Source organism: Nonomuraea sp. LPB2021202275-12-8 (genome assembly GCF_037044575.1).
In the GTDB taxonomy this organism is placed as follows: Bacteria; Actinomycetota; Actinomycetes; order Streptosporangiales; family Streptosporangiaceae; genus Nonomuraea.
In genome coordinates this window covers 163,584-257,623 of record NZ_JBAHWD010000010.1, presented here as the reverse complement: position 1 = coordinate 257,623, position 94,040 = coordinate 163,584, and the positions used below count along the sequence as shown (strand labels likewise).

87 protein-coding genes and 2 pseudogenes (1 of these 89 only partly in view) are annotated in these 94,040 nt (G+C 70.1%); 43 read left to right on the top strand and 46 right to left on the bottom strand.

Translation table 11 applies throughout. The features are described from left to right. Positions 1 to 94: 94 nt before the first annotated feature. The 3 genes and pseudogenes from V5E28_RS49580 to V5E28_RS21360 all read right to left on the bottom strand — a co-directional run. A pseudogene (locus tag V5E28_RS49580) lies at positions 95 to 226 on the bottom strand (three-helix bundle dimerization domain-containing protein); the annotation flags it as partial. A gap of 348 nt (positions 227 to 574) precedes the next feature. After that, positions 575 to 1,498: a cation diffusion facilitator family transporter gene (locus tag V5E28_RS21365; protein WP_336208746.1), complete on the bottom strand. Its 924-nt coding sequence runs from the start codon at positions 1,496 to 1,498 to the stop codon at positions 575 to 577. Further along, positions 1,498 to 2,163 carry an ArsR/SmtB family transcription factor gene (locus V5E28_RS21360; protein ID WP_336208745.1) on the bottom strand — a complete coding sequence of 222 codons (666 nt, stop codon included), beginning with the start codon at positions 2,161 to 2,163 and terminating at the stop codon, positions 1,498 to 1,500. The genes V5E28_RS21365 and V5E28_RS21360 overlap by 1 nt, the downstream gene beginning before the upstream one ends. Positions 2,164 to 2,426: 263 nt before the next feature. Here V5E28_RS21360 and V5E28_RS21355 point away from each other — a divergent pair, with 263 nt between their 5' ends. The 4 genes from V5E28_RS21355 (at position 2,427) to V5E28_RS21340 (ending at position 6,541) form a co-directional block, all read left to right on the top strand. Then, entirely contained in the window at positions 2,427 to 2,852 is a 426-nt protein-coding gene (locus V5E28_RS21355) for a hypothetical protein (protein ID WP_336208744.1), read from the top strand. Positions 2,853 to 2,947: 95 nt separating this feature from the next. After that, a complete protein-coding gene (locus V5E28_RS21350; protein ID WP_336208743.1) occupies positions 2,948 to 3,463 on the top strand; it encodes a pyridoxal-phosphate dependent enzyme in 516 nt (171 codons plus the stop codon). A 5-nt stretch (positions 3,464 to 3,468) separates the two neighbouring features. Further along, positions 3,469 to 4,704 carry an MFS transporter gene (locus tag V5E28_RS21345; protein WP_336208742.1) on the top strand — a complete coding sequence of 412 codons (1,236 nt, stop codon included), beginning with the start codon at positions 3,469 to 3,471 and terminating at the stop codon, positions 4,702 to 4,704. A gap of 151 nt (positions 4,705 to 4,855) precedes the next feature. Further along, complete coding sequence (locus V5E28_RS21340; protein WP_336208741.1) at positions 4,856 to 6,541, top strand: PQQ-dependent sugar dehydrogenase; 1,686 nt, start codon at positions 4,856 to 4,858, stop codon at positions 6,539 to 6,541. A gap of 232 nt (positions 6,542 to 6,773) precedes the next feature. Here the strand turns inward: V5E28_RS21340 and V5E28_RS21335 are convergent, their stop codons facing one another. The 4 genes from V5E28_RS21335 to V5E28_RS21320 form a co-directional block, all read right to left on the bottom strand. Further along, positions 6,774 to 7,307 (bottom strand): carboxymuconolactone decarboxylase family protein, encoded by a 534-nt coding sequence (locus tag V5E28_RS21335; RefSeq protein WP_336208740.1) that lies wholly within the window; start codon positions 7,305 to 7,307, stop codon positions 6,774 to 6,776. A gap of 219 nt (positions 7,308 to 7,526) precedes the next feature. Next, positions 7,527 to 8,012 (bottom strand): hypothetical protein, encoded by a 486-nt coding sequence (locus V5E28_RS21330; RefSeq protein WP_336208739.1) that lies wholly within the window; start codon positions 8,010 to 8,012, stop codon positions 7,527 to 7,529. Further along, complete coding sequence (locus tag V5E28_RS21325; RefSeq protein ID WP_336208738.1) at positions 8,009 to 9,478, bottom strand: HAMP domain-containing sensor histidine kinase; 1,470 nt, start codon at positions 9,476 to 9,478, stop codon at positions 8,009 to 8,011. The genes V5E28_RS21330 and V5E28_RS21325 overlap by 4 nt, the downstream gene beginning before the upstream one ends. 7 nt (positions 9,479 to 9,485) lie before the next feature. After that, a complete protein-coding gene (locus V5E28_RS21320; RefSeq protein ID WP_336208757.1) occupies positions 9,486 to 10,160 on the bottom strand; it encodes a response regulator transcription factor in 675 nt (224 codons plus the stop codon). Between the two features lie 193 nt (positions 10,161 to 10,353). Here V5E28_RS21320 and vanY-N point away from each other — a divergent pair, with 193 nt between their 5' ends. Then, the gene (gene vanY-N / locus V5E28_RS21315) at positions 10,354 to 10,926 is read left to right on the top strand and encodes a D,D-peptidase/D,D-carboxypeptidase VanY-N (RefSeq protein ID WP_336208737.1); all 573 of its coding nucleotides are present in this window, start codon (positions 10,354 to 10,356) and stop codon (positions 10,924 to 10,926) included. Between the two features lie 119 nt (positions 10,927 to 11,045). Next, positions 11,046 to 13,046: an ATP-binding protein gene (locus V5E28_RS21310; protein ID WP_336208736.1), complete on the top strand. Its 2,001-nt coding sequence runs from the start codon at positions 11,046 to 11,048 to the stop codon at positions 13,044 to 13,046. Between the two features lie 41 nt (positions 13,047 to 13,087). Here the strand turns inward: V5E28_RS21310 and V5E28_RS21305 are convergent, their stop codons facing one another. From V5E28_RS21305 to V5E28_RS21255, 11 genes are all read right to left on the bottom strand, one after another. After that, positions 13,088 to 13,780 carry an aspartate/glutamate racemase family protein gene (locus tag V5E28_RS21305; protein WP_336208735.1) on the bottom strand — a complete coding sequence of 231 codons (693 nt, stop codon included), beginning with the start codon at positions 13,778 to 13,780 and terminating at the stop codon, positions 13,088 to 13,090. Positions 13,781 to 13,937: 157 nt separating this feature from the next. Next, positions 13,938 to 15,317, bottom strand: coding sequence for a UDP-N-acetylmuramoyl-tripeptide--D-alanyl-D-alanine ligase (locus tag V5E28_RS21300; RefSeq protein WP_336208734.1), 1,380 nt, complete (start codon positions 15,315 to 15,317; stop codon positions 13,938 to 13,940). Then, on the bottom strand, positions 15,314 to 16,270 hold the full coding sequence (locus tag V5E28_RS21295) for a D-alanine--D-alanine ligase family protein (protein ID WP_336208733.1): 957 nt from the start codon (positions 16,268 to 16,270) through the stop codon (positions 15,314 to 15,316). Before V5E28_RS21295 ends, V5E28_RS21300 begins: the two co-directional genes overlap by 4 nt. A 417-nt stretch (positions 16,271 to 16,687) precedes the next feature. Further along, positions 16,688 to 18,481, bottom strand: a complete 1,794-nt coding sequence (locus tag V5E28_RS21290) for an ABC transporter ATP-binding protein (RefSeq protein WP_336208732.1) — start codon at positions 18,479 to 18,481, stop codon at positions 16,688 to 16,690. Continuing rightward, positions 18,478 to 19,104, bottom strand: coding sequence for a nitroreductase family protein (locus V5E28_RS21285; protein WP_336208731.1), 627 nt, complete (start codon positions 19,102 to 19,104; stop codon positions 18,478 to 18,480). Before V5E28_RS21285 ends, V5E28_RS21290 begins: the two co-directional genes overlap by 4 nt. Continuing rightward, positions 19,104 to 20,687 carry a nitroreductase family protein gene (locus V5E28_RS21280; RefSeq protein ID WP_336208730.1) on the bottom strand — a complete coding sequence of 528 codons (1,584 nt, stop codon included), beginning with the start codon at positions 20,685 to 20,687 and terminating at the stop codon, positions 19,104 to 19,106. The genes V5E28_RS21285 and V5E28_RS21280 overlap by 1 nt, the downstream gene beginning before the upstream one ends. Beyond that, the gene (locus tag V5E28_RS21275) at positions 20,677 to 21,309 is read right to left on the bottom strand and encodes a TOMM precursor leader peptide-binding protein (protein ID WP_336208729.1); all 633 of its coding nucleotides are present in this window, start codon (positions 21,307 to 21,309) and stop codon (positions 20,677 to 20,679) included. Before V5E28_RS21275 ends, V5E28_RS21280 begins: the two co-directional genes overlap by 11 nt. After that, on the bottom strand, positions 21,288 to 22,562 hold the full coding sequence (locus V5E28_RS21270; RefSeq protein WP_336208728.1) for a YcaO-like family protein: 1,275 nt from the start codon (positions 22,560 to 22,562) through the stop codon (positions 21,288 to 21,290). Before V5E28_RS21270 ends, V5E28_RS21275 begins: the two co-directional genes overlap by 22 nt. A gap of 41 nt (positions 22,563 to 22,603) precedes the next feature. Further along, positions 22,604 to 22,759: a hypothetical protein gene (locus V5E28_RS21265; protein WP_336208726.1), complete on the bottom strand. Its 156-nt coding sequence runs from the start codon at positions 22,757 to 22,759 to the stop codon at positions 22,604 to 22,606. A gap of 163 nt (positions 22,760 to 22,922) precedes the next feature. Further along, on the bottom strand, positions 22,923 to 25,871 hold the full coding sequence (locus V5E28_RS21260) for an AfsR/SARP family transcriptional regulator (protein ID WP_336208725.1): 2,949 nt from the start codon (positions 25,869 to 25,871) through the stop codon (positions 22,923 to 22,925). Positions 25,872 to 26,174: 303 nt separating this feature from the next. Next, a complete protein-coding gene (locus V5E28_RS21255) occupies positions 26,175 to 26,930 on the bottom strand; it encodes a hypothetical protein (protein WP_336208724.1) in 756 nt (251 codons plus the stop codon). A 236-nt stretch (positions 26,931 to 27,166) separates the two neighbouring features. On the opposite strand from V5E28_RS21255, the gene V5E28_RS21250 reads away from it, so the two are divergent. The 5 genes from V5E28_RS21250 to V5E28_RS21230 all read left to right on the top strand — a co-directional run bounded on the left by V5E28_RS21250 (position 27,167) and on the right by V5E28_RS21230 (position 34,370). Then, complete coding sequence (locus V5E28_RS21250; RefSeq protein ID WP_336208723.1) at positions 27,167 to 27,379, top strand: hypothetical protein; 213 nt, start codon at positions 27,167 to 27,169, stop codon at positions 27,377 to 27,379. 92 nt (positions 27,380 to 27,471) lie between these two features. Then, positions 27,472 to 30,111: a class III lanthionine synthetase LanKC gene (gene lanKC, locus V5E28_RS21245; RefSeq protein WP_336208722.1), complete on the top strand. Its 2,640-nt coding sequence runs from the start codon at positions 27,472 to 27,474 to the stop codon at positions 30,109 to 30,111. Beyond that, positions 30,108 to 31,367 (top strand): M16 family metallopeptidase, encoded by a 1,260-nt coding sequence (locus tag V5E28_RS21240; protein ID WP_336208721.1) that lies wholly within the window; start codon positions 30,108 to 30,110, stop codon positions 31,365 to 31,367. Before lanKC ends, V5E28_RS21240 begins: the two co-directional genes overlap by 4 nt. Continuing rightward, positions 31,364 to 32,575: a M16 family metallopeptidase gene (locus tag V5E28_RS21235; protein ID WP_336208720.1), complete on the top strand. Its 1,212-nt coding sequence runs from the start codon at positions 31,364 to 31,366 to the stop codon at positions 32,573 to 32,575. The genes V5E28_RS21240 and V5E28_RS21235 overlap by 4 nt, the downstream gene beginning before the upstream one ends. Next, entirely contained in the window at positions 32,565 to 34,370 is a 1,806-nt protein-coding gene (locus V5E28_RS21230) for an ABC transporter ATP-binding protein (protein WP_336208719.1), read from the top strand. The genes V5E28_RS21235 and V5E28_RS21230 overlap by 11 nt, the downstream gene beginning before the upstream one ends. 244 nt (positions 34,371 to 34,614) lie before the next feature. Here the strand turns inward: V5E28_RS21230 and V5E28_RS21225 are convergent, their stop codons facing one another. Continuing rightward, positions 34,615 to 35,256, bottom strand: a complete 642-nt coding sequence (locus tag V5E28_RS21225) for a dihydrofolate reductase family protein (protein WP_336208718.1) — start codon at positions 35,254 to 35,256, stop codon at positions 34,615 to 34,617. 147 nt (positions 35,257 to 35,403) lie between these two features. Here V5E28_RS21225 and V5E28_RS21220 point away from each other — a divergent pair, with 147 nt between their 5' ends. After that, a complete protein-coding gene (locus V5E28_RS21220) occupies positions 35,404 to 36,630 on the top strand; it encodes a cellulase family glycosylhydrolase (RefSeq protein WP_336208717.1) in 1,227 nt (408 codons plus the stop codon). A 66-nt stretch (positions 36,631 to 36,696) separates the two neighbouring features. Here the strand turns inward: V5E28_RS21220 and V5E28_RS21215 are convergent, their stop codons facing one another. Then, on the bottom strand, positions 36,697 to 37,635 hold the full coding sequence (locus V5E28_RS21215) for a substrate-binding domain-containing protein (protein ID WP_336208716.1): 939 nt from the start codon (positions 37,633 to 37,635) through the stop codon (positions 36,697 to 36,699). A 55-nt stretch (positions 37,636 to 37,690) separates the two neighbouring features. Between V5E28_RS21215 and V5E28_RS21210 the strand changes: the two genes are divergently transcribed. The 9 genes from V5E28_RS21210 to V5E28_RS21170 all read left to right on the top strand — a co-directional run bounded on the left by V5E28_RS21210 (position 37,691) and on the right by V5E28_RS21170 (position 51,000). After that, positions 37,691 to 38,560, top strand: a complete 870-nt coding sequence (locus V5E28_RS21210) for a substrate-binding domain-containing protein (RefSeq protein ID WP_336208715.1) — start codon at positions 37,691 to 37,693, stop codon at positions 38,558 to 38,560. A 21-nt stretch (positions 38,561 to 38,581) separates the two neighbouring features. Next, the gene (locus tag V5E28_RS21205) at positions 38,582 to 39,283 is read left to right on the top strand and encodes an ABC transporter permease (RefSeq protein WP_336208714.1); all 702 of its coding nucleotides are present in this window, start codon (positions 38,582 to 38,584) and stop codon (positions 39,281 to 39,283) included. Then, entirely contained in the window at positions 39,280 to 40,302 is a 1,023-nt protein-coding gene (locus V5E28_RS21200; RefSeq protein ID WP_336208712.1) for an ABC transporter ATP-binding protein, read from the top strand. Before V5E28_RS21205 ends, V5E28_RS21200 begins: the two co-directional genes overlap by 4 nt. A gap of 87 nt (positions 40,303 to 40,389) precedes the next feature. Next, positions 40,390 to 41,235, top strand: a complete 846-nt coding sequence (locus V5E28_RS21195) for an NTP transferase domain-containing protein (RefSeq protein ID WP_336208711.1) — start codon at positions 40,390 to 40,392, stop codon at positions 41,233 to 41,235. A gap of 17 nt (positions 41,236 to 41,252) precedes the next feature. After that, positions 41,253 to 43,055, top strand: coding sequence for an aldehyde ferredoxin oxidoreductase family protein (locus V5E28_RS21190; RefSeq protein ID WP_336208710.1), 1,803 nt, complete (start codon positions 41,253 to 41,255; stop codon positions 43,053 to 43,055). A gap of 102 nt (positions 43,056 to 43,157) precedes the next feature. Beyond that, entirely contained in the window at positions 43,158 to 46,121 is a 2,964-nt protein-coding gene (gene fdhF / locus V5E28_RS21185; RefSeq protein ID WP_336208709.1) for a formate dehydrogenase subunit alpha, read from the top strand. Beyond that, entirely contained in the window at positions 46,122 to 47,867 is a 1,746-nt protein-coding gene (locus V5E28_RS21180) for an NAD(P)H-dependent oxidoreductase subunit E (protein WP_336208708.1), read from the top strand. Then, positions 47,864 to 49,084: a molybdenum cofactor synthesis domain-containing protein gene (locus V5E28_RS21175; RefSeq protein WP_336208707.1), complete on the top strand. Its 1,221-nt coding sequence runs from the start codon at positions 47,864 to 47,866 to the stop codon at positions 49,082 to 49,084. Before V5E28_RS21180 ends, V5E28_RS21175 begins: the two co-directional genes overlap by 4 nt. Continuing rightward, positions 49,081 to 51,000 (top strand): molybdopterin biosynthesis protein, encoded by a 1,920-nt coding sequence (locus V5E28_RS21170; protein WP_336208706.1) that lies wholly within the window; start codon positions 49,081 to 49,083, stop codon positions 50,998 to 51,000. Before V5E28_RS21175 ends, V5E28_RS21170 begins: the two co-directional genes overlap by 4 nt. Positions 51,001 to 51,089: 89 nt before the next feature. Here the strand turns inward: V5E28_RS21170 and V5E28_RS21165 are convergent, their stop codons facing one another. Then, a complete protein-coding gene (locus V5E28_RS21165) occupies positions 51,090 to 51,296 on the bottom strand; it encodes a hypothetical protein (RefSeq protein ID WP_336208705.1) in 207 nt (68 codons plus the stop codon). A gap of 343 nt (positions 51,297 to 51,639) precedes the next feature. Between V5E28_RS21165 and V5E28_RS21160 the strand changes: the two genes are divergently transcribed. Further along, on the top strand, positions 51,640 to 52,467 hold the full coding sequence (locus V5E28_RS21160; protein ID WP_336208704.1) for an NAD(P)-dependent oxidoreductase: 828 nt from the start codon (positions 51,640 to 51,642) through the stop codon (positions 52,465 to 52,467). Between the two features lie 54 nt (positions 52,468 to 52,521). Next, on the top strand, positions 52,522 to 52,866 hold the full coding sequence (locus tag V5E28_RS21155; protein WP_336208703.1) for a winged helix-turn-helix transcriptional regulator: 345 nt from the start codon (positions 52,522 to 52,524) through the stop codon (positions 52,864 to 52,866). 224 nt (positions 52,867 to 53,090) lie between these two features. On the opposite strand, the gene V5E28_RS21150 is transcribed toward V5E28_RS21155, so the two are convergent. After that, a complete protein-coding gene (locus V5E28_RS21150; protein WP_336208702.1) occupies positions 53,091 to 53,816 on the bottom strand; it encodes a GbsR/MarR family transcriptional regulator in 726 nt (241 codons plus the stop codon). A gap of 366 nt (positions 53,817 to 54,182) precedes the next feature. Here V5E28_RS21150 and V5E28_RS21145 point away from each other — a divergent pair, with 366 nt between their 5' ends. Further along, complete coding sequence (locus V5E28_RS21145; RefSeq protein ID WP_442945849.1) at positions 54,183 to 55,412, top strand: serine hydrolase domain-containing protein; 1,230 nt, start codon at positions 54,183 to 54,185, stop codon at positions 55,410 to 55,412. 142 nt (positions 55,413 to 55,554) lie between these two features. Then, on the top strand, positions 55,555 to 55,962 hold the full coding sequence (locus tag V5E28_RS21140; protein WP_336208700.1) for a hypothetical protein: 408 nt from the start codon (positions 55,555 to 55,557) through the stop codon (positions 55,960 to 55,962). A 143-nt stretch (positions 55,963 to 56,105) separates the two neighbouring features. On the opposite strand, the gene V5E28_RS21135 is transcribed toward V5E28_RS21140, so the two are convergent. The 3 genes from V5E28_RS21135 to V5E28_RS21125 all read right to left on the bottom strand — a co-directional run bounded on the left by V5E28_RS21135 (position 56,106) and on the right by V5E28_RS21125 (position 58,859). Continuing rightward, positions 56,106 to 56,714: a glyoxalase gene (locus V5E28_RS21135; protein WP_336208699.1), complete on the bottom strand. Its 609-nt coding sequence runs from the start codon at positions 56,712 to 56,714 to the stop codon at positions 56,106 to 56,108. Positions 56,715 to 56,876: 162 nt separating this feature from the next. After that, complete coding sequence (locus V5E28_RS21130; RefSeq protein WP_336208698.1) at positions 56,877 to 57,521, bottom strand: DNA alkylation repair protein; 645 nt, start codon at positions 57,519 to 57,521, stop codon at positions 56,877 to 56,879. A gap of 264 nt (positions 57,522 to 57,785) precedes the next feature. Continuing rightward, positions 57,786 to 58,859 (bottom strand): HEAT repeat domain-containing protein, encoded by a 1,074-nt coding sequence (locus V5E28_RS21125; protein WP_336208697.1) that lies wholly within the window; start codon positions 58,857 to 58,859, stop codon positions 57,786 to 57,788. A gap of 83 nt (positions 58,860 to 58,942) precedes the next feature. On the opposite strand from V5E28_RS21125, the gene V5E28_RS21120 reads away from it, so the two are divergent. Next, complete coding sequence (locus V5E28_RS21120) at positions 58,943 to 59,344, top strand: ABC transporter ATP-binding protein (protein WP_336208696.1); 402 nt, start codon at positions 58,943 to 58,945, stop codon at positions 59,342 to 59,344. A 21-nt stretch (positions 59,345 to 59,365) separates the two neighbouring features. Here the strand turns inward: V5E28_RS21120 and V5E28_RS21115 are convergent, their stop codons facing one another. After that, positions 59,366 to 60,085: a VOC family protein gene (locus V5E28_RS21115; protein ID WP_336208695.1), complete on the bottom strand. Its 720-nt coding sequence runs from the start codon at positions 60,083 to 60,085 to the stop codon at positions 59,366 to 59,368. Positions 60,086 to 60,393: 308 nt separating this feature from the next. Between V5E28_RS21115 and rraA the strand changes: the two genes are divergently transcribed. From rraA to V5E28_RS21095, 4 genes are all read left to right on the top strand, one after another. Further along, positions 60,394 to 60,864, top strand: coding sequence for a ribonuclease E activity regulator RraA (gene rraA, locus V5E28_RS21110; protein WP_336208694.1), 471 nt, complete (start codon positions 60,394 to 60,396; stop codon positions 60,862 to 60,864). 127 nt (positions 60,865 to 60,991) lie between these two features. Further along, complete coding sequence (locus tag V5E28_RS21105) at positions 60,992 to 61,204, top strand: hypothetical protein (protein ID WP_336208693.1); 213 nt, start codon at positions 60,992 to 60,994, stop codon at positions 61,202 to 61,204. Positions 61,205 to 61,415: 211 nt separating this feature from the next. Continuing rightward, positions 61,416 to 61,889, top strand: coding sequence for a carboxymuconolactone decarboxylase family protein (locus V5E28_RS21100; protein WP_336208692.1), 474 nt, complete (start codon positions 61,416 to 61,418; stop codon positions 61,887 to 61,889). A gap of 92 nt (positions 61,890 to 61,981) precedes the next feature. Continuing rightward, positions 61,982 to 62,905, top strand: a complete 924-nt coding sequence (locus V5E28_RS21095; RefSeq protein WP_336208691.1) for an RNA polymerase sigma-70 factor — start codon at positions 61,982 to 61,984, stop codon at positions 62,903 to 62,905. Positions 62,906 to 63,158: 253 nt separating this feature from the next. Here the strand turns inward: V5E28_RS21095 and qcrB are convergent, their stop codons facing one another. Continuing rightward, positions 63,159 to 64,766, bottom strand: coding sequence for a cytochrome bc1 complex cytochrome b subunit (gene qcrB, locus V5E28_RS21090; protein ID WP_336208690.1), 1,608 nt, complete (start codon positions 64,764 to 64,766; stop codon positions 63,159 to 63,161). Positions 64,767 to 64,923: 157 nt separating this feature from the next. Here qcrB and V5E28_RS21085 point away from each other — a divergent pair, with 157 nt between their 5' ends. Continuing rightward, positions 64,924 to 65,376, top strand: coding sequence for a hypothetical protein (locus V5E28_RS21085; protein ID WP_336208689.1), 453 nt, complete (start codon positions 64,924 to 64,926; stop codon positions 65,374 to 65,376). Between the two features lie 49 nt (positions 65,377 to 65,425). On the opposite strand, the gene V5E28_RS21080 is transcribed toward V5E28_RS21085, so the two are convergent. The 7 genes and pseudogenes from V5E28_RS21080 to V5E28_RS21055 form a co-directional block, all read right to left on the bottom strand. Beyond that, the gene (locus V5E28_RS21080; RefSeq protein ID WP_336208688.1) at positions 65,426 to 65,863 is read right to left on the bottom strand and encodes an ester cyclase; all 438 of its coding nucleotides are present in this window, start codon (positions 65,861 to 65,863) and stop codon (positions 65,426 to 65,428) included. A gap of 92 nt (positions 65,864 to 65,955) precedes the next feature. Continuing rightward, positions 65,956 to 66,330: a GAP family protein gene (locus V5E28_RS21075; protein ID WP_336208687.1), complete on the bottom strand. Its 375-nt coding sequence runs from the start codon at positions 66,328 to 66,330 to the stop codon at positions 65,956 to 65,958. Positions 66,331 to 66,473: 143 nt separating this feature from the next. After that, positions 66,474 to 66,827 (bottom strand): hypothetical protein, encoded by a 354-nt coding sequence (locus tag V5E28_RS21070; protein WP_336208686.1) that lies wholly within the window; start codon positions 66,825 to 66,827, stop codon positions 66,474 to 66,476. A 36-nt stretch (positions 66,828 to 66,863) separates the two neighbouring features. Beyond that, positions 66,864 to 66,992: pseudogene (locus tag V5E28_RS49575) on the bottom strand (DUF2510 domain-containing protein); the annotation flags it as partial. Positions 66,993 to 67,204: 212 nt separating this feature from the next. Further along, positions 67,205 to 67,849 carry a response regulator transcription factor gene (locus V5E28_RS21065; protein ID WP_336208685.1) on the bottom strand — a complete coding sequence of 215 codons (645 nt, stop codon included), beginning with the start codon at positions 67,847 to 67,849 and terminating at the stop codon, positions 67,205 to 67,207. Next, positions 67,840 to 68,943: a sensor histidine kinase gene (locus V5E28_RS21060; RefSeq protein ID WP_336208683.1), complete on the bottom strand. Its 1,104-nt coding sequence runs from the start codon at positions 68,941 to 68,943 to the stop codon at positions 67,840 to 67,842. The genes V5E28_RS21065 and V5E28_RS21060 overlap by 10 nt, the downstream gene beginning before the upstream one ends. Beyond that, positions 68,927 to 69,256, bottom strand: a complete 330-nt coding sequence (locus V5E28_RS21055; protein WP_336208682.1) for a DedA family protein — start codon at positions 69,254 to 69,256, stop codon at positions 68,927 to 68,929. Before V5E28_RS21055 ends, V5E28_RS21060 begins: the two co-directional genes overlap by 17 nt. A gap of 135 nt (positions 69,257 to 69,391) precedes the next feature. Between V5E28_RS21055 and V5E28_RS21050 the strand changes: the two genes are divergently transcribed. After that, positions 69,392 to 71,764, top strand: a complete 2,373-nt coding sequence (locus V5E28_RS21050; protein ID WP_336208681.1) for a M28 family peptidase — start codon at positions 69,392 to 69,394, stop codon at positions 71,762 to 71,764. 9 nt (positions 71,765 to 71,773) lie between these two features. After that, positions 71,774 to 72,142, top strand: coding sequence for an Mth938-like domain-containing protein (locus tag V5E28_RS21045; protein WP_336208680.1), 369 nt, complete (start codon positions 71,774 to 71,776; stop codon positions 72,140 to 72,142). A gap of 94 nt (positions 72,143 to 72,236) precedes the next feature. Here V5E28_RS21045 and V5E28_RS21040 read toward each other — a convergent pair whose 3' ends face one another. The 3 genes from V5E28_RS21040 to V5E28_RS21030 are packed head-to-tail and all read right to left on the bottom strand — an operon-like array spanning position 72,237 to position 75,090. Continuing rightward, entirely contained in the window at positions 72,237 to 72,992 is a 756-nt protein-coding gene (locus tag V5E28_RS21040) for an ABC transporter ATP-binding protein (RefSeq protein WP_336208678.1), read from the bottom strand. Next, the gene (locus tag V5E28_RS21035) at positions 72,989 to 74,086 is read right to left on the bottom strand and encodes a FecCD family ABC transporter permease (RefSeq protein ID WP_336208677.1); all 1,098 of its coding nucleotides are present in this window, start codon (positions 74,084 to 74,086) and stop codon (positions 72,989 to 72,991) included. The genes V5E28_RS21040 and V5E28_RS21035 overlap by 4 nt, the downstream gene beginning before the upstream one ends. Then, positions 74,083 to 75,090 (bottom strand): ABC transporter substrate-binding protein, encoded by a 1,008-nt coding sequence (locus V5E28_RS21030; protein WP_336208675.1) that lies wholly within the window; start codon positions 75,088 to 75,090, stop codon positions 74,083 to 74,085. The genes V5E28_RS21035 and V5E28_RS21030 overlap by 4 nt, the downstream gene beginning before the upstream one ends. A 411-nt stretch (positions 75,091 to 75,501) precedes the next feature. Here V5E28_RS21030 and V5E28_RS21025 point away from each other — a divergent pair, with 411 nt between their 5' ends. The 5 genes from V5E28_RS21025 to V5E28_RS21005 all read left to right on the top strand — a co-directional run bounded on the left by V5E28_RS21025 (position 75,502) and on the right by V5E28_RS21005 (position 83,080). Further along, a complete protein-coding gene (locus V5E28_RS21025; protein ID WP_336208674.1) occupies positions 75,502 to 79,356 on the top strand; it encodes a S8 family peptidase in 3,855 nt (1,284 codons plus the stop codon). A 647-nt stretch (positions 79,357 to 80,003) separates the two neighbouring features. Further along, positions 80,004 to 80,417 carry a TOBE domain-containing protein gene (locus V5E28_RS21020; protein WP_336208673.1) on the top strand — a complete coding sequence of 138 codons (414 nt, stop codon included), beginning with the start codon at positions 80,004 to 80,006 and terminating at the stop codon, positions 80,415 to 80,417. Positions 80,418 to 80,427: 10 nt separating this feature from the next. After that, positions 80,428 to 81,201, top strand: a complete 774-nt coding sequence (gene modA, locus V5E28_RS21015; RefSeq protein WP_442945847.1) for a molybdate ABC transporter substrate-binding protein — start codon at positions 80,428 to 80,430, stop codon at positions 81,199 to 81,201. A 5-nt stretch (positions 81,202 to 81,206) separates the two neighbouring features. Continuing rightward, entirely contained in the window at positions 81,207 to 82,052 is an 846-nt protein-coding gene (locus V5E28_RS21010; protein WP_442945846.1) for an ABC transporter permease, read from the top strand. Then, positions 82,034 to 83,080 (top strand): ABC transporter ATP-binding protein, encoded by a 1,047-nt coding sequence (locus V5E28_RS21005; protein ID WP_336208671.1) that lies wholly within the window; start codon positions 82,034 to 82,036, stop codon positions 83,078 to 83,080. Before V5E28_RS21010 ends, V5E28_RS21005 begins: the two co-directional genes overlap by 19 nt. A gap of 20 nt (positions 83,081 to 83,100) precedes the next feature. On the opposite strand, the gene V5E28_RS21000 is transcribed toward V5E28_RS21005, so the two are convergent. Both V5E28_RS21000 and V5E28_RS20995 read right to left on the bottom strand, forming a co-directional pair. Beyond that, on the bottom strand, positions 83,101 to 84,093 hold the full coding sequence (locus V5E28_RS21000; RefSeq protein WP_336208669.1) for an NAD-dependent formate dehydrogenase: 993 nt from the start codon (positions 84,091 to 84,093) through the stop codon (positions 83,101 to 83,103). Continuing rightward, positions 84,045 to 84,644, bottom strand: a complete 600-nt coding sequence (locus tag V5E28_RS20995) for a LysR family transcriptional regulator (protein ID WP_336208667.1) — start codon at positions 84,642 to 84,644, stop codon at positions 84,045 to 84,047. Before V5E28_RS20995 ends, V5E28_RS21000 begins: the two co-directional genes overlap by 49 nt. A gap of 89 nt (positions 84,645 to 84,733) precedes the next feature. Between V5E28_RS20995 and V5E28_RS20990 the strand changes: the two genes are divergently transcribed. Then, complete coding sequence (locus tag V5E28_RS20990) at positions 84,734 to 85,075, top strand: hypothetical protein (protein WP_336208666.1); 342 nt, start codon at positions 84,734 to 84,736, stop codon at positions 85,073 to 85,075. 25 nt (positions 85,076 to 85,100) lie between these two features. Here the strand turns inward: V5E28_RS20990 and V5E28_RS20985 are convergent, their stop codons facing one another. Beyond that, positions 85,101 to 85,508: a RidA family protein gene (locus V5E28_RS20985; RefSeq protein ID WP_336208665.1), complete on the bottom strand. Its 408-nt coding sequence runs from the start codon at positions 85,506 to 85,508 to the stop codon at positions 85,101 to 85,103. Positions 85,509 to 85,582: 74 nt separating this feature from the next. Here V5E28_RS20985 and V5E28_RS20980 point away from each other — a divergent pair, with 74 nt between their 5' ends. Next, positions 85,583 to 86,188, top strand: coding sequence for a TetR/AcrR family transcriptional regulator (locus V5E28_RS20980; protein ID WP_336208664.1), 606 nt, complete (start codon positions 85,583 to 85,585; stop codon positions 86,186 to 86,188). Positions 86,189 to 86,264: 76 nt separating this feature from the next. Further along, on the top strand, positions 86,265 to 86,762 hold the full coding sequence (locus V5E28_RS20975) for a MarR family winged helix-turn-helix transcriptional regulator (protein WP_336208663.1): 498 nt from the start codon (positions 86,265 to 86,267) through the stop codon (positions 86,760 to 86,762). A 369-nt stretch (positions 86,763 to 87,131) separates the two neighbouring features. Here V5E28_RS20975 and V5E28_RS20970 read toward each other — a convergent pair whose 3' ends face one another. Continuing rightward, positions 87,132 to 88,346 (bottom strand): amidohydrolase family protein, encoded by a 1,215-nt coding sequence (locus tag V5E28_RS20970; RefSeq protein WP_336208662.1) that lies wholly within the window; start codon positions 88,344 to 88,346, stop codon positions 87,132 to 87,134. Between the two features lie 246 nt (positions 88,347 to 88,592). After that, positions 88,593 to 90,263 (bottom strand): serine/threonine-protein kinase, encoded by a 1,671-nt coding sequence (locus tag V5E28_RS20965; RefSeq protein WP_336208661.1) that lies wholly within the window; start codon positions 90,261 to 90,263, stop codon positions 88,593 to 88,595. Positions 90,264 to 90,544: 281 nt separating this feature from the next. Between V5E28_RS20965 and V5E28_RS20960 the strand changes: the two genes are divergently transcribed. Further along, a complete protein-coding gene (locus V5E28_RS20960) occupies positions 90,545 to 90,814 on the top strand; it encodes a hypothetical protein (RefSeq protein WP_336208660.1) in 270 nt (89 codons plus the stop codon). 9 nt (positions 90,815 to 90,823) lie between these two features. On the opposite strand, the gene V5E28_RS20955 is transcribed toward V5E28_RS20960, so the two are convergent. Further along, entirely contained in the window at positions 90,824 to 91,174 is a 351-nt protein-coding gene (locus tag V5E28_RS20955; RefSeq protein ID WP_336208659.1) for an STAS domain-containing protein, read from the bottom strand. A 215-nt stretch (positions 91,175 to 91,389) separates the two neighbouring features. Here V5E28_RS20955 and V5E28_RS20950 point away from each other — a divergent pair, with 215 nt between their 5' ends. Continuing rightward, entirely contained in the window at positions 91,390 to 92,055 is a 666-nt protein-coding gene (locus V5E28_RS20950) for a flavin reductase family protein (protein WP_336208658.1), read from the top strand. Between the two features lie 2 nt (positions 92,056 to 92,057). On the opposite strand, the gene V5E28_RS20945 is transcribed toward V5E28_RS20950, so the two are convergent. The 3 genes in view from V5E28_RS20945 to V5E28_RS20935 are tightly spaced (at most 37 nt apart) and all read right to left on the bottom strand, a layout consistent with a single transcriptional unit that may run on beyond the window. After that, the gene (locus V5E28_RS20945) at positions 92,058 to 92,585 is read right to left on the bottom strand and encodes an NUDIX hydrolase (RefSeq protein ID WP_336208657.1); all 528 of its coding nucleotides are present in this window, start codon (positions 92,583 to 92,585) and stop codon (positions 92,058 to 92,060) included. Positions 92,586 to 92,622: 37 nt separating this feature from the next. Further along, positions 92,623 to 93,366 (bottom strand): ABC transporter permease, encoded by a 744-nt coding sequence (locus V5E28_RS20940; protein WP_336208656.1) that lies wholly within the window; start codon positions 93,364 to 93,366, stop codon positions 92,623 to 92,625. After that, positions 93,347 to 94,040, bottom strand: the 3' portion of a protein-coding gene (locus V5E28_RS20935) for an ATP-binding cassette domain-containing protein (RefSeq protein WP_336208655.1). Its footprint extends 248 nt past the window's final position; 694 of the gene's 942 nt are visible here — the last part of the coding sequence; the start codon falls outside the window, past its right edge — the gene reads right to left on this strand; the stop codon is at positions 93,347 to 93,349. Before V5E28_RS20935 ends, V5E28_RS20940 begins: the two co-directional genes overlap by 20 nt.

The following is a 94,040-nucleotide window of genomic DNA, read 5'->3' as shown; positions in this document are numbered from 1 at the left end:
GGGCTGACACCGCCCGTATCCGCATCCAGGTCGGAGGCGTTGACTGGAAGTGCCCGGCCATCTGGCCTTCCTCGGGCGTGCAGAGACATCAGCGCTAGGAGGCCGACCGGCGCAGTTCTTCTGTGGCGATCCGCTCGGCGCAGATCGGAACGAAGTCACGGATGGGCCGCCCATCGAAACGGTGGTGGGCCGCCACCACCGCAGAACGTACCCGTTCAGCCGGCCGTCCTGTCCAGGTTCGTGGTGACGCTCACTGGTGCACCATCCTTGTGTCGGTAGTCGAAAGACTGCTGATGCACCCGAGGTGCCGCCGGGCACCGAAGCAGGGGCGATTCCGGCGAAGGTGTCGGTGAAGGCCCGGCCCAGGGTGACGGCGGGGTTGGCGAAGCTGGTGCTGCTGGTGAACCAGTAGGCGCGGCTGGCGAGCAGCAGGTGGCCGAGGCTGCCCAGGGCACCGCGGCGTCGCCCTGCTGCTGAGGCATACCGCGCGGCCGGCGTGCTCGGGCGAATGCTCATCGAGCTTGAACTCCAGCCCGAGCCGCGTACGTCGTCAAAGCGGGCTGGCGTACCGGGGTCACCAGCCCAGTTCGTCGCAGCCGTGGTGGTCGGCCGGTTCGACCTGCAGGGTGGCGTGGGCGACACCGTGGCGTCGGCGTAGCAGGTCGCGCGCCTGGTCCAGGACCGCGTGGTTGTCGCCGGAGTCGCCGGTGACCAGGTGGGCGGTGGCGACGTTCATGCCCGAGGTCAGCGTCCACAGGTGCAGGTCATGCACGTCGCGGACGCCGTCAATGGCGGCCAGGTCGGCGGCGACGGCGGTGGCGTCGAGACCTTCGGGGACGTGCTGGCCGAGGACTGCGAACACCTGGCGGGCGAGGGCGACGGCGCGGACGGCGACGAAGACGCCGATGGCCAGCGCGATGAGGGTGTCCCAGAACGCCTGGCCGGTGGCGGCCACCAGGGCGCCCGCGGCGATGACGCCGACCGACCCGGCGGTGTCGGCCACGACCTCCAGGTAGGCGCCCTTGACGTTGAGGCTCTCGCTCGCGCCTGAGCGCAGCAACAGCAGGGCGACGAGGTTGACGGCCAGGCCGATGGCACCGACGACGATCATCGGCCCGGAGGAGACCTCGGCTGGGCCGCCGATGCGTCCGATGGCCTCGATGACCACGTACAGAGCGACGACCAGCATCAGCACGACAGCGAGCAGCGAGGCGAACACCTCGGCCCGGTAGGAGCCGTAGCTGCGCCGGCCGGTGGTGTCGGGGCGGACGGCGATCCTGGTCGCGACCAGCGCGGCGCCGAGCGTGACGACGTCGGCGGCCATGTGGCCGGCGTCCGACAGCAGCGCCAGCGAGCCGGAGAGCAGGCCGAACGCGAGCTCGACCACGAAGAACGCGCCGATCAGGGCGAAGGAGACCGCCAGCCGCCAGCGGTGACGAGTGCCCGCGTGCCCGTCCCCATGTCCATGTCCGTGTCCGTGCCCGTGTCCGGTGCCCATCACGGTGTCCCGTCGCGCTCGGGGTGGATGGCGTCGGTGTGCTCGGTGTGGGCGAGCGCCAGGTCGAGCAGCATCCGAACGTGTGGATCCGCCAGCCGGTAGTAGGCCATCCGGCCGGCGCGGCGCGCGGCGACGATGCGGTGCGCGCGCAGCAGACGCAGGGCGTGGGAGACGGCGGACTCGCTCTGGCCCGTCACCGCGGCGAGGTCGCACACGCACAGTTCGCCGTCCAGCAGGGCGACCAGCAGCCGCAGTCGGCCGGGGTCGGACAGCAGGCCGAAGACGTCGGCCGTGTCGGTGAGATCGTCCAGGGCGGGCATCCGCTCACGCACGGCGGCGACCCGCTCTGCGTCGACGACCTTGACGGGACAGCCGTCCACGGCCAACACACCCTCATCTGAAGAGCTGTTCATATGTGCAAGATTGGGATGATTCAGATCACCTGTCAAGTGCGATGGGTGTTCACCTGCGCGGTGGAACTGCCTGGCCACAGTGCCCCAGAAGCGCTCGTCTCGGGCCAGTTGCTCGGGAGCGACACCGTGCGGCACGGTCAGCTCGTTCGACAGCGGTGTCTCGGTCGTGGCGGGGCGGGGCACGGGGCGAGACAGGGCGCCGGCGGCCAGCATGCCGAGCCCGGCGACGATCCGGCGTCTTGACAGGGTCATAGAGCACTCCACCTGATATCAGCGGCATTCACCAGCGGCACCCATGTCCACTGCGCTTTGCCAGTGTGGCCGATATTTCGTACGGCACGACGTTCCTATTCTTCGTGTCGGCGAATACGGCTCGAATGGCGGGACATGGCGCGGATGACACACAACCCCGTGATCATCGTCGGTGCGCCCGACGTGCCGCCTAAAGGCGCAGCCTTTACCGGAAGCTTTGCTATTGCTGAGCGCGTCCAGCCGGCTCGCGGGCATTACCACTCGTGATGCTCGCGACACGAACAGCCCCCATCCGCCGCTCGGCCGTATCCGGTGCCGGTCGGCTGGTGGCGCATGCGGTGCTCGCGATCACTTTGGTGGTCAGTGTGGTGTTCGCTCACGGCGGCGCCTGCGCGGCGGTGGAGCTGTCGGAGCCCATCGCCCATAGCACTCACCTGGCAGACGGCGGTCTCGCAGCCGCCGAGCAGGGCGCACGGTGCTTGCATCGTGAGCTGCCGGCGGGCCACCAGCATGGGACCGAACAGGACTGCTCGGCGATCAAGCCGACCGGCACCCCGATTCCCGTGATCGAGCTTGCGGCTCTGTCCGTCAATTGCCCTCACCTTGCCGCCGAGACTTCGTCAGCTCTGGCGGACACCTGCCGCCTTACGGCACCCTGTTGGGAAAATCTCTGCGTGATGCGCATATAGGACTCGTGGCCTTCATCAATCTGCCCGCTGTCCGCCGAGGTTCGCGGTCATCCCGTCACGCCGCGAATCGCGTCACTCACTTCAGGGATTCACCAATGTCATCGCAAGCGACTTTCGCGCGCCCGCAACAGGCGCCATCCGTCGGCTATTCCGCGCTTTCTCTCACGGTCGGCAATACGCCACTGGCCTTCATTTCCGGGCCGTTCGTGCCGGGCGGTGGAGGTTTCTGGGCCAAGCTCGAAGGCTTCAATCCGGGCGGCATCAAGGACCGCCCCGCCCTGCACATGGTGCGTCAGGCCCGGGCTCGGGGAGACCTCCAGCCAGGCTCGACGATCATCGAGTCGACCAGCGGCACTCTGGGGCTCGGCCTGGCCCTGGCCGGTATCGTCTACGGCCATCCGGTGGTGCTGGTGGGAGACCCCGGTATGGAGCCGCTGATGTGCCGGCTGCTGGCCTCCTACGGTGCGCGCTTGGAGATCGTCACCGAGCCGCACCCGATCGGCGGCTGGCAGCAGGGCCGCCGTGAGCGGCTGCGCGTACCGGCCGAGCGGGAAGTGCACCGCTGGACACGCTGCACCGACGTGAGCGACCCGCTGGCAGGTCAGCGGTGAGGGGCGTGCTGGCCGAGTTCCGCTCCTTCGACCGGCCGATCCAGCTCCTGCAGATCAACCAGGCGGGCATCAACCTCGGCTTCTACATGCTCATGCCCTACCTCGCCCAGCATCTGTCCACCGGCGCGGGCCTGGCCGCCTGGACGATCGGGCTGATCCTGGGGTTGCGCAGCTTCAGCCAGCAGGGCCTGTTCCTGATCGGCGGCACCCTGGCGGACCGGCTCGGTTACAAGCCGCTGATCATGCTCGGGTGCGCGTTGCGGACCGTCGGGTTCGCCCTGTTCGGGCTGACAACGTCGCTGCCACTGCTCATCTTGGCCGCCGTCGTCACAGGGTTCGCCGGAGCGCTGTTCAACCCCGCGGCCCGGGCCTATCTCGCGTGCGAGGCCGGCGAGCGCAAGGTGGCGGCGTTCGCCGTGTTCAACGTGTTCTACCAGGGCGGCATCCTGCTCGGCCCGCTGGCCGGCATCGCGCTGCTGAACGGCGGGTTCACCGCCGTGTGCCTGTCCGCCGCGGCGGTCTTCGCGGTGCTGACCGTCCTGCAGGGCCTGTGCCTTCCGATCCGGCGTGGCCCTGCGGGAGAGCGTCGGCCTGTGCTGTGCGACTGGCGGCAGGCGTTCGGGGATCGGGCCTTCGTCTCCTTCGCCGCGGCGATGATCGCCTCGTACGCGCTGTCGTATCAGATGTATCTGGCGCTGCCGCTGGAGGTGGACCGCCTCGGCGGCGGCGAAGAGGGGGTGATGGCGCTGTACGCGATCTCGGCGCTGGTCGGTATCGCCGCCCAGGTGCGCCTGACCGCCTGGTGCTCGGCCCGGTGGCGCCGCGGCCAGGCGATCAGCCGCGGCCTGGCCCTGATGGGACTCGCGTTCCTGCCACCCGCAGCGGTGGCGCACCTGCCTTTTCCGCCGGTGTGGGCCCTGGTGTCCATCGTGGCGTGCACCCTGCTGCTCACCGTGGGCACGCTGGTCGCTTTCCCGTTCGAGATGGCCACCATCGCCGACATGGCCGGGGATCGGCTGATCGGCACCTACTACGGGCTGTACAACCTGCTGTCCGGCGTCGGCCTCCTGGCCGGAAACCTGCTGGCCGGGGCTCTGGTGGACGTGGCTCGCTCGCGCGGGCTGGCCGGCCTGCCGTGGCTGCTGCTGGCTGTGGCGGGGCTGACCTCGGCACTGGCCGTCAGGCGGTTGGATCGGCGTGACCGGCTGCCCTCGGCTGGTCAGGTGCCCGCCGCCATCTGACCAGGAAACGCCGGCTCTGATTGAAAGTTTCACGGGTCGGTCGCCAGTTCTCCCAGATGGCGAGGATCCGGCCGGGGCGACGATTGAGGGATGAGGGGCTGTACGCCTACGGTGCTGACATCCGTACGGTGACCCCGTCAAGGAGTCCGTCATGCGTCTGCCAGCCGCTCTGGCCGCGATCCTGGCCCTGCTCGCCACGACGATCCACGCGCCCGCAGCGCACGCGCAGGTCGTGGGCGGGTTCGACTTCTCCAGGGCGGAGGTGTCCGTCACCGGGTTGCAGGTGCCCTGGGCGATGGCGTTCCTGCCGGACGGCAGCGGCCTCGTGTCCGAGCGCAACACGGGACGGATCATGCAGGTCCGCCCGGGACAGACGCCCAGCGCGGTGGCCACGATCAGCGGGGTCAGCGCGTCGGGGGAGAGCGGGCTGCTCGGCCTGGCGGTGTCGCCGACGTACGCGCAGGACGGCTACGTGTACGCGTACTTCACCAGCACCGCCGGCGACAACCGCCTGGTCAGGTTGACGCTCAGCGCGCCGCAGACCCAGACCGTGATCTTCTCCGGGGTGCCCAGCGCGACGATCCACGACGGCGGCCGGATCGCGTTCGGTCCTGACGGCATGCTGTACGTGGCGACCGGCGACGCCGGCAACACCGCCAACGCGCAGAACCTCAACACGCCCGCCGGCAAGATCCTGCGCATGACCCCGACCGGCGGGATCCCCTCGGACAACCCGTTCTCCGGGTCTCGGGTCTGGAGCTACGGACACCGCAACGTGCAGGGCCTGGCCTGGGACGCGCAGGGCAGGATGTACGCCACCGAGTTCGGCCAGAACACCTGGGACGAGGTCAACCAGATCGTGGCCGGCGGCAACTACGGCTGGCCCACGTGCGAGGGCAACTGCGGCAACAGCTCCTTCCGCAGCCCGATCGTCACCTGGACGACGGCCGAGGCCTCCCCCAGCGGGCTGGCGTACGCCAACGACACGCTGTTCGCGGCGGCGCTGCGCGGCCAGCGGATCTGGGCGGTGCCGCTGACCAGCGGTGGGACGGCGGGGACGCCGGTCGCCGAGTTCAGGTCGGCCTACGGACGGCTGCGCGCGGTCGCGGTCGGGCCCGACGGATGGCTGTGGGTGGCCACCAGCAACCGGGACGGACGCGGCACGCCGGTGGCGCAGGACGACCGCATCATCCGCGTACCGAGGGCGACCAGCGGCAACGACACGAGCCCGCCCACGACGCCCGGCACCCTGTCCGCGTCGGGCACCACGGCGAGCGCGATCACGCTGGCGTGGGGCGCCTCGACCGACAACGTGGGCGTGAGCGGCTACGACGTCCTGCGCGCGCCGGGGGCGTCGGGCGGCTCGTTCGCGCAGATCGGCACGTCGGCCACGGCCTCGTACACGGACGGGGGGCTGGCCTCGAGCACCACGTTCCGCTACCAGGTCCGCGCCCGCGACGCGGCCGGCAACGTCTCCCCCCTGTCCAACACGGTCACCGTCACGACCGGCTCGGGCGGCGGCGGCACGGGCGGCTGCACGGTGACGCCCACGACCCAGACCCAATGGGGCACCGGGTACGTCATCCAGCCCGTAACGGTCGCCAACTCCGGTACGTCGGCGATCAACGGCTGGACGGTGACCCTGACCCTGCCTGTCGGGCACGCCCTCACCGGGTCGTGGAACGCCACGCCGACCACCAGCGGGCAGACGGTGACCTTCCGCAACGCCGGGCACAACGGCGCGCTCGCGCCCGGCCAGAGCACCACGTTCGGCTTCCAGGCCACCCGGCCCGCGGGGAACACCCAGGCGCCGGCCGGCTACACGTGCGCGGCCTAGGAAGCGTCTTCATGGAGAAGCCGCGGTCGTTACTGCCCGCGTCTGGAGCAACTGGCAGGTGGTGGATGTAGTCGGCACGGCGGAGTGCTGTGGAGGTACCGCGGACGCGATGGGACGATCGGTCGATGCCCGGGCGACACGCACCCGCCGATCAGTGCGAGGACGCAGGAGCGTCGGCGCCGCGCGTGCGGGCCCCTCTTCTGCGTGTCGTAATAGTGCGGGCTTTCGTTTCTCAGCACCGGCTCACCGGGTGGCGGTCATCTGTCCGTGCTCCACGCGCTGAGTGGGCTACCGGTAACCCCGCTTGAGCAGGTACTTGGCTCCTGCCTCGAAGACCGGCGGCCAGCACCTCCCGCACGTCCTCGGCGCTGACCTTTCCCTCCCGGGTCAGCTTGCCGAGCATCCGCAGTGTTGCACGCAGCGGCTCTGCGACAGGGGCCGATTCCAGGTCGGCCAGCACCGCCGCGACTCGTGGCCCGTCCTGGTACGCCTGCCTTGCGGTCGCGGTGTGCGCGCCGACGCAGAACGCGGATTCGTTCACCTTGGACACGTAGGCCGCCATCAACTCCCGGTCGCCCACCGACCAGGCGGACGGCCCGCGCATCGCCTCGTGGGTGAACTCCTTGGCCCGGGCGCCGTAGAAATCGGGCCGGTAGTAGACCAGCTTGGCGGCGTCCGGTACCGGGTGCCCGGAGAACAGAAGGATGAGCGCGAACAGCAGCTTGGTTCCGGGGCCATAACCGTGGTTGAGGACGTCAAGGCGCATGATTCGGCCTCCCCTCGGCGGTCGCCTCGGCCAGGGCCGCCAGTCCCGCTTCAAACAGCCGGGCGGACTGACCGACCGCAGCGCATACCACCAACTCGAAAAGCTGCTCCTCGGTGCAGCCCGACGCCTTCGCCGCAGCCAAGTCCTCCTCAGTGACCTGCGCCGGCCTCTCGGCGATCTTGCCGATCAGCGCGCCGGCTCGGAAGGCGCCGAAGAGGGTTACCCCGGGCAGTTCCGGGGGCCGACGCTCTGCCCTGCACCGATGACGGTGACCTGGGCGGGGCGTTCCGACGCCGCGGCGGCGGCCGTGCACACGATCTGCTCGACGGCCAGTGCGGACAGTTCGTCGGCCGGAGTGGACAGAGTCACCACCAAGTCGCGGCCCGGCATGGCGGTCACCGTGAACGGGCCGGCTTCGGGCGGGACGTCGGTGGTGAGTCCGTGCGCCTGTTCCCTCGCGGTGGGTCCGGCTGCCAGCAGCGCGAGCGTGTCCGCCTGGAACAGCGGACCACCAACGGGCCGCGTCACCGCGCTGAGTCGGTCGTTCTCGACCAGGTAGAGGGTGATCGTGGTGATTGGTTCGACGGCTCCGCTCGGCGGGTCGCCGGCGGGGATGACGTCGCTGGGCCGCACGCCGCAGCCGGCCACGGCGACGAGCGATATGAGGCCCGCGGCGAGCACGCGGCGGGCGAGCCCGGTTCTCACTCGGGGCCTCCGTCCGGATCGTGTGCCTGGCGTGGCAGGCGCAGCGTGAAGACGGCGCCGCCGTCCGGGGCGTTGGTGACGGTGAGGTCGCCTCGGTGCAGGCGCGCGTTCTCCCGCGCGATGGCGAGGCCGAGACCGCTGCCCTCGGACCTGGCCCTGGCCGCGTTGGCCTTGTAGAACCGGTCGAACACGTGCGGCAGCACCGCTTCGTCCAGCCCCGGTCCGTGGTCGCGGACCTCGAGAGCGATCCAGTGCGGGTCGGCGGAAAGCCGTACCGACACCGGTGGTTCGCCGTGCCGCAGGGCGTTGCCGACCAGGTTCGCGAGGATGACGTCCACTCGGCGCGGGTCCAGCCGTGCCGTCACCGCGGGTGGAAGCTCGGTGTGCACCGGCTCCGACCAGCCCCGGGCATGCAAGGTCGAGCGCACCAGCTCGGCCACGTCGACCTCGTTCAGCACGAGGCCCGCGACGCGGGAGTCGAACCTGCTGATCTCGATGAGGTCGTTCACCAGCCCGGTGAGGTTGAGCGTCTCCTGGCTGACCAGCCTGGCCGCCCTGCCGGCGGGCTCGGGCAGCCCGGCCGCCTCCTCGTCGAGGACGTCGGCGACCGCGGCGAGCGCGGCCAGCGGGGTGCGCAGCTCGTGGGACACGTCGGCCACGAACCGGCGGGCGTCGGCCTCCATCTCGCGGAGCTGCTTGACGTGCCGTTCCAGCTCCGCGGCGGTGTTGTTGAACGTGCGTGCCACGTCGGCCAGCTCATCGGAGCCGCTGACCGCGATCCTGGTCCGCAGCTCGCCCTCGCCCAGCAGGCGTGCCGCCCGGCCGAGCTCGCGCACCGGGCGCAGCACGCCACGGGTGGCCAGCAACGCGAGGACGACCGCGAACGCCAGGGCCGCCCCGCCGGTGAGCCAGGCGCGCGCGGCGAGCCTGTCGATGCTGCGCTGTTCGGGAAGCAGGCTGCGCACGGTGTAGACCTCGATGCCGGACACCCGCGTCGTCCGGTCCCGCTCGACGATCAGCAACGGCGCGCCGATGATCAGGAAGGGCTCGCCCTGCCACACCACGCGTTGCCACGCGACTTCGCCGCCGGCCACCACCTGCCGCAGCCCCGGTGAAATCACCCCGAGATCCAGGATCGGCGGGTTCCCGCCCGGCCTCCCGCATCCCAGCCGGCCGGACGGCGAGTGCGCCTCGTGGTAGACGGCGACCGCGAAGCTGCACCGGTCGGTCACAGTGCGGGCGATCTCGTCGAGTTCGGCCGGGCCCGGCGCCGGACTCCGCAACGGGAAGAGCGCCTCCAGGCGGCTTCTCATCGCCTGCACCGCCGCATCCTGGGTCCGCTGCAGGATGTCGTTGCGGGCCAGGACGTAGATCCCGCCGGCCACCGCCGCCGCGGTGACCACACACAGCAGTGCGAACGCGAACAACAGCCGGGCACGCAGCCCCAGGCTCGGCCGAGGCGTCACCGGCGGCTCACACCGGCCCGAACCGGTACCCGAACCCACGCACCGTCTGCACGTAGACGGGCGCCGCCGAGTCGACCTCGATCTTCGCGCGCAACCTCTGCACGCACGCGTCCACGAGACGCGAGTCGCCGAAATACCCGTGCTCCCACACCGACTCCAGCAGCTGCTGACGGCTGTGCACCCGGCCCGGCGTGCCGGAGAGCTCGAGCAGCAGGCGCAGCTCGGTCGGGGCGAGGCTGACCGGCACGCCGCGGTTGGCGACTACCAGCCCGGCCCGATCGATGGTCAGGTCCCCGTGCCGCTCCAGCTCCGCCTGGTCCCGGCCGATCCGCCGGAGCACCGCGCGAATGCGTGCCTCGAGCACCCTGGGCTGCACCGGCTTGACCACGTAGTCGTCGGCGCCCGCCTCCAACCCGGCCACCACGTCGATGTCGTCGCCGCGCGCGGTCAGCATGATGATCGGTACCTCTCCGGCTGCCCGGATGCGGCGGCAGACCTCGAACCCGTCGATGCCAGGCAACATCAGATCGAGCACGACGACGTCGGGAAGGTCCGCACGCAGCCGGTCCAGCCCCTGCTCGCCGGACTCCACCGCGCGCACCCGGTGCCCGTGCCGGGTCAGGGCCAGCTCGAGGCCCTCCCGCACGGCCGGGTCATCCTCGATCAACAACACCCGCGACACGCCGCCGAGTATCAACAGCACGCTCCGTAAACTCGTCCGCCGGTCAACCCCATCCACTGTCGGCGGGCTGTGTCCCCGCCTCGTCCGCGTCGTGTCATGGTTGTGTCACGGTCGCACCGGCGGTGGCCGCCGTCGACAAACGGTGACATGCGGCGGACAACGCACGCATATTCGGCGCCAATCGTAGTTCGTCATGGACGAACCACGCACCATCCCACCTCGGCCCCGGGACCGGCTGTACGCCGCGGTCACGCTGGTGCTCGCCGTGCTCCTGCTGCCCGTGGCGTTCGTTCGCCGTCCCGGCCGCGCCCGCGAACTGGCCTGCCGCTGGGCGTTACGGATGCGATTCCCCGCCGAGGACCTCACCGGGCTCACCGACGGCGCCATGGCGGCGTTCGTCGCGGCACGCACCGAGGCGCTCTGGCGTCACGGCCAGCTCATCGGCCTCACCTCGGGATACCGCGATCCTCTTGTCCAACTACGGATGTTCGACGAGGAGGTGCGCCGCTCCGGCTCCCCGGCCCTGGCACGAATGCTCGTGTTACCACCGGCGGAATCCAACCACGTCAAGGGCATCGCGCTGGACGTGCGCCCCCACGAAGGCGCGCGCTGGCTCGAGGAACACGGCGCCCGCTACGACCTCTACCGCATCTACGACAACGAATGGTGGCACTTCGAGCACCGCCCAGACAGCGGCGGCACGCCACCACGACGACGGCCCCACCCCGGCGTGGGCCACGTCGTCGGGAACTGGGACCAGCTGTAGCCCAGGTCCGGGTCCACCCATGTAATCGCTCGGGCGTTCGGAGAGGGGTCAGGGGCATGTCATCGGGGAGTAACAGAAAGTCCGGATCGCTGGGATGGCGCCTGCAAGCAGCGCGCGAGATGGCGTTCGTGGGGCGGGAGGAAGAGCTCGCGGTCTTCAACGCGGCGTTGTACGGCGGCGGCTGCAGCGTTCTGTACGTGCACGGTCCCGGCGGCATCGGGAAGTCGGCCCTGTTGCGGCGGTTCGCTTACGAGGCGGCGGTGGCGGGGCGGCCGGTGTCCATGGTGGACGGGGGCATGCTGGAGCCGTCGCCCGCGGCGTCCGAGCCTGAGGCCGAGCTGGTGCTTCGCGATGCGGACGCGGTGCTGCTGGTCGACAACTTCGAACGAATTCAGGGCTTGGAGGGATGGCTGCGCGAGCGGTTCCTGCCGCGGGTGCCCTTGGGAGTGCTGGTGGTGATCGCGGGGCGAAACCCTCCGGATATGCGGTGGCAGGTGGATCCGGGATGGGCGGGGGCGCTGGAGGTGCTGCCGCTGCGCGACCTGCGGGCCGGAGATGCGCAGGCCCTGATGGACTCCTCCGGGGTGCCGGCCGAGTTGCGCGAGCCGCTGCTGGCCTTCGCCGGTGGTCATCCGCTGGCGCTGCTGCTGGGGGCGGCCGTGGCGGTGAAGGACGGCGGGGCCGGCAGGCGGTGGATGCCGAATCAGGACGTGGTGGCCACGTTGCTGGATCAGCTGGTGGGCGAGTTGCCTTCGGCGGCGCATCGGCAGGCTCTGGAGATCTGCGCGCATGCGTACATGACGACGGAGGACCTGCTGCGGGCGGCCTTGCCGGAGGACGCCGGGACGTTGTTCCGGTGGTTGCGGCGGTTGCCGTTCGTGGAGTCGAGCAGTCTCGGGCTGTTTCCGCATGACGTGGTGCGGGAGGTGCTGGAGGCGGACCTGCGATGGCGGGATCCCGAGGGGTACGCGGTGATGCACGACCGCATTCATGCGCATCTGGCGGAGAGGGTGCGCACGGCGAGCGATGTGGACGTGCTCGGCGCGGTGGCGGCACTGCTCTACCTGCATCGCGACAACGGGGCGCCGGCCGGTTTCCACGGCCGCCACGACGAGGGCGAGTTCCAGGAAGAGGCGTTGCGGGAGGAGGACGTCGGCACGTTGCTCCGGGTGGCGACGGCAGCGGAGGGTGCGGCGTCCGCGGGCTGTGCCGCCTTCTGGGCGGAACGTCAGCTGGAGGCGTTCCGGCTGTATCGGCGGACTGAAACCGGCGAGCCCGTGGCTTTCTCCGCGTGGTTGCGGTTGGCGGAACTCGATGAGGAGGAGCTGACGGCCGATCCCGTCGTGGCCATGGCGTGGGCGCATGCGCGTGCCACCACGCCGTTGCGCGCCGGTGAACATCTGGCGGTCAGCCGGCTTTGGGCGCTGCCGCCGTATCGCGGGAACTCGCCGGTGATGGATTTGATCCAGTGGCGAATGATCGGCAACTGTTTACGGTCCGAGCGGATGGCATGGTCATATATCGAGATACGGCATCCGAACCACGCGTGGGTGGAGCATCTACGGCGGCATTACGGGATGCGTGACATCTCCGAGCGGCCACGGCCGGGGGATGACGCGTACACCCTGTTCGTTCATGACTGGCGCGCGGTGCCGGCGCAGGCGTGGCTGGAGCGGATGGACCGACTGCTCGTCGCGGGGCCTGCCAGCCCGAGTGCCGCGACGGCGAAACTGGCGGTGCTGTCCCAGGCGGAGTTCGCCGAGGCGGTTCGCAAGGCGTTGCGCCAGTTGTCGCGGCTGGACGCGCTGGCCGCTTCCCCACTGACGCGCACCAGGCTGATCGCCGAGCGGGCCGGGCAGAACCCGGCCACGGCACTGGGTGACCTGCTACGCCAGGCGATCGACGACCTGCGTGCGGATCCGCGCTCGGTCAAGTTCCACCGGGCGCTGTCCGTCACGTTCCTCCGCAGCACGCCCACCCAGGAGCTGGCCGCGGAACGACTCGGCCTCCCTTTCACCACCTACCGCCGCCATCTGACGGCCGGCATCGGACGGGTCTGCGCCGACCTGTGGCACCGGGAGCTGTATGGCACCGACGCTCCGGCGTACCGATCCACCTGAGCCGCCACATCGTGCCCACAACGAACGCGACCGAGGGCGTGTCAGCCGGCAAGCGCGAAGCCGGCCGCCGCCTCCGCGTGCAGTCGAGCGCTCGGCAGCACCGGGATGGCGCTGTCCTTCTCACTGATCAGCAGCTCGATCTCCGTGCAGCCGAGGATGACGCCTTCAGCGCCGTCGTCTGCCAAATCATCGATGATCTGGGCGTACGCGTCCCTGGACGATTGCCGGAGCACCCCGCGCACCAGTTCGTCGAAGATCACGCGATGGACCAGTTCCCGCTGCTCGCGCCGCGGGACGACCACGTCGAAGCCGTGGGCGGCCAGCCGATCCCGGTAGAAGGGCTGCTCCATGGTGAAGTGAGTGCCCAGCAGACCGACCTTGCGCATGCCCCTGGCGCGGATCTCGGCGCCCAGGGCGTCGGCGATGTGCAGCACGGGCACGCTCACGGCCCGCTCCACGTCGTCGCTCACCCGGCTGAAGGTGTTGCTGCAGACGAGCAGGAGGTCGGCGCCGAGATCCTCCAGTTTCCTGCCCGCACCGGTCAGCAGCGTACTCACCCCGTCCCAGCGGTCGGCGAAGATGAGGTCCTCGACGGTCGTGTAGTCGACCGACCAGATGAGGCTGTTGGCGGAATGGCTGCCGCCGAGTCGCTCGCGTACCCGCTGGTTGATGATCTGGTAGTAGATCACCGTCGATTCCCAGCTCAACCCGCCGATGAGACCGATAGTGCGCATGGAACTCCGTTTCGCCAGCTTGTGCCGGCAGGCTAGGCGGAGCGCCTGCTCATTCAGAAGACCAAAAGCTGTTCAGTCGTTCCGGCCGTTGGGCGACCGGCTGGTCCGCCGAACGGACGCAGGTCGCGGTCGTCGCGGCGAGGCGATGCGCCAACGGTCAGGCGCCTGCCAGCGCACGGGCGCAGGCGCCGAGCCCGATCTCGCTGGAGGCCTTGACGAACACCACGTCTCCCGGTTCGACAAGCGCGGTGGCCAGCCTGAGGGCCCCGGCCACGTCCTCGACGGCATGGACGGCCACGCCCTGGTTCGAGGACTCCGCTGCCTCCGCCATCGCGAGCGGATCCCCTGCTCCGACCGCGATCAGCACGTCGAAGCGGAGGTCGGCGACGAGCCTGCCCATCTCCGCGTGCCGGGCGCGGGAGGCGTCCGCCTGCTGCCCCATCGCGCCGAGCACGGCGACGGTACGACGGGTGCCGGCCAGGGCCTTCACGGCCCGCAGCCCGGCCCGCATGGATTCGGGGCTGGCGTTGTAGGCGTCGTTGACGATGGTGATGCCGTCAGGTCGTTCGACGATCTCCAGCCGGCCCGCGGAGCGCCGCCGTGCGGCGTTCAGCCCATCGGCGATCTCGGCGACGCCCAGGCCGAGTGCGGTGGCGACGGCGGCGGCGGCCAGGGCGTTGCTCACCTGGTGCTCGCCGATGAGGTCGAGCTCGACCGGGGCGCGGCCGGAGGGCGTCACCAGCTCGAACGCGGTTCGCGCGCGGTCGGCCATCCGCACGTCTTCGGCTCGCACCCGCGCCTCCGCCGACCTGCCGTACAACAGGATCTGGGCCCTGGTGCGGCCGGCCATGCCCATGACGTACGGGTCGTCGGCGTTGAGCAGGGCGAACCCGTCCGCCGGAAGTGCCTCGACCAGCTCGCCTTTGGCCTCGGCCACGTCGGCCGGCCCGACTCCCATCCGCTCCACATGTGCGGTGCCGACATTGAGCACCAGCCCGACCTGGGGCGGTGCGAGCCCGGTCAGGTACGTCAGGTCGCCCTTCCGGCCCGCACCCATTTCCAGCACGAGGTATCGGGTGGTGGCATCGGCACGCAGCACGGTGAGCGGCAGCCCGAGCTCGTTGTTGAACGACTTGTCGGTGGCGACCGTCGCGGCGTGCCGTTCGAGCACCTGGGCCAGCAGGTCCTTGGTCGTGGTCTTGCCCACGGAGCCGGTCAGGCCGATCACGGTCGGGCTGATGTGTTCGAGCAGGTGCCTGGCCAGCAGGCCGATCGCGAGCTGGACGTCGTCGACCACGAGGGCGGGCACGCCGACGGGCCTGGAGGCCAGCACGGCGACCGCGCCGCCCGCGATGGCAACGGCCGCGTAGTCGTGACCGTCAACGCGGGCGCCGACCGTCGCGGCGAACAGGCCGCCGGGCACCACCTCGCGGGAGTCGACCGCCGAGGGCGCCGTCACCGGCGCCTGCGGGTCACGCACGTCATGCAGGCTTGCGCCGACGACCTGCGCGATCTTGTTCAGCGTCATGGGGATCATGAGCCGCTCCTGGCGAACGCGAGGTCGATGAGGCGGCGCAGCAGGTCCGGGTACGGGACACCGCTTGCGGCCCAGGCCCTGGCGTAGACGGAACGGGAGGTGAAGCCGGGCATGGTGTTGATCTCCAGCACGTAAAGGCGTCCCGTGTCCTCCTCATAGAGGAAGTCGACACGGGACAGGCCGTAGCCGCCGATCGCCCGGAAGGCGCGCAGGGCCAGCTCGCGCACGTCCTCGGCCACCCGTTCCGGCAGCGCGACAGGGATGACGGCGATCTCGGCCCGGCTGAGGTACTTGGCCTCGTAGTCGAGCCAGTCGCCGGGCACGATGAGCTCGCCGGGCACCGAAGCATCCGGAGTGTCGTAGCCGCCGAGCACGCCGCAGATGACCTCGCGCGCGGTCACGCCCTGCTCGACGACGACCACCCGGTCGTAGGCCAGCGCCAGATCTACGCCCGCGCGCAGCTCCTCCATGGAGGTGACACGTGAGATGCCGACGGAGGAGCCCATGTTGGCCGGTTTGACGTACATCGGCCAGTCGAGCGACTTCACCAGACCCCAGTAGTCGGTGGTGGTGCGCCATTGGTGCTCGGTGAACCACACATGTGGGGTGACCGGAATGTCCTCAGCCAGGAACGTGCGCCGCATCGCGACCTTGTCCATGGCCACGGCAGAGGCCAGGACGCCGCAGCCCACGTACGGGATGCCCAGCGTCTCCAGGTGACCCTGGACGACGCCGTCCTCACCGAACGGCCCGTGCAGCACGGGGAAGACCACATCCGCCAGCTCGCGTCGCAGCTCCACCGGCCACCTGCCCTGCCGGTCGATGACGACGGGGACGGGCTCGTACAGATCCCTCGGCAGAGCATCGAGCACGGCCTGCGCCGACTGCAGCGACACCTCGTGCTCGGCGGACGGCCCACCCGCCAGCACGGCCACGCGTACGCGTTCGGTCACGATCGATCAGCCTTCCTCGGTGGCATGGAGACGGCACCGCCAGCGGCACGGGGTTCGCCGTCGCAGGACCAGCCCGCCGAGTGTCGGCTCTTCGCCTGACCAGTTCCCAGGCCATTCGCTGTCCAGTTCTCAGCACGCACGGCGACATCGAGAGGACCGAAAGCTTCGCCGCCCTGGCCGATGACCGGGGGCCGCCCGCGACGGTCACGACAGGGAAAACCAGTCCAGCGGGTGGGGTTACCGACACGGCGTCCGGGGCGGTACGCACGAAGACGGCTGTCCTGCTGACGCCAGAGGAGATCGACGATGCCGCGCGGATGGAGGTGGCATACCGGGCACCTGGCGCGTGACAGCCGGGTGGTTGCGAGCGTGCCGGCAGCGACCACCCTGGATCCGCTGCACGGACATCGCCAGGTGTCACCGGAGTACGGTCCGCGTCACCGGTGCCTCCGGTGTGATTCCGCCCTGCGGGCGCGTGTGCTGGGCCGCGAGAAGCCTGGTGTACGCCCCGCCGCTGGTGACCAATTCGCCATGGGTCCCCATCTCCTCTATCTGCCCGTGCTCCAGCACGACGACGCGGTCGGCGGGTTCGAGCCGGGGGATACGGTGAGCGATGATCACGAGAGTCCTGTTCCGGCAGTGACGGCGCACCAGGCCGTGGATGTGCTCTGCGGTGAGGTTGTCGAGGGCGCTGGTGGCCTCGTCGAGCACCACGACGCGGCTCGGCACAAGGAGCGCGCGCACGAGCGCGAGGCGCTGGCGTTCGCCGCCGGACATCTGGTGGCCGTCATCCCCGGTGGGCGTGTCGAAGCCGAGCCGCAGCCGGGTCGCCAGGTCGTCGAGGTGGACCGCGGTGAGCGCTCGTTCCATCTCCTCGTCTGTGAGGTCCTCGGCGGCGAACCGCAGATTGTCACCGATGGTGCCATGCAGGATGAGCGTGTGCTGCGGCACGAGGGTGACCGCGTCGCGCAGCTCGGCGGGATCCGCGTTCGGTCCTGAGACGTGGATCGTCCCGGAGTCCGGTCGGAGCAGACCCGCGAGGATCAGGCCCAGCGTGCTCTTGCCCGAGCCGCTGCTTCCGGCGACGACCGTGACGGACCCGGCCGGCAGATCCAGGTCGACGCCGGCCAGGGCCGGCGACTTCGATCCGGGATAGCGGTAGGAGAGTCCCCGCAGGCGAACCCCTGACACGAACTCGGTCGCGGCGGGAGTGCACTCGATGTCGTCCTTCGCCAGTTTCAAGTAGTCCATGATTCTCTCGAACATGGCGATCGACGCCTGCAGGCTGCCGCTCAACAGCAACAGACTCTGAACCGGGCCGGCCAGACGCATCTGCAGGATCACCAGGACCACCACCGCGCCGACGGACAGTCCCGGGACGACGGTGCCGGTCAGGAAGTAGATGATCGGTGGTACACAGGCGTAGACGGCGGAGATGAGGGTCATGGCCGTCGAGCCCGCAACCCGCTGCTTGTACGTGACGTCCCGCACGCGCTCGCTGATGTCGGTGAAGCGCCCGCGTTGCTTGCCCGTACGACCCAAGGTCCGGCCCAGCACGATCCCGGCCAGGGACAGATCCTCGGCAACGAGGCGCATCAAGGTGGTGACGTGCTGCTGCCGTTGCTTGGCCAGCAACCTGCGATGCGCCGCGAATCGCCGGTTCGCCGCGGACAGCGCCAACGCGATGGCGAATGAGGCGAGAGCCAGCGGCCAGCTGATGATCAGCATCGCCGTCACCGTGACGACGAGGCTCGTGATCGACGCGAGGGCGCTCTGCGCGGTATTGGTGAGCAGCCGATCCACCCCGTCGATGTCGCTGACCAGCCGCGTCTGGATCTCCGCCGCGCCCTGCTCCGTGTAGAACGGCAGCGGCTGCGCGCGGGCCCGGTCGTACACCTCCGTCCGCAGGTCGGCGACGACCCGCTGGCCGATCCAATTGGTCAGCGCCACCTCCGCTACGGTGATCGCGCTCCCCACCAGGCCGATGATGACCATGGTTCCGCAGAGGATCACCAGTAGGTCGAAGTCCCGCCTCGGCAGCGCCTCATCGATGATCTGCCGCAGTATCAGCGGATTGGCGAGCCCGAAGCCGCATTCGGCAAGAACCAGCATCAGCGAGAAGACGACGTATTTCCGGTAGGGCCGGAAGTACGGAACCATGAGCCGGATGGTGGCCCAGGTGTCCATCGAGCGGTGCGCGGCCCTTCTCATACCTCTACCGCGTAGCCCAGCGCGACAGTGAAGAGGTGGCGTCCTCCGGGCGCCAGGGCGCCTGATGCCTCATGGATCGCGTTGCCGTAGACGGAGCACTCCAGGCCGCGTGACCTGGCTGCCAGCCAGATCTCGTATCCGAGGGCGCCGGCCTGGACCAGGAGCTGACCGTAGGCGATGCGATCGGCGCGGTTGATCGACCCGCAGACCAGGACCAGTGCCGGCGCGGCCGCGAACCAGGCGGGCAGCCGGCGCAGCCATTCGGGGTTGCCGCCCGGGTCGAACGCCGCTGTCTCCCGGCACCACACATGCAGGGCGCCGGGCAGCCCGTCGACTCGGTACGCGGCCGCCATGAGGGTGAGTCCGGGATCGCCGTGGCGGCCGGCCGGCCACTGGCGACGCTGCGCCCCTTCTGCCGTGCCCAGCACGTCGGTCAGCTCTTCCACGGGTACTGTCCGGTCGCCGAACCTCCGCACTGATCGCCTGCCCGCCAGGACGGATTTCGGGTATTCCGTCGTCAGTCCCTCGACCTGTGCGCCAGAGGGCGTCCCGCGCGGCGGCCTGCGGTGCCGGGACATGGTGGTGACGGCGCTGCTCGGCGCGTCCAGAGCCAGCAGGGGCATCACAGGCCTCCCTCGGGCGGGCCGATTCCGGCCACAGCGGTGACGATGAAATGGTCTTTCGCCAGCCCCAGCAGTCCGGGCAGTCTCTCGTCCCACGTGGACGCGAAGGTGACTGACAGCCCCAGGCTCCGGGTCACGGCGGCGAGCTGGGTCGTCGCACAGCCCGCGTCGAGGTGGGCCAGGCGCAGATTCAAGGTCTGGTACTTCCCTGCGATGCGGCCTGTGGCCGCGACGAACACCAGGGCGGCGGCCAGACGGCCGGCATCCAGATCGGTTCCGGCCAGCACCTGGGACAGGGGATAGGGATCCGGGCGGACCGCGACGAACTCGTCGGGGAGATCGGCGTACCAGAAGATCGTGCCGGGCAGGCCAGGCACGCCGGCTTCGGTGATCAGGTAGAGCTCGACGGACGCCATGTTGCCCGCAGCGGGTGCCCACCGCTGCATGCTCAGCCCGTCCGGGTCCGCGCGGAGCCCGGCCACCTGGCGCGCGACGGCCGCCAGTGCGCCGAGACCGTCTCGGGCTGGCACGTTGGCGAGTGGTACCCGCGGATGCGAGGAGAAGTCGGATCGCTGGCCCTTCAGCTCCTCCAGCCACTCCTCATCCAGAGCCGGGCCCTGGGCCCCCTCCGCCAGCTGGCCGGGTCGCTGGCGCTCGCTCCACTCGTAGATCTCCGCCATGAAGGTCTCTTCATCCGCGGTTGTCTCCCCGGACCAGCAGGCCGGGCAGTCCGGGTACGGAGCCACCAGAAAGTCCTCGGCACTCCAGCTGTCGATCGAGATCCTCGTCAGTATGTGTGCTGCCCGCATATGGGGGAACCGCCCGACGATCGTGAAGGCCTCGGCTGCCGCCAGTCCCGCCAGCGTCTCGGCCAGGTCGTCACCCGTGCCGAGCTCGGCGTCCCAGGTCGCCTGCTCGACCCCGCGCCGGAGGCAGTCCACACAAGCCAGCGCTTGGCCCTGGAAGCAGGGCCCCACTTCGATGTGCCCGTTGTTCAGGGCGAGCCGGAGGACGGGGATGTCACGTGACGCGCACCAGTCGACGACCTTCTCCAGCAGTCCTGAATTCGTCGCGCCGTCCAGCACGACGACCAGCGGGCGATTGGCCAGGAGCAGGCGGTCCGCATCGGCCCCTTCGGGCGCTGCCCGACTGGTGCTGACGGACCCCACCCCGCAGTCGCGCAGGTCCTCGACCACCCTCTGGGCGACGGGCTCGTCGCCGGCGACGTGGACCGCCGTCGTGGCCAGGGCGTCGCCCAGCTCGCGGGTCCCATTTCGCGACAGGTAGGTGGCCACCTGCTCGGTCTGCGAGGAGGGAACAGCCGCGGTTGTGTCGGACTCCAGTAGCCCCCGTGCCCGTAACATCGCCACCATCTGGGCCAGTCGACGCTGGTCGAGGCCGAGCTCGCGGGCGATCTCCTGCTCCTCGCGCGTGCCGTCCAGCAACGACAGCACGCTGGGGAGCACCTTCGCCGCCACCTTCCCCCGGAAGTAGTGCCGCCGTGGCCCCCCGGCGATCAGGAACCCGTCGTGGGCGGGGACCAGCACGAGACCGCGGCACAGCCGCGGGCGTTCAGCGTGCACGAGCGCGCTCCTTCTCATCGGTGCCTGCCAGGCGTAGCAACTGTCGGAGGCCCGGCCTGGGAAGCTCACGCCCGCAACGCGGGCAGCCGTGCAGCGGAACGACGGGGTACGTCGTCATGCCGTGCTTGCGCAGCGAGATCGCGGTGACCATGCCCGTCGGCCTTCGGCGGATGATGCGCGCGGCCATTCCCGCCACCAGCCGCGCGTGCTGCGGCAGGAATCCGGCGGGCCCGCACGTCGGGTCCTCGTCGTAGGCGGCGCGCAGCGCCCGGGTGGCCCGCCAGTCCTGGTCATGCTGATCGCGGCGTCTGCTGGAGCACGCGAAGCAAGGCCCCGCGTGCGGGGCGATCCAGGGCCCGATGATCGCGTACGGATGCTCCACCACGACGGGCAGCCAGGGAATGCCCATCTCGTAAGCGCTCTGGTCGGCCACTTCGCACAACGCGGGCGAGGGCCGCCACAGGACGAGCACCACGGCGTCCGCGTCTGCGCTGAAGGCGCCCGCCACATCCTGCGTCACGTGGCCGTTCTCGAACTGCGACAACAGGATGTCGGCGACACGCTCCCCGAAGGGGCCTATCCCGATGATGGCCGGCCGGATCAGCCGAACGGTTGTGGCCACGGATTCAGTTCCTTTTCACTGAGTACTCGATACCCCATGCGCCTGGGTGCCTCGTAGAGGCGTGGATGGCCCTTGAACTGGGCGAACGGGAGCAGACTCATCGGCTGCAGATCGGGGATCACGACATTCACCGCGTGCAGTCCGACGTCGGCCAGCTCAGAAGGCGTGCGATCGACTACTACGGGGCGTGCCCCGGCGGCCGCGAGGATCTCCGTCAGCCGGGAAAGGGCCTGGTCGGGATCCTGGGGTAACGAGGAGTGCCGGGCCGTAGCCGTACGGGGCTGTTCAAGCAGGAAGTCGAACGCGCGTGCTCGTTCGGCGACGCCCATGTAACGCGAGCCGTCCGACACGTCCGAGAAGTGAGCAAGGTTGGGCACGTCCTTCGCGTAGCGAAGCATGTCCTTCGCCAGGAACCCTTCGAACAGGGCACTTTGGACTGCTTGCCCGAGCGTGCGGCCGGTGGATGCACCCACCGAGCGGCAGCCCGACGCGTCGTGGTCGGCGGTCACCAGGCAGTAGACCGTCGGCACGCCGAGATCCGTCGTGGCGTCGAACAGGTGGATTTCGGTGAACCGGTCTCGGCACCACGCTATGAGCTCGGAGGTCTCGTCGGAGAACAGACCGGGATCCAGCAGCGGAAGCGGCAGTTGCTGCAGCCACGTTGTGGCGATCATGTCCCGCTCGATGACCTCGAAGATGCCCAGGACGGCCGCCTCGACCGGGTCGGTGTGCACCGCGAACCCGGTAGAGATCCGGTACGTGAACTTCTCCGCCGGCGTGACGTCGGCCAGGCCGTAGCAGGCCATGACAGCAGGCAGCCAGATCTCTTGCTGCGATACGAGGTCGAGCCCGCGCGTCCAGCGGATCCTCGCTTCGGAATCGAACGGCACGAGAGGGCATTCCGGCCGCGCGTACTCTCTCGCGGAGCAGCGTGGGTAGCGTTCGGGGTCGAGGCACTCCCCGTCCAGCTCGCGAGCAGTCGCCCAGATGCGCTCCTCGCCCAGGAGGTCCGCTGCGGCGTAGCGTTCCGCGCCTTCGGCCGTGGCCAGGAGGTGAGTGTGCGCCACGTCCTCCCACGCCGCTCCACCGCAGGGAATGGGCTGGTCACGAGGGTGGCCGCAGCCCGGCACGTCCAGGCCGATCGAGGCGATGGACGCCTGCAACCGTTCCGGCCAGGTCGGGTGCCGTCGGCTCTGTATGGACGAGACAATCCCGGCGGGTGAGACGAGACTGCCGATCACATTCGTTGTCATTGATTCTCCACCCCGCCGGGGTCGTCGTCAGCGGATCATTCTCAGCAGCAGCTGCTGCAGCAGCTGTCGCTGAAGGCTCCGCAGAAATTGCCGCCACCGCCACCGCCACGAGGGGGATCGGCCCGCCCCATGGGGGTGAAGAAGATGTCCTCTTCGAGGTCGTCGACTGAGAGATCCCAGACAGTCACATCAGACATCGTGTTTCCTCCTTCCGAACTCCGCACCGGTCTTGGACGACCGTGCGATGAGAAGGAACAGTAGGCGGCCGCGCTATAGATCCGTTTTGAAACGAATATGACCTGGCAGGGACACCGATTCGCGAACCGTCCTCGGGCACTCGATCTGGATCGGTGACACCCGTCAATAGCAACCGTTGGGGTCGCGGGCGATGGCCTTGGCGAGCCACGCGTGGGCTTGCAGGTCTGTGAAGATGGCGGCGGCATGGTCGTAGTGGCCCATGGAAAGGAGAACACGGCCTTCGAGCAAGGGGTCGCGCAGTTCCCGGGCTCCTGTGAGCGCACGGGAGAGCGTCGTTTCTGCGACGGGGGAGTCTCCGCTCTGCTGGAGGCACCGCCCGAGCGAATGCAGTACGTACGCCTCCCCGATGCGGTCGTCGATCGCGCGGACCAGGTCGAGGGCCTCCAGGCAGCCGGAGCGTGCCTCCTGGAACCGGCCTTGGACGATGTAGACATCGGCCAGCCGTTTGAGCACGCCCGCACGCAGGGAGCGATCGGCGGCCGGGACGAGCGTGGCGGCTTCCAGTAACCGCTCTGCCGCCTCGTCCGTGGCGTTCGTCTGCACGGCGAGCTGGCCCAGGCTGATCAGCGCCATGGCCTGCCCGAGCCCGTCGCCGACCCCGCGGAGCAGGCGCAGGGCCCGGTCAAGGGTTTCGCGGCAGGCATCAAGCTCGCCCCGGTTCTGCAGCAAGGTGGCCCGGTACCGAAGAGCCAGTCCGACGCCGTGGTCGTCGCCGAGCGCCGCGAACTGGTCGATCGCCGCCATGATGTGTGGTTCCGCTTCACCCACACGCATGTGCACGTGCCGCGCTCCCAGAGTCAGTTCCATCGCCGCCGCGCCCAGCCGGTCACCGGTTTCGCGGCAGGTTCGAAGGGCGGCTTCGGCGGTGACGCGCCAGTCGTCGTAGTGTCCGCGGCGTTCGAACAGGAAGACCGACAGGACCGTCAGCTCCCAGGCCGGCCCGGAAAGCCCGAGCGCGGCACACTGGCCCACGGCGGCTGAGATGGTGGGGCGTTCGGCTTCGAGCCAAGCCATGTGATCGTCGCCCAGCGGGTCCAGTCCGTGCGGGAGCGGCCACCGAGGAGAGCCTCCCCGCACGACCATCTCACCGCTGTCCCTCCCCTCGCGCTGCCTGGTCAGTTCGACGAGCGTGAGCAGGCAGCCCATCATCCGCGTGATCACGGCGCGGCGCGAGTCGGAATCCTCCTCCACGTACGCCCGCTCCCTGGCGAACAGGCGGATCAAACCGTGGAGATCGTAGCGCTGCCGTCCGGCGGCGTCCCGGCCGAGCGGCTGCACGAGTTGGGCGTCCACCAGCCGCTCGCACAGCTTTTCGGCCATGGACATGGGCAGCTCGCCGACCACGGCGGCCGTCCAGGTGGCGAAGCCGTTGGGCAGATCGAGCAGCCCCAGCCGGCGGAACAAGATCTTGGCGGCCTCGGGCAGGTCCCGGTAGCTGAGGGCGAAGCTGCCTCGCACATCCAGTTCGTCCTGGTGCAGTTCGTTCAGGCGCTCCCGCTCGCTCTCCAGGCGGCTCGCCATCTCCTCCACCGTCCAGGTCTTCCTGGACATCAGCTTGGCGGCGGCGAGACGCAGGGCCAGGGGCAGCCGGTCACACAGTCCAGCGATCTTCATAGCCGCGGGCGGCTCACGCGAGATGCGCTCGGCGCCCACCATGCGCGCCAGCAGCTCCTGCGACTCCTGCGCGGAGAGGACGTCCAGGCCGACGCAAGCGGCGCCCTCCCGCGCGACGAGCGCGCCGAGTGGAGAACGCGAGGTGACAAGGACGCAGCAGGAGGCCGAGCCGGGCAGCAGGGGGCGCACCTGCCCGGTCGAGGCCGCATCGTCGAGCACGATCAGCACACGCCGTCCTTCGAGCATGCTGCGGAACAAGGACGAGCGCTCGTCCAGCCCGGCCGGAACATGATCGCCCGGCACGCCGAGTACGCGCAGGAACCGCGACAGCACCTCCTCGGGGCGTAGCGGTGGCGCCTGGCCGTCGTGACCGCGTAAGGCCGCGAACAGCTGCCCGTCGGGAAACCGGTCTGCGACGCGACGCGCCCACGACACGGCCAGCCCCGTCTTACCAACGCCCGCCACGCCGTACACCACGCACAGCGGCAAGCTGTCGTCGCCCTCCTGCCGGTCAAGCAGGGCATCGAGGATGCCGAGTTCCCTTCTCCGACCGACGAACGCCGAGACCGCAGGAGGCAGCTGGGCGGGCGATGCGTCGGGCACGGTCGTCTCGTCCGCCTCATCCAGCCTCTGGCCGGGTTCGGGCTCCGGCTCAGCCGCACTGCCGACGGCAGCCGGTATCAAGGCAGGATCATCTGCCAGCATCGCTTCGTGCAACCGGCGTAACTCAGGTCCGGGTTCGATGCCGATCTCCGACACCAGCGCGGCTCGCCCGGCGGCGTACACCTGCAACGCATCAGCCCGCCGACCCGACCGGTACAGCGCCACCATGAGCTGCCCCCGCAGCCGCTCCTGTAGCGGGTCTTCCTCAACGTAGCGGGACAGCTCGCCCACCAGATCTCGGTGCCGGTCCAACGCCAGCTCCAACTCAGCCCACTCCTGAACCGCCGCCAGCCGCAGCTCCTGCCATCGCCGGGCCGCCAGCTGCAAGGAAGACACCTCGTTCATGCCTGTCAACGCGGGGCCGCGCCACAAGGCCAAGGCATGTCGCAACAGCTTGGACGCCTCGCTCGCCTCGCCGGCTCTCCGCCCGGCCGCGAACAACTCCTCAGCCTGCCAGGCATCCACCTCCACACCGTCGGTGCGCATCCGATAGCCGGAGCCGCAAGTCTCGATGATCTCCACGTCGAGACCCGCCTGCCGGATCGCCCGGCGGATACTCGACACTGCGATCATGGCCTGACTACGCACCGTCGACGGAGCCTCTTCTCCCCACACCGCATCGGCGAGTTCGTCGATACTGACCAGGCGTCCCTTCTCCACCAGCAGCATGGCCAGCACGCCCTGGACACGCGGTCCCCCCACCCTTACCGGCGCCCCGTGGACCACCACCTCCAGCGTTCCAAGGATCTTGAACAGAACCTTGCCGCTATCCAATCTCATCCCCTTCTCCGCAGAACACGAGAATTCATGATCGTTTCTCGCCAGGTCTGACCGAATTCGCGCCTCGGGGGCGCGCCGTGGACCGGTGCGAGAGCCGGGTCGGGGGAGGGGCGCCTACGGCTCGGTGGGGACGTCGACGCGCTCATGACCGACGAGGCGGGACGAAGACCGGCGGACAGGGCTTCGCGTCCGCCGACCGGGACGTCGGCGATGTCGACGGCCCGGGCGGAGCGCCCGAGGCCTGGACCCTGGTCGGTGGCAAGGAGCGCTGACGCCGTCAGTCTCGGCGCCCGGGCTTCACTCCTCGCCCCATGGCGCCATCCACACGCCGGGTAGCGCCTCGGCGATCTTCCTGACCTTCTCCGCCGCCGCTTCTCCACCCCCGGCCAGCTTGACGTGGAATTCCTCCATCGGGTTGGACACCACCAGTTCCCATCCGCCGCTCATGCCCCCACGGGCGTTGTGCCTGGCCTCTCGCACCACGAACGCGAGATCGGCGAAATAGATCGCAGCGACCTCCGGCAGTTCACGCAAGCGCCGGTAGATGGCGTGCTTCTCGCCTTCTGTGGCCGGCCCGCGGCCTGCGCACGGCTCCGTGTCCACCACCCCCTTGGCAGGGCACAGGGAGATCCCGATCTCGGTCTTGCCCGTCCAGAAGTCCGTCGGCCAGCCCGTGACGCCGCCCACCCCCGGCATCCGCTCGACCGACGCCTTCAACCGGGGGAAGTCGTCACGATCGGCCAAGGTCGCGGTGACGTACGCCCCCTCCTCCCGTCCGCCCGCGCCGGAGGCGATCCTCCCCATCGAGATCCCGCGGAAGGTCCGCAGCCTGGCCAGTACAGCGACGCCGTCCGCCTTCGTCGCGAGGGGCCGGCCGGCACATCTCGACGCGACCGCGTCCTTCGTACACATGCCGATCTTCACGCCGGCCGTCATCGGCCACGGGCCGGACGGTGGCGGCGTCGGCGCGTCGTCGAGCAACGTCCCCACCCGCGCTCCGCACCCGGCCGTCAGGAGGACGAGCACCCCCACGACCCTCATCCCACGCTTCATCAATCCCCCTTTCGCGCAACCTCGACGGAAGAATCCGAGGCCCGCCCTGCGCGCGCGTCACACTACGGAGCCGCGCTATGGATTGGTTATGGGGTGGATATGGGCCTCCCGCCTCCATCCGCCCGTCAACAGTGCAGCCCGGAGAGCGCATAGCGAGCTCATATCCGATTCGAAGAGCCCCTGATTACTGTCCAGTTCGCCGTCGACACGCGACGGCGAGGATGAGAGGAGCCTTCATGAGTGCGGATGTGCTTGCCCTGCAACGGCTAGGAGCCACGCGGACGGCATTGCGCGGTCCTGGAGTGCACGGCAACAGCGGGATCGAGTCGCGGGGCGACTGCGTCACCGGGAGTTCGGCGGCTTGCTGCGCCAACCTCTTCTCGAACTTCGTCCACGATGACCGCGAGGAACAGCAGTACGGAGCGCGGATCTCCACGCTGGCGGTGTAGTCGGGAGCCTCGGCGGGGCCGGACGGCGAGCGCCGAGACGCCCCATCCGGTCCCATCGAGCAGATTCGAGTAGGAATATGATCAGCCCAAACGTGCATGCGGAGCGTGGCAAGCCGTCCGAGCCGCCACCCGAGTTCTCCGCTCCGGACATGTTCGCCACCACCCGCGAGTATCTCGACCTCGTCGCCGCCATCGTGGGCCCGGACTGGACGATCACCCCCGATGGCTCCTGGCACGTCTGCCGCAGCGCCGCCACCCCTCTGATCAGGCAAGGGTGGAAGATCCATGTGTCCAGCATCCCGCCGCACGGCGCGCAGGTGCTGGAGATCGTGGCGCGGTACTGCGCGAGGCATGACGTGGCCTTCAAGTTCGCGCTCGACCCCGTGATCCTCGGGCTCATGAACGGCAAGCGCTGGCCCCGCGCCGGCGCGGGCAAGTTCGTCACCATCTACCCCGCGGACACCGAGCAGTTCAAGCGCATCCTGCGGGAACTGCATCCCCTGCTGGGCCGGTTCCGGGGACCGTACGTGCTGTCGGACCGCCGCTACCGGGACAGTTCCTGTCTTTACTACCGATACGGCGGAATCAATGATGGCACGCGCGTGGGTCCCGGCGGCATCGTGCAACATGTCCTGAGCACGCCGGACGGCGAGGAGTACGCCGACGAGCGCAATCCCTACTACGTCGCGCCTCCGTGGGCCGAGGACCCGTTCGGCGCCGAGCCGGATGCCGCCCTGCCCGCCGGCCCGATCGTCCTGGACGGTGGCCGGTACGAGGTGACCGATGCGCTGGCCCACACCACGCGCGGCGGGACCTACGTGGGACGCGACACGGTCACCGGAGCGCGAGTGGTCATCAAGGAGGCCCGCCCGCACACCGAGTGGATCGACGGCGTCGGGGACGCGGTCGCCCAGCTCAGCAGGGAAGCCCAGACGCTGAAGGCCCTGGAAGCGAGCGGCGTGACGCCCCGTCGCCACGCCTTCTTCCAAGAGTGGGAGCACCACTATCTCGTCGAGGACTTCGTCGAGGGCCGCCCGTTGGGCAGCCTGGCGGCTCTGCACCTGGCCCCGCACTTCCTGCGCCGGCCAAGCCGGGAGGACAGCACGCGCTACCTGCACGAATCGATCCGGCTGTGGCAGGCGGCTTTGACGGCGATGGACCGCGTCCACGCCCTCGGCTACGTGGTCGGCGACGTCTCGCCGTTCAACATGATCGTCAGCGACGATCTCGGTACCGTTACCTTCATCGATCTGGAGGGCGCCGCGCCCATCGGGGAGCCGGCTCCGACCTTCCGCACTCCCGGTTACGCCAGCGCCGATGATCGTGGTCTGACACCCGCGGCCGAGGCGGACGACTACTACGGCCTGGCGGCTGCCCTGCTCAGCCGGCTGCTGACGACCGCCCAACTCGTCACGTGGGCTCCGGAGACCTTCCGCCGGCTGATGACGTGCGCGGCGGACCGCAGCGGCATCGAGGCTCAGGTGCGCGAGATGATCGCCGCCGTCGCGGCACACCGCCGGCCAGGCCCCGCGGTCGTCGGGAGCCTGCGCCGGGCAATCCACGGCGCGCGTGACGTCGTCGAGGACTCGCCCTCCCGCGCGGCCGGCGAGGAACTCGCGCTGCCGGCCTTCCGCGACGCCCTGCGAGAGGGCCTGCTGCACTCGCTGCGCTACCCCGGCAAGGCCAAGGTCCCGGTCGCGCCGGCGGATCGCCAGGTCTTCGCCACCAACCGCTACTGCGCCGGGTACGGTGCCGCGGGACTGTTACGCGCCCTGGGCCGGGCCGATGAGCTGGCCGGCTGGCTCACCGGGCAGGACCTGGCGACCCAGGTCGCCTCACCCGGCCTCTACACCGGGCTCGCCGGGCTCGCGTGGACCCTGCACGACGCGGGGTACTCGGGCGTGGCGGCCTCGCTGATGGACGAGGCCGTGAGCCGTTCGGCCGGCATCGGCGGCGACGTCAGCCTCTTCTCCGGGGCTGCCGGCATCGGTCTTGCGTGCCTGCACTTCCTGCGGCAGACCGGCGACGAGCGCCACCTTGATCACGCCCGGTCGCTCGCCGCCACCGTCGGGCAGGGCCTGAACACGCAAACGGTGGACAACGTGAACCCCGGCCTGGCAGGTGGCAGCGCGGGACTGGCGCTCTTCCTTCTCTATCTGAGCCTGGTCACCGGCGAGCCCGCCCACGCCGAGGCGGGCAGGCGGACGCTGTTGAAGGTGCTGCATCACACGGGGTCGCTGAGGGAGGGCGACGGCCTGCAGGTGCGGGTCGATCCTGTGGGCGAGCCCATCGACCGGATCGGCCCGCACTGGGACTCCGGGGCGGCCGGACTGGGCACGGTGTGCCTGCGTTACGGCGTGGCCCTCGCTGACCCGGAGATGCTGCAGTACGCCCGCGCCCTGGCACACGGATGCGAGGATCGCTGGGTCACCTGGCCGACATTCGCCTCGGGCCTGGCCGGACTGGGCATGTACCTGCTCGACTGCGCCCAGTTGCTGCCCTCGGAGGCCGCGCACTGGCAGCGGGCGGCCGAGGACACGGCCGGACGCCTGAGCCTGTTCCGGGTGGAGTACGCCGGGCACCTGTACATGCCCGGCGAGACCCTGCGGACCGTCAGCGCTGACCTGCTGACCGGCTCCGCCGGCGCGCTGATGTTCGTCTCGCGCGCTCTCGACCGTGGCGCCAACCGCGTCTTCCTGCCCGATGACCTGCTGCCCGCGAGCCCGGCATGACGGGCTCGCCAACGCGGCTGCGCCTGGACAACGGCCTGCGCGTCGTGCTCGACGAGCACGGGGACGCGGGCGCCACCGGAGTCACGGTGGTGTACGGCGGCGGCGCGCACGCCGATCCGGACGGGCAGGAAGGCCTGGCGCATCTGGTCGAGCACCTCATGTTCCAGGGCTCGGCCGGCTATGGCGCGTTCGCCCACTTCAACTACGTCCAGGGCCTCGGCGGAGTGGTCAACGCCCGCACCTGGCTGGACCACACCGAGTTCTACCAGGAGGTGCCCGCCACCGGCCTGGAAGCGTTGCTGGCGATGGAGGCTGACCGGATGGCGGGATTCATCGCCGACGAGAGCCGCTTCCGCCGGGAGATCGAGGTGGTCAAACAGGAGATCCGCTCCGGCCTCGCTCACCCCATGGCCGCCTTCCCCTGGCGGTGGCTGGCCCCGCTGGTGCGCGGCGGCCGGTCCGGCGCCGGTGATCCGGCCGGCAGCCTCAACGCGCTGGACCGGCTGACGCTCGCGCAGGCCCGCGCCTTCTTCGATGCCTATTACGCGCCCGGCGACGCCGTCCTGGCCGTCTCCGGGCACTTCGCCACGCCGAAGCTCACGGCGCTCATCGAGGAGTTGTTCGGCGGCATCCACGCCCGGCCCTCACCCGGCCGCGTACCGGCCGCCGTCAACCATCACGACCGCACCCACCATGTCTTCGCCGCCCCGACCGCGTCCGCGGCGTGCGCGGTCGCCTGGCCGCTGGCCGAAGGGCCGGCCAGCACGCAAGCGGTGGTGTACGAACTGCTGGCCAAGGTCCTCGACACGGCCGTTCGCGACAGGGCGCGCACGGCCGGGCCGGACCTCATCCGGGCATGGGCCGCTCTCGGCGTTCACGACCTCGGGCTCAACTGCGCGGCACCCTCCGCCATTGCCGCTGCCTTCCACCTGGGAGACCGGGCGCAGGCCCGCCAGGCGGTCGAACTGGCGCAGCGGGAGCTGCAGGCACTGGCCGAAGGCGCGCTGACCGGCTCCGCGCTGGAAGCATGCGTCCGGCGCGAGCGCATCTCCGTCGGCTACGGTCTCGACTCCTTTCTGCACCGGTCGCGCGAGCTGGCCTCCTACGAGTTCTTCCTAGGCGCGCCGGCCGGCGCGCTGCGCAAGGACGCCGACCTCCGCGCCGTGCGCCCGCAGCAGCTCGCGAGCGCCGCCCGCGCGTTGCTGCGGCACGCCCCGATCTCCATCGAACTCGCACCTCACCGGGAGAGCTCGTGATCGACGGCAGCTTCCAGCGCCTGGACCACGCCACGACGACGCTGCCCAACGGCCTCGCGGTGTCCGCTCTGCACCACCCCCGCCACCCTCTCGTGGAGCTGCGCCTCGCCGTACCGACCTGGTACGCCGACCGCGCGGCCGGGACCGTGGCCGCGGCGACGCTGCTGGCCGAGGACTTCTTCGAGCGCTCGGGGCTGGAGGCGGCCGCTTCCTGCGCCAGCGACGTGTTGACCGTCGAAGGTCAGGCGCTGCCGGAAGACCTGCGACCGGCGCTGGCGGCGCTCGGCACGGCCCTGTCCGCACCCGACTGCGACGAGGAGGCGATCCGGCTCAGCCGCGCGAGCCTGGCGCGTCTCGCCGCCGACCAGGACGGCGCGCCTGCGCGGACCGCCTGGAACACCCTGCTGGCCGAGATGTACGGCGAACACCCGCTGGCCCTGCTGTCACCCTCGGAGGGTGAACTGCTCAGTGTCACCCCCGCCGCAGTAGGGAGCTTCCTGGCCGAGCGGCTGCAAAGCGAGGGCGCCACTCTCGTCATCTCCAGCCCTCACCCGGCCTCTCATGTCATCGAGGTGGCGGAGAAGGCGTTCGGCACCCTGCAGCGTCGGCCGATCCCGCGCCTGCCGGGACCCGCTCGCCCGGCGCCCGCGGGGCGCACGGTGCTGCTCGGCCAGGACGGCGCGAGCGAGAACGCTCTGGTCATGGGCTTTGCCGCGGTCAGCCGGCATGATGCGCGCTTCGCGGCGGCTGAGCTGGCCAACCTGATCGTCGGCGGCTACTTCTCCTCCCGGTTGCTGCGCCGTCTACGCCAGGAACAGGGCTATGCGTACTGGGTCAAATCCAGCCTCACCACCGATCCGCTGGGCCCGGCGCTGGCGGTCGCCACCAACGTCCGCGTCGAGGTGAGTGCGGCGGCCGTGCGGGTGATCCACGATGACCTGGCACGGCTGGGCGATGAGGGCCCCACCGGTGAGGAGGTCGAGCATGCGCGTACCCACCTCAAGGGCGCGATCCGGTTGCTGCTCGCCACCCAGCAGGGCGTGACCGGCCTGGCCTTCGCCCTGGCCCGCCACGGGCTGCCCCTCAGCTGGGTGCAGAGCCACCACGCCCGGATCGCCGAGGTCACCACCGAGCAGGTACGGGACTTCGCCGCCGAGTTCCTCCAGCCCGGCCGGGCGGCGACCGTACTGGCAGGCGATGGACGCTGAACACGCCCGCCGCGGCGCCGTCTGGTTGCTGCGACCGCACGCGCGTCGTGCGTGCGCCCTGGCGGCGCTGGTCGTCGGGCACTCCGTCATCGCGGTGGCGCCCTCGCTGCTGGCGCAGCGCCTGGTCGATGACGGCGTGCTCCGCGGCGACATGACAGCCGTCTGGACCTATGGAGCGGCCATCGCACTGGCCGGTGCCGTACAGGCCATGCTGGCGCTGCTCTCCATGCGCCTGGCGACCCGCTTGGGCGAGGACGTCGCTCAAGACCTGCGGGTGCGGACCTACGAACATCTGCTTCGCCAGTCGCCGGGGTTCTTCACCTGGGCCAAGACCGGCACCGTGGTCTCGCGCCTGGACGGTGACCTGGCCGGCGTCCAGCGCGCCGTAACCGCATCCCTGCCCGCGGCGATGGGCGCGCTGGTCAGCGGCATCTCCGCGCTGGCCGTCACCGTGGTGCTGGAGTGGCGCATGGCTCTGAGCGTCCTGGTCATCGGGCCGCTGCTGTACGGGGTCTCCGCCGGGCTGGGGCGTGCGCTGAAGCGCGTCCGCGGTCACTCTCTCGACGTCAGAGCAAGGCTGAACTCCCTGGTCGCCGAGCGGCTCAGCCCCGGCGGCATCGAGGCGGTGCAGATGCTCGGCAACCACGACAGGGAGGTCGCCGCCTTCCTGGAGGAGTCCCGCCGCGCTCGCGAGCTGGCCGTCAGGGAGGCCACTGTGGAAGGGGGGCTGCACGCGACGCTGGTGTGCGTCATGACCGCCACCACAGCCGTGACCTACATCGCCTCCTCGCACTGGGCCGTGGCCGGGGCCATCACGCTGGGGACGATGCTCTCGCTGGTGACGCTCCTGGCCCGCCTCTACGGCCCGCTCGCCTCGCTGTCGACGGTGAAGACCGACCTGGTCGCGGGTTGGCTGAGCTACTCACGGCTGCGAGAGGTGCTCGACTTCCCGCCGCTGGTGCGGGACCTTCCGAACGCGCTGGAGCTGACCGCCGGACCGCACAGGGGAGCGTTCGTCAGCATGTCGCAGGTGACGTTCACCTATCCGCCGGCCAGCGCCGTCGTACCCCGGTCGCTCGCCGGAGGCGAGGTTGGCTCCGTTCCGGCGGAGCGCTGTCCGGCGCTCGCCGATGTGAGCGTGGCGGCCTGGCCGGGCATGACCGTCGGCATCGTGGGCCGGTCGGGATCGGGCAAGAGCACGCTGGCACGACTGCTGGCCAGGAACTGGGACCCTGACGAGGGCGCCATTACGATCGATGGCGCTGACCTCCGCGACCTGCGGCTCTCGTCCCTGCGGGCGGCGATCGGCGTCGTCCCCCAGGAGCCGCATCTGTTCGACGACACCATCCGGGCCAACCTGCTGCTGGCACGGCCCCGCGCGAGTGAGGCCGAGTTGCTCGACGCGTGCCGTACGGCGCAGCTGTCGCCGCTCCTGGAGCGCCTGCCCGACGGGCTTGACACGGTGGTAGGAGGCCGCGGTCAAAGGCTGTCGGGCGGTGAGCGCCAGCGGCTGGCGGTGGCCAGGCTCCTGCTGAAGCGCCCGCAGGTCGTCATTCTCGACGAGGCGACCTCCCACCTGGACTCGGTCACCGAACGGCATCTGCGCCTGGCCTTGACTCCGTTCCTGCGCGAGCGCACCTGCTTCGTGGTGGCGCACAGGCTGGCGGCGGTACAGGACGCCGACCTGATCCTGGTCCTGGAGGCGGGCCGCATCGTGGAGTCCGGCACCCATGCGGAGCTGATGGGCGCCCGCGGTGCCTACGCGCGGCTGGAGAGCTGGTCCGCACATTCGTGAGGGATGCGATCGGTCGTGCTCGCCTACGGCGTGCATGTATCCGGTACTCCACCGTCTCCGCCCCTGAGCGGGCCTGGGTCATCCGGCTCTCCTGCAGCGGCGAGCCGACGTGTTCCTGCTCGTTTCGTTTTCTTCACCGTCGTGATCACGAGCTGTCAGGCGAACGGCGTCTTGCCCCGAGTTGCTGAAGATCCGCTCGGGTCATGCGCCCGCTGGGGCTGCTCGATCGAATGACTGACCTTGTTCAGCTCGAACCGACGCCACGGTCCTCGCGTCGCATGTCCCCGCTGCCGGGGCTCCCCGCGCCCTGGCCGTAACGCAGGAGCACAGCGCCTTTGGACGAGGTGACGGGCGGATCGAGGAGCACCAGGTTGGCAGGCGCGACACCGCCGTCGAACACCTTCTTGCCGACGCCGAGCATGATGGGGAAGACCCACAGGTCGAGCCGGTCGAAGAGGCGCTCGTGCAGGAGGGTCTGCACGAGGTTCAGGCTTCCGATCACATGGACGTGCTCGTGCTTGTCACGCAGCTCGTGCACGGCGCTCACCACGTCGGGCCCCAGTTGCGTCGAGCCTGCCCAGCCCAGGTCCGGATTGCCTCGCGAGGCGACGTACTTCGGGACGCTGTTGAACAGCGTGGCGATCCCGCCGTCGACGCCGTCGACCTGGTTCGGCCAGAACGCGGCGAAGATGTCGTAGGTCTTGCGGCCCAGCAGCAGGGCGTCCATGCCCTCCATTCCGGCACCGACGTGCCGGCCGACCGTCTCGTCGAACAAGGGCGCCTGCCATCCCCCGAACGGAAAGCCGTCGGGGTCCTCTTCGGGATCACCCGGCGCCTGGCCAACCAGGTCGAGCGTCGCGAACAGGCCGATATGGATCGTGCCCATGGTGTCCTCCTCCTCCGTGCGTTCCGGCTTTGTGTGCCGGCACGAACTTAGACCGGCGTCCGGCCGCAAACTCATCGAAACGACCGCAGGAGGGCCGCGATCAGAGCAGCAAGCAGCACGGCCACGCGGTGGGCCAGCGCCGAGGGGGTGGACCCGCAGTGGATCCGGGTGGACCTCGGCTCCACGCACACCGTCTCCCGCGTGCGGCTGACCTGGGAGGTCGCCCACGCCACGGCGTACCGGGTGCAGACCTCGCCCGACGGGTCCACCTGGACCGACGTCTACTCCACCACCTCCGGCGACGGAGCGACCGACGACCTCACGGTCAGCGGCACCGGCCGGTACATCCGGGTGCACGGCACGCAGCGCGGCACCCCGTACGGCTACTCCCTGTGGGAGATGGAGGTCTACGGGGCTCCCGCGGGCGGCGGGGGCGGCGGCACCCCGGTCCGGGCCAACGGGCAGTTGCGGGTGTGCGGTGTCAAGCTCTGCAACGAGAACGGCAAGGAGATCCAGTTACGCGGCATGAGCAGCCACGGCATCCAGTGGTACAACCAGTGCCTCAACGACGCGTCGCTCGACGCGCTGGCGAACGACTGGCAGGCCGACGTCCTGCGCATCTCGATGTACGTTCAGGAGGGCGGCTACGAGACCGACCCCCGGCTGTTCACCGACCGCGTGCACTCCCTGATCGAGATGGCCACCGCTCGCGGGATGTACGCGATCGTGGACTGGCACATGCTCACCCCCGGTGACCCGATGTACAACCTCAGCCGGGCCAGGACGTTCTTCACCGAGATCGCCCAACGGCACAACGGCAAGAAGAACGTCCTGTACGAGATCGCCAACGAGCCGAACGGCGACGCCGTCACCTGGTCCGTCATCCGCGACTACGCGCACCAGCTCATCCCGGTGATCCGCCAGTACGACCCCGACGCCCCGGTCCTGGTCGGCACCCGCGCGTGGTCGTCGCTCGGCGTCTCCGGCGGCGGCAACGAGACCGAGATCGTCAACAATCCCGTCAACGCGGCCAACATCATGTACACGTTCCACTTCTACGCGGCCTCGCACGGCACCGAGTACCTGAATACGCTGTCCCGGGCCGCCGACCGGCTGCCGATCTTCGTGACCGAGTTCGGCACCCAGAGTGCGTCCGGCGACGGAGCCAACAATCTCGCCAGGTCGCAGCAGTACCTCGACCTGCTGGCACAGAAGAAGATCAGCTGGGTGAACTGGAACTTCTCCGACGACTTCCGCACGGGCGCCGTCTTCACCACCGGAACCTGCCCGAACGGCTCGTTCGCCGGGACGGGCCGCCTCAAGGAGGCCGGTGTCTGGGTCCGTGACCGGATCCGCACTGCCGACGACTTCTGACGCGGGGAGGCGTGCGGCGCGGGCGTCCCGAGGCGGGGCGCCCGCGTCCGCCACGCTGTCGCCAGATCATGGGGCCCCGCTCGGGTCCGTGTCGGAGAGTTTCGTGACGTCGCCGGACCTGGAGGTGTCGTAGCCGCCCAATGCGGAGATCCTGTCACGCAGGGTCCGCGTGCGTAGCGCGTCGATGAGATGAGCAGCCGGGTCGAGGGCGTTCCTGACCAGCCCGATGTCGAAGTCCTCCCAGGTCAGGGGGATGAACTCGAGGTCCAGGTCGGTCGCAGCCGCGCGGACTCCGAGGCCGACGTCGACGGTGCCGGTGGCGACGGCCAGGCCAACCTCGAGATGGGTGCCGACCTGCGGTCCCCGGAGGCTGTCGGGGTCGTGACCGGCGGCGAGGAGCAGCCGGTCCAGAAGGATTCGGGTCCCGGTGCCTGGACGCCGGGTGGAGACCCGTCGCTCTGCGAGATCGGCGACGCCGGTGATGCGGTGGGGGTTGCCCGGCGGCACGATCAGCCCTTGCTCGCGTCGCCAGAGGTGGATCATGTGCGGTTCCAGGCCCCGCAGCATGCCGAGCGCGAAAGGCGCGTTGTAGACGCCGGTGTGGTGCAACAGATGGATCGCAGCGCCGTCGGCGTGACCCTGGCGCACCGCGCCGAGGCCGGCGACGCTGCCCTCGCGCGCGACGATTCTCAGCTTTCCGTGCAGCGCGCCGGCGAGGAGGTCGAGGGCGGGATCGTCGCTGCCGGCGAGGGTGAAGACGGAGTCCTCGTGCAGGAACCGCCGGGCAGCGAGCGCAGCGCCGGGGGCTACGCGCGCACGGCGACGGTCGGCCAGCTCGAGCACTCCGGCGTCGGCCAGCCGGCGTTGCGCCCGGCTGACGGTGGAGGCGGTGGTGTGCCACTGCTGGGCGAGCTCGCGTACCCCCGGCAGTTCGTCGCCGGGGTGGAGGGTCCCCGCGCCTATCTGGTGGGCGAGGTCGGTGCAAATTTCCCGGTATCGGGTCACGCTTGCACAACTTACCCTTGCGCTGCTCTGAAGTAGCACAGATAGGGTCACAGCCATGCGTAGAAGGCTTCTGGTCGTTTTCGCGTTGATAACGATGGTCTTACTGGCCGGGTGTGGGGCCGCTCCCTCCTCCAGCGGACCGGCGTCCAACCCCTCGGCGGAGAAGTCGCTGATCTTGGCCACCACCACCAGCACCCAGGACAGCGGGCTGCTCGATGAGCTGTCGCCGGTGTTCACCCGCGACAGCGGCTGGCAGGTCAAGACCCTGGCGGTCGGTAGTGGACAGGCCATCGAGCTGGGCCGTCGCGGCGAGGCCGACGTACTCCTGGTGCATTCCCCCGCGGCGGAGGAGAAGTTCGTGGCCGAGGGCGCCGCCGGCTCCCGACAGCTGGTGATGCACAACGACTTCGTGCTGGTCGGGCCACAGGCCGACGCGGCCAAAATACGGGGCACGAGCAGCGCGGAGGCGATGAAGAAGATCGCAGGTGCGCAGGCGGTGTTCATCTCCCGGGGAGATGAGTCGGGTACGCATGCCAAGGAGAAGGACCTCTGGTCCAAGGCCGGGGCGACCCCAGGCGGCTCGTGGTACCAGTCCACCGGGCAGGGCATGGGCGCGACACTGCGGGTCGCCAGCGAGAAGGCCGGCTACACCTTGTCGGACCGGGCCACCTATCTCACCCAGCGCGGCACGTTGGCGCTGGAGGTGCTCAGTGAGGGCGATGCGGGCCTGCTGAACGTCTACCACGTCATCGAGATGACCAAGAAGGCGGGGAACAGGGTACAGCCCGACGGCGCGAAGGCGTTCGCCGACTGGATCGTCGCCCCGCCCGCGCAGCGGCTCATCGGCGAGTTCGGGCGAGCGAAGTTCGGCCAACCGCTGTTCACCCCGGACGCCGGCGCGGACGAAGCGAAACTGGGCCAGTGAGCACGGCCGGGAGGTCACTCGATGGACGTGCTGTTCGACGGGCTGGTAGGCGCGATCGGGTTGCTGCTCTCCGGGGATCATGACAGCTGGTCGATCATCGCCCTGACCCTGCGTGTCTCGTTGACCGCGACCACGATCGCCCTGCTGATGGGATTGCCGCTGGGCGCGATCGTGGCGCTGGCACGCTTCCCGGGCCGGCGGATCGTCCTGGCAGCAGCCAATACAGGGATGGGCCTGCCGCCGGTGGTGGTCGGCCTGTTCGTCACCGTGCTGCTGTGGCGCAGCGGGCCGCTGGGCGGGCTCGGCCTGCTCTACACCCCGACCGCGATGATCATCGCCCAGGCCGCGATCGCCACCCCGATCGTGGTCGCACTGGTCGCGGCCGCGCTGCAACAGGTCGATCCCGACTTCCGGGTTCAGATGCAGGCTCTGGGAGCGACGCCGATCCGCGCGTTCGCGGCCCTGCTGGGCGAGGCCAGGTTGCCGCTGTTGGCCGGGGCGATGGCCGCGTTCGGCGCAGTGGTCAGTGAAGTCGGGGCCGCGCAGATGGTCGGGGGCAACCTCGCTGGACAGACCCGGGTGCTGACCACCGCTGCGGTACTGGCCACCAGCCAGGGCCAGTTCTCGCTCTCGATCGCGTTCGGCATGATCTTGCTGCTGATCGCGTTCGGCGTGAACCTGTCGCTGACCCTGATTCAACAGCGACGGACCGTGATGCGGTGAGCGGCCTGAGCGCCGGGATCGGGTGCCGGGACCTGCGCGTGCACGCGGGCGGCAGGGAACTGCTCAGCGTGCCGGAGTTGCACGTCGCGTCGGGACGCACGCTGGCCGTGCTGGGCCCCAACGGCGCCGGCAAGTCCACCCTGCTGCGCGCGCTGGGCCTGCTCAGCAGCCACCGTGTCAGCGGACAGATCCTGCTCGACGGGCGTCCCGCGACGCGGTCACTGATGCGCAACGCGATCGTGGCCGTGCTGCAACGGCCGATCCTGCGCCGCGGCACGGTGGCCGACAACGTGATCAGCGGACTGCGCTTTCGCGGTATGAGCCGCCGCGAGGCCCGTATCGGCGCATGGCCGTGGATCGAGGCGCTCGGCCTCGAGCCGCTAGCCGGCAGGGATGCCCGCAGCCTGTCCATAGGCGAGGCTCAGCGGGTCAGCATCACCCGCGCGCTCGCGGTCCGACCCCGGGTACTGCTGCTCGACGAGCCGTTCAGCGGGTTGGACAGCACCACCCGCGCCGACCTGCTCGCCGACCTGCGCGCCGCGCTGACTGGACAGCCCACCGCCACGATCCTGGTCACCCACGACCGGCAGGAGGCCCTCGCCCTGGCCGAGGACACCGCGCTGCTGATCGACGGGCGGATCCGCCAGCACGGCCCGACCGCCGAGATGCTGGACCATCCCAGTGACGCCGACACGGCCCGGCTGCTCGGTTACACCAACCTCCTCCCGCCATCTCTCACCGGCCGCATGCACACCCTCGTGGCGCGGCCCGAGCACACCCAACTCGTCCTCGACGCCTCCGACGGCCCCGCTGACCGAACCGACGACGTACGGTCGGTGATCGGAACGCTGCGCCGGACCGTCGCACTCGGCATCGCCACCCGTGTCGACGTCGACACCTCCACCGGCCCGCTGACCTGCCTGCACCCCGGCGACGTGCTCGCCACCGAGCTTCCCCCGGTCGGCAGTGACGTCCGCGTCAGGATTCGGCACGCGCGCTCGTTGATCACCGCTGACTGAGTCGAGCCGCCCGCGAGTGCCGGGACCTGCGGCAGGTCGTCGGCCCCGTCGTGAGCGCGATCCATGGCGTGGCCTAGCATGCGGGGCATGCAGACTGCTGCGGGCGTTGTCCTTGCGGGCGGGCGCTCCACGCGGATGGGGCAGCCGAAGGCCTGGCTGGAGTGGCACGGTTCGACATTGCTGTATCGGGCCGCCGCGGTCCTGGCCAGGACGGTCGACGGTCCGGTCGTCGTGGTGGCCGCACCCGGGCAGGAGCTCCCGCCACTGCCCTCGGGGGTCTCGGTGGTCGAGGATCCCGTGGAAGGGCTGGGCCCCATGCAGGGGCTGGCCGTGGGGCTCGCGGCGGTGGCCGACCGGGCCGAGACGGCATTCGTGTGCTCCACCGACATGCCGTTCCTCCACCCGGCCTTCGTCCGCCGTGTCCTGCGTGCGCTGCCCCCCGGAACGGACGTCGCGTTGCCGGTGGCCCGGGGCTTCCGGCAACCGCTGGCCGCCGGCTACCGGACCGCCCTGGCCGGACTGGTCACAGACCTCCTGGCCGCGGGCGACCTCCGCCCGGGCATGATCTTCAAGCACTGTGAGGTGGCCCGGCTGAGCGACGAGGAGCTACTGGCCGACGCCGAGCTCGCACGGCACGACCCGATGCTGGAGTCCGTGGTGAACGTCAACTCCCCGGACGACTACGCGGCGGCCCGGGACCGGTTGCCGCCGGAGGTGATGGTGGAGTGTTTCGGCGCGCTGGCGAGGAACGGCGGCCATCGGCCGCGCGGTGTCCGGGCCGCCACGCTCGGGGCCGCGGCCGCCTCGGTCGGGCTGGCCCTGAACCGTCACGTGGTGGCCGCGCTCAACGGAGATCAGGTCACCCGGGATGAGTCCTTGCCTCTGGTGGCCGGGGACACCGTCGCCTTCCTGTCCGCGGACGCCGGCGGCTGAGGTCGTAGGGTCGGGACATGGTGCCTGGTGGATTCTTCGGACGAGCGCTACTCGTAGATGTCGCAGGCAGGCAGGCGAGCAGCGCCCCCTACGAGCTGAACGAGCGGGTGTTGCGGTCCTATCTGGGCGGAGTGGGCCTCGGCACGTGGTTGCTGCACCGGCTGGCGCCCGCCGGGGTCGATCCCCTGGCTCCCGAGGCGCCGCTGGCCTTCGTCTTCTCCTCGCTGGTCGGCACCCCGTTGACGACCAGCGCGAAATTCGCGGTGGTGGCCAAGTCGCCGTTGACCGGACTGCTGACCGACGCCCTCGCGTCCAGCCAGTTCGCCATCGCCGGCAAGCTGACCGGGCATGACGCGATCGTGATCCGCGGCCGTGCCGACGAGCTCTCGGTGCTGCTGATCGACGGCGACGGCGTGCGTCTCGAACCGGCTCCGGAGCTCGCCGGGCTGACCGCGGCCGAGGCGGAGTCCGCGGCCAAGGCCAGGTTCGGCCGCACCTGGCGCACCGCGGCCATCGGCCCGGCGGGTGAGCGCCAGGTGAGATACGCGACCATCAGCCATGACGGCCGCCACGCCGGCCGGGGCGGCCTGGGCGCGACGATGGGCGCGAAGAACATCAAGGCCGTGCTGGTCAGAGCGGCGACCAAGGTGTCGGTCGCGGACCAGCCCGGGGTCCTCGCCGCCGCCCGAGACCTGCGCCGGCGCAGTTTCGGCCCGGCCACCGCGAAATACCGGGAGCTGGGCACCCTGGCCAACCTGCTGGCTTTCAACGCCGTCAGCACCTTGCCCACCCGCAACTTCACCGCGGCGACCTTCGAAGGCGCGCCCCGGCTGGCCGCCGAGGAGCTGCACGAGCTGCGTGGGGTGGCGCGCAACAGCTGCGCGTCGTGCTCCATCGGCTGCGAGCACATCTACTCGCGCAAGGGCGGTGGCAGCCAGCGGATGGAGTACGAGAACGTCTTCGCGCTCGGCCCGCTGTGCGGCGTGTCCGACCCTGATGAGGTGTTCGCCGCCAGCGCGCGCTGCGACGAGCTGGGCATCGACACCATCTCGGCGGGTGGCACGATCGCGTGGGCGATGGAGTGCGTCGAACGTGGTCTGCTCGACGAGCCGTGGCTGCGGTTCGGCGACGGCGCGGCGCTGTTGCGGGCGCTGGACGCGATCGGGGAGCGGTCGCCGGGCCTGGGGGAGCTGCTCTCGCAGGGCTCGCGCCGGGCAGCCGGCGTGGTCGGGCACGCCTCGATCGACTTCGCGCCGCAGGTCAAGGGGCTGGAGCTACCCGGTTACGAGCCGCGCAGCCTGCAGGCGATGGCGCTCGGCCTCGCGGTGAACGCCAGGGGAGCCGATCACAACCGGTCCGGCGCCTACGAGGCCGATCTGTCGGGTGAGCTCGACCGGCTGGCCGGCGGCGCGGCCCATGTCGCCGCCGCGGTCGACACCGAGGACCGCGCCGCGGTCATGGACTCGATGATCCTCTGCAAGTTCCTGCGCGGCGTCTTCGACGACCCCTTCACCGAGTGGGCCGGGCTGCTGGCGCTGGTCACCGGATGGCAGCTGGACGCCGCCGAGCTGCGGGACACCGCCCGGCGGATCGTCCGGGCCAAGCGCGCGTTCAACATGCGCGAGGGGGCCACCGCGGCCGACGACACGCTGCCGGCCCGGATGCTGGAAACGCCGCTCGAACTCGGCTCCGGCCGTCGTGCGACGCTGGACGCGGGCCGCCTGCAGTCGATGATCGCCGGCTACTACGTCGTGCGTGGCCTGGACGAGGAGGGGCGCGTCACGGCGGCCGACCTCGCGGGTCTGCTGCTCGACGCGTAGCCATGCGGCAGGTGGATCAGGTGTGGCGGAGCGGACCGGCGGGCAAGGGCCCACCCGAAAACAGGACAAAATTGCGGTGACATATTGTATGCCGTATTCTGTATGCTACTTCACTGCTCGACTGACGAGGTTGAGATGACGATGCTCGACGAGCCGGCGACGGCCGTACGGACTGTGACTGTCGAGATCGATGGCCGCGCTGTGACCGTGCCGGATGGCACCAGCATTTACGATGCCGCGAAACTGGTAGATATAGACATTCCGGTGTTGTGCCACGACGAGCGCTATGACCCCGTCGGGGTCTGCCGCATGTGTGTGGTGGACACGGGCGGGCGGGCCTTCGCCGCCGCGTGCGTGCGCCCCTGCGAGGAGGGCATGCAGGTCAAGACCAGCACCCCGGAGCTGGAGCGTAACCGGGCCACCCTGACCGAGCTGCTGGTCTCCGACCAGCCGCCGCGCGCGGAGGATCCGAAACAGACGACCACCGGCGACAACCTGCTCCTCGACCTCGCCGATCGGTTCGACGTGGCCAAGGAGACGACCGACCTGCCGTGCGGCTCGGGCCGGGGCCTGGACATCTCCAATCCGGTGATCGCGGTCGACCATGACGCGTGCATCCTCTGCGACCGCTGCGTCCGCGCGTGCGACGACATCCAGGGCAACGACGTCATCGGCCGCTCGGGTAAGGGCTACTCGACCAGAATCGCCTTCGACCTCAACGATCCGATGGGCGCCAGCTCCTGCGTGACCTGCGGTGAGTGCGTGCAGGCCTGTCCCACCGGCGCCCTGACCAACAAGGCGATCAACGACATCCCCATCCGGCCCCGCGAGGAGCTGGACGCGGTCGACAGCGTGTGCCCGTACTGCGGCGTCGGCTGTGCTCTCACCTACTACGTCGACCGGTCGCGCGGCGCGATCGCGTACGCGGAAGGCCGCGACCAGCCGGGCTCGAAGAGCCGGCTGTGCGTCAAGGGCCGGTACGGCTGGGACTACGCGGCGTCGCCGCAGCGCCTGACCGTGCCCCTGATCCGGATCGAGTCGTCCTATCCCAAGGGCCCGCTGTCGGCGGACGTGCGCGGCGCCGGCGGCAACCGCAGCGGTGGCGGCCGCAGTGCCAAGCTGAGCAAGAACGGCAAGGACGGCCGGCGCAAGCCCGGCGGCCTGGTCGACTACGACGAGGTGCTGCCACACTTCCGCGAGGCAACCTGGGAGGAGGCGCTCGACCTCGTCGCCCGGCGGCTGAAGGAGATCCACGCGGAGCAGGGCGCCGGCGCCATCGCGGGGTTCGGCTCCGCGAAGTGCTCCAACGAGGAGGCCTACCTCTTCCAGAAGCTGATCCGCGTCGGCTTCGGCACCAACAACGTCGACCACTGCACCCGGCTCTGCCACGCCTCGTCGGTGGCCGCGCTGTTCGAGGGCGTCGGCTCCGGCGCGGTGTCGACCACGTACGGCGACGTCGCCAACGCCGATGTCGTGATCATCACCGGGTCGAATCCGACGGCGAACCACCCCGTCGCCAGCTCGTTCTTCAAGCAGGCCCGCCGGCGCGGCACGAAGATCGTCTATGTCGACCCTCGCGCCAGCACCGTCTCCGAGCACGCCGACTACTACTGCCAGGTCAAGCCGGGCACCGACGTGGCGTTCTACAACGCGATCATGCATGAGGTGATCCGGCTCAACCTGATCGACCTGGAGTTCATCAAGGCCCGGGTCTCCAACTTCGAGGAACTGGTCCGCACCGTCAACGAGTACCCGCCGGAGCGCGCCGCGCAGATCACCGGCGTTGACGCGGACCTGATCCGGGAGGTCGCGCGTGTCTGGGGCGAGGCCAGGGCCGGCGTCATCTACTGGGGCATGGGCATCTCCCAGCACACCACCGGCACCGACAACGCCCGCTGCCTGATCGCACTCTGCTCGATCACCGGCAATGTGGGCAGACCGGGGACCGGCCTGCACCCGCTGCGCGGACAGAACAACGTCCAGGGCGCCTCCGACGCCGGGCTGATCCCCATGTTCTATCCCGACTACCAGGGTGTCGACATGGACGCCACCCGCCGGCGGTTCGAGGAGGCCTGGGGCACGGAGCTCGACCCCAACCGCGGTCTCACCGTCACCGAGATCATCGGTTCGGTGCTCAAGCCCGGCGGCGTGCGCGGCATGTACATGCTGGGCGAGAACCCGTTCCTGTCCGACCCCAACATCAACAAGGTGCGCAAGGCGCTGTCGCAGCTGGACTTCCTGGTGGTGCAGGACATCTTCCTGACCGAGACCGCGGAGTTCGCCGACGTCATCCTGCCGGCCTCGTCGTACCTGGAGAAGGACGGGAGCTACACCAACACCGACCGTCGCGTGCAGCTCGGCCGCAAGGTGATGGACCCGCCGGGCCAGGCCCGGGTGGACTGGGAGATCATCCAGGACCTCGCCCAGCGGATCGGGCTGGACTGGTCGTACTCCTCGCCCAGCGAGGTGTTCGACGAGATGGTCGCCCTCATGCCCTCGTACGCGAACCTGCGTCACGACAACCTCGGACTGACCGGGAAGCTCTACCCCAACGACGACCCCGAGCACTCCGACGGGACCGTGGTCCTGTTCGACGAGCGGTTCAACACCGACGACGGACTCGCCCACCTCGTCCCCGCGCAGTGGCTGCCGGCGAAGGAACTGCCGGACGCGGAGTACCCGCTGGTGCTCAACACCGGCCGGCTGCTCGAACACTGGCACACCGGGTCGATGACACGGCGGTCGTACGCGCTGGACACCATCGCGCCGATCGCCGAGGTGTACATGCATCCCAAGGACGCCGCCGACCGCGGGCTGTCGCATGGCCAGAAGGCCCGGGTGCGGTCCCGGCGCGGGTACATCGAGCTGCAGGTGCGCGTCTCCCACCGCGAGCAGCTGGGAAACTGCTTCATCCCGTTCCATTTCCGGGAGGCGGCGGCGAACCTGCTGACGATCGACGAGATCGACCCCTTCGGCAAGATCCCCGAGTTCAAGTTCTGCGCGATTCAGGTCGAGGCGTTGAGCGTGGAAGACGCGGAGCCCCTCAGCAACATGGGAAGTGTCTAAATGACCCTGAGTTTCGAGCTGGGACGTCCCCGGGTGCCCGGTGTGGAGGCGCGAGCCGGGAAGTTCCCCGGGCCGTCGCTGATCCCGGCGCTCAACGCCATCCAGGCGCGGCTGGGCTGGTTGCCGCGAGAGGAACTCGAGGAGCTGGGCCGCACCATGCGGCGGCCGCTCTACGAGATCGAGGGCCTCATCTCGTTCTACCCGCACTTCCGCACGACCCCGCCCGCCAAGGTGGCCATCAACGTGTGCCACGACCTGTCGTGCTGGCTGCGCTCCGCGGACGACCGGATCGCCGAGGTGCGCGACCGCTACGGCGACGACGCCGAGATCGAGCTCGTCGAGGTGTCCTGCCTGGGCCGCTGCGACAACGCCCCGGCGCTGGCCGTCAACGAGTACCCCGCGCCGGTCGCCGACGTCGACGCGCTCGTGGTCGCCGCGCGGGAGGAGGAGCTCGGCGAGGCCACCGTGACGCGACGCGCCGAGCCATGGCCGAACGATCCGTACCCGGCCGGTTCGGACGTCTCCACCCGGTACGCGAGCCTGCGCGCGCTGCTGGCCGGCGAGCTGAGCGCGGAGAGCGTGGTGGCCACGCTGGAAGCCTCCGGGCTGCGTGGCATGGGCGGCGCCGGGTTCCCGACGGGCAGGAAGTGGGGCCTGGTCGCCTCCGCCGAGCCGGGCAGCGTCAAATATGCGATCTGCAACGCCGACGAGTCCGAGCCGGGCACGTTCAAGGACCGTCAGATCCTGACCGATCAGCCGCACCTGGTGATCGAGGGTCTCCTGCTCGGCATGGCCGTGGTCGGAGCCGAGCAGGGCTGGATCTTCATCAGACACGAGTACGGTCCCGAGGAGCGCGTGCTGCACGCGGAGATCGCGGCACTGCGCGAGGCCGGTCTGATCGGCGAGAACGCCGGCGGCAGCGGCCGCCGCCTCCAGCTCGACATCTTCGTCTCGCCCGGCGGCTACATCCTCGGCGAGGAGACCGCGCTGCTGGAGTGCATGGAGGGCCACCGCGGCGAGCCGCGCAACAAGCCGCCCTTCCCGGGCAACTACGGCCTGCACGGCCGCCCCACGCTGATCAACTCGGTGGAGACCTTCGCCGACGTGCCGGTGATCCTGCAACGCGGTGCCGAATGGTGGGCCGAGCAGGGCGAGGGCGACTCCATCGGCTGGAAGTTCTTCGCCGTGTCCGGGCACGTCGAGAACCCCGGCGTGTACTGCGTGCCGATGGGCACCACGGTGCGCGGTCTGATCGACATCGCCGGCGGCGTGCTCGGCGGCGCCCAGGTCGGCGCCGTTCAGCCGGGTGGCGCGTCCTCCAACTTCATCGGCCCCGACAAGCTGGACCTGGTGCTGGACTTCGGGACGCTCGCCGAGGCCGGGACCATGCTCGGCTCCGGCGCCCTGGTGGTGCTCGCCGAGGGGACCGATCTGCTGGCCGCCTCGACGAACGTGCTGCGTTTCTTCCGCAACGAGTCGTGCGGCAAGTGCGTGCCCTGCCGGGTCGGCTCCACCAAGGCCCACGAGTTGCTGCGCGGCGCGCTGGATTCGGGGTCCGCCACCCTCGATGATGCGCAGAGCGGCCGGATCCTGCAGTTGGAGGAGACCATGCGCAAGACGTCGATCTGCGGGCTCGGGCAGGTGGCACTGGGACCGGTGGTGTCCGTGCTCGGGCTGAACAAGGGCGCCGCGGCGGCTCGCCCGCAGCCCCGGCCCGAAGGCTCGAAGGAGCAGCCGGACCGTTGAGCGGCAAGGAGTTCTTCACCGCCCGTACCCTCGCTGAGGTCCGGTCCGGCTTCCGGCCCTCGCATCGCACGCCCGAGGAACGCGTCCCATTGTCCGCGGCGCTGCGCCGGGTGCCCGTCGCGGACATCACGGCACCCGCCGCCCTGCCCGGCTTCGCCCGTTCCACCGTGGACGGCTTCGCGGTCCGGGCGATGGACACCTACGGCGCCTCCGATGGGCTTCCGTCCTACCTCGACCTGGTCGGCGCGGTGCGGATGGGCGCCGAACCCACCGTGGCGGTCCGTGCCGGCGGATGCGTCGCGATGCCGACCGGGGGAGTGCTTCCGTCCGGCGCCGACGCGGTGGTCATGGTGGAGTACACCGCGGAGACGATGCCGGGCACGATCGAGGTGACCCGGCCCGTCGCACCAGGCGGCGGCATCGTCCGCGCCGACGAGGACGTGGCCGCGGGCGGCGTCCTGGCGCCCGGCGGTCGGCCGTTGCGCGCCCCGGACCTCGGCTTCCTCGCCGCCGCGGGGGTGACCACGGTCGCCGTGCACCGCCGCCCCCGGGTGGCGATCATCTCCACCGGCGACGAAGTGGTGCCACCCGGCACCGTAGAGCTCGCATCCGGGCAGGTACGCGACGCCACCGCCTCCGCGCTGGCGGGGCTGGTCGTCGACGCGGGTGGCGAGCCGGTGATCGCCGGTATCGTCCCGGACGAGCCAGGCGCGCTCAAAGACCGGCTGACCGCGGTCGTGGCCGAGTCCGACCTGGTGGTCGTGTCGGCGGGCTCGTCGGTTGGCGCGAGGGACGAGACGGCGGGCGCGGTGGCCGCCATCGGCGAGGTCTGGTGCCACGGGATCGCCATCAAGCCGGGCAAGCCCACGCTGCTGGCCGAGTGCTCCGGGATCCCGCTCATCGGACTGCCGGGCAACCCGCTGTCAGCGTTGGTCGTGTTCGGGCAGGTCGGGGTACCGTTGCTGTGGCGCATCGCCGGATGCGAGGCCCCACCACCGCAGCCGAGCACGCGTGCGCGGTTGTCGCGCGACCTGGCGTCGGCGGCGGGCCGGCTCGACGTGGTCCAGGTCGGGGTCCGGGACGGCGTGGCGGAGCCGCTCTTCGGCCCGTCGGCGCTGCTGTCGGTGCTGACCCGCGCCGACGGATACATGATCGTGCCCGAACCGGCCACCGGGCTGGACGCGGGCACCGAGGTAGAGGTCATCCTGTACCGATGAGCGCAGAAAGTCCCTTCGTCTCCGACGTCCCCGCAGCGCAGGCCCTTGCCGTCTGGCGCGAGGCGCGCGCCGCCGCGGGGTGCCCCGCCCGGGTCGACATGGTCCGGGCACCGGTCGGTGCCGCCGTGGGACGGGTGACGGCCGAGCCGGTGTGGGCGCTGCGGTCCTCACCCGCCTTCGACTCCGCGGCCATGGACGGCATCGCCGTACGCGCCGCCGACACCGTCGGCGCGGCCGAGACCAGCCCGGTGCTCCTCGCCGCCGGCGACTTCGACGTCGTCGACACCGGCGATCCGCTGCCCGACGGATACGACGCCGTGGTCATGCGTGAGCACGTGCACCGCACCGCGGACGGGGAGGCCGAGCTCCGCGCGGCCGTCCCGCCCTACCAGCACGTCCGCTCCATCGGGGAGGACATCACCGCCGGCGAGCTGCTGCTCCCGGAAGGCCACCGGCTGCGCCCCGTCGACGTCGCCGCCTGCGCCGCGGCGGGAGCGGCCGAACTCGGCGTCCGCCGCGCGCCGCGCGTGGTGATCGTGCCGACCGGCGACGAGATCCGCCCGATCGGCGCGGAGCTCGCCCCCGGCGACATCCTCGACACGAACTCGATGATGCTGGCCGCGCAGGCCCGGGAGGCCGGCTGTGCGGCCCGCGTCACCGAGATCGTCCCCGACGATCCCGAGGCCATCGCCGCGGTGCTCCGCGAGGCCACCCGCGATGCCGATCTCGTCCTGCTCATCGCGGGCTCCAGCGCGGGGCGGGACGACTACACCGCCCGCGTGGTCGCCGAGGCCGGCGTCGTCGCGGTCCACGGGGTCGCCGTGCGCCCCGGCCATCCCGTCGTCCTCGGCGCGGTCGCGGCGACGCCCGTGATCGGCGTTCCCGGCTACCCGGTCTCGGCGGCGCTGACCTTCGACATCTTCGCGGCTCCGATGCTCGCCGAGCTGGAAGGCGCCGCGCCCCGGGAACGCCCATCGGCCACGGCGCACCTGGCCAGGAAGCTGCCGTCCGCCATCGGCATGGACGACTGGGTGCGGGTGCGCCTCGGGCGGGTCCAGGACCGGCTCGTCGCCACCCCGCTGCCACGGGGCGCCGGCGTGCTCACCTCACTCGTTCGCGCCGACGGCCTGCTCGTCGTGCCCTCCGGAGTGGAGGGCCACCACGCCGGGGACCAGGTCCGGGTCGAACTGCTGCGCGGCCTGTCCGAGATCGGCCGGACCATCGTCGCGATCGGCTCGCACGACCTGGTGCTCGACCTCGCGGCCTCCGCCCTGCGCGCGGCGGACCCGCTGATCACTCTGGCGTCGTCGAACGTCGGCTCGCTGGGCGGCCTCGTGGCGCTGCGCGACGGCCTGTGCCACCTGGCCGGGTCGCATCTGCTGGACCCGGCCACCGGCGAGTACACGCTGCCGTACGTCGACAGGCTGCTGGGCTCGGACGCCGACATCGCCGTGGTCCGGCTGGTCCACCGCGACCAGGGGCTGCTCGTCGCTCCCGGCAACCCGCTCCGCCTGGCCGGGATCAAGGACCTGACCAGGCCTGACCTGCGTTACGTGAACCGGCAGCGCGGCGCCGGCACGCGGGCGCTGCTGGATCACGAACTGGCCGGCCTTGGCATCGACCCGAGCGAGGTGGCCGGCTACTCCCGCGAGGAGCACACCCACCTGGCGGTGGCCGCGGCCGTGGCCGCGGGGCGCGCGGACGCCGGCCTGGGGATTCTCGCCGCCGCTCGGGCCTTCGGGCTCGACTTCGTCCCGGTGGCCCAGGAGCCGTACGACCTGGTGCTGCGTACGGGCGCGCTGTCCGAGGAGTCGCTGGCTCCACTCTGGGCACTCCTGGACCGACCGGATTTCCGCGCCGACGTGGAGGCGCTGGGTGGATACTCCTGCGCCGAGACAGGTCGTCGCATTCGCTGACCCGGATCCGGCGCGACGTGTCACGTTCGCGCCAACCGGGGGTCGCCTGCCCGTCGGCCGGGCTCGCCGGTATGCCCCCGTATCGGACTTCAGCGCCGCGCCAGCGCCAGCACGCTCAGTCCGAACATCAGGACGCCCAGGGGGAGATGGACCGACGGTATGTGCGCGATGCCGAGCAGGACCTGGACCGAGGCGAGGGCAAGGAAGCCGGACGCGTGCCAGACGGGCCGGGGCGAGCCGCCGCCCGGCTTCCACGCCAGCACCGCCGCGCCGGGTGACGCGGCCGTCGGCGACATCGAACGAGGCTACGGTCATGACGGCGCCGGCATGCTGGGCCACCAGGCCCGGCACACCGTTGACCGACCGCTCCAGGAGTTCGAGCCCCGGAGCCAGGTCAGCGATGGCGATCATGTACTGGGCGATGGGTCTGGGCGGTCCGCAATCCGGAGAAGCTGCGGCCGTGGGTGCGGGACGGCTAGTCCTGTCCGCACGGAAGACCGTCCATGAACGGCATCGCCGCTGGTCGGCGGATGGAACGGGGGGCCGGATCCTGCGGGCCAGGTGACTCACCTCCAGGTAACCACGCACTTCGAAGTGCGTTCTTGTGGCACGTACCGTCCCGAGTGAAAAGTGTTCCGTATGAACATACGGAACGAACGAATCAGCATCCTCGGCCTGGGAGCCATGGGGCGCGCGCTCGCGAGCGCGCTCCTCGAAGCCGGTCGCGAGGTGACGGTCTGGAACCGCACCCCCGGGAAAGCGGGCGAACTCGTCGCGCGCGGTGCGCGGGAGGCGTCGAGCGTGGAAGAGGCGATCGGGACGGGCGGCCTGACGGTCGCATGCCTGCTGGACGACGTCAGCGTCCGCGAGACGCTCGCACCGGCCATGCGCAAGCTGGCCGGCGGGACGCTCGTCAACCTCACCAGCGGCTCTGTACGGCAGGCGCGCGAGCTCGCCGGATGGCTCGAGGGGCACGGGGTGCGATTCCTGGCCGGCGGGATCATGGCAGTGCCCCCGACGGTGGGGACGGAGGGAGCCTTCATCCTCTACAGCGGTGCGCGTGACCTGTTCGACCGTGTCGCCCCTGTGCTCGGCCCCATCGGCCGTCCTCATTGGGTGGGCGAGGACCCCGGGTTCGCGGCGCTGTATGACATGGCCGCGCTGAGCGGCATGTACGGCATGGGCGCCGGGGCAGACCACGCCGTGGCATTGGTCCACGCGGAAGGCGGCGACGTGGAGACGTTCAAGCGCGAGGTGCTCCGGCCGTGGATGGAGCAGATGCTCCCGATCACGGTCGACGGCGCCGACGTGAGCGAATCCGTCCCGGACGAGTACAACCCCGCGATGCAGGCGACCGGCCTGCAGAGCATCCTCTCCGCCTCCGGAGAGGCGGGTGTGCCCGCGGACCTGGCCGGACACCTGCGTGCCTCGCTGTGGCGGATGCGCCGCGCCGTCGCCGCCGGCTGAGCCCTCACCAGGGCATCCACGAGTGGGTCGGGGCGTCCCGGCTATCATGAGGCAATGCGCAACCCGCCCTACATCTGTGCCCTCGACGCCACGATGGACGTCGTCGGGGGCAAGTGGAAGGCGCTGATCCTCTGGGCGCTGGACGAGCGGCTCCACCGATTCGGCGAGTTGCGCCGCAGCCTCCCCGGCGTCAGCGAGAAGGTGCTCGCCCAGCAGCTACGCGAGCTCGAGGCGGACGGGATCGTCCGGCGGACCGCGTTCGACGAGACACCGCCCCGGGTCGAATACGAGCTGACCGACGAAGGCGTCGCGCTCTACGCGGCGCTCGGCGCCCTGGGGGAGTGGGGCGCCCGTCGCATGCGCAGGCTCGATATCGTCCCCACCCACGGAAAAGAGTAAGCCGAGGCGTCCGCCGATCGGCGCGGGCGCTCTTGCGCAGGCCCAGGGAGGCTCGGTCGGCGCTGGCACGGATGCCGTTGAGCGAGCCGATCAGCTGCGGCGCGGCGTTGATCCGCGATTTCGCAGGGTGCCGCGGGCGGAAGAACTGTCGAGATGCTCGCCGCAACGCCGCTGGTGAGGACGGCGAGGAACAGGGCAACGCCCGACGACCAGCGGAGAGATCATCACTGTCGCCCGGCGTTCCGGGCGGCCAGGCTCTGCCGCCAGTGCTCCATGACCTGCCGGAAGGCCTCGCTCACGAGGAGAAGGAGTTCGGCGGAGGACTCGAAGCGGGCACCCGCCGGGGTGGTGGTCCCGAGAATCTCGGCTCCGCGCTGCGATGCGGCCACCAGGGCATCGTTCATCTGCAGAGATGCGCGGAGAGACGGGAGCCAGATCTCGTAGTCGATGACATAGCGTTCGCGCCGCGCGCCGGGAACCCGTTCCCGTCTGAGCATTCCCTGCTGTTCGAGGAAGGCGACGGCGTGCGAGACCGACGCGGGGCTGACGTGAAGCCGCTGGACCAGGTCAGCGGCGGTGAGAGCGCCGGAATCGGTGATGTACAGGCAGGCCAGCACCCTGGCCTCCATCCGGGGCAGGCCCTGCTGTACGAGGAGAGCGGTGAAGGACTCCTTGAAGTCCTGCACCGCTTGGGGGTCACGCCCACGGCCGCTGTCGGGGATCGGGGGCGCGGGAGGCTGAGTTTGCTTGTGCCGGCGCGCACGATGCCGTGTGGCCTCGTGCGCCCGGTCCGCCCCGTAATCGTCGGGTCCGCCATTGCGGGTGACCTCGCGCATGATGGTCGAGGCGGGACGCCCCAGACGCCGGCCGATCTCTGCGTATCCCAGCCCCTCGGACAGCCACGCGGCGATGTGCTGGCGGTCCTCATTGGTGAGTCTGCCTCCGGGCATCGGTGCTTGGCTCCTATCTGTCGACATGCGCGGAGCTCTGCGCCCCGGCACCCTCAGCTGCACTGCATGCATTCACGCGTTGCCCATTGCAAAACGAGTCATGATCCCTCGTTGCATTCAGCATCAGAATCATTGCAATAGCGGCTCAGTAATCCAACTCTAACAGGCAGGATGCGCCGCCCATAGCTGTTGACGCATTTATGAACGCAATGTACTGTCGCAGTTGTTCAGCGATTCCCGAACGTTTGTGGATGCCGGTGGCGCCGCAGAGGGAGTCCTGTGACCGAGATCCACCTCGCCAAGGCCATGGGCGCCACGCCCGGGGCGGGTCTCGCAGACCCAACACTGTGCGTAAGGAGATTCATGATGGAACACGGCAACGGCGGTTTCTCCGCGGCGGGGCTGCGCAGGCTGCGTGAGGTGCTGGTACGGCGTGTGGAATCCGGGAGGATTCCCGGGCTGGTCGCTCTGGTCAGCCGGGGCGGTGAGACGCATGTCGAGGCGGTCGGGACGATGCGTCATGAAGGTGGCGCGCCGATGCGCCGGGACACGATCTTTCGGATGGCGTCCACGTCCAAGCCGGTCGCGATGGCGGCGGCGATGGTCTTGGTGGATGAGTGCCGGCTGCGGCTGGATGACCTGGTGGAGCAGTGGCTGCCGGAGCTCGCCGACCGTCAGGTGCTCAAGCGGATCGACGGCCCGCTGGACGACACCGTGCCGGCGCGGCGGCCGATCACCGTACGGGACCTGCTGACCTCCACCTTCGGGCTCGGCATGGACATGACGGCGCTGGGCACTCCGATCATGGGCGCGATCTTCGAGCGGGGGCTCACGCCCGATCTGCCGGAGCCGATGCCCGAGCCGGACGAGTGGATGCGCCGCCTGGGCACGCTTCCGCTGATGCACCAGCCCGGACAGCGCTGGCAGTACCAGCTCAGCCACGATGTTCTCGGCGTGCTGGTGGCCAGGGTCACCGGCCAGTCGTTCGAGACGTTCCTGCGCGAACGCATCCTCGATCCGCTGGGCATGAAGGACACCGCCTTCCACGTGCCCGCCGACAAGATCGACCGGCTGCCGACCCTGTATGCCCCCGACCAGCAGACCGGACAGTTCCACGTGTGGGACGAGGCCAAGGGAGGACGCTGGAGCCAGCCTCCGGCGTTCCAGGGCGGCGGCGGCGGGCTGGTCTCCACCGTCGACGACTACCACGCCTACTTCCGGATGCTGCTGAATCACGGCAGGCACGGGAGCGAACGGATCCTGTCTCGGCCCGCGGTCGAGCTGATGACCACCAACCGCCTCACGCCCGAGCAGCAAGCCGCCCGGCACGCCATGGCCACCGACAACGTCCATGTGTCCTTCGGCCAGGGCCAGCACGGCGGCTGGGGGATGGGGATGGCGGTGCGCACCTACCGCGGCGACTACGCCCCCGTCGGCCAGTTCGGCTGGGACGGCGGAAGCGGCACCTCCACCTACGCCGACCCGGACAACCAGCTCACCGGCATCCTGCTCACCCAGGTCGGCATGTCCACCCCGGATTCGGCCCGGCTCATCCACGACTTCTGGACCACGCTCTACCAGGCCATCGACGACTGACACCGAACCCGCACCCGCCCGAGGGTGAGACCCCGGGCGGCCCCGCCTGAGCAATCGAGACACCCCAGGCACCAGCAGGACCGCACTCCACCATCCGTCCTTCAACTGCATTTCGTAACAGATGTAAAAGGAGCACACCACCATGTCCGTCACCCTTACCGACCAGGACAAGCTCACCCTGCGCACCGCCGCCTACGGCGCCGTCACGCTGCTGGCCGCCGCTGGTGCTGCCGGCTCGCCCCACAAAATCGCCACCGAGGGCTCCATCGCCCTGGCCTCCGCAACTGGCCTGATCGGGCACGTGCTCGGCGAGAAGACGAAGATCGGCAACCTGAACGGCAAGTCCGTAGCCGAACTCGCCGACCACGTGCTGCCCGCCCTGACGGCGGCCATGGGCCTGCTCAAGAAGCAGGCGCCGGAAGAGGCCGACAACTTCCGCAGCACCGTCATCGTCGCCATCGAAACGGCCGCTCGCACCCACCAGGGCCAGCCCAGCCCCACCATCGCTGACATGGCCCGCAAGATCACCGAAGCCCTCGACGCCGCTTGACGGCATGCCGGCCCGCGCAGCCCACGGCTTGCCACGGGGGGCCTCTCAGGCCCCCCGTGACACGGCGGCGTGGCAGGTCAGGCAGGGGCCGAACCCCGCCAGGGCGGCCAAGCGTCTTCCAGGGGCTCCGCCAATGGGGCCTTCTAGGCCACCTCCCACACGAAGCCGTCCGGGTCGGTGAAGGGCCCGGCATCGCTGCCAATGACGAGCCGGTGCGATCCGGTGCCGTCGGGAGCGACGCCGGCGACCTTGGCGAGGGCACGACGTTTGTAGAGCGACAGCTTGACGGGACTCGACGAAGTGCCGAACTCGACGTACCTGCGGCCATAGCTCTTCGTCACGGCGAGGCCGCGGTCAACGTAGAACCGCTTGGTCGCGGCCACGTCCGCGACTCCCAGCTGGAGCACGAACTCGTCGATCTGCCGGGTGGCCGGGCCGGTGTCCTTCTTCGCCGAGGAGGCGACCGTCCAGATCGTCCCATCCGGGGCTTGCACAACGCCGCCGTAGCCCCACAGCGACTTCGCGGCCGGCTTCAACGGCGTGGCACCGGCGTCGAGGGCGGTGCCGATGAGGCCGTTGACGGTGGCCGGCTGGGACACGATGAGCGACAGCGTGAACCCGCGGAAGCCGGTCGTCGGTGCCTCCGAGGCCTGCAGGCGCACCCGAGAGCCCAAACCGAAGGCAGTGGTGTAGAAGTGGTTGGCCGCTGCGGGATCGACCACCTCAATGGTGACGAATTCGATGGAAGCCATAGCTGTCACGCTAAGTGCGGCCCGGTGAATGGCGCTTCTCGATTTCTGATCGGTCTGGTCACGCCGGGCCTTCGCCAACCTCGCAACAGGATTCCGGCTCTGAGCGAACAACTCGGATCATTTCCGAGAATGCATGGTGAACGAGCGTGAGCGCGAACCTTCCTACTTGTCGTGCTGTCGGCGCACCATCTCGGTGATCCAGATGGGCGCGAACGGAGACGTGCAGCCCGGGGAAGTCGGGTAGTCCTTGAGCACCTCCAGGCGCGCACCGATGTCGAGTGCGCGGGCGCGGTGCTCGACGTGCTCGATCCCGATCTGCGCCAGGCAGTGGTTCATCGCCCACTGCAGGCGATCCGGGGCGTCTTTCATCTCCGCCTCGATGACGTCGAGCAGTCCTGCGAGGTCGAGGCTCTCGGGCTTCTTCGCCACGCGTTCGGTGGTCAGCGCCCAGCCGGCGCTCGCGACCACGGGATCCGGGTCGGCGAACCAGGTCAGGCGCAGCTCTTCGGAGTGCGGGTTCTTCTTCACCACGTAGTTCACGAGCCAGTCGTGCACCTTGGGTGTGCGCGCCTCGCGCAACATGACGTCCAGCTCGTCACGCTCGAACGCCTTCGGGCGGCAGATCAGGATCGCCAGCAGTCTCGCCGCGGTGTCATCCGTCTCCCAGAGCCGGCACGCGAGTTCCTGCTGCGTCTTCAGCCGCTTCGCGAGCGCGCGCAGCTTGCTGAGGTTCACACCGTGATCGTCACCGTGTTTCTCGTTCACCTCGCGTGTCTTCGAATCCTCGAGCTCGGCCAGCTCGGCCATCACCTCGGCCACCATCGTCTCGGTCAGCGTCGCCTCGGCCACCTCAGCCTCCTGTCCGTCACGTGCGAGATTCAGCGTACGACGGAAGCCGGCCTTCTGTCGTACACGCCGGCGGCGCGACCCGAAATCCCGTGTCTGCAGCAGTTCTCGGCACTGACTCGCACTTTCACTCAGAGCCGGCGTACTCGTTCACAAGCGAGACAGCCAAAGCCGATGAACGCCCGTCGGTCTGGCTTGATCAAGGCAAATACCCACGATGCCGGGCTATTGGCTGAGGGTGCGCAGAGCCGCCGCCGCAGCGTCTCGTACGCAGGCGACGCCGTCGCTCGCGGCATGACGTTCCAGCGCCGGTCTGGCGGACCGTACTCCGAGCCGACCGAGCGCGGTCGCCGCATGCGCCCTGACCCGATGTGACGGATCCTCAAGCGCGCGGAGCAGCGCCGGTGCGGCGTTGGCATTCGCCATGCGCCCCAGCGAGTCGACCGCCTGACCCCGGACGTACGCGTCCTCATCACCGAGCAGGATTTCAAGGAGCGAATCAGCGCGCACGTCGGGAATCCGGCCACACAGCCACGCCATCGACCGGCGCAGGCGATGGTCACCGCCCGACTCGACGTACAGTGCGGGCGACGCGGAGCGACCGCAGGACGCCAGCGCCGATCGAGCCAGACGATGGGTGTGACCGTCGGCGGGCTGCTTGAGCACGAAGACGAGCGCGGGAACGGCGCGGCCGTGCGCGGCCCGCTGAAGTCCCGTCAGGCCTGCCCATCGCAGCGGACCTGCCACGAGTTCGAGAAGGTAGGGGACGAACCGCTCGTCGGCGACCCGGGCCACTGCCCATGCCGCGGATTCGCCCAGCAGGGTGCCACTCTCGCGCGTAGCCCTCAGCACGGCTTCCAGCGCGGGCGGCGTGTTCGCCGCGCATAACGCCTCGACCATCGTGCTGCTCCGTACCCGTTCCGCGGTCGCCACCAGCGCGTCCTCGGACTCCTGGGTCCGCAATCGACCGAGAGCCGTGATCGCGGCGTCACGCAGGCCGGCATTCGTCAGTGAGGCGATCAGCGCCGGGACCGCACGCGCGTCCCCCAGCCTTCCCAGCAGCAGCGCAGCCTGATTCGCCCACCTGGGCGCGGGCGGGGTAAGCAGCCGGATGGCCAGATCGACGGCCCGGCGATCCCCGAGTACGGCGAGCCGCCGCCCCACGCAGTCCGCGAGCGTACCGATCCTCTGATCCATCGCCCGCTCGAACACCTCGAGCAACTCGTCAGCCGACGCCTGATCGACCCAGGCGAGGACCGTGTAGTAAGGCGCTCTGGCCAGTTCCTCGATCGGCCTCACCTCTCCCATTGAACGCTCGTATCGGCGACAGGGCCAGCGGCGGCCCGCATCGGGTGAAAGTCGGAGATCAATCGGCCTCCAGGGTGGCACGAGCCCCTGACACACAGCGGGTCAACGCTCTGTCCGGCGGGCAGCAGCAGCGCGTGTGGGTCGCCGTGGCCCTGGCCCAGCAGACCCGGATCATGCTGCTCGACGAGCCCACGATCTACCTCGACGTGGCCCATCAGGTGGAGCTGATGGAGCTCTTCACCGACCTGCAGCGTTCCGGACGCACGCTGGTGGCCGTGCTCCATGACATCAACCAGGCGATCCGCTACGTCACCGACCTTGTGGTGATGCACGAGGGCCGCGTCGTGGCACACGGCGACCCTCAGGAGATCGTCACCGCGCCGCTGATCTCCGACGTCTTCGCCCTCGGGTGTTCGGTGTTCCCCGACCCGCTGACGGGGCTGCCGATGGTGCTCCCCGCCAAACGCGAACGCTGACCGGAGGCCCTTCGGGCCCTCTTATCGGGGGAACACACAGAACTCATTGCCGTCGGGATCGGCCATCACCACGTGGCTGACCTCGCCCTGGCCGATGTCGATCCGCTTCGCTCCGAGGGAGATGAGACGGTCGACCTCCGCTTGCTGATCACCGTCCGCAGGCGGAGCGAGGTCGAAGTGCAGCCGGTTCTTCCCGGTCTTCGGCGCCACCGGCGGGCCGCCCCAGGTGATCTTCGGACCACCGTGCGGCGAGCGGATCGCGGTCTCCTGGTCCTGGTCCCAGACCAACGGCCAGCCCAGCGCCGCGCTCCAGAAGTACCCGACCTCCTGCGAACCGTCGCTCGCGAGCGCTCCGATGAATCCGCAGTCAGCGAGGAAGTTGTTGCCCGGCTCGATCACGTCGAACTCGTTGCCCTCGGGGTCGGCGAGCACCACATGAGCCGCGTCCGGGCCCTGCCCGATGTCCAGGTGCCGCGCACCGAGTTCGAGCGCCCGCGCCACCGTCCGCTGCTGGTCCTCCAGGGACGTGCTCGTCAGGTCGAAGTGCGTCTGGTTCTGGCCGGTCTTCTTCTTCTCGGACGGAACACATCGGATCCGGAACCCGGTGTCGTCGCTCGGCAGGAGGGTGAAGCCTTCGTGGGGATCGTCGACCATCTCCCAGCCCAGGAACCCGCCCCAGAAGCTCGCCAGGCGGTGGGGGTCGTTCGCATCGAAGCAGAGCGCGACGAGCTGAGAAGTCATCCTGCGGTTTCCCATCTCTTGGTTCACGGGCGCAGACAGGGCACGTCCTCTGGCGCATGACGGAGCAACGCTAGCCCGATCGAGGACCGCGACGCCAACGCATTTACGTCAAGGGCGACGCCCGGCCCCGGCCCCAACCCGCGTAGCGGAGAGATGGAAGGCCCTGACGACTGATCACCTGTACGGTCGTCGCGGCTTTCCACCTCCGCTGATCAGTGCACCGTCCTGACCACAACGACAATGGCGGGGTACCAGCGGCGGCAGTTCGCCACTGGTCCCCGCCGATCCGCAGAAAGGCCGCACGCACCATGACCATCGTGACCGCAGACCTCTACGACGAGCGCGGCGATCAGCTCGACTCCTGCGACCTCCAGCTCGCCCAATACGGCGGCCGCCGGGCCTTCGCCGGTACGGTCGTCACCGTTCGCTGCCATGAGGACAATGCGCTGCTCAAGTCCGTTCTGGGAGAGCCAGGCGCGGGACGCGTCCTGGTGGTCGATGGCGGCGGCTCGCTGCACACGGCCCTCATGGGTGACGTCATCGCCGGCCTTGCCGTCGTCAACGGCTGGGCCGGCGTGGTCATCAACGGGGCCGTACGGGATGTCGCCGCCCTGCGTGAACTGGACCTGGGCGTCAAGGCGCTGGGTTCCAATCCACGCAGGAGCGGCAAAGAGGGCACTGGCGAGCGCGACGTCCCGGTCACTTTCGGTGGTGTCGCCTTCCATCCTGGGGCCGAGCTGTTCAGCGACGACGACGGTATCCTCGTGGGACGTGCCTAGATGACGTGGTCAGTGGAGAAGGTGCGGGGCAACGCCTGATCGCGACGGGACCGTAGGACCGTCGGCTTCGCCTACGCACGTTCTCGGGGGCGGTCTGTGCGTCCGCACGCGTGAGAGCCTTCTCCACATGTACGCGCTGATGTACGCCTACCTGGGTGGCTTGCTCACGATGGCGTTGTCTGTAGCGCTGGCCGCCTTCAGTACCTGGCTGGCTCATCGCAAGGGGCAGAACTGGCTCGCCTGGGGGATGCTCTCGCTGTCTCTTGGGCCGATCGGCGTCTTCTTCGTGGCACTCCTGCCGCGATTGCCCAAGGCAGACCGGCGAGCGGCGGGCCGGTAGCGGCAGCGCTTCGAAGCGGTCCGCAAAGAGCGGGAGGAACTGGCGTCGCGGTTCTTCGACGCCCTCCGCGAAGGCGGCGCGGATGAGGCCGAATCCGTCGGGTGACGTGCGTCGGCGGACGGGAGACGCAGGTCACATCGGTCCATGTCACAGGGCGGCGGGCTACCCCGTCTCAGGGGGTGTAGCCACGACGACGACAGAGGAGCACATCATGAACGCACGACTCAACTACTTCGCCGACCCGACCGCAGGCAAGGCCCTCAAGTACTTCATGTCGGTGGGCAAGGCGCTCAGGGACTCGCCGCTGCCGGCCGCCACGCAGGAGCTGGTGGCGCTTCGCGTAAGTCAGATCAACGGCTGTGCCGTCTGCATCGACATGCACACCAAAGAGGCTGCCGCTGCCGGCGAGACCTCGGTGCGGCTGAACCTGGTCGCGGCGTGGCGGGAGGCCACGGTCTTCACCGAGGCCGAGCGTGCCGCGCTGGAGCTGGCGGAGGAAGGGACCCGGGTCGCGGACGCGGCCGGTGGGGTCAGCGACGAGGTGTGGGCGTCCGCCGCCAAGCACTACGACGAGGGGCAGCTCACCGCCCTGGTGATCCTCGTCTCCTTCATGAACACGGTGAACCGGCTGAACATCATCAGCCAGCAGCCGGCCGGCGACTACGAGCCCGGGCAGTTCCACTGAGCATCAGCAGCGACTGGTCCGGATGATCACCAGAAGTTGCCTGCGCCGGCGAGTACGGCCGGGTGGAAGGGCTCCAAGGGGAGGGAATCCGCGTGAGCAAGGTCGAGGAGTTCGAGGAGCTGCGGCCGCTGCTGTTTTCGATCGCCTATCGGATTCTGGGCAGTGTGGGTGAGGCCGAGGACGCTGTGCAGGAGACATGGCTGCGCTTTGACGGCTCGGCGACCCAGCCCACGTCGGCCAAGGCATTTCTGTCGGCCGCGGTGACGCGGATCTCGATCGATGTGCTGCGCTCCGCGCGGGTGCGGCGCGAGAAGTACGTGGGCCCGTGGTTTCCCGAGCCGCTGCTGAGCGATCCGTATCAGGATCCGGCGCGGTCGATGGAGCTGGCCGACTCGGTGTCGATGGCGGCGCTGCTGCTGCTGGAGCGGCTCAGCCCGCTGGAGCGGGCGGTGTTTGTGCTGCGGGAGGTGTTCGGCTTCGGGTTCGACGAGGTCGCCGCGGCGGTGGGTCGGTCGGAGGCGGCGTGCCGGCAGCTGCTGGTGCGGGCGCGGCGGCATATGGAGGCCGGGCGGCCGCGCTTCGAAGCGGTCCGCCAAGAGCGGGAGGAACTGGCGTCGCGGTTCTTCGACGCCCTCCGCGAGGGCGACGTCGCCGGCCTGCAGGAACTGCTCGCCGCCGACGTGTCGATGGTCGGAGACAGCGGCGGCAAGGCACCGCAGCTGGCCAGGGCCATCATCGGCGCCGCGAACGCGGCCCGGCTGCTTGCCTCCGTCTTCCGCCGGCTGGCCCGGATCGACGTGACGTTCGAGCCGCACGAGCTCAACGGCCAGCCGGGCGCGATCTTCCGCGACCGGGACGGCAAGGTGCTCTACACCCTGGCGCTCGATGTACTCGACGGGCAGATCCAGACGATCCGCTCGGTGATCAACCCCGACAAGCTGCGGCACGTGGGCCCAGTAGCGGACGCCTGGGCAATCGACCGCGAAGTAAGACAGGCACGCCGGCCCACGGAATAGCCGCAAGCCGCAGCCGGGCTGAGAGAACCGAGGTCATCCAGGCGGCCTCGTGCGGCGCTCGACGGTCCCCACACCGTGGGGACCGTCCTTCGCAGGGCCACGTCATCGTGAACAACGCCGGTTACGCCCTGATCGGCAAGATCGGTGACCTCGGTCTTAGTTCTTCGAGACCTGAGCTGCGTCGTTCTTCTCAGCCCGATGCACGCTCCTGGCTGGAGTCTGGCGCTCGACAAGGGTGCTTCGTACGTGACGTTCAGGGTGTCAGGGACCGGTCGCGCTCCTCGTCCAGGGCGACCTTCTGCCCGCCGTAGGCGGCGGACATCCGGGCCCGTAGCCTGCCGAGAGGGCTGCGCAGGCGTGCGGGCGGGACGCCGGAACCGTTGTGGGCGGTGAGCACCGGCACGGCTTCCTTGCCGCGCAGGTGCGCCTCGATGTCCTCGCTCAGCGGTGCGTGCGGTTCGGTGAACGCGCCGCTGGGCAGGCGCTTGATCACGCCGGTGGGCACACCGTGTCCGATGAGTTCGGCGTCGGAGCGTTGCAGGCCGAGGCAGATCCGGTAGGTGATGAGGTAGGCGAGCACGGGTCCGGCGATCACCAGGACGCGTCCGGCGTAGGTGGTGGCGTTCAGGCTGATGTGGAAGGTGGACGCGATCTCGTCGTTGGCTCCCAGCAGCCACAGCACGCCGTAGAAGACGATGGCGGTCATGCCGATCGAGGTGCGGTGCGGGTTGTTGCGGGGGCGCTCCAGGATGTGGTGCTCACGCTTGTCGCCGGTGATCCACTGTTCGATGAACGGGTAGAGCAGCATCCCGGTGAGGATGACGCCCAGCGGCACCAGCGCCGGGACGACCACGCTCAACGGCACCGTGCCCGCCTGCCCGGTGCCGAAAAGGTTGACCTCCCAGGCGGGCATCAGGCGCAGCGCGCCCTCCAGGAAGCCCAGGTAGAAGTCGGGCTGGGAGCCGGCCGAGATGTCGGCCGGACTGTAAGGGCCGTACAGCCACACGGGGTTGATCTGGGCGAGGGTGGCCATCCCCGCCACCGCGCCGAGGGTGAACAGGAAGAACGCACTGGTCTTGGCCATGAACGACGGATACAGCGGAGCGCCCATCACATTCGTACGGGTGCGGCCCTTGCCCGGCATCTGCGTGTGTTTCTGCACCCACATCAGCACCAGATGCGCAGATATCAACGCCAGCAACGCCCCAGGAATCAGCAGGACGTGCAGCGAGTAGAACCGGGAGACGACGTCCTCGCCCGGATACTCGCCGCCGAACAACAAGAAGGTCACGAACGTACCGACCAGTGGCAGCGACATCAGCACGCCCTGGGTGACCCGCAGGCCGGCACCCGACAGCAGATCATCCGGCAGTGAATAGCCCGTCAACCCCGCCAGCAGGGCCAGCGCGAGCATCGTGACCCCGATGACCCAGGTGAGCTCGCGCGGCTTGCGGTAGGCGCCGGTGAAGAACACGCGCAGCGCGTGGACCATCATGCCGCCGATGAACACCAGCGCCGACCAGTGGTGGATCTGTCTGATGAGCAGCCCGCCGCGCACCTCGAAGCTGATCTCCAGCGTGGAGGCGTACGCCTCGGACATCACCACGCCCCTCAACGGCGCATAGACGCCGTCGTAGACCACGTGGCCCATGCTCGGCTTGAACCAGAACGTCAGGAACGTGCCGGTGAGCAGCAGGATGACGAACGAGTAGAGCGCGATCTCGCCCAGCAGGAAAGACCAGTGATCGGGGAAGATCTTGCGCAGGTTGCGGTTCAGGAAACGGGCCGCTCCCAGGCGATCGTCGAGGAACGATGATGTCCGGGCGATGCTGCTGGGGACCGCCTTTGGTCCGGTTTGCATGGGCGACTCCCTTTCTGTCCGCGTCATGACTAAGACGTCCAGGGGCGCGGAATTGTGACATCCGCGGAAGCCCTCCACAGCGGTGGGATGTCACATTCGCGGGGTGCCGTACGTCTTGGGAGTGACTGGCGCACGTTCGAACACGGCGAGGTGATCCATGGCGACGTCCACCGGCCCCGGCTCATGGCGGATCGCCCTGGAGGCGACCGAAGCGAGGCTGACAACGAGCAGGCAGCAGGGACTCTGGCTCCTGTACGCGCCGCCGCGCCTCGACGGCGCCTTCTACCTGCGGCCCAACACTGCCGCTCTGGCGGGATTCGCTCTGCGGCTCCCCTTGCCGTCGCACCGCGCCGAGCCGCCGGTGCTGCACTGGGAGTCGGCGGAACTCGACCGCGACGCACATGCATGGCTGCGATTCGGACGCCAGGCGGTGCGCTCACCCGTCTCGGTCGTGTGCGCCGAGATCCCCGGTGAGCGCCCATACGTGAAGATCGTCCTGGAGACGGTGTTCTCCTCGAGAAGCTTGCGCCTGCCCGCCTGGCTTCCGCCGCGGCCGGTGACGCTCAGGCTGTTCAGCGAGATCCGCCCCACGGACAGGTCTCCTGGCTAGAGCCAGGACCGGTTCTCCGTCCTGGGAGAGGGGAACCGGAGGGGTGGTCTCAAGCTCCTGGTCCCTCGGGACTGAGCCGGACCCCGAGGGACGCGAACAGCTCCAGCTGGTCGAAGTAGAACTGGTGGCTGACGATGAGGTCGCCGTCCATATCGGCCGTGCTGCACGCGCGCACCGCGACGCCTTGGCCGGTCGCATCGAGTGTGCCACCGCCGGGCATGAGGAAAGGGCCGAGGTGGGTGCCGGTCAGCGTCCATTGGTGCAGTGTCACGCTGCCATTGGTGATCTTTCTCCAGAGCGTGGCACGTGCGTCCGGGAAGCCTTCGAACATGTGCCCGTAGAAGGTGGCGATCTGCTCGTGCCCTTCGGCGACGCCTCCTGGGGCCACGAAAACCGCCTGCGGGCTGTAGAGCCGTAGTATTCCGTCCAGTGTGTGATCGTTGATGGCGTCGGTCAGCGCATCGCTGACCTGGCTGTCCTCTGACATCGCCCCTCCTCGGTCCAGATAACAGCGACGCTATCCAGTCATCGGCGCTGACCTCGGCAGCAGGACGACAGACACGCTCATCCTGGTCGGGCTCAGGAGGTGAGGATGCCGATTCCGTCGCCGAGCAGTTTCAGTCCGAGGACGAAGAACAGGGCGGCCATCACCGCGACGTTGTGCCGTGCCGCCCAGTTCTTCCAGCCGCCGAGCACGCTTCTGGCCCGGTCTCCGAGAAACAGGAAGACTGCGAGCGGGGCCAGGATCCCGAGTGAGCCGATGACCACGAAGGTCGCCAGGGATGCGATCTGTTGCCCGGTGGGAATCTCGGACGAGCTGATCGAGGCGGCGGCGGCGACGGTCAGGGAGGCGTTCTTGAGGTTGGCCGCCGACAGTGCGAGCCCGAGCCCGAGGACCTTCCCCGGGCTGAAGCGGTCCTGCTGCCGGTGGAGCGCACGATAGCCCTGCTGCACTGGTTCCGCCGCCTGCGCATCCGCTGGGAGATCCGCGACGACACCACGAAGCGTTCATGACCCTCGCCGCCGCGATCATCTGCTGGCGACGCCTCGGCCGATGAGTCCTTTGTCAGGACCTCTGAAAGGCCGGCAGAGGAGCGCTACTCAGCGGCCAGACACGCATTCAGGAATGGCTTTGGCCCCTCCGGGAACCGCAGGGGTTCGCCCATCGACTCCAGCGGCAGTGCCAGCGGCTTGTCCTCGTCCACTATCCACCCGGCGATGTGCCCGCACAGCTTCTTCCGCTCCTTGGACTGGGGCTTTCCGGCTTCACGTTCGAGATTGAAATGAGCCATGGAGATCGAGCCGAGGTTCTCGGCCACCTCGCTCGCCCGGATCTCCTGCCCCGAGGACCTCACAACGACGACCGGGTCGCCGCCCCGCATGACGACCACGCCTCCGACGATGCCGCCGACGAGCACCAAGGCGCCGATGGCGATCCCAACGGGGAGCATCCACTTCCGCGTTCTGACGGGTGGGGCCGGCGGGGCGCCCGGAGCGGCCGTCTGCTCGGTCCATCGCTTGCCGTCCCACTGGCGCAAGAATGGCTGACCACCAGGGTCCGGGTAGAAGCCGGGACCAGGCGGGCTTGGGTGGTGCGGTGGTCGCGGTCCATCCACTGGGTGTCCTGCCTTCCACTGCCATGAGCGTCGAAACAGGGACGATCTAGAACCACCCGCACGCTAGCAGCCGTCGAGAGCGCTCGTCTAACAAGATCCGCGAGATGTGAGGGACCGGCCCTCAGTGCTGTCCTCATCGCGGTGCAGAGCACGAACAAGCTCCCGCTCAACGCCCTTACGGTCGTCCAGCCGCTTGCGCCGTGCGGGGTGCCTCAGGAGCCGAGGTAGCGCAGGACGGCCAGGACCCGGCGGCTGTAGCCGGTGGTGTGGGAGAGGGACAGCTTGTCGAACAGGGCGTTGACGTGCTTTTCCACCGCACTCTGTGACACGTGCAGCGCCTGGGCGATCGAGGCGTTGGTCATGCCCTGCGCCATCAGCTCCAGCACCTCGCGCTCCCGGCCGGTCAGCCGGGCCAGGGGGTCGGCGTGGCTGGTGCGGGCCAGGAGTTGCCGCACCACCTCCGGGTCGAAGGCCGCGCCCCCGGCGCCCACCCGCTCCAGCGCGTCCAGGAAGTCGCCGACCTGCGCCACCCGGTCCTTGAGCAGGTAGCCGACGCCGTCCACGTCCCCGCTCATCAGCTCGGTGGCGTACTTCTTCTCCACGTACTGCGACAACACCAGCACCTTGACGCGCGGCCAGCGGCGCCTGATCTCCAGTGCGGCGCGCAGGCCCTCGTCGGTGTGCGTGGGCGGCATCCGTACGTCCACCACGACCGCGTCGGGCTCCTCCGCCGCGACCGCCTCGACCAGCGCCTCGCCGTCGCCGACGGCGGCGAGGACGTCGTGGCCCTCCTCGTCGAGCAGCCGTACCAGGCCCTCACGCAGCAGTGTGGAGTCCTCGGCCAGGATCACCCGCACGGCAGCTCTGCCGTGATCGTGGTGGGCCCGCCGACGGGGCTGGTCACGGTGAAACGGCCGTCCAGCGCGGCGACCCGCCGCGCCAGCCCCGACAGGCCGCCGCCCGCCGCGTCCGCCCCACCTGCTCCATCGTCGTGTACGCGCACGACGACCATTGTGTCGTGTTCGCGAACCTCGACGGTGACTGCGGTGGCCCCGGCATGCTTGGCCGCGTTGGTCACCGCCTCGCTGGCCACGAAGTACGACACCGTCTCCACCGCCATCGGCGGGCGCGCGGACAGCTCGCACACGACCTTGACCGGGATGCTCGAGCGCTCGGCCACGCCGGCCAGCGCGTCGGCGAGCCCGAGTGAGTCCAGCCCCGACGGGTAGACCCGCCAGGCCACCTCGCGCAGCTCACCCAGTGCCTGCTGCGCCTGCTCGTGTACCTGCGCGAGCAGTTCGGGCCGTCCCCGGCGAGCCCGTCCGACCAGCATGGACAGTGCCACCAGCCGCTGCTGCAGTCCGTCGTGCAGGTCCCGTTCGATCCGGCGCCGCTCCGCGTCGACCGCCGCCAGCACGCCCGCGCGGCTTTCGGCCAGCTCGGTGATGCGGCGCCGCAGTGCTTCGGTGGGGTCGGGGCCGAGCATGCGTTGCGCCAGCCGCCGCTCCAGCGCGTCCGCGCCCACCAAGCCCGACAGGTTCAGGAAGAGCAGAACGGCCCCTGCGAGGGCGGCGTAGACCAGCAGCGGCGCGGTAGGCAGCATGCCGTCGAATGGCAGCCCCCTGCCCCAGGACCAGGCCAGAACTCCGGCCACCCCGATGCCGCAACCGAGCAGGACGACTGTCAGGCCGCCGAGAACGCCTACCGGCAGTCTGGCCGCCAGGTAACGCAGTTCCCGCCCGTCCGCGCGAACCGCATCGAGGCCCAGGGCGGCGGGGTCGAGTCGCAGGCGGCGGGCCTCGAGCACGGCCAGCCGCCGCGCCGCCTCCCGCACCGTGCTCCGGCGGGCGAACGCCAGCGCCGGCAGGAGGAAGACGAGGCTGAGCAGGGCGGTGACGGTTCCGAGGATCACCGCCCCCAGCACTTGCAGCCCCTTAGCCACGGAGCGCATGCCGCCCCTTGCGCCGCTCGCCCAGCCTGACCCCCACGAAGACGAGCACGGCCAGCAGGACCAGGGCGATGACCATGTCGGTGCCCATCCCGACGTAGGTTTCGACCAGCGACCAGTTCTCGCCCAGGGCGTAGCCGGCCAGGACGAAGATCGTGTTCCAGATGAGGCTGCCGGCCGTGGTCAGCAGGGTGAAGACACCCAGCGGCATGCGTTCCACCCCGGCCGGGATCGAGATCATGCTGCGGAAGATGGGGACCATACCCGCGCCCGGCGCTCCGAGCATCTCCATCAGTTCGATCAGCCAATCCGTCATGCCTCAAAGGCTATGAACGATCGCCCTATGTCCGGAATGAGGCGCATGGCCGGTTCGGGGCTGCGGAAAACCGCAGGTGCGGGCGGGTGGGCGCCTCATTCCGCCGGATCGCGGCCCGGCCTACCGTTCCAGGTCATGATCGGAAAGTTGTTCGACGTCCCGCGGCGACTGCCGGCCGGGCCGGCCGCCCTGCTCACCCTGATCGCGGTCATCATGCTGTCCGCCATGGCCGACAGCACTATGCAACCCCTGCCGGCCACCGCCCCGGGCGAGCAGTTCAGCGCCGAGCGCGCGCTGGCTCACCTGAAGCGGTTCGCCGCCGAACCGCGGCCCATCGGCAGCGCGGCGAGCGACCGGGCCAGGGACTACCTGGCGCGGCGACTACGCGCGGCAGGACTGCAGGTCGAGATCCAGCGCTCGGTCGGCACCCGGTCCGCGGCCGGGCTGGCGACGTTCGGCCAGGTCGACAACATCGTGGGCCGGCTGCCGGGAACGGGCTCCACCGGCACCGTGCTCATCGCCGCGCACTACGACTCCGCGGCCACGGGGCCGGGCGCCTCCGACGACGGCGCCGCCGTGGCCGCGATGATCGAGACCGTCCGGGCACTGCGCGCCGGTCCCGGCTCGCGTAACGACATCGTGCTGCTCATGTCGGACGGCGAGGAGGACGGCGTGCTCGGCGCCGAGGCCTTCGTCCGCGAACACCCCCTGGGCAAGGCCGGAGGCGTGCTGCTGAACTGGGAGGCCCGCGGGGTCAGCGGCCCCTCGTTGTTGTTCGAGACCTCCACGAACAACGCCCGCCTGGTCGAGACCTTCGTCAACGCCGTCCCCGCGCCGCGCGGTCACTCCGCCATGGTGGAGCTGTATCGGCTGCTGCCGAACAACACCGACTTCACCCCGCTGACCAAGGCCGGCTTCACCGGCATGAACTTCGCCTACATCCAGCGTTCCTCGCTGTATCACACGGCGAGCGACTCCATCGCCAACCTCAACCGGGGCAGCCTGCAACACCACGGCGGCAACATGCTGACACTGGCGCGCGCCCTCGGCGACGCGGACCTGCGGACGGTGACCTCCGATCACGACGTCACCTATTTCCGCGCGCTCGGCACCATGATCACGTATCCGGACAAGCTCGTCTGGCCGCTGGCGGTGCTGGCCGTCGTCGCGGTGGCGGGCCTGGCGCTGCTGGCTCGCGTCAGGCGGCTGCTGAGCCTGCCCCGGCTGATCGCGGCGACGGTCTCGGCCGTGGCGCCGCTGGTGGTGTCGGCCGCACTGGCGCAGGGGCTGTGGGAACTGCTGGTGGCCTGGCGGCCCGCCTACGACCTGATGGGCGGGCTGCTGCATCGCCCGCGTCCGTACCAGGCGGCGATCGCGGTCCTGTGCGCGCTGGCGGTCCTCGGCTGGTATCTGGTGCTGCGCCGCAGGCTCGGCCCGGCGGCGCTGGCGGTCGGGGCGCTGACCTGGCTCGCCGGGCTGGGCGTGCTGTGCGCCCAGGTCGCTCCCGGGGCCTCGTTCCTGTTCGCCCTGCCGGCGCTGATGGGCGCGCTCGGCTGGCTGGCCGCAGTCCTGCTCCGCACGCCTGCCTGGGCGCGGACGGTCGTGGCGATGCTGGGTCCGATCACGGCCGCGATGCTGCTGCCGTCCCTGGCCGGAAACGTCTTCGACGGGATGGGACTGGCGCTCGGCGGGGCGAGCGCGCTGGTGCTGGCGCTGTTCGGGCTGATCGTGGTGCCGCTCGTGGAACTGTTCCTGCCCGATCTCGCCACCCGGCAGAAACGTGCCGCCGTCCTCGCCGTACCGTGTACGGCCCTACTCCTCGCGGTGGGGCTGGTCGCCGCCGGGTTGGTGGGGGACGACTTCGACGCCGGCAGGCCGCAGCGGACACATCTGGCGTACGTCATGGACGCCGACACCCGCACCGCCCACTGGGTCAGCGCCGACGCGGACCCGGCGCGGTGGACCAGGCGGTACGTGTCCGGCCACGACACCTCCGCGCTGCCGGCCGGGTACGCGCGGGGCACGCTGCGGACGGGGCCCGCCCCGGCGATCACCGCCGACGGCCCGCGAGCCGCAGTCCTTGCCCATAGCGGGGACCTGCTCAAGCTGCACGTGACAGCGGGGAAGGGCGCGCGCTCGGTGACGCTGAGGCTCGACCAGCCGATCACCCACGCCACCGCGTCGGCCGGCCGGTACGGATCGGTGAGCGTGTCCGTCACCGGTACGCGAGCCGGCACCTGGCCCGCAGAGATCCGCTTCCGCGGCATCCCCGCCCAGGGAGTCCAGATCACCGTGCGCGTAGCGGATGCGGACCGGATTCGCCTCACCGCCATCGCCGAGACAGACGGGCTGACCGCGGTGCCGGGCTTCGTCCCCAGACCCCCTGACCTGGTCGCCGCCACCAGAGAGGACGGCGACCTCACCGCGGTCACCCGCAGTTACACCCTGACCAGCGCCCCCCGGAGAGGCGGAAGCCGGAGGCTTACGTCGGCGACGGGCCTGACATAGCCTCGCGTCATGGAGCGTCGATCCCCGCTGATTACGCATATCTCATGGGGCCGGATGGTGGTCGAAGGTCTCGGCGAGGGCAAGGACTTCAAGCTCTACCCCGGCGGTGGACGTCCCTGGGACTGGAACGAGAGCGGCACCAGGCACCAGCCCGGTATCCAGCCCGCGGACGTACAGGAGCTGCTCGACCACGGCAGCCAAGTGATCATCCTCTCCCGTGGCATGCAACTGGTCCTGGAGACGTGCCCCGAGACTCTGGACCTCCTGAAGGGGAAAGGCATCGAGGTCCACGTGGAGGAGACGACCGCCGCCGTCCAGCGGTACAACTCGCTCGCCGGGACCACCCCGATCGGCGGCCTGTTCCACTCCACCTGCTGACCAGTACCGCCTCAGGGCTTCGTGATGGACAGCAGCAGGACGAGTCCGGCCAGGCGCCACCGGATCCGGGGCGACATGGCCGGCAGCCGGGTGATCACTGCTCCTCCTTGAGCCGTTCGAAGACGAGCTGGGTGCGATGGACGGCGCGCACGCCGTACACCTGGGAGATCAGTTCGGGGGTGAGGACCTGTTCGGGAGGGCCGCCGGCGACGATGCGGCCGGCGTTCATGACGTAGAGGCGGTCGCAGAAGGCGGCGGCCTGGTTGAGGTCGTGGAGCACGGCCAGGGTGGCGATGCCCAACTCGGTGCCCAGGTCGCGCACCAGGTGCAGGATCTCCAGCTGGTGGCGGACGTCGAGGTGGGAGGTGGGCTCGTCCAGCAGGAGCAGGCGGGTCTGCTGGGCGAGGGCGCGGGCGAGGAGGACGCGTTGTTTCTCGCCGCCGGACAGGGTGGCGAAGACGCGCTCAGTCGCGCCGGCCAGGCCGACGCGGTCCAGCGCCCGCGCGCACAGTTCCTCGTCGGCGGCGGCGTCGGGCTTGTACGGGGTGCGGCCCATGAGGACGATCTCGGCCACCGTGAAGTCCAGGTCCGCAGGGGTTTCCTGGGCGACGACGGCGGTTCGCCGGGCGGCCTGGCGAGTCGGGAGCCGGTGCACGTCGTCGCCGTCCACGGTGATGAGCCCGGCGGCGGGGCGCAGGGCCCGGTAGATCGTCCGGAGGAGGGTGGACTTGCCGCAGCCGTTCGGCCCGACCAGGGCGACGAACTCGCCGTCGGCCACCAGGAGGTCGGCCTCGTGCACGATCGGGTGGCCGTCGAGCGCGACGGCCACGCCTCGCAGGTCGAGCTTCACGTGACGCTCACCGCCCGGTCCACGGAGCGGCGGCGCAGCAGCCACAGGAAGAACGGCACGCCGAACAGGGCCGTGACGATGCTGAGCGCCAGCTCCTGCGGTGCGTTGACGGTGCGGGCGGCGACGTCCACGAGCTGGAGGAACACGGCTCCGAGCAGGGCTGTGACGGGCAGCACGCGGCGGTGGTCGGCGCCGACGAGCAGCCGGGCGGTGTGCGGCACGATCAGGCCGACGAACGCGATCGCGCCGCTGGTGGCCACCAGCACGCCGACCAGCAGCGAGGTCAGCACGAACAGGCTCAGGCGGAACCGGTTCACGTTCACCCCGAGCGAGATGGCGGTCTCCTCCCCGGCGGCCAGCGCGTTCAGCGGGCGGTGCTGCAGCAGCAGGTACGTCACCCCGACGGCGAGGACCACGGCCGGCAGCGGCAGCATGTGCCAGCGGGCGCCGCCGAGACTGCCCATCAGCCAGAACAGCACCTGCTGCGCGGCCCGGCCGCTCTGCGCCGCTTGCAGGACATAGCTGTAGGCGGCCTGGAACAGGTACGCCAGCGCCACCCCGGCCAGCACCAGCCGCGACGGGGTGATCCGCCCGGAACGCTGCGCCAGTGCGTACACCAGTCCCAAAGCCAGCAGGGAGCCGGCGAAGGCGGCGGCCGACAGCGACAGCCCACCCAGCGCCGAGGCGCCCAGGATCAGCACGAGCACCGCCCCGAACGAGGCGCCGGAGGAGACCCCGAGCAGGAACGGGTCCGCCAGCGGGTTGCGTACCAGCGCCTGCAGCACCGCCCCGACCACCGCCAGCCCGGCCCCGACCAGGAGCGCCAGCAGCGCCCTCGGCAGCCGGAACTCCCACACGATCTGCTCCTGCACCGGGGTCCAGGTGCGCGGCACCACGCCTGGGACGAGGCGGTCGGCGACGATGCCCCAGGCCTGGGGCAGGGCGACGTGCACCGCGCCGATGCTCACCGCCAGCCAGGTCGAGGCGACGACGGCGACGAGGAGCGCGACGACGAGCACGAGGAACCTGCTCGCGCGGCGACTCTTGGGTACGAGCCCGGTCTGTGCCGGGTGCTGCTGAGTTGTGCTGGTCACTGGGCGAAGGCGTCCGGGTGCAGGAAGCGGGCGATGTCGGCGATGGCCAAGATGTTGCGGTAGCCGGGGTGCTGGGCCGCCACGGGAAGCGCGAGGTAGCGCTGCTTTTCGGCGGCGGGGCTGTTCCTGGCGATCGCGAACGCCTCGGCGGCCTTGGCCGGCGAGCTCGGCATGTCCTCGCCGCGCAGGGTGGCGTAGTCGCTGATCAGGACCGCGTCAGGCAGGGCGGCGCTGATCTTCTCGGCGCTGACCTCGGTGTAGTCGCCCTTGACGTCGGCCAGCGCGTTCACGCCGCCGGCCAGGGCGATCATCTGGTTGGTGATCCCGGAGCCGCCGTAGGCGTTGACCGGGCCCTTGCCGCCGTCGGTGGCCAGCACCTTGACCGGAGTCCGGCCTTCGACGCGCTTCTTCACGTCGGCCAGCTGCCCCTGCAGCTCGCTGACCAGCTTCTCGGCCCGGTCGGAGACGCCGAAGATCTTGCCGAGGTTGCGCAGGTCCGTGAAGGTGTCGTCGATGGTGAACTGCAGCACCTCCTCGGGACTGCACCAGCCGCCCAGGATGTACACCGGGGTGCCGGCCGAGTTCAGCTCCTCCACGGTGGCGTAACCGCCGGCGGCGTCGAAGCCGGCCATCGCGTTGTCCAGGACGAAGTCCGAGCCCCGGGCGAGCATGACCTCCTTCTGCGGCAGCATGATCGTCGGGGCGATCTCCGGGATCTTGTCGTACTGCTCCTTCTGCCCCGGCAGGAAGGCGCTTTCGGAGAAGTTCGTGCGCCCGGCGATCCGGTCGCCCAGGCCGAGGGCGAGCAGGGTCTCCAGGGAGGGGTGGTAGCCGGTCACCACCTTGGCGGGCGGCTCGTCGAAGGTGAGCGTGCGCCCGCAGTTCTCGACTGTGACGGGGAAGCCGGCCTGCGGCGCCGCCGCCTGTTCGGCCTCCTGGGCGACGGGAGCTTGTGAGCAGGCGGTCAGTGTCAGAGCCGCCACCAGGACCAGCAACCTTCTCATGATCCGGCTACCGCCTTCAGCAGCGCGCTGTCGCGAGCGGTCGGCATGGCTGGGGCGGTACGGGGCGGGCGGCTCATGTGGGTGAGTCTCCGGAGGTGAGAGGTCGAATGATCGCGATGCGAGAAACAGCTCCATTCTGCCCATAGGCCGCAATTGCCAGCAAATTGCATTAAGGCCCCGCCGGTAGTCCCGCACCATCTGGCCGGCGCGCCACAAATGGGGCATTCGCCCCATAGGTATCTCTCGGCCGGATCCTTGACCCTTGTCGCATGCCCGAGCGTGCTCCCGAAGACATAGACGACGACGAGCAGGATGCCGGCAGCGCACCGGCGCCGGAGCTCGATGACAGCTGGGTCGACGTATGAGGCGCGCCGCCCCGTCCTCCATCCCGCAAGAAGACAGGAACGCATCATGCGCAGAGTGTTAGTCGGAGCCGCCGTCACGGCACTGGTCGCCGGACTGCTCACACCAGCGACCGCGAGCGCCGCCGCCGAGGATGACGGCGACGTCGTCACCCCGGCCGGCGCCGGTGGCGGCGCGTGGAACGTCACCCTGATCACCGGTGACACGGTCGGTCTCACCCGGGACGGCAGTGGCCGCTACACCGCGACCCCCAAGGCCGTCCGCCGCCAGGACGGCAGCACCCCGATCTTCCGGAGCGAGGCGAGCCCGGAAGGGATCTTCGTCATCCCGGACGACGCGCGGCCCGCCATCGAGGCAGGGGTCCTGGAGCGCCGCCTGTTCGACGTGCGGTACCTCGCGACCAACGGCTTCGCCGACGACGCGGCCAAGCAGCTGCCGCTGATCGTGCAGTACCAGGGCAGCGCTCCGCAGGCCTCGGTCGCGGCCACCGCTCAGGCCCTGCCCGCGAGCACCGCCCAGCTGTCGCTGCCCAGCATCCACGGCGCCGCAGTGGCCGTGGACAAGGACAGCGCGCTGGACTTCTGGTCCACCCTGCGCGGCCAGAGCGCCGCGACACCGGAGAAGCCGCTCAAGTCGCTGACCGGCGGCATCGGCAAGGTGTGGCTGGACGCCAAGGTCAAGGTCGACCTCGCGGAGAGCGTGCCGCTGATCGGCGCGCCGGAGGCGTGGAAGGCCGGCCTCGACGGCTCCGGCACCACCGTCGCCGTCCTCGACACCGGCGTCGACGCCGCCCACCCCGACCTGGCCGGGAAGATCGCCACCAGCCGCAGCTTCGTTCCCGACCAGGAAATGGCCGACGGCCACGGTCACGGCACCCACGTCGCCGCCACCGTCGCCGGATCCGGTGCCGGCTCTGACGGTTCCAGGAAGGGCGTCGCGCCCGGCGCCAAGCTCGCCATCGGCAAGGTCCTCGACAACGAGGGATCGGGTGACAGCTCCGCCATCATCGCCGGCATGGAGTGGGCCGTCGGTGAAGCCAAGGCGAAGATCGTCTCGATGAGCCTCGGCGGTGACGCCACCGACGGCACGGACGTGCTCTCGCAGGCCGTCAACGAGCTCAGCGAGTCGACCGGCGCGCTGTTCGTGATCGCCGCCGGCAACTCAGGGCCCGAAAGGGAGACCGTCGGCACGCCCGGCGCCGCGGCGTCGGCGCTGACCGTGGCCGCCACCGACAAGTCCGACGCGCTGGCGGGCTTCTCCAGCCGGGGGCCGCGCGTCAACGACGGCGCGCTCAAGCCGGACATCGCCGCACCGGGTGTGGACATCGTCGCCGCCCGCGCGGCCGGCACCGAACTGGGCACCCCCGTCGACGACCTCTACACCTCGCTCTCGGGCACCTCCATGGCCACCCCGCACGTCGCCGGGGCCGCGGCCATCCTCGCCCAGGAACACCCCGACTGGCGCGGCGAACGGCTCAAGGCGGCGCTCATGTCGACCGCCAAGGACGCCGGGCACACCGTCTACCAGCAGGGCGCCGGCCGGGTCGACGTGGCCCGGGCCGTCTCCCAGAAAGTGATCGCCACCACCCCCAACGCCGACTTCGGTTACATCCCGGTCGACCAGAACGACACCGTGGACAAGACCGTCACCTACGCCAACGGCGGCGACGCCGAGGTGACCCTGACCCTCGACGCCGCCATGAAGGACACGGCGGACACGCTGACGCTCAGCGCCCCCACGGTGACCGTCCCGGCGGGCGGGACCGCCGAGGTCACCGTCACCCTGCACCCGGACGGTCTCGTCAGGGGCACCTACACCGGCGCCCTGGTGGCCACCGACGCCTCGGGCACGCACGTCACCACCCCGATCGGCCTGGTACGCGGGCCCAAGCGGGTCCCGCTGACCGTCCGCGCCATCAACAGGAACGGTCAGGCCCCGGGTTCCATCGAGTTCTTCACCGGGGTGAGCTCGGTCGACGTCCCCGACATCTACGGCGTTCGCGGGGCCATCTACATAGGTGACGGCGCCTACCGGTACATGGTCGAGCCCGGCACCTACTCCGTCTCGGCCGGCATCGTGCACCAGTCGCCCGACGGCGCGACCGGCCCGGTCGCCACGCTGCTGAATCCCGAGGTCGTCGTGCCGGAGGACGGGCTCGAGGTCACCCTGGACGCCCGCAAGGCCGTCCTCCTGCGCTACGAGACCCCGAAGCCGATCGACCTGAGGCACGCTGCCGGCGCCCTCACGTATGTGCGCACGGCATGGGACGGCAGCCCGGTGACCTCGGGGGAGATGGGCAACATCACCATCGGAGACCGGTACGTCTCCCCCACCCAGAAGGTCACCAAGGGGAAGTTCCTGTTCTCGACCCGGCTCACCGCGATCAACGAGCAGGTGGCCGTGCGCGCCGTGGCCCCGCAGAAGTACTCCATCGCATCCGTGACCAACGAGTACTTCGACAAGGGACAGAGCCTTGGTGAGGAGGATGTCCCCTTCCCTGCGGGGACAAGCCGCCACAAGCTGGCCTACGTCGGCGCCGCCAGCCCCGAGGAGATCGGCGCCACCGACCTTCGCGGGAAGCTCGCGCTGCTCGTCGTCGGCACGACCGGGTACTGCCAGATCCACATCGACCGCGTCCAGCAGTTGAAGGCCGCCGGCGCCGTGGGCATCGTGCTGTTCGCCGACGACTCGACCACCCCCTGCTACATCCCCGTCTCGAATCATGGATCCGGCAAGACGGAGCTCCCGTCGGTGCAGATCTCCAGGACGGCCGCGGAGAAGCTGCGTACCCAGCTGGCCCGCGGCCCCGTCACCCTGGAGATCACCAGCACTCCCGACATCGACTACACCTACCAGCTGCAGGAGTACGAGGAAGGCAAGATCCCCGCCAGCCTCACCTACCGCTACTCCCAGAACCGGCTGCGGACCGTGGACACCGACTTCCACATTCCGGACGGTCCTGGCCTGCAGACCGAGACCTGGCACAGCTTCAAGCCCCTGGAGATGGTGTCGTTCTCGACGGCCTTCGGCTTCACCGGACCTGCCGAGCGGCCCGAGTACTTCAGCGGGTTCTCCGCGGACACGCTCCGGTTGGGCACCGTGAGCACCGGCACCGACAGGGACCTCAAGATCGTCACGACGATCGAGAAGCCCGGCAGGCAGACGCGGAACTGGGGGGCGGGCGTGTTCACCCCCGGAAGCCTGATCATGCCCTCGCTGCCCGGGAGCGGCTACCGGCTGGAATGCCCGATGTGCCGGGCCGGCGATATCTTCATGGCCTCCTTCAGCCTCGTGAACGGCAACGGACAGCAGGGACGAGAGAACGTCTACTTCAGCGCCTTCGCGAAGTTGTACAAGGACGGCAAGGAGCTCCCGCGCTACCAGGGCAACATCTATCCGCTGTACAACCTGCCGAAGGAGGAAGGCGTCTACCGGCTCGAACAGACTGCCGCCGGCAACACCAACGTGTGGACGTTCCGGTCCAAGGGCCGGGCGAAGGACACCGTCACCGGCACCCACATCTGCCTGAGCCTGCCGCAGATGACCGGCCCGTGCGGGCCCCAGCCGCTGGTGTTCGTCGGCTACGACCTCGGGGACACCCAGGCGCTGGACAACAGCGTCCAGGCCGGGCGCCGGCACACGTTCGACATCGACGTGAACCACGCGCCGTCCACCGAGAAGTTGCCGGCCATCGCCGGGCTGAAGCTCTCCTTCAGCACCGATGACGGCCAGACCTGGAAGAACGCGTCGGTCAAGAAGGGCAGGGACGGCGTGTACACCACCACGCTCACCTACCCTGAGCTCGCCAGGACCAAGGGCGCCGTCAGCCTCAAGGCCGAGGCATGGGACGCCGGCGGCAACAAGGTCGAGCAGACCACTACCCGGGCGTTCACGCTGAGGTAGGCCCACCGCGGAGATGCCGGGAGCGCACCGCGCTCCCGGCATCCTCGTGTCTCAAAGACTCGGGTACGCAATGACAGCACGACGATGTTCGGTGCGAATCCGGCGGCGGCCATGGACAGCGCCAACGCCGTGGCCAGCAATGGCAGCCGACGCTCCAGGCTGAGCCGCCATGACACGGCGCCGTAGGCGAGACCGCCGACAGCGCTTCCGGCGGCCAGTGCGGCCTCGACCCACGCGACGGCGGCGAGCTGCGCGTACTGTTCGGCGAACGCGACCATGAGCAGGCTCAGCGAGCCCAGGCCCATGCCCACGCCGGCGGTGACCAGAACAGGCCGGCGCAGGCCGGCGATGCCGGCGAGCAGACCTTCGGTTCGCTCGCCTGAGGATGGCTCGGGATCGCTATAGGAGCTCTTCGGCGACGGTGTCGAGAGAGTAGGCCGCCCCCCGGGGCTGCCGTGGGGTTCGTACCCGGCTGGCACGGAGAGTAATTAGTCCCTGCGAAGACTCACGCCTTCCCGCGGCGTGGGGACACGGCCGTGCGCCTGCACTCGTCTCGCGGATGCCAGGACAACTCGGGGGATCGTGCCGCCGTTGCGGCGGAAGTCCGCCCTTCAGGTTGGAATGTGCGGAAGGTATGGTGAGGGATTGTGACATCGTTTCGGATCAGCGAGGCTGCCGCACTGCTCGGGGTCAGCGCTGACACCGTCCGCCGCTGGGTGGACGCGGGAAGGCTGGCGGCCGGGCGGGACGAGCATGGTCATCGGCGGGTGAACGGCGCGGATCTGGCGGCGTTCGCCCGGTCCCAGGTCGAGGCGGTCGGCGATGGCGGCCGCTCGTCGGCGCGCAACCGTTTTCGCGGGATCGTGACCGAGGTGATCCGGGATTCGGTGATGGCGCAGGTGGAGCTCGCCGCGGGGCCGTTCCGGGTGGTGTCGCTGATGAGCCGTCAGGCCGCCGACGAGCTGGGTCTGGAAGTGGGGGTGGTGGCCGTCGCGGTGATCAAGTCCACCAACGTCGTCGTCGAGATCCCCGGTCACGAGCGCGTGGCCGGGGTCTTGTGAGGAGCCCTTGGTGTTCAGGCGTCTTTCCCGATGGACGATCGCCCTGCCCGTCGCGCTCGCCGTCGCCGGACTGTCCGGTTGCGGCTCGGACGCACCGGCCGCCTCCGGTGGGGCCGAGGAGGTGACGGTCTTCGCGGCGGCGTCGCTGACCGGTACGTTCACCGAACTCGGCAAGGCTTTCGAGGCAGCCCACCCCGGCACGACGGTGCGGTTCAATTTCGGCTCCAGCGCGACGTTGGCGCAGCAGATTGTCCAGGGGGCTCCGGCCGATGTGTTCGCCGCTGCCAGCCCGGCCACCATGAAGACGGTCACGGACGCCTCGCCGGCGAGTTCGCCGACGACCTTCGCGCGCAACAAGCTGCAGATCGCCGCGCCGAAGGACAACCCGGCCAAGGTGGACGAGCTCAAGGACCTGACCGATCCCAAGGTGAAGGTCGCGCTCTGCGCCGAGCAGGTGCCGTGCGGGGCGGCGGCGGTCAAGGCGCTGGACGCGGCGGGGCTGAAGGTCACCCCGGTCACCTTGGAGCAGGACGTCAAGGCCACGCTGACCAAGGTCGAGCTGGGCGAGGTGGACGCCGCTCTGGTCTACAGGACCGACGTGATCGCCTCGGCAGGCAAGGTGCAGGGCATCGCCTTCCCCGAGGCGGACCAGGCGGTCAACGACTACCCGATCGCCACCCTGGCCAAGGCGCCCGCCGGTGACCTGGCCAAGCGGTTCGTCGACCTGGTGCTGTCGCAGCAGGGCAAGGACGTGCTGACCAAGGCCGGCTTCGAGACGCCCTGAGCCCGATGGCCATCTCTGAGCGTGCGCACCGACAGGACCCGCCAGGCGGGTCCACCTCACCCCGCCAGGTGTCCGGACGCCTGCCCTGGATGCTGGTGCTGCCTGCCGTGCTGGGGCTGGTGTTCCTGGTGCTGCCGCTGGCCGGGCTGCTGGTCCGCGCCCCCTGGCCGACGCTGCTCCAGCGGCTGGCCGAGCCGCAGGTGCTGGAGGCGCTGCGGCTGTCGCTGGTGTGCGCCAGCGTGGCCACGGTCGTGTGCCTGCTGCTCGGCGTGCCGCTGGCCTGGCTGCTGGCCCGGGTGTCCTTCCCCGGGCGGCGGGTGGTGCGGGCTCTGGTGACGGTGCCGCTGGTGCTGCCGCCGGTGGTGGGCGGCGTGGCGTTGCTGCTGGTGCTCGGCCGGCGGGGGCTGGTCGGGCAGTGGCTGGAGTCCACGTTCGGGATCACGCTGCCGTTCACCACCGCAGGCGTGATCATCGCCGAGGCGTTCGTGGCGATGCCGTTCCTGGTGATCAGCGTCGAGGGGGCGTTGCGGGGCGCCGACCAGCGGTTCGAGGAGGCGGCCGCCACGCTGGGCGCATCCCGCTGGACCGTCTTCCGTAGGGTCACGCTGCCGCTCATCATGCCCGGCGTCGTGGCCGGGGCGGTGCTGTGCTGGGCGCGGGCGCTCGGCGAGTTCGGCGCCACGATCACGTTCGCGGGCAACTTTCCCGGCACGACCCGCACGATGCCGCTGGCCGTCTATCTGGCACTGGAGACCGAGCCGGAGGCGGCCATCGTGCTCAGCCTCGTCCTGCTCGCCGTCTCCGTGATCATCCTGGCCAGCCTGCGCGACCGGTGGGTGAACTCGCCGTGACGCTCCACGCCCGCCTGGCCGTCACCCGGGGCGCCTTCGCCCTCGACATCACCCTGGAGGTCGCCCCGGGCGAGGTCGTCGCGCTGCTCGGCCCCAACGGCGCGGGCAAGACCACCGCGCTGCGCGCTCTGGCCGGGCTCACCGCCGTGACCGGCGGGCAGATCACCCTGGACGGCCGGCCGTTGCACACCCTGCCCCCCGAGCAGCGGCCGATCGGCATGGTCTTCCAGGACTACCTGCTCTTCCCGCACCTGTCCGCCCTGGACAACGTGGCCTTCGGACCACGCTGCCAGGGTGTCTCCAAGGCCGAGGCCCGCCGCACGGCCGCCGCCCTCCTGGAACGCGTCGGCCTGGCCGACCGGGCCGCGGCCAGGCCCCGCCAGCTGTCCGGCGGCCAGGCCCAGCGGGTCGCGCTCGCCCGCGCCCTGGCCGTACGGCCCCGGCTGCTGCTGCTCGACGAGCCGCTGGCCGCCCTCGACGCGCACACCCGCCTGGAGGTCCGCTCCCAGCTGCGCCGCCACCTGGCCGACTTCGACGGCGCCACCGTGCTGGTCACCCACGATCCGCTGGACGCCATGGTGCTGGCCGACCGGCTGATCGTCATCGAGAACGGCGGCATCGTCCAGCAGGGCGCCCCCGCCGAGGTGGCCCGCAACCCGCGCACCGAGTACGTCGCCCGCCTGGTCGGCCTCAACCTGTATCGCGGCCTGGCCGACGGAGCGCGGGTCAAGGTCGGCGAGCTGCTGTTCAGCACCTCCGAACAGCTGGCAGGGCCCGCGTTCGTCGCCTTCCCGCCCGCCGCGGTGGCGCTCTATCGCACCCGCCCCGACGGCAGCCCGCGCAACCTGTGGCAGGCCACGATCGAGGGCCTCGAACGCCACGGCGACAACGTACGGGTCCACCTCGACGGCCCGATCACCGCGTTCGCCGACATCACCCCGGCCGCCGTCGCCGACCTCGACCTGACGCCCGGCCAGACGATCTGGGCGTCGGTCAAGGCGACCGAGACCCACGCCTACCCGTCATGACCTCCCGCGCGGCGAGCGGTCTACGGCGTCCGGGTGGTGTAGGAGTGGGCTCCGGCGCCCGCCAGCCCGCCACCGTGGGCGATCAGATACTCCTCGCGGATCGGCGTGCCGTCCAGCCACGATTCGAGGATCTCGCGCGTACCGGCGGCGTAGCGGGTCTGGGCGGACAGCGAGGAGCCGGAGATGTGCGGGGTCATGCCGTGGTGCGGCATGCTCCGCCACGGGTGGTCGGCCGGTGCGGGCTGGGGATACCAGACGTCGCCCGCGTAGCCGGCGAGCTGCCCGCTCTCCAGGGCCCGGACGATCGCGTCGCGGTCGGCGATCTTGGCGCGCGCGGTGTTGACGAGGTACGCGCCCCGCTTCATCGTGGCGAGGAGCTTGTCGTCGAACAGCCCCTCGGTCTGCGGGTGCAGCGGCGCGTTGACGGTGACCACGTCGCAGACCGGGACCATCGCGGCGGCGTCCTCGTGGAAGGTGAGGCCGAGCTCCTCCTCGACCTCGCGCGGCAGCCGGTGCTTGTCGGTGTAGTGCAGGCGCACATCGAACGGCTTGAGCCGGCGCAGCACGGCCAGCCCGATGCGGCCGGCGGCGACGGTGCCGACGTGCATGCCCTCGACGTCGTACGAGCGACTGACGCAGTCGGCGATGTTCCAGTCGCCATCCAGCACCGTCTGGTGGGCGGGCAGGTAGTTGCGCACGAGGGACAGGATCATCATCACCGCGTGCTCGGCGACGCTGATGCTGTTGCAGTAGGTGACCTCGGCGACCGTGATGTCGCGGGCGATGGCGGCGTCCAGGTCGACATGATCGGAGCCGATGCCCGCGGTGATGGCCAGCTTCAGCTTCGGCGCCCGGGCGATGCGCTCGTCCGTCAGGTACGCGGGCCAGAAGGGCTGGGAGATCACCACGTCGGCCTCGGGCAGCTCGCGGTCGAAGACCGAGCCGTCGCCGTCCTTGTCCGAGGTCACCACGAGGGTGTGGCCGCGCTCCTCCAGGAAGCGGCGCAGGCCCAACTCGCCCGAGACGCTGCCAGCTCGCCGTCCGACGGTGTCAGCAGCAGGTAGCGCTCCTCGTACAACGGGCTCGCATGCACCTCGCCTTCGCTGAGGTCCTCCTCGTCGTCGAGATACGTCATCGCCATGTCGATCTCGAACTCGGCCAGCTGCCGACGGATCTCTCGGGACGACAGGGAGGTCAGCAACACCCGGACGTGCGGGTACCGCTCGCAGAACGGCGTGGTCAGCAGCGAGGCGGCGGTCAGGGCGGTCGGGATCGCGCCCAGGCGCAGCGTCCCGGACAGCCCCTCGCGCATCCGGGACAGGTCCTGCCGCAGGGCGTCGGCGTCGGCGAGGATGCGGTGCGCCCAGAGCAGCACCCGCTCGCCCTCCGGGGTCAACCCGGCGAACCGCTGCCCGCGGAGGACGAGCGGCACGTCGAGCTCGCGTTCGAGCTTGCGGATGGCCGCCGACAGCGACGGCTGAGAGACGTGACAGGCCGCGGCGGCCCGGCCGAAATGCCGCTCTCGGGCCAGGGCGACCAGATACTCCAACTGGCGCAACAGCACGCCACAGGATGACCCGGCCGCTCACCCCCCCGTCCATCCCCAGCCTGTGGACGACCGGTACGTGCCCCGGGCTACGTGCTGATCAGGGGGTGGCCCTCCTACGCAGGACCAAGCCCTGGAAGAGCACACAGTTTGTTCCTGGCCTGCGTTCAACCAGTCCTGCCGGTGACCTGTATGGAGGCGCCGCCGGCCTCTTCTCCACCGATCCGGCGCGCGAACGGCTGCGGGTCCTCGCCGAGCCGGGCACCGACGTCGAGAGCCAGAACTGGCGGGACATCGGCTCGGCGGGCGCGGAGGTCCAGGTCGGCCGGCGGGAGGCGTACGTCCTGACCGGAGACCGCTCGGAGATCCTCCGCTGGTCCCGCGACACCGGCGCCTGGCGCCGCATCGGCGGCCCCGATCAGACTCTGACGGTGGGGCCGCCTCGGTAGCCGGCGTGGGACCGACGCGCCCGACTCAGTCGATGACCGCGGTGGCTTCGACCTCGACCAGGAGGTCGGGTTCGCCCAGTGCCGCGACACCCAGCAGCGTGATCGGCTTGACCGGGTCGACCCCCAACGCCGCGGCCGCCCGTGCGACCCCCTCGCCCAGCAGTGGCAGCTTGTCGGGTGTCCAGTCGACGATGTAGATCGTGAGCTTGGCCACGTCGTCGAAGGACCCGCCGGCCGCGGCCAGGGCAGTGGCGATATTGAGGTAGGACTGCTCGACCTGAGCCGCCAGGTCTCCCTCCCCGACTCGTCCTCCCTCGGCGTCGCGGGCGACCTGGCCCGCCAGGAACACCAGCTTCGAGCCGGTGGCGATGGACATCTGGCGGTAGACATCGGGCTTCGGCAGCCCGTCGGGGTTGACCAGCGTCACGGTCATGTCCGCTCCTTGGGATCGGCACCGGTGAGTCCGGCAATCTCCTAAAGCATAGCAATGTTATGTATTGTGGCGCTATGGCGAGAACGAAAGACCCGACGATCCGCTCCCTGCTGATCAACCGAGCCGCACAGATGCTCGGCGCCCGGGAGCCGATCACGCTCCGCTCGCTGGTCGCCGGCACCGGCCTGTCGACGATGGCCGTCTACACCTACTTCGGCGGCATGGACGGCCTGTGGAAAGCGGTGCGGCAGGAAGGGTTCACCCGCCTGGCGGCCAGGCTGGACGAGGTGTCACCGTCCGCGGATCCGGTGCGGGATCTGGCAGCCCTCGGCGCCGCCTACCTGTCCAACGCCCTGGCCGAACCCGACCTCTACAGGACCATGTTCGACGCCGGCTTCGAGCTGGAGGACGCCGCGGCCGCGGATGAGGCGCTGCACCGTCTGGTCCACGCCGTCGAACGGGCCAAGGCCGCCGGCCGCTTCGACCACGGCGTCGACCCGCTGGAGCTGGCGACGCAGAGCTGGACCATCGGTCATGGCCTGGCATCGCTGATCGTCATAGGGCCCTTGCCACGCCAAGCGCTGGCGCATGGCGTGCCAATGCTTACCGCGCTCTTCACCAGCGCGGGCGACGACCCCGGCCGATGCCGCCGGTCGGTCGAACGCGGATGGCGCCCGTGACCGGCAACCCACGCCTCCCGGCGCCCGTGGACGGCTTGATGATCGGAGTCCGGAGAGAGGGGGATAAGGTCATCGGGTGAGCGAGGAAGCCGGGGACGCCATGGATCTCGTTCTCGAGCAGTGGCGACGCGAACGGCCCGACCTGGATCTTTCCGCCCTGGGAGTGTTCGGGCGCATCGCCCGGCTCACGCGGGTCGTCGAAGCGGCGGTGGAAGAGGTCTTCGAACGGCACGGGCTCCGGCAGGGCGAATTCGATGTGCTGTCGGCGCTACGCAGGACCGGCCCGCCGTACACCATGATTCCCTCGGAGCTGTCGGCCGCGCTGATGATGTCACGGGCCGGCATGACCAACCGGCTGGACCGGCTGGAGGCGGCCGGGCTGGTCGAGCGGAGCCTGGATCCGGCCGATCGCCGCAGCTTCCGCATCGCTCTCACCGCCAGGGGCCGCGAAGTGATCGACGAGACGCTCACCGAGCACGCGGCCAACCTGGCCAGGATCTCCGCGGGGCTGGATCGGGAGGATGCCGCGACGCTCACCCGGATCGTGCGCGGCCTCCTCGACACCCTCGCCTGACGCGAGAACTAAAGCGTGTCCCGTGGATCATCAGGCTTGAGGCCCAGAAGTTCGGGCCTGTCCGCTCGGATTCGCCATTCGTGGTCGGGATCGGCGATCAGGCGGCGTGTCTTGAGGTTGAGCAGTCCACTCACGTGGCTGACTTGGGCGGCCACGGTGCCGTTCAGATGCCGTCGTCGCGGATCTCCAGCCAGTCGCCACGGACCCAACCACCCGCCGCTTGGGGGGAGAAGCCGTGCTTGCGGAACAAGGCACTCGCCTCGGCTCTTGTCAGGCCCCGCTGTCCCCATTCGGAGATGAGTGCGCGATGCCGGGTCTCTGCTGGAGGTTCGGCTCCGTCGGCGGAGATCGAGATCTACAGGACACGTCCTACCGGGACTGGCGGACGCCGCGGCGCCATACCTCGGTGATGGCGCGCGTGGCGGTGATGTCCCGTGTCGGGTCGCCGTCCACCAGCACGAGGTCGGCGCGCAGCCCCGGAGCGATCCGGCCGCGGTCGGCCAGCCCGAAGTGCCGGGCGGGAAGGCTGGTGGCTGCGGCCAGCGCCTCCTCGGCGCTCAGCCCGGCCTGGGTGAGCATGAGCAGCTCGCGGTGCATGCTGGCCCCGTGCAGCGGGGCGAAGAAGTTCGCGTCGGTCCCGGCCAGCAGGGGAACCCCTGCCCGGTGCAGGGTCCGGGCCGTGTGCAGCGCGTTGGCGACGCCTTCAGGGTGGACGGGCACGGCCGAATAGTCCCTGTCGATGGCCGCCCTGGCCTGCTCGGCCAGCCGTGCGGCGATGCGCTCGTCGCGCACCAGCTCCACCCCGGCCGGGTCCTGGGTGATCGCTTCGATGTACGTGAGGGTGCTGACCACGAACACCCCGTACGCCGCGGCCCGCGCCGCCAGCTCTGCCACGGCCGGGTCGTCGGGCCCGGCGTCGTGGAAGACGTGCGCCAGCCCGTCGATGCCCGCGTCCAGCGCGATGGCGGCGTCGTGCGTGGTCGCCACGTGCGCGATGGTCCTCAACCCCGCCGCATGCCCGGCCTCGACGAGGGCGGCGACCACGTCCGGGCCGAGCACGGGCAGGTCGAGCCCGCCGGTCGAACCGTTGTCGATCACGATCTTCAGGTAGTCGATCCCCTCGGCCGTCCGGGCCGCCACGAACGCCTTGGCCTGCCCGGCATCGGCGACCGTGTCGAAGGGGCCGACGGCATCGCCCAGCCATTCGAGCCCGTCCGCCTCGGCGGCCATGATCTGGCTCGGGTGGCCGTCGGGCGCGGTGGCGAGGACTCCCGAACTGCGGATGTCGGCCACGTCGTCGTGCTCGGCGGCCAGTCGGCGCTGCCTGGCCAGGTTGGAGGGCAGGCAGAACATGTCGAGCTCGGTGGTGACTCCGAAGGTCAGCGCCTGGGCGAGCATGCCGTCGGAGACGTGGGTGTGCGCGTCGATCAGCCCGGGGAGCAGGGTCCTGCCCGAGCCGTCGACCTCCACGTCCGCGCGCTGCCCGTCAGGCTCGGCGATCCGGTCGTCGACGATGAGCACGTCCGTCCGGGGCAGGGCGCGCTCGCCGTCGAAGACCTGGACGTCGCGGATCAATGTACGCATGCTGCCTCTCCTCGCTTAAAAGTAGTTCGATGCACGATAGTACGACATCTAACTATCTGAAGCGAGTCGCCCGCCCCGGCGGCCTTGACCGGGAGCGGTTGGACTGAGCCGTCGATGTCGGAGACGCTCAGGGGGCCGACAGAGCGGACGGCATACGGCCGTCGGGCGAGGTGACGGTGACCGCGTTGAAGCCGGGGGCGCTGCCATGAGCACCTTGCCGTCGGGGCTGTCAGGCGTCGGCCGTGGTCACCAGGCGAACCAGGGGCTCTCCGCGCCGCCGCCGAACGTCGCCGTCCCCGCCGCCCGCCACCGCTGCCGGACGTCGACCTTGGACCCCGTACGGGCGGTCGTGGCGACGTACGGGCCGCAGGTGACGATGCCGCCGTCGGCGGCCGGGGACTTGTCCTCGCAGATGAAGGGGGCGGACAGGGTCAGTTCCGCGTCGGTGTTGTAGAGCTGGACGTGGATGTCCGATCGGACGGAGGCGGACCCCCTGATCCGGCCCATCAGATGGAAGGAGCCGCCCACCAAGGCGACGCAGGGGGACATCTCAGCCCCTGTGGCGACAGGGAGCCATGAGCGGCACTGCCACTTCGGCCCGGAGTTCTGGGGGACGGGCTCGGGTGTGGGGGTCTTGGTCTGTTCGGGCTTGGCTGTCACGGGAGGTGACTTGCGGGGGCGCTGGGTCGCCGGTTTGGTGGTCGCCGGTTTCGTGGTGGGCGGCTCGGCGGTGGGCGTCTTCGGGGTGTGGCTGCGTACGGCCCGGATCTTCGCCGAAGGCGTGCTCCGCGCCGGGCTGGACGTGGTGGCGGCCGGGGCCGGTGATGTGATCGTCGTGGCCGGGGGGCCGACGGCTCCGGCGTCCCGCGCTCGCCAGGGCGCCACGACGGCCAGCACGGTCGCGGTGAGAGCCAGGGCCGTGGCGGTGGCCGCGGCGGCCACCAGCCGCCGGCGGGATCGGCCGGGCCGGGGCGGCTCCTCGATCCTCGGGGGCCGGGTGGGCGGCCCGTGAGACGACGGGGCCGTGCGGACGCCGGGTTCGGAGGTGGCGGCCGGGGCCGCTGCCCTGCTGATCGGCGGCAGGGCGGGCAGCGCCGCCAGGGACGGCGCGGCCTCGGACAACGCCGCGGCCACCGCCGCGGCGGCGGGGCGGGCGGCCGGTTCCTTCGCGGTGCAGGCCCAGATGATCGACCAGAGGGCGTCGGGCATGGCGGGCAGCCGCCTCGGCATGGCCGTCGCGTGCTGCCGGAGCAGGGCCATCGGGTGGTCGCCGATGAAGGGCGGGCGTCCGGCGAGGAGTTCGTACAGGATCAGCCCGATCGCGTACACGTCCACCGCGGGCGTGGGCGGGCTGCCGTCGGCCACCTCGGGGGCCAGGTAGGTGGGCGTGCCGATGATCGAGGAGGTCTGGGTGAGGCTGGGGCCGTGGACGATGCGGGCGACGCCGAAGTCGGTCAGGCGTACGTGGCCGCTGGCCTCGTCGATCAGGATGTTGGCCGGCTTGACGTCGCGGTGCACGACGCCGACGGTGTGCGCGGTCGCCAGGGCGCCGGAGACCTGGGCCATCAGCCGGGCCGCGGCCGCCGGAGGCAGCGTGCCGCGCCGCTGGACGAGACCGCGCAGATCGCCGCCCTCGACGAAGTCCATCACGAGGGCGAGGCGCTCACCCTCGATGACGAAGTCGCGCATGGTGACGATGTTGGGGTGGCGCAGGGTCCGCATCACGTTGCGTTCCTGCACGAACCGCAGGACCAGATCGCGGTCGCCGGCGAGGCCCTCGCGCAGCAGTTTCGCCGCCACGATCTCCCCGGTCTCCCGGTGCCTCGCCCGCCAGACGGTGCCCGTCGCGCCGGCGCCGATCTGGTCCACAAGCACGTACTGGCTGCCCAGGGACTCCTCGGATCCGCCCGCCGCCATCGCCCGCCTTCCGCTCGAAAAGATGGAGATCACAATAGTCAGGTAGATCTGTCGCAGAAAGTCGGCCGATGCGCCATGGGGTGACGCAAGCAACCGCGCGGGAACGCGGAGCGTCAGACACAGACAACCGGTGTGACTCATGAGGTTGGAGAGGTTCGACTGGTGTTACGTCGCACATGCATGGCGGTGGCAACGATCGTGGCCACCGTGCTCACCGCTGAAGGGGCCGCGGCGACCGCCGTCGCCCGCCCGGTCGGGCCACGGCGCGTGCCCGGTCCGTGGTGTGCACCTCCACCAGTGGCGCGGCTCTGGCCTGCTTCGCCGAGCGGAACACGTTCGTCTTCGCCTGCGACACGGGCGGCGACACGCATCAGGCGCGGGCGGAATACTTCGTCGGCGGTGACCCGACGGCGCGTTTCGAGATCCATCAGCTGGCCGGGAAAGACAGCTGCGGGAAGGCCGAACACGGTGACCTTTCCATCAGCATGTACCGCGCCTCGGTGTACAACAACAATCGCCGGATCGCCACCAGGCAGTACAAGTACAACTGACGAAATCCGTTACGCGATGCGGGCCTGCATGGCCGTCGGGACGTCGGGGTCCATGGGGATGGCGAAGGCCACGCCGGTGACTTCGAGGAGCCGCTTCACCACGCCGTGCACGCCCGCCAGCCGCAGCCAGCCGCCGGCCTTCGTGGCGCGGCCGGCGAACTCCAGGAAAGTGCGCAGCCCCATCGAGTCGCAGAAGGTCAGGCCCGTGACGTCGATGATCAGGTGAACCCGGCCCTCCGAGATGATGCCGGACAGAGCGTCGTCCACCTCGGCGCATCTGGTGGTGTCGAGCTCGCCGGTCAGGCCAACGACCGCCGTGTCGCCGAACTGTTCAATTGTGATGGCGAACGGTGGTTGCATCCGAGCGGGCCTCCATTGTGCTTGCATGTGACGGTACACCGGTAATGAAGAGGCGAAGGACCGGTTGAGAACGGCTGCGGTCAATGCTCGCGACAAAGCGGTGGATAACGTCCGGATATGGCGGACCGCAGCCAATTGAACACGCACATTTCCCGGCGAACGAGATGTCCGAATGTCGCCAGCGGGCTATCGCGGAGGCCGCGAAAGTGGAGTGTGTGAGCACTCTTACCCACAGGCACACCCGTATCGAGCCTGCCATCCTCTACTTCGGCACGCCGGTCGTCCTGATCTCCTCCTCGAACGAGGACGGCACCCCCAACCTGGCCCCCATGTCGTCGGCCTTCTGGCTCGGCTGGCGGGGCGTGCTCGGACTGGGAGCCCGGTCCAAGACGGCCCAGAACATGCTCAGGACCGGCGAGTGCGTGCTCAACCTGCCCTCCGACGCCCTCGCGCCCGCCGTCGACCGGCTGGCCCTCACCACCGGGTCCGACCCCGTGCCCCCGCGCAAGCACGAGCGCGGTTACCGCTTCGTGCCGGGCAAGTTCGAGCGGGCGGGACTGACGCCGGTGCCGAGCGAGACGGTGCGGCCGCCGAGGGTTGCCGAGTGCCCGGTGAGCATGGAGGCCGTCGTGGAGGCCACGCATCCGGTGGGCGACGGCGGAGTGGTCGCCTTCGAGGTGCGGGTGCAGCGGGTCTGGGCGCACGACGAGATCCGCACGCCCGGCACGGACGACCACATCGACCCCGACACCTGGCGACCGCTGATCATGAGCTTCCAGAAGTTGTACGGCCTCGGGCCGCAGGTGCACGAGTCGACCCTGGCGCGGATCCCCGAACGCGCCTACAGGGGCCCCGACATCGACCGGACCCGCGCCGTGTGACGTCACGCGAAGAGCGCGCGGTGCATGACCATCCAGGTGCGGTGGCCGCAACGCCGCTCCACTTCCTCCCGCGGCAGCCACTGCGCGAGCGTGCTCTCCGAGCCCGCCGGCGGGTGGGTGGGCCGCCCGAGCCCGGGCAGCCGCGCCGCGAACATCACCATGTACGCCAGCGCCGGGTAGGGATAGCCGGCCGGTGGCGGGCTCAGCAGCTCGATGCGGTGCCAGGCGAAGACCGAGAGCTGGGAGGGCTCCAGCCGCAGGCCGGTCTCCTCGGCCAGCTCCCGCGCGGCGGCGCGCACCGGGGTCTCGCCGGGGTCGAGGTGGCCGCCCGGGATCTCCCAGCCGCGTCCCGGCCGGTCCACGTGCGTCAGCAGCGTCCGGCCGGCCGAGTCCAGCACGAGCGCGAACGCCGAGGTGACCGTGCCGTCGTCGGGGAGGCGGTCGGCGAGCACGGCGTCCAGGCGGTGGGAGACGGGGATCCACGGCACCGTCGTGGTCGTCAGCACCCGACCCATGTCCGAAGCCGTCATCACCCGTCCCGTCCGCCGCCCGTCAGGGTAAAGATTGTCAGACGCCGCGGCGCATCGCACGGTTGCCGAGCCACAGGCCGAGCCCGGCCACCAGGAACGACGCCGTCGCGCCGTACAGGACCGAGACGTCGGTGAGGTCGCCGGCGAACAGCGCGCGCTGGGCGTCGACGATGTAGGTGACGGGGTTGAAATGACCGGCCACGAGCAGCCAGGCAGGACCGCTGTCCATCGGCAGCAGCACCCCCGACAGCAGGAGCAGCGGGAAGAGCAGCGACTGCGTGACGATGTAGAACAGCTCCCCGCTGGGAGCCGACTTCAGCGCCAGGACGAAGGAGAGCGCGCCGAGGCCGACCCCGAAGATGATGAGCAGGGCCAGGGCGGCGACGACACCCGCCAGGTGGAGCTCGAAGCCCAGAGGGATCGCCAGCAGGATGATCAGGACGGACTGCGCGAACAGGATCGTCATCCCCTTCAGCGACTTGCCGACGAGCATGGCGGTGCGGTTCAGCGGGGTGACCATCAGACGCTCCATCGAGCCGCCGATCAGCTCCACCAGCAGGGTGTAACCGGCGGACATCGGCCCGGTCAGGCACATCATGACCAGGATGCCGGGCACGAACCACTGCCAGGACGAGCCCACCGCGCCGTCCAGCAGCGACCCGAACAGGAACAGGAACAGCAGCGGCTGGCCCATCTCGAAGACCAGGCCGACGGGCTCGCGCAGCACGGGGACGAACTCGCGGCGGAAGATGGTCGTGGTGTCACGCAGGAATGTCGTCATCGCGGAGGCTTCTCCCGGTAAGGGCAAGGAACACGTCGTCAAGGGTGGGGCGGGCGGTCTCGGCCGTGGCGACCTTGATGCCGGACGCCTCCAGCGTGCGCAGGAGCTCGGGCAGGGCGGCGGGCGCGGCGGCCACGCGCAGGGTCACGGTCAGGCCGTCCGCCGTGGCGCCGGTGATCCCGGCCGCCTCGGCGGCGTCCCGCTCGGTGTGCAGGGTGATCGTGATGAGGTCGCCGGCCAGGTCGTTCTTGAGCTGCCCGGCCGTGCCGTCGGCGATGATCTCACCGTTGTCGATGATGATCACCCGCTCGGCCATGCTGTCGGCCTCTTCGAGGTAGTGGGTGGTCAGGAAGAGCGTGGTGCCGTACGTCTCGCGCAGGCGCAGGATGTGGGACCAGATGTCGGCGCGGCTCCTCGGGTCGAGCCCCGTCGAGGGTTCGTCGAGGAACAGCAGGTCGGGACGGTGGATGAGGCCGAGCGCGATGTCCAGGCGGCGGCGCTGGCCGCCGGAGAGCGTGCCGGGCTTGCGCTCGGCCAGCGACTCCAGGTCGAGCAGGCCGAGCAGCTCGTCGGCCCGCGTGCGGGCCTGGGAGGTGGGCAGCCCGTAGCAGCGGCCCTGGGTGACGAGCTCGTCGCGGACGCGGAAGTCCTCGCCCGCGCTGTTCTTCTGGCCG

Bases quoted from the DNA above. Each gene is read 5' to 3' on its own strand.
- V5E28_RS21365 (WP_336208746.1), bottom strand. From the start codon at position 1,498: ATGGGCACCGGACACGGGCACGGACACGGACATGGACATGGGGACGGG.
- V5E28_RS21360 (WP_336208745.1), bottom strand. From the start codon at position 2,163: ATGACCCTGTCAAGACGCCGGATCGTCGCCGGGCTCGGCATGCTGGCC.
- V5E28_RS21350 (WP_336208743.1), top strand. From the start codon at position 2,948: ATGTCATCGCAAGCGACTTTCGCGCGCCCGCAACAGGCGCCATCCGTC.
- V5E28_RS21340 (WP_336208741.1), top strand. From the start codon at position 4,856: ATGCGTCTGCCAGCCGCTCTGGCCGCGATCCTGGCCCTGCTCGCCACG.
- V5E28_RS21335 (WP_336208740.1), bottom strand. From the start codon at position 7,307: ATGCGCCTTGACGTCCTCAACCACGGTTATGGCCCCGGAACCAAGCTG.
- vanY-N (WP_336208737.1), top strand. From the start codon at position 10,354: ATGGACGAACCACGCACCATCCCACCTCGGCCCCGGGACCGGCTGTAC.
- V5E28_RS21310 (WP_336208736.1), top strand. From the start codon at position 11,046: ATGGCGTTCGTGGGGCGGGAGGAAGAGCTCGCGGTCTTCAACGCGGCG.
- V5E28_RS21305 (WP_336208735.1), bottom strand. From the start codon at position 13,780: ATGCGCACTATCGGTCTCATCGGCGGGTTGAGCTGGGAATCGACGGTG.
- V5E28_RS21300 (WP_336208734.1), bottom strand. From the start codon at position 15,317: ATGATCCCCATGACGCTGAACAAGATCGCGCAGGTCGTCGGCGCAAGC.
- V5E28_RS21290 (WP_336208732.1), bottom strand. From the start codon at position 18,481: ATGAGAAGGGCCGCGCACCGCTCGATGGACACCTGGGCCACCATCCGG.
- V5E28_RS21285 (WP_336208731.1), bottom strand. From the start codon at position 19,104: ATGCCCCTGCTGGCTCTGGACGCGCCGAGCAGCGCCGTCACCACCATG.
- V5E28_RS21270 (WP_336208728.1), bottom strand. From the start codon at position 22,562: ATGACAACGAATGTGATCGGCAGTCTCGTCTCACCCGCCGGGATTGTC.
- V5E28_RS21265 (WP_336208726.1), bottom strand. From the start codon at position 22,759: ATGTCTGATGTGACTGTCTGGGATCTCTCAGTCGACGACCTCGAAGAG.
- V5E28_RS21255 (WP_336208724.1), bottom strand. From the start codon at position 26,930: ATGAAGCGTGGGATGAGGGTCGTGGGGGTGCTCGTCCTCCTGACGGCC.
- V5E28_RS21250 (WP_336208723.1), top strand. From the start codon at position 27,167: ATGAGTGCGGATGTGCTTGCCCTGCAACGGCTAGGAGCCACGCGGACG.
- V5E28_RS21240 (WP_336208721.1), top strand. From the start codon at position 30,108: ATGACGGGCTCGCCAACGCGGCTGCGCCTGGACAACGGCCTGCGCGTC.
- V5E28_RS21230 (WP_336208719.1), top strand. From the start codon at position 32,565: ATGGACGCTGAACACGCCCGCCGCGGCGCCGTCTGGTTGCTGCGACCG.
- V5E28_RS21225 (WP_336208718.1), bottom strand. From the start codon at position 35,256: ATGGGCACGATCCATATCGGCCTGTTCGCGACGCTCGACCTGGTTGGC.
- V5E28_RS21210 (WP_336208715.1), top strand. From the start codon at position 37,691: ATGCGTAGAAGGCTTCTGGTCGTTTTCGCGTTGATAACGATGGTCTTA.
- V5E28_RS21205 (WP_336208714.1), top strand. From the start codon at position 38,582: ATGGACGTGCTGTTCGACGGGCTGGTAGGCGCGATCGGGTTGCTGCTC.
- V5E28_RS21195 (WP_336208711.1), top strand. From the start codon at position 40,390: ATGCAGACTGCTGCGGGCGTTGTCCTTGCGGGCGGGCGCTCCACGCGG.
- V5E28_RS21190 (WP_336208710.1), top strand. From the start codon at position 41,253: ATGGTGCCTGGTGGATTCTTCGGACGAGCGCTACTCGTAGATGTCGCA.
- fdhF (WP_336208709.1), top strand. From the start codon at position 43,158: ATGCTACTTCACTGCTCGACTGACGAGGTTGAGATGACGATGCTCGAC.
- V5E28_RS21180 (WP_336208708.1), top strand. From the start codon at position 46,122: ATGACCCTGAGTTTCGAGCTGGGACGTCCCCGGGTGCCCGGTGTGGAG.
- V5E28_RS21170 (WP_336208706.1), top strand. From the start codon at position 49,081: ATGAGCGCAGAAAGTCCCTTCGTCTCCGACGTCCCCGCAGCGCAGGCC.
- V5E28_RS21165 (WP_336208705.1), bottom strand. From the start codon at position 51,296: ATGTCGCCGACGGCCGCGTCACCCGGCGCGGCGGTGCTGGCGTGGAAG.
- V5E28_RS21160 (WP_336208704.1), top strand. From the start codon at position 51,640: ATGAACATACGGAACGAACGAATCAGCATCCTCGGCCTGGGAGCCATG.
- V5E28_RS21155 (WP_336208703.1), top strand. From the start codon at position 52,522: ATGCGCAACCCGCCCTACATCTGTGCCCTCGACGCCACGATGGACGTC.
- V5E28_RS21150 (WP_336208702.1), bottom strand. From the start codon at position 53,816: ATGCCCGGAGGCAGACTCACCAATGAGGACCGCCAGCACATCGCCGCG.
- V5E28_RS21145 (WP_442945849.1), top strand. From the start codon at position 54,183: ATGGAACACGGCAACGGCGGTTTCTCCGCGGCGGGGCTGCGCAGGCTG.
- V5E28_RS21140 (WP_336208700.1), top strand. From the start codon at position 55,555: ATGTCCGTCACCCTTACCGACCAGGACAAGCTCACCCTGCGCACCGCC.
- V5E28_RS21135 (WP_336208699.1), bottom strand. From the start codon at position 56,714: ATGGCTTCCATCGAATTCGTCACCATTGAGGTGGTCGATCCCGCAGCG.
- V5E28_RS21130 (WP_336208698.1), bottom strand. From the start codon at position 57,521: ATGGCCGAGCTGGCCGAGCTCGAGGATTCGAAGACACGCGAGGTGAAC.
- V5E28_RS21115 (WP_336208695.1), bottom strand. From the start codon at position 60,085: ATGACTTCTCAGCTCGTCGCGCTCTGCTTCGATGCGAACGACCCCCAC.
- rraA (WP_336208694.1), top strand. From the start codon at position 60,394: ATGACCATCGTGACCGCAGACCTCTACGACGAGCGCGGCGATCAGCTC.
- V5E28_RS21105 (WP_336208693.1), top strand. From the start codon at position 60,992: ATGTACGCGCTGATGTACGCCTACCTGGGTGGCTTGCTCACGATGGCG.
- V5E28_RS21100 (WP_336208692.1), top strand. From the start codon at position 61,416: ATGAACGCACGACTCAACTACTTCGCCGACCCGACCGCAGGCAAGGCC.
- qcrB (WP_336208690.1), bottom strand. From the start codon at position 64,766: ATGCAAACCGGACCAAAGGCGGTCCCCAGCAGCATCGCCCGGACATCA.
- V5E28_RS21085 (WP_336208689.1), top strand. From the start codon at position 64,924: ATGGCGACGTCCACCGGCCCCGGCTCATGGCGGATCGCCCTGGAGGCG.
- V5E28_RS21080 (WP_336208688.1), bottom strand. From the start codon at position 65,863: ATGTCAGAGGACAGCCAGGTCAGCGATGCGCTGACCGACGCCATCAAC.
- V5E28_RS21070 (WP_336208686.1), bottom strand. From the start codon at position 66,827: ATGCTCCCCGTTGGGATCGCCATCGGCGCCTTGGTGCTCGTCGGCGGC.
- V5E28_RS21060 (WP_336208683.1), bottom strand. From the start codon at position 68,943: ATGCGCTCCGTGGCTAAGGGGCTGCAAGTGCTGGGGGCGGTGATCCTC.
- V5E28_RS21055 (WP_336208682.1), bottom strand. From the start codon at position 69,256: ATGACGGATTGGCTGATCGAACTGATGGAGATGCTCGGAGCGCCGGGC.
- V5E28_RS21050 (WP_336208681.1), top strand. From the start codon at position 69,392: ATGATCGGAAAGTTGTTCGACGTCCCGCGGCGACTGCCGGCCGGGCCG.
- V5E28_RS21045 (WP_336208680.1), top strand. From the start codon at position 71,774: ATGGAGCGTCGATCCCCGCTGATTACGCATATCTCATGGGGCCGGATG.
- V5E28_RS21030 (WP_336208675.1), bottom strand. From the start codon at position 75,090: ATGAGAAGGTTGCTGGTCCTGGTGGCGGCTCTGACACTGACCGCCTGC.
- V5E28_RS21025 (WP_336208674.1), top strand. From the start codon at position 75,502: ATGCGCAGAGTGTTAGTCGGAGCCGCCGTCACGGCACTGGTCGCCGGA.
- V5E28_RS21010 (WP_442945846.1), top strand. From the start codon at position 81,207: ATGGCCATCTCTGAGCGTGCGCACCGACAGGACCCGCCAGGCGGGTCC.
- V5E28_RS20985 (WP_336208665.1), bottom strand. From the start codon at position 85,508: ATGACCGTGACGCTGGTCAACCCCGACGGGCTGCCGAAGCCCGATGTC.
- V5E28_RS20980 (WP_336208664.1), top strand. From the start codon at position 85,583: ATGGCGAGAACGAAAGACCCGACGATCCGCTCCCTGCTGATCAACCGA.
- V5E28_RS20970 (WP_336208662.1), bottom strand. From the start codon at position 88,346: ATGCGTACATTGATCCGCGACGTCCAGGTCTTCGACGGCGAGCGCGCC.
- V5E28_RS20965 (WP_336208661.1), bottom strand. From the start codon at position 90,263: ATGGCGGCGGGCGGATCCGAGGAGTCCCTGGGCAGCCAGTACGTGCTT.
- V5E28_RS20955 (WP_336208659.1), bottom strand. From the start codon at position 91,174: ATGCAACCACCGTTCGCCATCACAATTGAACAGTTCGGCGACACGGCG.
- V5E28_RS20945 (WP_336208657.1), bottom strand. From the start codon at position 92,585: ATGACGGCTTCGGACATGGGTCGGGTGCTGACGACCACGACGGTGCCG.
- V5E28_RS20940 (WP_336208656.1), bottom strand. From the start codon at position 93,366: ATGACGACATTCCTGCGTGACACCACGACCATCTTCCGCCGCGAGTTC.